Raw genomic sequence first — 110,640 nt, forward strand, 5'->3', positions numbered from 1 at the left:
TCCGCGGATGGCGGCGCAAATGGTGGCCAGGGCTATCTTCATGAGACGCCAGCGCGATGGGCTGACCAATGGGCGGCTTGCCAGTGGGGTTGCCTTGTCCAGAGGGGGAAGAGTCCGGGACTTGCCCGGCAATCTGTTCGGCGATGATGGCGACGATCAATCTGGCGTAGAGCCATGCTCGGGCCAGTTCCGGTTTCTTGGCCGGTAACCTGTCGAGACCGGCCAGGCTCTTGAAGCGTTTGAACGCCAACTCGATTTGCCAGCGGAAGCGATAGAGGGCGAGGATATCGGCCGGCGCAAAGGTGGCGGCCGGCAGCGAGGTCAGCAGCAGAATGTACTTCGCCGCCTCAAGACTGCGTGGATCGGGTTGCTTGCCGCGCTTGCGGGCGTCCTTGAGCAGACGCTTCTGCTCGGCTTGGGCCTGTTGCGGATCCTTGCGCCGGACAATGAGGCGCAAGACCAGCGGTGGCGGCGTCCCCTTCATGCCTTCGTGGATACGGACCTGCAGCTCGCCTTCCTGCTCTTGCTGAGCGGCAAGCGCGGCAAACAGATCCAAGGGCTCGCCGTTCGTCTGCAACAGGCGCAACGAGTTCCAGCCGGTCCGCACGATGAAGTGTGCGCCAGCATCGATCACGGGCCGTAGGTCGCGCGGTCTTGCATAGTAGCGATCGCCCAGCACGATATCACCGGGTGCGTAAGTGAGGCGCTGAAGGTTTTCGGCGCCATGGATGTCGGTCAACTCAAGCTGATCGACCTGAGCCGTTGCCAGGTCGTAGCCGACATGCAGCCGCCATGTCGTGCGGTCAGCACCCGGATGGCAGATCGACGTCCCATCGAGCGCACGCAAGCGATACCCCGCAAAGCGCCCCACCGGCACTCTGGCCTGTTCGGCAATCAGCGCAGCCACGATATCGCCAAGCCAAGGTGCCGCTTTGCACAGCCGATCGAGCAGCGATGGATCGGACAAGCGGACGATCCCGCCCGCCTCGGCCCATGCACAGGTCTCGCGCAGCGACATGCCAAGACCGCCATAGGCAAGCGCCAGCCGCAACAGCGTCTCAGCGTTCTTGATTTCCCGCACCCGCGTGAAGGCACCGCGCAACCGCGCCGTTGCTTCCAAGTCAAAACCCGCCGGAAGCTGCGCCCTCACTTCCGGCCAATGATCCAAAATCTCAGAACGAATCTTCATCCAAAGCTTGAATCACAGCCAGATTCCTCATGTCCAGCGCTAAACCTAGCGCATATGACCCTAACCCTCTCCCCGTGGACGGGGCGAGGGGACGTGCCCTGCGAGAGCGAAGTGGGAACGGAGCGGTCGCGGCATATCCCCTTCGCCCCGCGAGCGGGGAGAGCGACTGTCTTGTTTGTCAAGCGGTTTGCCATGGTCGTCCGTCCCTGATGATGGCGTTGAGGATGGTGAGTANAGAGGTTGGTGGGGAATGGAGAGGTTGCGGCATATCCCCTTCGCCCCGTTTACGGGGAGAAGGTGGCGGCAGCCGGATGAGGGGCGGACGGCTGCGGCCGCCCTTTCCTTTTGGGGTGTCGCCTAACCCGGCCGCCAGCCGATCTCGACGAGGATGTTTCCGGGCGCCGTGCAATAAAAGAGCCAACCGCCGCGCATGGCGATTGGCGAACCGGACAGATCAGCACCGGCAGCAGCAAGCCCGGCATGGACCGCATCGACATCCGCCCTTTCGGGCAGGATGAAGCCGATGTGATAGGTCTGGCGTCCCATCTCCACCTGATCGGCGGTGCCGAATTTTGCGATTGCGTGGCTGAGGATGATTTCGAGGCCGGTATCGTCTTCCAGGATCGCCAGGCCGTTCTGGCCGCGCATATCCTTAAGCCTCAGGCCGAAATGGCGGATCAAGAAATCCGCCGTGGCAGCGATATCGGGAACGTGGAAGTCGAGATGGTTCAAGCGCATGACAGTCTCCGTTCGAAAAAATCCCGGGACTGCCTTTTTGCCGTCTCCGCACGCCGCCGGGATCCCGCATCTTAATGCGGATCACGTCGCGGGTTCTCGTGCCATGGCACGGAGCAGAGCTTCGCCAGAGCGCGCTTGACGCTCCAGCGGAAGGGACCGGGCTTACCTCAACCGATCCTGCCTTTTTCGACGATGCCGATCTAGAGTCTGTCAGGGTTATTTTGAACCATACCCTGCATGTCTGAGGTAGTTGGAGCACTCCTGGGGACTGAACGCCTTCAANCGAGCGAGGTTGGGACGGAGACGTCGCGGCATATCCCCTTCGCCCCGTTTACGGGGAGAGCGACTGTCTTGTTTGTCAAGCGGTTTGCCATGGTCGTCCGTCCCNGGGTTAGGGTGAGGGGCAGACGGCGATCTCATCGGCGAGCAGACCCCAGGATCAACCGATGATCAAAGCCGTGCCATAAAGCCCCAATGCAAACACCGTATGAGCCAGCAGGTTGAAGCAGCGGACCTTGTTCGGGGTCGGGTGTTTGGAAGCGGCCCAGCCGATGCCGAGGCCCGGCTGCAGCAGGAACCACCCTGCCCCGACGGTGACGATGCCGAAGATCCAGGCGGGAAGAAATGTCGGGGCGGCCAACCAGGCCGAGCCCATGATGATGGCAAAGATCACCCCATAGAGAATGCCAACGGCGTAGTGGCTGATCCAGCCGAGCGCCAGTTCATGGGCATAGGGCTCGGCATCGGCAATGCTGTCGTGAAAGACCTTGCCGCGGCGAAGGTGCCAGAACCAGCGTCCCACAGGTGCCCAGTTGGGCGCCGCCTGGCCGAACTGGGTGAGCAGGATCGCCCAGAGGTCCATGAGGATGGTTGCGCCGGCGCCGATCACCAGGCCGCGCCACAGAATATCGAACATTGGGAATCACCGGAAAACGTTGCGATTGCAGGACGCTACAAGATCACTGCAAACGCGTCGGCGCAATGGCTGCGGTGAATACACCCGCCACATTTCAGGAGTGATTCAGAGGCTAATCCGCTTGCGGTCCGCCCTCGCCTTGCGTTCCTCCCCCACTGCCGCCGATATCGCCACTGATATCCTTTGCAAACTTCCGCATGAGCCGCACAAGTTCATTGAAGTCATGTTCCTCCCAGCTCTCGAAGATAGCGCGGCCCATCCGCTCGCGGGCGACGTCGATGCGATCGGTCATTGCCTTGCCCTTCGGGCTGATGACCGCCTCGCGCACGCGGCGGTCGGCGGCATTGCCGCGGCGCTTCACCAGATCGAGACTTTCGAGCTTGGCGACCTGACGGCTGACGGTGGTGTAGTCGCGCCCGGCGCGGTCGGCGAGTTCGACCACGCCGATGGGGCCGAGCCGTTCGATCGTGACCAGCAGCGGAAACAGGGCGCGATCGAGCGAAATGCCTGCCTCACGGACCATCTGCTCGTCGCGCTGCGGGCGGTTCATGACGCTGACGATCTCGATCAAAGCCCCATGCAGTTCGCGCAGCTTTCCGCTTATATGTGTATTTTGCACATTCTTTGTTGACGCCATGTTGATTCTCCTATTATGTGCATAATACACATATGGAGAAATCAATGACAGAGAATTTCACAGTCGACGTGCTGATATCAGGCGCCGGTGCGGCCGGCCTGACGCTGGCGATCGAGCTGGCGCGGCGGGGCGTATCCTTCCGTCTGATCGAAAAATTGAACGACCCGTTCCGCGGTTCCCGCGGCAAGGGTATTCAGCCGCGAAGCCAGGAGGTGTTCGAAGATCTCGGCATTCTCGACCGGATCGTCGCGCTGGGCGGCGCCTATCCCCGGCAGCGGGAATATCGCGACGACGGCAGCTTCAGCGAATCCGACGCCGTGGTAGGTGGGGAGCCGACGCCGGCCGAGCCCTATCATCTCCCGCTGATGGTGCCGCAGTTTCTGACCGAGGGGGTGATGCGCGAGCGCCTGCTCGAGCTTGGGCACCGGCCCGAGTTTGGATGCGAACTCATCGGCCTCGAACAGGACGAGGCGGGCGTGACTGCGCGGCTTAAGGGCACATCCGGTGAAGAGACCATCCGCGTGCGCTGGCTCGTCGGCGCCGATGGCGGCCGCAGCTTCGTACGCCATGCGCTTGATATCGGCTTTCCCGGCAAGACGCTCGGCGTGCGCGCTATCGTTGCCGATGTGATTCTGACGGGATTGGACCGCGACGCTTGGCATCGCTTCGGCGATGGCGACATGCAGCGACAGATCGCCATTTGCCCGCTGGCGGGAACGGACCTGTTTCAGATCCAGGGACCCATCCCGCTCGACGGCGAGGTCGATCTCTCTGCGGCAGGCTTGACCGCCCTGGTGAAGAAGCGCAGCGGCCGCGACGACATCGAGGTCCAATCGGTCTCCTGGGCGTCAGCCTTCCATATGAACGCCCGGCTTGCCGATCGCTACCGGCTCGGCCGCGTGTTCCTGGCCGGCGATGCCGCCCATACGCATCCGCCGACCGGCGGACAGGGTCTGAATACCAGCGTTCAGGACGCCTATAATCTCGGATGGAAACTGGCTGCGGTCACCGCCGGCGCCCCCGACGCGCTGCTCGACAGCTATGAGGAAGAGCGTCGCCCGGTCGCCGCCGCCGTGCTCGGTCTGTCAACCGATCTTCTCGACGCCATGAAGCGAGGCGATATGCGGCGCGGCCGCGCTGTGCATCAACTCGATATCGGCTATCCCTCCTCCTCCTTCGCGCTGGAAAAGTCGGAGCGGAGCGCCGGTCTGCTTGCCGGCGATCGTGCGCCCGATGCGCCACTCAAAGGTGTTGCCGGCCAGCCGACGCGTCTGTTCGAACTGTTCAGAGGGCCGCACTGGACGCTGCTGGGCTACGAGGTTGAGCAAGCCGCCGTGCCGCCGCGTGCCGGACTGCACATCCACAGGATCGGCCGGCGCGGAGATGTCATCGATGAAGGCGGGCATTTTCATGATGCCTACGGTCTGGCATCGGGCGACTGGGTGCTCGTGCGTCCGGACGGCTATGTCGGCGCTATCATTGCGTCTGCTCACGCCTGGGCGCTGGAAGCCTATCTCGCAAATGTCGGCCTTGCTGCGTAAGCGGCAACTCAAAGCGCCACGGCCTCGGCGCGTCTGAAAGACGGACGCCGTAGCCAATCGCCACCGCGGGTAGCGCACTTTCGTTGCTAGCCGCCGCACAAGGCCCAAGAGAGCCTCATCCTGAGGAGCGTTGGAGGATGCCGCACCATAGACCAGGCGGCATCGATCTTTCAGAGAGCATCCCGCTCGTATCGCGGCGCCCATCCGCGGGCCATCCCGCGGCTCATCACGCTTTCGGCCAGCGCCAGTTGCTGGCGGAGATGTTTGCAGTCATCGAGCAGCGAGCGTATCGCCGCCTTGGCATTGTCGTCATGCCAGGCAAGCACGGCTTCGACTTCCCAGGCTTGATCGGGCCAAGTCTGATCCGGCCAAGCCTGATCGGGCCTAGCTTGTTCTAGCACAGCGTGTTCGGGGTGTGCCCGATGGGGTTCCAACGTCCTTGCCGGCTGCATCAGTTCAGCGCCAACGGCAGTTGAACCGGGCGCGGCAAGGGCGGTAGCGGCCGGCTGAGCTCGACCTTTCTCTGCCAGGCGGCACGCCGCTGTTGATCCCGCTCGCGGGCTGCGCGGGACGCTTCGACAAGCGCGAGGGCGTTGGCGATCACCTGTTCCGTATGCGTCATGATCATCTCCAATGTTCCTGTTTTGTTCTAAGTTAGAGCTTCGGCAGGAAAAGTCAAGCGTCGGAGGATCTGACGTCGAGGATAGGTGGTGAAGCGTGGCGAGTATTCAGTCCGCCGCTTCTATGACGGCAATGCCGGCCTCCTGTGCCGCCCTGATGAAGGCCGCCCGCACGTGTTCCGGTGGGAGATCGCCGATAATCGCATCCAGGCACGATTTGACGGCCTCGAAATACTCTTCGCCGTCGTCTACCGGCCAGTCGCGCAGGAGCGTGCGCGCTGCGTCCCACACAGAGTTAATAACGGCATAATGGCCGAGCCCCATTGAGGCCAAACCAACCGGTCGAAAATGTGCCGTCTGTCTCACTTTGCTACAGCTTTTCCCAATTTCGGTGAGCTTATGGAATGCGATGCAAGTTGCGTGCCGTTGGCAAGCCGCCTACCGGCCGAAGCGTGGCTTTGATCCTGGAACAGGATGATTTTAGGCCGGGTGGCTTAAAATCTGAATCCTGTTCTACATTATATAGTTAGAGCATGATGTCGTCCGAAAACCGCTCACACTTTCGGCGTCATGCTCCAATCATTCATGGCCGTTACAGGCGTGTTTCTCCATCCCTCTCGGGTCCGGCAGACGCCGCGCTTGAGAACGTGGAACGCTTGAAGACCCCGACAGCTCCACCGACCAGTCATTAAGCGACTGATTATGGTAAATATCGGGCCTTCATCCCACGCCCCGCTGATTAAAACTCAGTCTTTCCTTCTATACTCTATAAGAATTACAGCAACACATATGCTTTGCTGGAAGCAAGAACCTCTCTAATCATTCATTAATTGTGCCAGAGGTGGACGGCGTTTCGTCCGGGTCGTACAATGCCACGCGGCGGATTTGGGAGGAACGCGCGATGCCTATTTTCATGGACCGGCACTTTCTTGAAGGAACGTCAGCCGCCGACGTTGCTCAGGCGCATCGCATGGATCTAGACATTCAGGACAAATACGGCGTCAAGTTCCTGACCTATTGGTTCGATCAGCGACGCGGGACCGCCTTCTGCCTCGTGGATGCGCCGGATGCGGAAACTGCGCAATGTGTGCATCGTGAAGCGCACGGCTTCGTCGCCGCCGAGATCGTCGAGGTCGCCCTGTCGGCGGTCGAGGCTTTTCTTGGCCGAATCCATGACCCTGAGCCGGCGCCCGGCCAATCCTCCGCTCAGGTGGATCCCGGCCACCGGGCAATCCTCTTTACCGATATCGTCGGATCGACAGCGATGACATCGCGCCTCGGCGACCGCATTGCGACCGAAATGGTCCGCGCCCATGACTCTATCGTGCGACGATGCCTCAGCCAGAATTCGGGCCGCGAAGTGAAACACACCGGCGACGGCATCATGGCGGCCTTCGCGGCGACAACGGCAGCCGTCGAATGCGCCATGGCGATCCAGCGGGAATTCGAGCGTTACAACGGCGGAAACACCGAGCCTATCCATATCCGCATCGGACTGGATTGCGGCGAACCGGTCGAGGACAGCAACGACCTCTTCGGCTCAACCGTGCAACTTGCCGCGCGTCTGTGCGCGGCAGCCTCCAGCGACCAGATCCTCGTCTCGGAGAATATATTTCGGGAATACGGCGCAGCCGATCTCTTCGGTCACGCCACGCGCCGACGGCTCAAGGGGTTTTCGAAGCCCGTGCTTGCCTTCCGATGCGACTGGGCCAGTGCCGGCGTAAATTAAGATCTGTTGGGTCCGACACCCAACCAAACAGCCGGCTGCCTCTTGGCAGGGCTTGCAGCGGCGCTTTGTGGCCAAGAAATAGGCGAGCACCCGATCAGCCTATATCGAAACCAGAACGCGCCGCAACTGATGTCACGGCGCGCCCTCACCTGCCATGCAGACGGCCCCCAACAGGCCAATATCTGACTAAGCACTACCAAGTTGATGGTTGATCAGTCCGTCGAATTTGGGGCCGCCCTCAACCTTCGCCAGCACGCCCGACATCTTCAGAAAACGCCGGAAATTCTCACGTGCAGCGCTCAGCGGGAAACGCCCGTTGGCCGTATCTCTACACGCCTTCAACAGAGTGTCATATGCCAAACCCCGTTTGTCCTCCGGCCACTTGTCCAGAACATCGAAGATTTCATCGAGGCACGTGACCTCATCGATGAAATGTGTGCGATGAAGCAAAATCGGATCAAACCGAGTTGACGACATAGTATCCTCCCATTTATATTACTTTTTTATGCTATAATTTTACTGAAAAACCGCGACTTATTCAAGTCAAAATCGCGTCCGTTTGGCTATTGACGCCATGCAACTACTTCCATAAAGACAGAATAACCCTATCAGATTAGACTTAAGCGTATTTGATCATCGGCTGAGGGTCGACGCATCACGAATATAGATTGATTGATCAATCGCGCGAATGTTGCGGGTCAAGCGAGCGCGATCAAATGCACCGGAAGTTTCGTATATTCTCGTGTTGGCATGGTATATTGCGACCGTGACAACCTTGTGAGGAGACGTTCGGATGAACCGATTTTTTCCATTGGTAGCGGGAGTGCTGATCGGTGTGTCCGCGTTCACGTCTTCCTGCACGTCGCCTGCAAGGCAGGATCACCAGGACTTTCAATATCAGCGGAATACATCGGTAAACCCGGCATGTGCGGATGGCTTCAGACCCAGCAATGCTCGCTCGTGCAGTTATTGAAAGGCATAGAGCCGGAAATTGGTTTTGCGCCGAAGGCGGCTACAGCAATTGCAACGGTTGGGAACTCCAAGCCCTCCCTCACCGTTAAGTGATCGGGTCACAATTGCCCGACCCTCAACAGGAGAACGGTTTCCCATGAACAATTTGATCTGGCTTGTCGGCGCTGTCGTTATCGTGCTCGCGATTTTGAGTTTCTTCGGCTTCCGCTGATTGCAGACGTTGCTTAAGCAAAGTGCGGCCGCTCAACCGCGCCTTCTCCTGCCGGCGATCAGAGGGACGATGAATCCTCTGCGCCGAAGGATCCATAGGGATTGAGAGCGCTCGTCTTTCGTGGCGGGGCGGGGCGGGGCTGACATTTGCACGTCGAGCGGCGTTTTGCCGAGTGCTGCCGCAATGTCTTTCGCCAGATTGCTCAAAGCGTCGGGCTCGAATCGAGACTACCGACCGCTTCTTCGAGTATCCGCAGAAAGGCGTGTGATCAGCGCAAAAAGTGGATGATCACCCCCTCCGTCTTCCTTTACAATCAGCCGTTTCGGCCTCTCAAAGGCAGATGGTAAAGGACAATCGATGGCTCGTCTTGTTTGCGCAGATGAACCGGCCAAATCGGAAAAGCGGACGACAAACGCCGATCGGCCGGAGGGGTTGGCGCGGGATGTTACAGCCATCAAGGTCGGCGACTGTCTGCTCGGTTACAAGGCGGTCCAGCGCCGTATGCGAGCCAGCCGTTGGAACCATTTCCGCGGCCGGATGCGCGAGATCGAAAAATTGATCAGGCATCGCCACGGAGACATCGTGCCGGAGGCCGATGATGCATTGATTTACGTCGAGGTGATCGCCGGCCTCGCCCTTGTCGAATTCAGGGAAGAGTTTGTCGATGTGGTTCTTGGCTGGTCGGCGCGATGGCTTCCCTGGGCTGGGAAAGCCGAGATAGAGGAAGTGATCTACGAGCGGACAAAGCTGCGCTTTTCTGGCTTGTCCGCCGACGCGCTCGGTCATGCCCTGCACCTAAGCTACGCGGAACGGAGCGCCCTCGATATCCGCACCATCGGTGCCTTCGATGTGCCGAAGCGGAAAAGAGCAAAACTGCAAAAGGAAAAGCGGCGGCAGCGGGACCGAGCGCGAAAAGAGGAGCAGCGCCGTGCCGCCGGCGCGCTTTCCAGAGCCGATTATCTCGCCAATTCTTTGAGCACAGCACGCCCCTGGGAGGCTTTCGGCATCAGCCGGCGCACGTGGGAACGCCGCGGCAAACCGATGCCGGATCCCGCGACGATATCGGATTGCGGCCCGATCTCGCTGGCCGCTTAGTCGGCACTTTTTCAGCTTTTAACCGGGTGGTCCGAACCAGTTATTTACAGCCTCTTGCGGACCATCCTGCGTTCCCTCGCCCACCCACGCCACATATCCATCGGGCCGGATCAACAGCGCGGTTGGCGCCGAGACCACACCCAGCGCCGGCAGCTCCCATGCACCGTCATATCTGGCGTCGACCAACCTGATGCGGTCGGACCACCGCGCGATGTCGAGGCTGCCAGACGCGTCGAGGTTCAAGAACACGGGCCGCGCATCCTGGAGCAGCGTAAAGAGACGCAGAGGACCATCCGGCGTGGTGAGATCCAGGTCAGGCATGCGGCGGCCGAGCAGCGGATGGCCCTCGCCGAACTCGTAATGGATCGCCAGCCCGGACATTTCGGCAGCGATGCGTTTGCGCGGCTCCTCCATGCCAAGCAGCTCAGTGACGATGTCGCGCAAGGCTTCGGTGCGATCGTCGGTGCGCTGCAACGCGACCTGCGCCATCGTCACGCGCAACACGCGGGCCGCAACCGGATGCCGCTCAGCGTGATAGGTGTCGAGCAAGGCTTCAGGCGACGTGCCTTTCACCACCTGGGCCAGCTTCCAACCGAGATTGACGGCATCCTGCACGCCCGTGTTGAGGCCCTGCCCGCCGACCGGAGAATGCACATGGGCGGCATCGCCAGCGAGGAGTACCCGGCCCTTGCGGTAGGCCGTCGCCTGCCTGGACATATCGGTGAACCTGGAAATCCAGTTGACGCGATGCAGTCCGTAATCCGTTCCGAATGCGGCAATGAGCGCTTCCCTGAGATCTCCGAGCGTCGGCTCGGCCGTCGCGCCGGCATTCTTCTCCGGCACCATCAGGCCGATCGGACCTTCCTTGGCAAAGACGATCTTGCCGTCGAGGATTTCGTACTCCTCCCTGCCGAAGGCATAGATGCCAAAGGCGGTGCGATGGATACCCAATGGCGGCTCCTCTTCCATCTCCACCTCGGCGAGAATATTACCGGTCGTCGGATCCCATCCTTCAAACGCAATGCCGGCAGCCTTGCGAACCAGACTGCGGCCGCCATCGCAGCCGACGAGATAGCGAGCCCCGAGCAAGGCCCCATCAGAGAGTTCAATGGTAACGCCAGTGTCGTCCTGCACGAAACCCGTTACCTCAAGGCCGCGATAGATCGGCACCGCCAGTTCGCCGACCCAGCCGGCCAGAATGCGCTCGATATGCCTCTGCCGCAGCGCCAGCCCGTAATTGTGCCGGGTCGGAAAATCGCTGATATCCAGACGGGTGACCGCAAACCCCGTGACCTGGGCTATCTGCCCTTCTGCGAGGAACCGGTCGACGATGCCGCGCTGATCGAGAACCTCAAGCGTGCGCGCACTCAGACCGCCGGCACGGGTACCGGCCAGCTCCTGATTGGGTCGCCGTTCGACGATCGCCACGTCGACGCCCGCCAAGGCCAGCTCGCCTGCCAGCATCAGGCCCGCCGGCCCTGCCCCTGATATCACGACTGCATGTTCCCTCATCCGCAAACTCCCCTGTTCCGACGCACTCTCTGGGTTCCAGACAGAGCTGGCCCCCACTGCTCGCAAATCTCATCGCTTCTGCGCAGATGCCGATTTTCTCTGTCGCAGGTTGTTCTCCCTATAATAAGAGTTCGATACTGGTTGGAAGGACTTGCGACAGGATGTCGGGCTTGCTCTCTAAAGCCATATTCCTTGCCACTTGCTGATCTGGTGCCGTGGAGCCCCAGGCGTTCCAGCACGACCTGACCGGGTGAGCGCCGGATTTTGACAGGTATCTTCCCCGGTCATCGTTTGTTCTCGAACGGCGATCAATCAATACCTTGGAAAGAACCTTGGAAAGACGTATCTCACTGCGGAGCTGGAGCTTTTTGCGGAATCGTCTCGGCCGCCGGTCGCTCGGACGGATCGGCGGGATGGCCATAAATCGTGTAGGCGGCGCCCGCCAGCACGCCCAAGACGAGAAGCGCGGCTACGTACAACATCATGCCGCGAATGGCCGTCTTCGGTGTCTTATCCATCAGGATCTCCAAGATTGCTCCGCGGTCAAATTCAATGCGGGCGCTTTTGGTTCCGACGCGGCAGTTGTTCAAGCAAGCAGGCACTCAAGGAACGATCAGCTCCTGATCTGGTTTACCCACATCCTCATCGCTAGCGGAGGCCATCATGTGGGCAATCCTGATCGGAGCCGCTCTCATCATCGGCGGACTTCTTTTTCTCTTTACGTCGGTGCTTGGTCGAAGACCGAGTGATCCGCATCAACTGCCGCAAGGCGGCACCACGCTAGAGCCACGGCGCCAAGGCCTCAGGTTCCTCGGGATATCCCAAAACTGGCCAGCGCTCGCCGTTATCGCGATCGGCGCACTTCTCTTGGCTTTTGGTGGATATTCATGACATCCGACAGCCCTTGACGGCGTTAGCTCCTTCGACAGCAAAAACCCGGCTTTCACCGGGTTTTTGTTCAGGCACTACCAAGTCTGGCGACCGGTCCAGTCATCGATGTCGCGTTTGATACGGTCCTTTTCGATGCCATAGCGCTCCTGGATCTTGCCTTCCAGCTGGTCGCGCTTGCCGGCGATCTGGTCGAGATCATCGTCCGTGAGCTTGCCCCACTGCTCCTTGACCTTGCCCTTCGCCTGCTTCCAATTTCCTTCGATCCGATTCCAATCCATGGTCGAGTTCTCCTGTTTGTCGATGAGAAGAAAACGGACCGCAGTGGAAGTTGGTTCCCGAGTCTCAGCGGATTTCCGCGAAGCGAAATTCCGGCGGTAAAGACGCAAAGGCTTCGCCCATGTCAAATATCCACACCCTGATGAAGAAAATAGTAAATAATTCGTGAAGAACGAATAGATGTATAAAATATTTATTTATGTGTGAAGCAAATATTCGTCTCCTTTTGTGTTATGTTGTTCTGCGGGAGAACAACAATGGCACTCGATGTATTTGTGAACCTCTACAATTTAGGTGGCCTGGACGCACTTAATGTTTCTCTGCGAAGCCTGTCAGATGACGACAGGCTTGGCGCATTACTTTCACTTGAGAAGATAGGGTACGAAGTGATCTGGAATGCCCAGAGAAAGCCGGCTTCTGCCTATGTGTGGAGCGGGCCGAACGAGAACTAGTTGTCAGACGGGACAAAGACTTATCCCGAAAATAGGCGCGAGACCTCACGACCTTGTGTCTCCCTTCATTCGCGTAAAAAGCAGATGTTCCACCCTCCCATCGATCCGAAGGAAGTGAGGGCGATCATGATCCGATCCCAGATAGCCGAAGCACAAACCGTGTTGGGCGACGAAGAAGTTGCCCTCTGCCAGAGAGTATTCGACCACATCAGTTCGGTGCGACGAATCACAACAGACACCGAGCGTGAAGATCTCGCGCAGCGGGTTATCCATTCGTACCAGCATGGGGTGAAGGACGAGGGCGCGTTAATGCGACTGTTGATCTAAGATCGCTTCTTTCCGTGAAATATACCGGCGCTTGCCAACTCGTTCATGATTACGAAAAGCGATGCTTCGTGAGGCTTGGGCTTGCGGCAGGTGCGGATAGAATCCCGTGACACACGATGTCCAAGGAGATGATGACTTCGTCGTGAACGCCAAAAATCAAGTTAAATCAGATGGTGTGGCGTTTGATGTGCTAAAATACTCTGTAGGCGGAGATGACTGACTCAGGGAGAAAAAACGATGGCCGACTTAGGAGACCGCAAAAAGGCGATGGAGGATCAATACTTCCAAGACGCCGAGAGGTCCATCAAGCTGAAATCTCGCATGGACAGGCTTTTGGCGCAATGGATTGCTGGCCTCATTGGTCGGGATGATGTTGCGGGCTACGGCGCTGAAATCACTGATGCCCGCTTTAAAGGGGGTGGAGACGCTGGAGTTCTCTCGAAAGCTATTTCGGATCTTCAAGCGGCTGGTCAGGACGTTAGCGAGCAGGACGTTGCAGCAAAGATGAGTGAATTTCTGGTCGAGGCCGCTGGACAGCCTTGAGCGCTTGCTTCGGGATGACGGTGTGAAATACGCACCGGCGCTCCGCTTGTTGTCTGAGAAATTCGGTTATCCGGAGACGCACGTTCGTAAAGCAATCGCCGAGTATCATGATGCTGGAGCGGTTGCAGCCGAAGCCGGCTATTGAACGATAGAACTTGCAGCTTGTGTGGTCTTCAAAGCTGAACTGATTGCATCAATGTCCGGGAATCATAGTACGGATATTGAAGGCACAAATTTGTGCAAACGGAGGTGGCCGTTGCATGCATCGCGTGGATTGACCTACCGTCGTCACCCAGTGAACGAGTAGCGGTTTTAGTCAAAAAACCGCCGGCCGGGGAGGCCGACGGTGCGCTATGGGAGGGCTTCCGCTTTGCCGTCGCCCCGACAATCGACTGGACGGATCGGCCAAGCAACTAGCGCCCTCAGAGCGCGTGTCGTACTTCTCGTCGCACTGTGCGGACGGCTAGAAATCGAAATACACGGTCACACCTGACCGACGACGATAGGGGCTATTGTCGCGATAGCCGTAATAGTCGCGACTGCCGTAATACCGCGGACGATAGCACGAGCCGTAATACCGACAGTCGCGGTAAGCGTACCGGTGTTTCTTCCGGTGACCATACGCATGTCCATTACCGTGGCGGCGGTGTTTGACCTGCTCGACGTCGGGGGTTTGCATATGTACTGCGCTCGGCACGACGATCGGCGTGGCGCTCAGCGGCACAGCGAAAGATGCAGACAAGACAATGGCTGCAAATGAGGAAAAAAGCATCTTCATCGGCGCATCCTTTCAGGCTGCGATTCTCGGTTAATAGGCATTAACCTCCGATGAACGGCTGCAAGCATCCGAGAAAAACCAGCCGGCGCGCCGTTGGTGTGGTCGCGGGTGGTGATCCAGCCGGCCTATGGTGTTGGTGAGCGGTCAGCCGCCTCATGCGGCAACAACGGCTGACCGCCGTTCGGCCAGCGCGGGCCGAAATAGAACCCAGCGCGCCATAGAGCTGAGTCGCGCCCGGCCACGGCGCGCCTTGGGAAGAGGCAAGCCAAACTGCAGCGGCCGCTGCCGGACTACACGATCGTCCTCCCTGCCGCCTGTGGAGCCTTTGGCTGCAATTAATCAGCAACCCATGTTGATTTGATCAGATGAGCGACACCGACAAGCCCGCTGACGAACGCGCCGCAAATGTATGTCCACTATTTTGAAGAAGAGGGATGCGAGGAGTGACGGCCAACGGAGACACGGCTATGCCGATCGACAAGCGCAAGTTTATGGATTGGAACCTTAACACCCTCCTGGGCGGCGTCACCCTCATCAGCATGATTGCCGGCGGCGCTATCGCTTGGAACAATTATCAGCGCGACATTGGCGAGCTGCAAGCCTGGCGCGCGCAAGCGCAGGCCGAAAGCAAAGAGCTTTCCGGCCGCGTCGGCAAAATCGAGGGCGTGGTCGACAATCTCGGTTTCCGCGTCACGATCGGCGAGCAGTCGGCCGCCGCGACTGCCGGCGCCCATCAAAGAAGTGCAGTCGACGCTCAACGTGCAGGGCGGTTCCACGCGCCATGAAGGAGATCCTGCAGCGGATCGAGGCGACGCAAAAGCGCACGACAAATTGAGCGTGTGACGCGTGTGACTTTTTGGCGGTCACAAAAGTCACAAATTTTCCGGTAACTTATTGATTTTATGGTGAGAGCGTCGGGGTTCGAACCCGAGACCTACTGATTAAAAGTCAGTTGCTCTACCGGCTGAGCTACGCTCTCCCTCTCCGCGGGTGTGCCCACCCCGGCTGGAAGTGGGCGGAACATAGGCAGGCGACCCATTGCGGTCAACCGAAAAATTTGCCTTTTTCCGGCGGTCGGCACATTTCTTGCGGGCGCGAAGGCATCTCGCCCGTGTAGAGGCATCTTGCGGGCGTAAAGACGGATTTCTTGCGCGCGCAAAAAGGTGATTGGCAATCGCTTGCCTGCAAAGCTAGGAACATCACGCAGATTGCAGCCGGAGAGAATGCGTGTCGATTGCCGATATTTCCCTGTGGAGCGCGTTGATTGCCGGGGCGCTTTCCTTTCTGTCGCCCTGCGTGCTTCCCCTCGTCCCGCCCTATCTCTGCTATATGGCCGGCATTTCAGTCGAGCAGTTCCGCGGCGGCGGTGCGGTTGTGGTCGCGCCCGACGTCAGACGCGCCGTGTTCTTCTCTGCCCTCTTCTTCACGCTCGGCTTTGCCACCGTCTTCGTGGCGCTCGGCGCCGGTGCATCCAGCATCGGCATGGCGCTTCGCCAGCATCTCGACCTCCTGTCGAAGATCGGCGGGCTGATCATCATCGTCATGGGGCTGAATTTCCTTGGCCTCTTTCGAATCGGCGTGCTGGCGCGTGAGGCGCGCTTCCAGGGCGGCGGCAAGCCGGCGACGCTGACGGGCGCCTATATCATGGGCCTTGCTTTCGCCTTCGGCTGGACGCCCTGCATCGGCCCGGTGCTCGGCGCCATCCTTGGCGTTGCCGCCTCACGCGAGACGGTCGGCTCCGGCGCCGGGCTGCTCGCCATCTATTCGCTCGGCCTTGCCATCCCCTTCTGGATCGCCGCCGGCTTTTCCGGCGCCTTCATGCGGTTCCTCTCGCGCTTCCGCCGCCATCTCGGCACTGTGGAAAAGGTGATGGGTCTCTTCCTCGTGCTTACCGGCCTCGCCTTCCTGTTCGGATGGGTCAGCAATGTGGCGATCTGGTTCCAGCAAACCTTTCCGATCCTGATGCAGATCGGCTAGGCCACCGGTTGCCGATTTTCCAGGCCATGCAGGTGGCGGTATCGGAAGCCGCCGCGAGATCGGCTTCGTCGCCTCCTCCCGCACCGTCGCTCGTCGTGTGCAGGAACCGATGGGCAATGCGGCTTTTTGCGGGGCGTATCGGGAAAAGCGTCCCACGTTGCGGGATAGCCCATTGGTCAAAGGGACACTCCTCAGCATGCCGAGAATATCTGGCATCCGCACGCCGACGCTGCCATAAATGGAGTTTCATCGAGGGAGGCATCGTGATGCAGAAGAATGCGCCGGACTTCAGCCTAGAGGGCAAGGTGACTTTGGTGACGGGAGCGAGCCGTGGCATCGGTCGAGCTTGCGCACTTGCCTGTGCCGCAGCAGGTTCCGATATTGTTTTAGGGGTCCGCGATGTCGCAGCGTCGGCGGGCCTGGTTGCCGAACTGGAGGGCGCGGGGCGAAAAGTTCTCCCCGTTGAACTGGACATTCCCAATAAGGCCCATATCGCACAAGCCGTCGACGCGACGCTTGCGACGTTCGGCCGGATCGACGTCCTCGTCAACAATGTCGGCGTGGCTCCGGGCAATCTCGCGGAACTCGTCGAGGAGAAGGACCTTGACGAGATACTCGATGTCAACATCAAGGGTACCTTTCTGATGACGCAGGCTGTGGGCCGGCACATGATCAAGCGCAATGGGGGCCGGATCATCAACATCAGCTCACAGGCCGGCACCGTGGCACTACGCGGCGAGGCAATCTATTGCATGAGCAAGGCGGCCATCAATCACCTCACGCGCTGCCTTGCAGCCGAATGGGCACGCTATGATGTCACCGTAAATACCGTATCGCCGACGTTCATTCACACCGATGGCACAGCACCTTTTCTGTCCGATGCCGACAATCGCGAGGCGACGCTTGGTCACATTCCGCTCGGCCGGATCGGTGAAACCGATGATGTGGTGGGTGCCGTCGTCTTCCTTGCATCACCGGCTGCGAGCCTGATCACCGGCGCGAACCTGCTGGTGGACGGTGGATGGTCCGTCGCCTGAGGCGGGGCACAACCTGCAGGGCAAGTCCTGTCCAGACGAGCTCAACGATTTGCCGGCAAGGATCTGTTCGGCGACTTGCGGACGCCGATGAGGGATCTACATTCCCTGGATGAAAACTTTCGAATCCGACGACGGCTCTCGGCAGAATTCGCTTCGTCAGGTGCTGCGAAGGCTCGATAGGGCCGACGGCAGGCAGGCGGTCGCCTTTCGGCTGGTATTTGCTGCCATTGACGTCGCCATTCTCGCCTTCTTCCTGCTCGGCCCGTACCTGCGATCCGGTCCGTCCTATCTGATCATCGACTATGCGATAGCAGTGTGGATCGCCGCCGAGATGATCGGCCGGGCGGTCGCCGCATCCTCTGTGCGCGAATGGATTCGGCGGCCGATGACCTGGATCGACTTCGTGGTGCTGGCCACGCTGTTGCTGCCGGATCTGCTCTTCAATTTCGCTTTCCTGCGGATCATGCGGCTCTGGGCGATCGGCACGAGTCCGCTGCTCAAGGACTTACTGCGCAAGGCCGGCTATTTATACCTTCTCGACGTCGTCCGGGCGGTGATCAATCTCCTTGTGTTCCTCTTCATGGCAACCGGGTTCGTCTATACGTCCTTCTTCTACAACCGGGAGGGAAGCGAAGGATTCGTCGATGCGCTATACTTCACAGTCGCGACGGTGACGACGACGGGATTCGGAGACATCACGCTTCCGGGAACGCTGGGCAAGCTCACTTCCGTTGTGACGATGATCGTCGGCATCTCTCTTTTCGTCAGGCTTGCTCAGGCAGTCGTCCGGCCTCACAAAGTGACCTATTCCTGTCACCGATGCGGCCTTCAGCGCCATGACGCCGACGCCGTTCATTGCAAGGCGTGCGGAGAGGTCTTGAACATACCGGACGAGGGATCGTGACCGTCGACCCTGGCTAGACGATACGCCAGGAATTCGCACGCAGTCGTTGTCTGAGAGGGCGCCTCAAGATCGTATTGGGGCACCGATAAACGTGGAATCTTACGAGCGAGCCACTTCTTCAGGTTGGAGCGCAGCCCCGCAGATGTCGTTGTGCCAGCTCATTGGTTTGCGGCGCCCCGGCGCACCATTTCAAATCGGGTCCGTCGGATTGCAGCCCGCCCATACTGGGAGCACGCCGCCGCCGACATCATCCTCTCGCGAAAGAATTATCCGCATCGTGGGCTGTTGCGAGACCGGTCGCCAGTTCATACGTTCTGTCATCCAACCTCACAGGAGCAGAAGATGCAGATCGACCTCACAGGCAAGACCGCTCTGGTTAGCGGATCCACCGAAGGCATTGGATACGCAATCGTCCGCCAGCTCGCGAGGGCGGGAGCGAACGTGGTGGTCAACGGCCGGTCCGAGGAAAAGACCGCGAAGGCCGCCGACCGCCTGAAAGGCGAAGGCGCCAAGGGAAGCGTCACCGCAGCGGCAGCGGATCTCGCAACCGCTGGCGGATGTGACGCTCTTGTCGCCCAAGTTCCTCACGTGGACATCCTCATCAACAACGCGGGCATCTTCCAGCCGCTAGACTTCTTCGATGCGGACGACGAGGTATGGGACCGCCACTGGCAGGTGAACGTCATGTCCGCCGTCAGGCTTTCGCGCGCATATCTTCCGGGCATGCAGAAGCTCAATTGGGGCCGCGTCATCTTCATCGCGTCGGAATCCGGCTTTAACATACCGGTCGAGATGATCCACTACGGTGTCAGCAAGACTGCGGACATCGCGGTTGCCCGCGGCCTTGCTAAGCGGATGGCTGGCACGGGCGTCACCGTGAACTCCGTCCTTCCCGGCCCCACGCTGTCGGAAGGCGTCGAGGCGATGCTCGCCGAGGAACGTGCGAAGACGGGGAAACCGATCGAGGAAGTGGCGGCGGACTTCGTCAAGAAGCACCGCGCCGGTTCGATCATCCAACGCGCCGCGAGCGTCGAGGAAATTGCCAATCTCGTCACCTATCTGGCCTCCCCTTTGGCGTCCGCAACGACTGGAGCTTCGATGCGCGTGGACGGAGGCCTGATCGACACGCTCTAACGGACTCCACCGACTGGCCACCGCACCGTCTTCGTCGGAAGTTGTCTCCGCGATGCGCTGCGCTGGCGGGCTATTTGGCGGCCTTTCCAAAGGCCTCCAATTCTCACCCTTTCGCAGACCAGTAGCTTATCGAAAAGCCGGTGCTCGAAGTCGCCTCGATCTTTCGCGCGCCCACCATAGTTCGTTGGCCCGGCAAGGTGCCTCCCGGCAGTCTGCAAAACGGCATCATAACCGGCCTCGACTGGTTCCCCACATTCGTGGCCGCCGCCGGCGATCCCAACATCATTGATGAGCGTAAAAAGGGGGAAAGACCTCAAATGCGTCAAGGAACCGCCGGCGACCGCCAAGGTTTAGCCTTGAGACCATCAGCGCAGATGAGTTCAATGGAAAACGCGGCGAAAGACTTGGGCATACAACGTCGACGGCTCGATGGCCGTCGCGTCGCGGCAATCGACGACTACCTTGGGAATTCAGCATGAACATCGAGACGATAATTTTCGGGCCGAGCGACTGGGTCCCGAACAACCCGCATCTTCCCGTATTGCTTTACAGAGGGCTCTTTGCCGACGGCGGACCGACCGATTTCGAACGTCGATTCGCGGCAAACGGTTGGACAGGCATCTGGACAAACGGTGTCTTCGATTATCAGCACTACCATTCCGGTGCTCATGAAGTGCTGGGAATTGCGCTTGGTAGCGCCACGCTACTGATTGGTGGTCCCGGCGGTCAAGCAATAGCGGTGGCGACCGGAGACTGTCTGGTTCTTCCGGCCGGGACAGGGCACCAGAATCTCGGCTGCACGTCGAACTTCCAGGTCATCGGCGCTTATCCTAAGGGACAGCATGCCGACATTCAGACTTCGGCTGCTTCAAGCGAAACGCTGACGAAAATCTCGTCAATACCCTTACCCCACACCGATCCCGTTCAAGGACGATCGGGTTTTCTCATCGAGAAATGGCGGTAGCAGGGCTTGCCACGTTCGCCAATCTGATCGACGCCGCCCCCATCAGCACCGCGCCGGCTGCAAAAAGCGAGGCCTGCACCTATGCCGAGGTATGGCTCGGCCTGTCCCTTGACCCCACTCGCCCTTATCCCTCGACCCAATCGATCGCAAACACGCCTCCATGTAGCGTCGTCGATGCCGCGCATAAGGCGGCGGTCAGAAGGAGACAGACATGAGCCTCGAGACAAGCATGAGCCAGGAAAACACATTTCACCCGGGTAGCCCCCCGCTCGACGAATTGGTTCCGTCGCGCTACGCGGTGCGGGTCGGCGAGATTGAGGTGCTGGTGGTCAGCGATGGCGTGCTACCGCTCCCAACCGCGATGCTGGGCCACAACATCGATCCGGCCGTCCGAGCGACCTGGCTGAAAGACATGTTCCTGCCGCCGGACGCTTTCGACTGGGCGCTGAACGTGGTCGTGGTGCGCAGCGGCGACCAGACCATACTCCTCGACGCCGGGCTGGGGATCGACCCGGACTTGCACCTGCCGCGGGCCGGGCAGCTGATCAAGCGACTGGAGGCCGCCGGCATCGATATTGCGTCGGTGACCGACGTGGTGCTGACCCACATGCATATGGACCACATTGGCGGACTGCTCGTCGACGGGGTGAAGGACCAGCTGCGTCCGGACCTGCGGATCCACGTGGCGGCCGCCGAGGTCAAGTTCTGGGAGGCGCCCGATTTCTCCCGGGTCTCCATGCCGCCGGGGTTCCCGGACGCGCTTCGGGCGACCGCCAAGCGGTTCGCCAAAGAATACCGCAGCCATTTCAAGCTGTTCGACGATGAGTACGAGGTGGCGCCGGGCGTGGTCGTCCATCGCACCGGCGGCCACACCCCCGGGCACAGCGTGATCCGCGTGGCGTCCGGCGGCGACAGGCTGATGTTTGCCGGCGACGCCGTGTTCGCGGTCGGGTTTGAACATCCGGATTGGTTCAACGGCTTCGAACACGACCCCGAGGAGGCGGCGCGCGTTCGGGTCCGTCTTTTGCGGGAACTGGCGGAGACCGGCGAGCAGTTGGTGGCCACTCACCTGCCGTTCCCGTCGGTCGGCCGGGTGGCGGTCGACGGCGACGCCTTTCGTTGGGTGGCGGCCTTCTGGGACTACTGATCGATTATTGGGTTGGGATCTTAGAGCGTGGACTCATCGCGTGAATGAGTCCACGCTCTACTGGTTTGTTTTGTGAGCAATTCCGAACGCTAAACCACTACACAGTTTCGCAGGAATTGCTCTTGTTTCTGCGCAATTCCAGACGCAAAAACCGCTACACACTTTTGCTGGAATTGCTTAAGTCAGATCCTGACCCGCCGATCATCCCCGCGCACTGGAAGACCTCTTGGCCGATATTGTCAGCCTGCTTTTGCCGTTCTTCGGCCTGATCCTGATCGGCTACATCGCCGCCAAGGCGACCAAGCAGCCGGCCGAAGCGCTCGGCTGGCTGAACACCTTCATCATCTATGCCGCCCTGCCCGCTCTGTTCTTCAAGCTCGTCTCGCGCACGCCGATCGAAGAGCTGACGCGCGTCGATTTCATTGTCACCGACATCGCAGCGACCTATGCGGTCTTCATCCTGCTTTTTGTCATCGGCCGGATCTGGCGCGGCAATTCTCTTGCCGATTGCACCATCCAGTCGTTTGCGGGCGCCTATGGCAATATCGGCTATATGGGGCCGGGCCTGGCACTCTTGGCGCTCGGCGAAGGCGCAGCCGTGCCGGTGGCGCTGATCATCTGCTTCGAGAACGCACTGCATTTCATCGTCGCGCCGGCACTGATGGCGGCGGCCGGCGACGACAAGCGTTCAACAGGCCAGCTTGTCGCCGATATCGTCCGGAAGGTCGCGCTGCATCCCTTCATTTTGTCGACGGCGGCAGGCTTTGCGGTGGCCGCCTTGCACGTCGACCAGCCGCTGGCCTTTCAGCGCCTGGTCGATTACCTCGCCCAGGCGGCGGCACCCTGCGCGCTCTTTGCCATGGGCGTAACGCTGGCGCTCCGGCCGCTGAAACGAATCCCGGCCGAGATCTCCTATATCGTGCCGGCGAAGCTGATCCTGCATCCGATCGCGGTTTTCATTGCGCTGACAGCGGTTGGCGGTTTCGAGCCGGTCTGGATCCAGGCGGCCGTGCTGCTTGCCTCACTGCCGACGGCGACCAACGTCTTCGTCATCGGCCAGCAATATGGCGTCTGGCAGGAGCGCGCCTCGGCGACGATCCTGATCACCACGGTGTTTTCGGTGGTGAGCGTTTCGCTCTGGCTGATCGTAATCCGCTCAGGCCTTCTTCCGCTTCAGCTTTTCCCGTAGCGCATCCGGAATATCGCGGAAGCCGCGGCCGGGCTCGATGCCCTCGCGCATGACGATGTTGCGCAGCGGCGGTATGGCCGAGAGGATATGCAGGCCGGCAGCCCGCAGCATCTGGACAGGCAGGAAATCCGAAAGCAGCGAGCGGTTGAGAATATCCACGCTGGCGGTGCGCGTCATGATGTCGGCGCGGCGCCTGCGGTCGAAGCTTTCGCCGGCATCGGCCGGCACCGGCAATTCCGCCCGGTCGCAGAGGATCTCGGCAAGCGCCATGATATCGCGGAGGCTGAGGTTCAGTCCCTGCGCCCCGATCGGCGGGAAGACATGGGCAGCCTCGCCGATCAGCGCGATGCGTCCCTTGCCGAAACGATGCGCCATCATGCCGGAGAGCGGCCAGACCTGGACGCCCTCCTCGATGCTGACCTTGCCGAGCATGGATTGCATGCGCGCCTCGACAAGGCTGCCCAGCTCAGCAAGCGGCAATTCCATGCGGTTCGCCGCCTCAGTGGGATCCTGCACCCAGACGAGGCTGGAGCGGCTTCCCGGCAGCGGCACCTGGGTGAAGGGGCCGTGTTTGGTGTGGAATTCGGTCGAGATATTCTGGTGCGGCAGCGAATGGGCGAAATTCAGAACCATGGCCGATTGCGGATAGGACCAGTTGCGCACGGTAATGCCTGACGTCTCGCGCAGCTTCGAGCCGCGGCCATCGGCGCCGACGGCAAAATCGGCCGACAGCGTCTCGCCGCCGGTAAGCCGGATCGAGACGGCTTCAGCCGATATTTCGATCGATTCGGCCATATCGGTGAAACGGGTGATGTTGCCCTCACCGGCCGCGGCCTCTTCCAAAATGCCGGTCAGCGCCTTGTTGGGGAAATTGTAGCCGAAGGCATCGAGGCCGACCTCGGCCGCGCGGAAGGTGGTGGTCGGCGCGCGCAACAGCCGATCGGTGCCGTCGACGATGCGCATGCTAGTGAGAGGAGCGGCTGCAGGGCGGAGCTTTTCCCAGAGCGCCAGGCGGTCGAGGAAGCGGATCGATTGATCCATCAGCGCCGTGGTGCGCCGGTCTTCTTTCGGAGCGAGAGGCGCTACCAACGCGACGTTGCGACCGCCGCGCGCCAGCGCGATTGCGGCAATCATGCCGGCCAGACCGCCACCGATCACCGCCACTTCGAATATCTTCATGCTATCATCCGCCATCGTAAAAAAGCGGACCAGCCGCTTATGCGGCCGGCTTCGCCTGACGGCGCCAACTATAGCCCTTGCCGGCTTCGGCGTCACGCACCGCCGGTTGATAATGATGGGGAATGGCGGGAAGACGGTTTTCGGAAAGCCGCTTCAGCGCCGTGGCGTTGGTGACGGAAAAGCTGTCGATGCCGACGCGCAGCATCAGCGGCACCTGATCGATCAGCACGTCGCCGACGGCACGCAGCTCGTTGGTGTAGCCGAGGCGCTGGCGCAGCAGCGAGGCATGGCTGAAGGCGCGGCCGTCATTGAAAGCCGGAAAGGCGACGGCGACGATTTCGAGGCGATAGAGATAGGGCTCCAGCCGGCGCACATCGTCGGCCGGCTTGATCAGCACGCCGAGGCCGACATCGTTGCTTTCGTCGGCCTTGGCGATCAATTCGTCAAGGCCGAGCAGCGGCTTCTGCTCCTCGGTCGCCTTCACCTCGTCGGTCTCGATCACCCAGGGATCGTTTTCGACAAAACCGGTTTCTCTCCAGATCTTCGTCATCATCCCCTCCTTATGCCGCTTCGGCGGCCGAGCCGTAGAGCGCGGTCTTGAACGGCTGCGGTCCGACGCGGCGATAGGCGGCGAGGAAGTTCTCGGATTGATCGAGGCGCAGGCCGAGATAGGTGTCGACGATCGTCTCGATCGCGTCCGTCACCCGGTCCGGCTCGAAGCCGCGGCCGATGATTTCGCCGATCGAAGTATGTTCGTCGCCGGAGCCGCCGAGGGTGATCTGGTAGAGTTCGGCACCCTTCTTCTCGACACCGAGCAGGCCGATATGGCCGACATGGTGATGGCCGCAGGCATTGATGCAGCCGGAGATCTTGATCTTCAGCTCACCGATCTCGGCCTGCCGTTCGGCATTGCCGAAGCGGCGGGAGATTTCCTGCGCCAGCGGAATGGAGCGCGCATTGGCGAGCGCGCAGTAGTCGAGCCCCGGACAGGCAATGATATCGGTGATCAGGCCGGCATTGGCTTCCGCCAGATTGATAGCGACGAGGCCGCGATAGACGGCTTCGAGATCGGCTAGCGCCACATGCGGCAGGATCAGGTTCTGCTCATGGCTGACGCGGATCTCGTCGAAGGCATATTCCTCGGCAAGATCGGCGATCGCATCCATCTGCGCATCCGAGGCATCGCCCGGAATGCCGCCGATCGGCTTCAGCGAGATCGTCACCATGCCGTAATCGGGGTTCTTGTGCGGCTGCACGTTCTGCTGGACCCAGCGGGAGAAACCGGAATCGGCCTTCTTCCAGCGGGCAAGGTTTTCCCAGCCTTCGGCGCGTTCGGGCAGATCAGGCGGCGCGAAATAGGCAGCGATCGACTGGACGTCCTTTTCCGGCAGCTTGAGCTCGCTATCCTTCAGTGCGGCGAATTCGGCTTCCACCTGGCGCGTCAGCTCCTCAGTGCCGGTTTCGTGCACAAGGATCTTGATGCGGGCCTTGTATTTGTTGTCGCGGCGGCCGTGGAGATTGTACACGCGCACGATGGCCGTGGTGTAGGAGAGCAGGTCTTCCTCGGGCAGGAAGTCGCGGATCAGCTTGGCGATCATCGGCGTACGGCCCTGGCCGCCGCCGACATAGACGGCAAAGCCGATCTCGCCCTTGTCGTTCGTCTTCACGTGCAGCCCGATATCATGGACCTGGATTGCGGCGCGGTCACGCTCGGCGCCGGTGACGGCGATCTTGAACTTGCGCGGCAGGAAGGAGAATTCCGGGTGGACCGACGACCACTGGCGCAGGATTTCAGCGTAAGGACGCGGATCGGCGATCTCATCGGCGGCGGCACCGGCAAAGTGATCGGCCGTGACGTTTCTGATGCAGTTGCCCGAGGTCTGCAGCGCATGCATCTCGACGCTCGCAAGGTCGGCCAGCGCATCCGGAATATCGGACAGTTTCGGCCAGTTGAACTGCAGGTTCTGGCGCGTGGTGAAGTGGCCATAGCCGCGATCATAGGTGCGGGCGATATGGGCGAGCATGCGCAGCTGGCGCGAGCTCAGCGTGCCATAGGGAATGGCAATGCGCAGCATGTAGGCGTGGAGCTGCAGGTAGACGCCGTTCATCAGGCGCAGCGGCTTGAACGCGTCCTCGGCGAGCTCGCCGGAAAGGCGGCGCTGGACCTGATCGCGAAACTGCTCGACGCGCTCGGTAACAAAGGCATGGTCAAATTCGTCGTAACGGTACATCGTCTTCCTCAGACTGCAATGAATTCGGGATCGGCAGGAGCGTAGCCCGGGGCATATTCCATGGTCGGGCCCTGCGCGCGGATGCGCTCGCGAAGGCGAAGCGGCCAGAGAATGCCGTTTGTTTCCTGAACGTCGACAACGGCGACGTCAACCACCTCGTTGTCGGCATAGGATTTCTTGCCGATCGCCTCCAGCGCCGCAACGGCCTCGGCATGACGGGCAACGAGCGCCTTCTGCAGCGAGGTGGACCACTTGCCGTTCGCATCCAGCCAGACGGCAATGCCGTCCGTCAGCCGGTTGGCGGTCAGAACCTTGTCACCCATATTCAGCTCCTTGCAAGTTCCTCGAGCCGGGCGTTTGCGCGCACCAGAGGCTTGGACAGTTCGAAATTGGCGCCGGCGACCGCATCGCCGATGATGACCATGACAGGCCCGGTCAATTCGTCGCGGTGCTGCAGATCGGGCAGATCGGCGAGCGTGCCATGCAGCAGGCGGCGATCGGCGCGGCTGGCATTTTCGATGACGGCGACGGTGGTCTCAGGCGGAATGCCCGCCTGCATCAGCCGCTCGGCAACGGAGGCTGCAACCGTGCGGCCCATGTAGACGGCGATCGTCGCGCCGGAAACGGCAAGGCTTGCCCAATCGGGCAGCACGTCGCCGGTGAGATCATGGCCGGTGGTAAAGACCAGCGAGGAGGCAACGCCGCGCAGCGTCAGCGGCAGCTCGAAATCGGCAGCGGCGGCGAAAGCCGAGGTAATGCCCGGCACGACCTCATAGGTGATGCCGGCAGCGCGCAGTGCTGCCATCTCTTCCCCTGCCCGGCCGTAGACCAGAGGATCGCCGGATTTCAGACGGACAACGCGCTTGCCTTGGTGGCCGAGATCGACCAGCAGGTCGTTGATTTCTTCCTGGGACTTCGAGTGGCAGCCCTTGCGCTTGCCGACGGAAAGCCGCTCGGCATCCCGGCGGCCCATATCGACGATCGCCTGCGGCACCAGCGCGTCATAGACGATAACGTCGGCTTCCATCATCACGCGCTGGGCGCGCAGCGTCAGCAGATCCTCGGCACCCGGACCGGCGCCGACCAGCCAGACGTGGCCGGCGACCTTGTCCATCGCGTGCAGCAGCCGGTCGGCGGCATGGCGCGCCTGCGGCAGGTTGCCGTTGGCGACCGCATCGGCAACGGCACCGGAAAAGAAACGACGCCAGAAAACCCGGCGGGAGACGCCTCTCGGAATCAATTGTTCGACGGCCTTGCGGTAGCTCGTTGCCAGCCCGGCAAGGCGGCCGAGCGAGGGCGAAAGAAGCTGGTCGATCTGCGCGCGGATCATCTGCGCCAGAACCGGCCCTGCCCCTTCGGTGCCGATCGCAACGGCGACGGGCGCGCGGTTGACCAGCGCCGGCGTGAAGAAGTCGCAGTAATCGGGCTGATCGACGGCATTGGCCGGAATTCTGGCGGCACGCGCAGCGTCGACGATGCTGCGATCGTCGGCTTCATTGCCGGTTGCGGCGAAGACGAGCGCCGAACCCTCTACCTGTTCGGCGGAGAAGGCAGCGCGCACGGTCTCGATACGGTTGGCAATCAGGAAAGCGTGGTAATCGGCTTCCGGCCGGTCGGCATAGGCGACAATCCGCGCCTTTGTGTTGAGCAGCAGCCGCACCTTGGCGAAAGCTTCATCGCCATTGCCGAAGACAGCCGTCTTCTGGCCTTCCACGCGAAAGAAGGCGGGAAATACCGAAAGCTGTTCAGTCTTGGGAGACATCATCAATCCACTTCGAAGTTGCCGGAATATGCCCTTGATCGACAAGGGATTGAAGGAACAGAAATTCGAAAGCCCAAGCAAGCAGGTATTCTTTTGCTCGTGCCGTCAGTGATTTGAGAAAAGTCACCCGTGCTGCCAAAAAGCCGCATATTCCCAGCCTGCTTGCTGCGGTGCAGTATAAAGCCTGTGACAAAAGACGTCCACCGGTGCTTCACGCATTTCACTCGCGCCGCCAAGGCGATAGACTGAGGAAAACTGGAGGGCCCTCATGCCTGATAAGACCATTGCCTCCCGCCTGCTTCAGGTGATGGAAGACGACATACTGCCGCTGACGGAGCGTGGCGTTTCGCTTGGGAATAAGGTGTTCGGTGCGGCAATCTTAAGGAAATCCGATTTTTCGCTTGTCGTCGCCGAAACCAATAACGAGCTGGAGAACCCGCTCTGGCACGGCGAGGTGCATACGCTGAAGCGCTTCTACGAGCTTGGCGACAAGCCGCCGACCAAGGATCTGATCTTCCTGTCGACGCACGAACCCTGCACCATGTGCATGTCGGCGATCACCTGGGCCGGCTTCGACAATTTCTACTATTTTTTCAGCCACGAGGATTCGCGCGACGCCTTCGCCATTCCGCACGATTTGAAGATCCTGAAGGAAGTCTTCGGGCTTGAACCCGGCGGCTACCGCAGGCAAAACGCCTTCTGGAACAGTTTTGCCATCGCCGATCTCGTCGAGACCGAAGAGGCTCCGCTGAAGACCGCGCTGAAGACACAGACCGCCCGCATCAAGGCGCGCTACGACGCGCTGTCGACCAGCTACCAGTCGTCGAAGAGCGCCAACGACATTCCCTTGAACTGAGGGCCGCTGAACTGAGGCCCACCGAACTGAAGCCTGCTGAACCGAGGCAACATGCAACCTTCCAAAGACATTTCGCGGCTGATCGAGATCATGGCGGCGCTGCGCCATCCCGAAACCGGCTGCCCCTGGGACATTGTGCAGAGTTTCGAGACGATCAAGCCCTATACGATCGAGGAGGCCTATGAGGTCTCGGATGCGATCGAGCGCGGCGATATGGACGATCTCTGCGACGAACTGGGCGACCTGCTGCTGCAGGTGGTCTTTCACGCCCGCATGGCCGAGGAGGCCGGCGAATTTTCCTTCGGCGATGTGGTCAACGCCATCACCGCCAAGATGATCCGCCGCCACCCGCACGTCTTTGCCCGATCGGCGGCGGACACACCAGACGCGGTGAAGAGACAATGGGACGAGATCAAGCAGGCGGAGAAACGCGAGCGCGCCGAGCGGCGCTCACGCCGCGGCATCACCGAGGATTTCAACAGCGGCTTCCTCGGTTCCGTGCAGCGCAGCTTTCCGGCGTTGACGGAAGCGCTGAAGCTGCAGGAACGCGCCGCCAAGGTCGGCTTCGATTGGTCAGCACCCGAGCCGATCCTCGACAAGATCGAGGAGGAGATCGGCGAATTGCGAGCAGCCCTTCGCGAAGGCGATCAGGCAAAGGTCAGCGACGAGCTCGGCGACCTGATCTTCGCGGTCGTCAATATCGGCCGGCATGTGAAGGCCGATCCGGAGCAGGCAGTGCGCGGTACGAATACGAAATTCCGACGTCGTTTCAGTTACATCGAGCATGTTCTTGAAGCGGAAGGTGAAACGCTGGAAGCGGCGACGCTGGAGCGGATGGAGGAAATCTGGCAGGCGGCGAAGGCGATCGAGCGGGCGATCGTGGTTGGGTAGGTTGGGCTCGAGTTTGGCGAGAAGCCAACCCCTTCTCCGTCATCCTCGGCCTTGAGCCGAGGATCCATGGCAGGCCGCTGGTGGACGCGGGTGGATGCTCGGCTCAAGGCCGAGCATGACGGAGGTTGAGGCTGGACTTGTCGCCAACCAGCCGGTCTGCGGAGGCCATATCTCCCTTTTCCCCAGGGGGCCGAAGGAAGTCTTGATCTCGCTTACCTCTCCCAATCTTCCTTTGAAGACTTCGGGCCATTGCCGATGCGGCGTTCGAGTTCGGTTGCTTCGGTTTCGGACAAGCGCAGATCGAGGGTGATCGTGCCGTCCTCATTATCCTCGCGGCCGTCGACGATCGCGTGATCGTAAAGCCAGGGCAGCAGCGCAAGCTTGTCGACCGGAAGGCGGATCGTTGCCACGGTCATCACGCCGGACAGTCTGCGGCTGATCTCTTCCATCAGCGTGTCGACGCCCTCGCCGCTGACGGCCGAAACGGCCACCACGTTGCTGGCGCCGGCCGATTTCTGCACCATGGTGTCGTGCACCTCCGGCTCCAGCCGGTCGATCTTGTTCCAGACCTCGATCAGGCGCTTTTCGGCTTCGGCCTCGTCAATGCCGAGGTCGTTCAGGATGCGCATCACATCGGAGCTCTGCGCCTGGTTGTCGGCATCGGACATATCGCGGACATGCAGGATGAGATCGGCTTCCAGCACCTCTTCCAGCGTCGCCCGGAAGGCGGCGACCAAATGGGTCGGCAGGTCGGAGATGAAGCCGACGGTGTCGGACAGGATGACAGTGCGGCCGTGCGGCAGTTTCATGCGCCGAAGCGTCGGGTCGAGCGTGGCAAAGAGCATGTCTTCAGCCAGCACGCCGGCGCCGGTGATGCGGTTGAACAACGTCGACTTGCCGGCATTGGTATAGCCGACGAGCGCCACGATCGGGTGCGGCACCTTGCGGCGCTTGGCGCGGTGGAGCTGGCGGGTGCGCACGACCTGCTCCAGCTCGCGTTCGAGCTTGATGATGCGGTCCTGCAGCATCCGCCGGTCGGCTTCGATCTGGGTTTCGCCGGGGCCGCCCATGAAGCCACCGCCGCCGCGCTGGCGTTCAAGGTGGGTCCAGCTTCGGACCAGACGCCCCTTCTGATAATTCAGATGGGCGAGATCGACCTGCAGCGTGCCTTCCTTGGTGGAGGCGCGGCGGCCGAAGATTTCGAGGATGAGGCCCGTCCGGTCGATGACCTTGGCGTTCCATTCCTTTTCGAGGTTGCGCTGCTGCACCGGCGTCAGCGGATGATCGACGATGACGAGACCGGAATCGCGCTCGTCGAGCAGCGCCTTGATCTCCTCGATCTTGCCGGTGCCGAGCAACGTGGCCGGTCTCGGATCGTTGACCGGGACGATAGAGCCATTGACGACATCGAGGTCGATTGCCTGGGCAAGGCCGGTCGCCTCTTCGAGACGGCTTTCCGGCGTGCGGGTCGAGGCCGATTCGCTCTGGCCGCCGCGACTGCGCGATTTCAGAACCGGCACGACGACAGTCGCGCGCATGTCGTCCCTGTGCTTGGCGGCCTCAGGGATGATCGAATCGTTCTTGGTATCGCGTGTCGAAATGACGGCTGATCCTGTTAGGACGCTGCTTCTTCGCTCTCGAACATCTGCATGGGCTGGCCCGGCATGATCGTCGAGATCGCATGCTTATACACGAGCTGCGAATGGCCGTCACGGCGAAGAAGAACACAGAAATTGTCAAAAGACGTAACAACGCCCGTGAGTTTCACGCCGTTGATCAGAAAGATTGTCAGGGAAATCTTTTGCTTGCGAACAGTATTGAGAAATAAGTCCTGAAGATTCTGAGAACGTTCCGCCATCGCGCCGCTTCTTTCTTTATTGCCGACCTGATCTGGCCGGTAGAATATCAATCAACCTCACCATGCGAAGACCGGTGGCATCCTCGTTCCACCTGTCCAGCAAATCTTGGTATCAAATCGCAATCTTTTCCGCAACGTCGAAAAAGGCTTCGCGGACTTTCTGCGAAACGCTGCCCGGATGGCCGTTGGCAATGGCCTGGCCATCGACGGAAACGACCGGAAAACAAATGCTTGTGGCTGCAGTGAGGAAGACCTCGCGGGCTGCGAGCATCTCCGAAACGGAGAAGCTCCGCTCGGCGATCTTCAACCCCAGCTTAGCTCCGACATCCATCAGAGTGGTGCGGGTAATGCCGCGCAGAATGCCGTGTTCGGCCGGGCGCGTCACCAGCGTTCCATCGGGATCGACGATCCAGACATTGGTCGCCGCCCCTTCCTTCACCATCCCGTCGCCGTCGACATAAATCGCTTCCTGGGCGCCGGCCTCTTTGGCCTGCTGGCGGGCCATGGCATTCGGCAGCAGCCCGACGGACTTGATGTCGACGCGGTCCCAGCGATTGTCGACAAGGGTAATCGCCTTGATGCCATTGGCGTTCTTGGCGGCGATGATCTTGGCATCGGTGCTCTTGGCGGTAATGACCAGCGAGGGCGGCGTTCCCTCGGCCGGGAAGACATGATCGCGGCGGGCGACGCCGCGCGTCACCTGCATATAGAAAAGCCCGTTGCGGACATGGTTGCGGCGCAGCGTCTCGCGAATGACCTGCGTCAGCGCCGCCCGGCCCATCGGCCAGGCGATGCGCAATTCACCGAGCGAACGGTCGAGACGGTTCAGATGGCGCGTGAGATCGACGATATAGCCGTGGCGCACTTCGCAGACCTCGTAGACGCCATCGGCAAACTGGTAGCCGCGATCCTCGATATGCACGCTGGCATCGGAATGCTTGACGTAACGGCCATTCACATAGGCAATTCTCGGCATGGGAAACCTGGTCTTCCGGAAAGCAATATAGCAGGCGGCGCGGCCTCGGCCGCGCCGGATACAATCAGACGCCGAGCGACTTCAGCTTGCGGTGCAGCGCCGAACGCTCCATGCCGACGAATTCCGCCGTGCGCGAGATATTGCCGCCGAAGCGATTGATCTGGGCGATCAGATAATCCTTCTCGAACATCTCGCGGGCTTCGCGCAACGGCAGCGTCATGATGTGATAGTCGTTCTTGGCGGACACTTTCGGCAGCATGTCGCCGAGATCGGTCGGCAGCATGTCGGCGGTGATCGGCGCATCCGGGCCGTCGGTGCGGGCAAGGATCATCAGCCGTTCGATATTGTTGCGCAGCTGGCGGATGTTGCCGGGCCAATCATGCGCCTGCAGCACCGCCATGGCGTCGTCGCCGATGCGGCGCGGACGGATGCCGGCCTGCTCGGAAATCTGGCGCATCAGCTGGTCGACGAGGAAGGGAATGTCCTCGCGCCGTTCGGCAAGTGCGGGCACACGCACCGGCACGACGGCAAGGCGATGGTAGAGATCCTCGCGGAACCAGCCCTCGGCGATACGGCTTTCGAGATTATAGGCGGTCGAAGAGATGATACGGACATCGACCTTGACGCGTTTCGAACCGCCGACCCGCTCGAACTGTTGGTCGACCAGCACGCGCAAGATCTTGTTCTGCGTTTCGCGCGGCATTTCGCCGACTTCGTCGAGATAGAGGATGCCGCGATGGGCTTCCTCGAGCGCGCCGATCTTGCGCGCCTGGCCGGGCGTGCCCTCGGTGCCGAACAGCGCCACTTCCATGCGTTCGGGCGTGATGTTGGCGGCGTTGATCGCAACGAAGGGGCCGTTGGCGCGGGCCGACTTCTTGTGGATCATTCGCGCCACCAGCTCCTTGCCGGAGCCGGAGGCGCCGAGGATCATGATCCGACTGTTGGTCGGCGCCACCTTCTCGATCGTCTGGCGCAGCTGCGAAACCGCGACCGAGGTGCCGATCAGCTCCAGCGCGTCGCCGGTTCGGCGCTTCAACTCGGAAACCTCGCGTTTCAGCTTGGAATTTTCCAGCGCGCGTTCGGCGATCAGGATCAGCCGGTCTGCCTTGAAAGGCTTCTCGATGAAATCGAAGGCGCCGCGCTTGATCGCCGAGACGGCGGTTTCGATGTTGCCATGGCCTGATATCATCACCACGGGAAGTTCCGGATGGCGGGTCTTGATCTCGTCGAGCAGCGACAGACCGTCGAGCTTGCTGCCTTGCATCCAGATATCGAGGAAGATCAGCCGCGGCACGCGATCGGAAATTGCCGCCAGCGCGCTGTCGCTGTCATGGGCCGTGCGCGTCTCGTGCCCCTCATCCGAGAGAATGCCGGAAACGATCTCGCGAATATCATGCTCATCGTCGACGACGAGAATATCAGAGGCCATAAACGCTTTCCTTGTCATTGGCTGCGGGGGCAGCAGGCGTCGGGTCCAGGCGTGGCAGATGCACGCGGATCATGGCCCCTCTTCCCCGGTCAAAATCGGCGGGCGCATCATGCAGCTCGAGCTGCCCGCCATGTTCCTCGATGATCTTCTTGACGATGGCGAGGCCGAGGCCGGTGCCCTTCTCGCGCATCGTCATATAGGGTTCCAGAATGCTGTGGCGGTTCTCCACCGGCAGGCCGCGGCCATTGTCAATCACGTCGACGGTGAAGCGGTCGCGGCCGGTATCGAGTGCGGCGCGGACGAGAATCTTGCGTTCGTCCCGCTCATCGCTCGGAACGGCCTCGATCGATTCGACGGCATTCTTGATCAGATTTCCGAAGGCCTGGCCGAGCATGCGGCTGTCGAACAGGCCCTCCAGCGGCTGGTCGCCGAAATCCTGCTCGAAGGTGACGTGATGGTTGCCCATCTCACGCAGGAAGATCGCGTCGCGCAGGATATTGCGCAGGTCGCTCGGCTCCTTGGTCGGCTTCGGCATGCGGGCAAAGGCGGAGAATTCGTCGACCATGCGGCCGATATCGCCGACCTGGCGGATGATCGTATCCGTGCACTGGTCGAAAACGGTCCGGTCACCCGGGTCGATCTGCTTGCCGTAGCGGCGCTGGATGCGCTCGGCGGAAAGCTGGATCGGCGTCAGCGGGTTCTTGATCTCATGAGCGATGCGCCTTGCCACGTCGCCCCAGGCGGTCGAGCGCTGGGCGATGACGAGATCGGTGATGTCGTCGAGCGTGATCACGTAGGATTCGCTCATGTCGCGCACTTCCTCGCGGGTGACCTGGACGCTGAGCGTCCTCACAGTGCCGCCGCGCACCAGCGCGATCTGCTTGCGGAAATCGCCGCGATAGCGCACCGCCGCCTCGGTCAGCACGTGATCGACCTCAGGTGCGATGTCGACCAGCTGCTTTCCGAGCATCTCGTCGGCCGACAGCGACATCAGCGTCTCGGCGGAGCTGTTGACGATGGCAATGCGGCGGTCCTGCTCGACGCCGATGACGGCGGCGGTGACGCCCGATAGCACCGCCTCGATGAAGCGGCGGCGGTCGTCGACCTCGTCCTTGGCTTCCAGGATCTCGTCGCGCTGGGTGCGGATTTCCGAGATCATCTTGTTGAAGGTGCGCGAGAGATTGGCGACGTCGCCGTCGACCGCATGCACCGGCACGACGATATCCATATTGCCCGAAGCAACGCTGTCGGCCGCCGTGATCAGCAGGCGGATCGGCCGGACGATGCGGTCAGCGACGGCGATCGCGGTCCAGATCGCCGCCAGGAGCACGATCAGCGCGAAGCCGATATAGAGCACGGCAAAAGCGACCTGCAGCGAGAAGCGGTTGGCCTCCATCGAGCGGTATTCGGTGGCGTTCTCCTCCATCATGCGCATGGCGCCCATGACCTTGGGATCGACGGCGCGCACCGTATAGAGGAAGGTGCCCTGGATGGCATCGAGCTTGATGATGGCGCCGACGAGATTGGTAACGCCGGGCGGAATCAGCGTCGGCTGGCCGGCGGCGGCCTTTTCCAATGCGTCCTGCGGAATGGCCGGCAGCGGTTTTTCGGTGGCGATATCGGCCTGGACGATCACCGAGCCGTCGCGCTCGACGAGGAAGGCGCCAAGCAGGCCGCGGCCCCTCGCCTGGCGGGTCATCAGGTCGGCAAAACCCGTCCTATCGAGGCTATAGAGCGCGCGGTTGCGCTCCAGGTCGTTGGCCATGGAGACCGTCTGCCCCTGCAGGTAGCTGGCATTCTCCATCATGTAGGCTTGGCCGATATTGCGCGACGAGCTGACGATCGACTGGGTGCGCAGGGCGAACCAGCGGTCAAGACCGGCATTCAGCGTGATGCTGGCGAAGATGGCGACGAGGATCGCCGGCGTGATCGCGACGATCGAAAAGAGCACGACGATGCGGATATGCAGGCGGGCTGCCGCACGGCCGCGGGTACGCGCCTTGAGCAGCCTTGCCACCTCGCGGCCGATCAAGGCGAGCAGCGTCAGGACAAAGAAGGAATTGACGATCACCGAGGTGATGACGACATGCGACGTCGGGGCGATCGGCGTCAGACCGAGCAGCACGAACAACGTGGCCGTGGCGCAGAGCAGCGCGCCGCCGGCGAGCACCAGGCCGGGCACGGCAAAAAGGGCGCGGCGGTCGGTCACCGTCGTCACCGTCTCGCCCGCCGCCGCCGGCGATACCCCATCCTGCGTCATTCGGCCTCTCTTCAGGCGGCACCTGCCGCCCTCGCCGTCCGATTGAAAACCAAGCAACGCCGGCTTAAAAGCCAGCGCTGTAACGACTCGATCGGGAGCGAAATACCTAAACCCTTGCGTGACCTTTAAGCAACGCATTGTGGCGAAAATGCAACGCATCTCGTCACGTTGTCAAGCCGTGCTTCCCTCGACGAGTCTTAATCTGACCCCTCGAGGGAAGTTGTTTCACCTGAAGCGCGACGCAATCTTTCAGATCGCTCCTCGCGCTTTAGGTCTTTGTTTGACGCATGTCGTTAGCGCAAAACCGCTGCACACTTTTGCGCGACATGCTTTAGAACCGACGTGGTCCTTCGGGCTTGTTTCCGACGATCGTGTCGATCCGGTCCAGCACGTCAGACGTCATCTTCTCTCGGTGTGAGAGGGCCGCGAGATTGTCCTGCAGCTGGCTGGCCCGCGAGGCTCCAAGAATGACGGTCGAGACGTTGCGGTTGGCAAGGCACCACAAAAGGGCGAGATGCGTGATCGATATCCCGATCTCGTCCGCGAGCTTTGCGAGTTCGCCAACTTGTTTGAGCTGGGCAAGGCCAGCATCACTGGACCACTTTTCCTTCAGCCATTCGTAGCCCGGCAGGTTCATGCGGCTGTCGGCCGGCACACCATTATTGTACTTGCCGGTCAGGACGCCCGAGGCGAGCGGTGACCAGATCGTGGTGCCAAGGCCGATCAGGTCATAGAGCGGCAGATAGTCGGACTCGACCTTCTGGCGTTCGAAGATGTTATACTGCGGCTGCTCCATGGTCGGCGGCGTGATGCGCAGGTCCCGGGCAATGGCGTAGGCTTCCGTCAATTGCTGCGCGGACCATTCCGACGTGCCCCAGTAGAGCACCTTGCCCTGGGCGACGAGATCATGCATCGCCCGGACTGTTTCCTCGATCGGCGTGTCGATATCCGGGCGGTGGCAGAAATAAAGGTCGAGGTAGTCGACCTGAAGCCGCTTGAGCGCTGCGTGGCAGGCGTCGGTCACATGCTTGCGCGACAGGCCGCGCTGCGTCGGCTTCTGGCCTCCCCAGAAGACCTTGCTGGAGACGACGAAGCTGTCACGGCTCCAGCCTAGCCTGCTGAGCGCCTCGCCCATCACGATCTCGGACTTGCCGCTCTCGTATCCTTCGGCATTGTCGAAGAAGTTCACCCCGTTGTCATAGGCAAGCTTCATCAGGTCGACGGCGTCGCCTCCATTGACCTGCTTGCCGAACGTCACCCATGAGCCGAAGGAGAACTCGCTCACTTTCAGGCCCGATTTTCCCAAACGTCGATATTCCATCATGCAACTCCCGCAAATTATGAATATGTGCCGGTCTGCTACCGGGGTCGGTGCCGCCCGATTGATCGACGACCGATTCGCGTAATCTATGGCATGCGCAACGATATGCGAGGCTCAGCCCGCAAGTTGACCAAAACACGATGTCGCAGTTCCCGTCCGCCCCGACCGTAAAGAAAAAGGGCGCTCAACGACATCAGCCGGAGCGCCCCGTGGCATGCGATCGACGACGTTTGCGGCGGAGGTCGACGGCAGCAACAGCAGAATGATGAGATTCGGAACGGATAGGCAACATGCGATTGGAATCTGCGACATTATCGACCACTGATTGATCATGTCATCCACCGGATATCCACAGCTTATCCACAGGCACGGCGACGACGATCGCAGCAACTTCAATGACATTCGCCCGGCGGCAAACCACCCCTCACAAATGCTTATGTGACTGTTGAATGACACCGCATCTTTGTTTGTCTGCTTGGATATAAACCGCGACCTGGCTCAGATAGTCTCACCTCTCCTCCCGACCGTGGCGGCGGACGCCGGGAGGGGTGGGCGGTGGGCAAACATGAGGGCCCGCCGCCTTCTTTTTATCGCGCCCCCGAACAGGCTCAGGCGGTGCGGGAACTCCTGTAGACCGAGACGCCAAGTTCCCTGATCTTCTTGCGCAAGGTGTTGCGGTTGAGACCGAGAAGATCGGCCGCCTTGATCTGGTTGCCGCGCGTCGCCGTCAGTGCGGCGAGGATCAGCGGATATTCCATTTCGGTCAGCACACGGTCATAGAGGCCGGGCGGCGGCAAGTTGTCCCCAAAGCCTGCGAAGTAGCTGCGCATGTTCTCCTCGACGGCCTGGGCGATTGTCATCGAGCCGCTGCGCATCGGCCCCTTGTCGATCGGGCTGTCGGGCACGTCGGAACGCAGTTCCGCGTCGATGATCTCGCGGGTGATCACATCTTGGGGGTAAAGCGCCATCAGACGGCGGATGAGGTTCTCCAACTCGCGGACGTTGCCCGGCCAGGCATAGGCCTTCATCAGTTCGAGGGCTTCCTGATCGAAGCGCTTGGAGCCGAGACCTTCCTTTTCGGCCTGCTGGATGAAATGGCGCACCAGGTCGGGAATGTCCTCGGCGCGGTCGCGCAGCGGCGGCAGGCGCAGCGGCACGACATTGAGGCGGTAATAGAGATCCTCGCGGAAGAGGCCCTGGTTGATTGCCTGCTTCAGGTCCTTGTTGGTGGCGGCAACGATGCGCACATCGGTGCGGATCGGCGTGCGGCCGCCGACGGTGGTGTATTCGCCCTGCTGCAGGACGCGTAAGAGCCGTGTCTGGGCGTCCATCGGCATGTCGCCGATCTCGTCGAGGAAGAGCGTGCCGCCTTCGGCCTGCTCGAAGCGGCCGGTCGAGCGCGTCTGCGCGCCGGTGAAGGCGCCCTTCTCGTGGCCGAAGAGTTCGGATTCGATCAGGTCGCGCGGGATCGCCGCCATGTTGATTGCGACAAACGGGCCGTTGCGGCGCTTGCCGTAATCATGCAGCGCGCGGGCGACGAGTTCCTTGCCGGTGCCGGATTCGCCGGTGATCATCAGCGTCAGGTCCGTCTGCATCAGGCGGGCGAGCACACGGTAGATTTCCTGCATCGCCGCCGACCGGCCGACGAGCGGCATGCCGTCCTGCATGTCGTCTTCAAGCTTGGCAGGCTTGCGCTTCGGCTCGGCAAGTGCCCGGCCGATGATGCCGATCAGTTCGGTGAGGTCGAAGGGCTTCGGGAGATAGTCGTAAGCGCCCTTTTCCGAGGCCTTGATGGCGGTCATGAAGGTGTTCTGGGCGCTCATGACGAGAACCGGCAGGTCGGGCCGCGCCTTCTTGATGCGCGGCAGCAGATCGAAGGCGTTCTCGTCGGGCATCACTACATCGGTGACGACCAGATCGCCCTCGCCTGCCGAAATCCAGCGCCAGAGGGTAGCGGCGTTGGAGGTGATGCGGACGTCATAACCGGCGCGGCTCAAAGCCTGGTTAAGCACGGTCCGGATGGCCGCATCATCATCTGCAACGAGGATCGTGGCTGTCATCGAGAAGGTCCTGTCGAGCTTGCTATAGAGGCGTCTTCAAGCGAGGCGTCCTTCGAGGCCGGCATGAGAACGCGGAATGTCGTGCGGCTGTTCTGGCTGTCGCATTCGATGATGCCGCCGTGATCGCCGATGATCTTGGCGACCAGCGCCAAGCCGAGGCCGCTGCCGTTCGGCTTGGTGGTGATGAAGGGATCGAAGAGATGCGGCACCAGATCGGCGGGAACGCCGGGACCGTTGTCATGGACGCAGAATTCCAGCGGCAGCGAGATCTTCTCGCGCGTGCCGGCGACCGAAAGACGGATGCCCGGGCGATAGGCCGTCGTCAGCATGATTTCGCCGTCCGGCCGATCGCCGACCGCTTCGGCGGCGTTCTTCACCAGATTGAGGAAGACCTGGACGAGTTGATCGCGATTGGCATAAACGGCCGGCAGCGACGGGTCGTAACTTTCGGTGACCCGGATGTTGCGGGCAAAACCTGCCTTGGCGACGGCCTTCACATGATCGAGCACGGAATGGATATTCACCGGCATGCGGTCGACGGGGCGTTCGTCGGAAAAGACTTCCATACGGTCGACCAGCGAGACGATGCGATCGGTCTCGTCGCAGATCAGCCGGGTCAGCGCCCGATCGTCGTCGACCGCAGACTGTTCGAGCAGCTGGGCGGCGCCCCGTATGCCGGAGAGCGGGTTCTTGATCTCATGCGCCAGCATCGAGGCAAGGCCGGTCACCGAGCGGGCGGCGGCGCGATGCGTCAGCTGCCGGTCGATCTTGTCGGCCATCGAGCGTTCCTGAAAGACGATGACGACGGCTCCGGGCTCGCTGAGCACCGGGGCAACATAGAGATCGACGAGCTTATCCTGGCCGAGGCGGGGCGAACTCAGGTCGACGCGATATTCGTTAACCGGCGCCTTGCGCTCGCGCACCTGGTCGATCAAGGCGAGCAGCGGGCTGCCGAAGGGAATGAAGGTCGAGATCCGGTAACGCGCCAGATGCGAGGCGCTGGCGCCGAAGAAAGCCTCCGCCTCCCAATTGGCGAAAACGACAAAGCCGGATTCGTCGACCATGATGACGGGGTTCTGGATGGCGTTCAGCACGGCCATGGCGACGGTCCCGCCGGCGTGATCGGACGGAGATGTCATATCCTTCGTCATGCCGCCTCCCGGCTGTCGACAATACTCGCCGCAAGCGCATCGTAGAGGCGCGCGGCCACTTCGCGCGGGTCGCGCGAGGTCATGATCGCAGCCTTTTCGTCCCCCAACAGATCAGGCGCGAAACGCTGGAGATACCAGCCAAGGTGCTTGCGGGCATGGCGGATCGCCACCGCTTCGCCGTAGAAATCCAGCATCATGCGGTAATGCTCGACGGCGATATCGGCGATCTCCTGCGGTAGCGGCTCGGGCGCCCCAGCTATGACGCCGGCATGCCACGGCCTGCCCTGGCAGCCCCTGCCGATCATCACGGCATCGGCGCCGGAGCGGCGCAATATTTCCTGCGCATCGCTTGCCGTTTCGACATCACCGTTGGCGATCAGCGGAATGGAGATCACTTCGCGGACGGCGCGGATCGCATCCCAATCGGCTCGGCCTTCGTAGAATTGCATGCGGGTGCGCCCATGAATGGTCACAAGCTGGATGCCGGCCGCCTCGGCGCGGCGGGCAATATCAGGCGCGTTGATCGAATTCTCATCCCAGCCAAGGCGCATCTTCAGCGTCACCGGAATGTCGACGGCCTTGACCGTCGCCTCGATGAGGCCGAGCGCGTGATCGGGATCACGCATCAGCGCCGAGCCGGAATAACCGCCGATCACTTTCTTTGCCGGGCAACCCATGTTGATGTCGATGATATCGGCGCCATGATCGGCGGCGATCTTGGCCGCCTCCGCCATCCAATGCGCCTCGCGCCCGGCAAGCTGCACCATATGCGGCCGGAAGCCCGCAGCGCTGAGCCGCGACCAGGATTCGGCCGTGTCGTTGACCAGCTCGCGGCTCGCCACCATTTCGGTGACGACGAGGCCGGCGCCGAAGCGCCAGGCAAGCTCGCGGAAGGGCATATCCGTGACGCCGGACATCGGCGCCAGTACAACGCGGTTCCGCACGGACACGGGTCCGATTTGGAAAGGCGCTGCAAGGTCCTTGGAAATCAAATGATTATCTTTCGGGCACACAATAGAACTGCATTATTTTTAGCCATTATTCCCTGGCTTGCCAAGGGGGCTGGGATCGGAATTGATATTTTTCGGGCAGATGCTGGAAAAGGCCAAAGCAAGACGTTAGAGCACTCGGGTCAATTCCGCATAATTTAGGGGATTTATGCTGCAAATGCCTTCTAAGCAACCGATATCGGCTGGAATTGTCATCGTTGCCGCCGGCCGCGGCGAGCGCGCAGGATCATCCAAGGAAGGCCCCAAGCAGTATCGCATGATCGGCGGCAAGCCGGTTATCGTGCATACGCTTGAAAACTTCATGACATGGGAAGCGGCAACTGAGATCGTCGTCGTCATTCATCCCGATGACGAGGCGCTGTTTGCGAAAGCCTTCCGCCACATCATCTCGGCAACGCCGATCGAAACGGTGCATGGGGGTGCGACCAGGCAGCAATCCGTGCTTGCCGGCCTCAGATACCTCAAGGACAAGCAAATCAGCCATGTGCTGATCCACGATGCGGTGCGGCCGTTCTTCGACCATGTGCTTCTGGACCGCATTGCCGAGAGCCTCGACGCCGGCGCACAGGCGGTGCTGCCGGCGATCCCGGTCACCGATACGCTGAAACGCGCCGACAGCGCCGGCACCGTGCTGACGACGGTTTCACGCGAGCATCTCTACTCGGCGCAGACGCCGCAATCCTTCGCCTTCGAAACGATCCTCGATGCGCATGAGAAAGCGGCGGCGAGCGGACGAAGCGATTTCACCGACGACGCCTCGATCGCCGAATGGCTGGGCATTCCGGTGACGATCGTCGAGGGCACGGCCGACAACGTCAAACTGACGGTCAAGAACGATATCGCCATGGCCGACGACAAGCTGTCGACTTCGCTGCTTCCAGACGTGCGCACCGGCAACGGCTACGACGTGCACCAGCTCGTGGCGGGCGACGGCGTGACACTTTGCGGCGTGTTCATTCCCCATGATCAGAAGCTGAAAGGTCACTCGGATGCCGACGTCGCGCTGCATGCGCTGACGGACGCGCTGCTCGCCACCTGCGGCGCCGGCGATATCGGCGATCATTTCCCACCGTCCGACCCGCAATGGAAGGGCGCGCCTTCGCGGATCTTCATCGAACATGCCGCCCGGATCGTGCGCGAGCGCGGCGGCACGATCATGAATGCCGACGTCTCGCTGATCGCCGAGGCGCCGAAGGTCGGCCCGCATCGCGACGCCATGCGGACGAAACTGTCGGATTATCTCGGCATCGATATCGAGCGTTGCTCGGTCAAGGCGACGACCAACGAGACGATCGGCTTCGTCGGCCGGCGCGAAGGCATCGCGGCGATCGCGACTGCCACCGTCGTTTATCGCGGGAGGAAATGATGAGTCTTTTTCCCGACGATATCCTTTCGGCGGCGGAGACGATCATCCGTGACTTTACGACTGCCGGCCTCATGGTCTCGACCGCCGAATCCTGCACCGGCGGGCTGATCGCCGTAGCGTTGACGGAGATATCGGGTTCAGCAGCCGTCGTCGACCGCGGCTTCGTCACCTATACGAATACCGCAAAGATGGAGATGCTCGGCGTGCAGGCGGAAACGCTGCTGCGTTTCGGGGCGGTCTCCGAGGAAACGGCGCGACAGATGGTGCATGGCGCCCTGTTCCGCTCACGTGCCGAGATCGCCGTTGCCGTCACAGGCATTGCCGGTCCTGGCGGCGGATCGGCGGAAAAACCGGTCGGCCTCGTGCATCTCGCCGCCAAATCGCGCGCTGGCGCGCTCATCCATCGGAAAATGCTCTATGGCGATATCGGCCGCAGCGAGGTTCGGCTGGCGACGATCAGGACGGCGCTGGAGATGGTGCGCTCACTCCTTGCTGCCTGATGCGGGTTCGCCCATCAGACCGGCGTGTAGATCCTGTTTGCCCTGGTCTCGAAGGCTTCGGTGAACATGCGGAAGGCGCGGTCGAACATCGAGCCCATCAACGCGCCGAGAATGCGGCTCTTGAACTCGTAGTCGATGAAGAAATCGACGGTGCAGCCGCCGGACGGCGTCTCGGCGAAGTGCCAGCGATTGTCGAGATATTTGAACGGGCCATCGATATATTTGACCTCGATGACGTGCTCGGCCCGGTTCAGCAGCACCTGCGTCGTGAAAGTCTCGCGGATCGCCTTATAGCCGACCGTCATATCGGCGACGAGCAGGATCTTGCCGTCGCGCTCCTTGCGGCTCCTGATGGCGAGCGCTTCGCAGAGCGGCAGGAATTCCGGATAGCGCTCGACATCGGCGACGAGGTCGAACATCTGCTCGGGCGTGTGCGGGACGGGACGGTGCGTTTCGAATTGCGGCATAGGCGGCAATTAATCGGGCCGGCCGAGAAGATCAAGAAGCTCGCGCATCTGGCGACGGGATTTTAGCTGAAGGACCGGCACGTCAGGACCATGTGCAGCGATGCCGGCGACGAGGCGCGGCGCAAATTTCTCCTCGAAGGTCCAGATGAAGCGGAGGAATTCCCAATCGATCTTCTCGATACAGCCCGGCGCCATTTCGGGGTGAGTGCGGCCGATCCATTTCGCCCACCGGCTGATTGCGCCCCGGATGCAGACAAGCCGCGGCATGCGGACCCAGATAACAAAATCGGTACGCGGTAGCCGAATGTCCAAGGAGGACGGGTTCGTGCCGTCCATGATCCAACGTTCTTGGAGGATCCGGCTGGCGATGATATTTCTCTGTTCGACCCTGTCGCGTGTGACCCAGCCGGGAAGCCAATAGACGTCGCGGTCGAGCGAAATGTAGGAAAGCCCGAAGCGCCTGGCGATCTTCAGCGACAGTGTGGATTTGCCGCCGCCCGAACAGCCGATGACGAGGATGCGGCGGACTGTACGGATATGCTCCGCAGCCTGTTTAAGATCGGTGATCTGCTGACGCGGCGGCAAGTCTACTCTCTGATCCATCGTCAAAACCTCGCTCTCTACTCGGCGTCATCCTATACAATGACGGTGACAAGGTGATCAGGAACCACACTTGATTCAGGACCGTTCGATGCCTGAAAGAAAGGACCCACTATTTCGATCCGAAAGAGAACAGGTTCAAGTAAAACAGGCGACGCATGGATATAATCACTGAGAACACCTACTCGTCGGACCAACATGCATTTATGTTCGCTCCTACCCTTCGCTCGCCAGTGGTTCTTTTGTGTGAGAGCTATCGGTCAGAAATGGAGTATGATTCTGACCCTCAGGCCGAGACGACGGCATTGACTGCAATATCTCAAGCTGCAAAGTCGCTTTCCGGAAATGTGTTCGCGGTTATGGCAGAGGCTAACATTGCCCCCATTTCGAAGCTGCGCTCATATAGAGGCTGCTTATTTTCCAGTCCCTTGAAGAGCATCGACCACTGCGATCTAGAAGTCAGCAACGGTAAGGGATATTCTCGGTTAGGAGCAGTAATTAGTCTCGATGACGCCCGCCCCGATTCGGATCCGGTAAAAATACTGCATTTTCGTACATCGATTTTTCTGATCACACCCCTCGATATTGAAGGTGTTTGCCGCCTCGCCGAGGCGTGGATGAGCGGAAACGATCAAGGAGTGCTGAGCTTGAACCTCTACGCTATCGCGGCCCATATCGCCGGAAACCCCGACAGCATGATCTTGCGCTACTTCTTTGCTGATAATGGGAAAAGCGAGAGGGTCGCACTCATCGCGAACGAAACGGCGGTCGGAGACCAGGCTCGTGCGTTTTTTGAAAATATACGAATTTAGAGGTGAGCCGAATGGTCGCCTAAGGTTCCCGCGGAGCCGTCTGCGAAATGAAAGACCAACGAGGCCTGTCATGACCTCCTGACACACAGCCGCCACTTTCCCCGTAAACGAAGCAAAAAGATATTCCCTAGGGTACTTCCCCTCGCCCCGTTTGCGGGGACAGGGTTAGGCTGGGGCGCAGGCGTCGGAGATTGAAAAGCATTGTCAACAGCCTGACCGCGGCAAAAATCGCCGCGGTTCAATCAAAAAGCAAGTACCAGATGTTACTCGGCAGCGATCAACAGCTTCTTTTCGCGCGCCGCTCTCAGCCGGGCAAAGTCGTCGCCGGCATGGTGGGAGGAGCGGGTCAGCGGGCTGGAGGCGACCATCAGGAAGCCCTTGCTGTAGGCGACAGTCTCATAAGACTTGAACTCGTCGGGCGTGACGAAGCTTTCGACCTTGTGGTGCTTGCGCGTCGGCTGCAGATACTGGCCGATCGTCAGGAAGTCGACATCGGCGGTACGCAGATCGTCCATCAGTTGCAGGACTTCGTTTCGCTCTTCGCCAAGGCCGACCATGATGCCCGATTTGGTAAACATCGTCGGATCGAGTTCCTTCACCCGCTGCAGCAAGCGGACGGAATGGAAGTAGCGAGCGCCGGGGCGAACGGTCAGGTAGTTGCCGGGCACCGTTTCCATATTGTGGTTGAAAACGTCGGGCTTGGCGGCGACGACGCGCTCCAGAGCACCCGGCTTCTTCAGGAAGTCGGGCGTCAGGATCTCGATCGTCGTCATCGGCGAGGCCGCACGGATTGCCCAGATCACCTTTTCGAAGTGTTCGGCGCCGCCGTCCTCCAGGTCGTCACGGTCGACCGAGGTGATGACGACGTGGCTGAGGCCCATCTCCTTGACCGCCTTGGCGACATTCTCCGGCTCGGCCATGTCGAGCGCATTCGGCTTGCCGGTGGCGACGTTGCAGAAGGCGCAGGCGCGGGTACAGATCTCGCCCATGATCATGAAGGTCGCGTGCTTCTTGTCCCAGCACTCGCCGATATTCGGGCAGCCGGCCTCCTCGCAGACGGTGACGAGCTTGTGCTCCTTCACGATCGCGCGCGTCTCGGCATAACCCTTGGAGGTCGGCGCCTTGACGCGAATCCAGTCCGGCTTGCGCATCACTTCCGTATCAGGCCGATGCGCCTTCTCGGGATGCCGCACGCGCTTGGCGTCGGGATTGATCGTATCGAGGATCGTCACCATTGCAGTTTCAGCTTTCTACCGCCCCTATGCGGCAAATCATCTAAAGAGCATCGCGTCAAATCGGATTCATGCGACGCTCTTTAAGTCTTTGTTTTATGCAAGTCGTTATCCCAAAACCGCTGCACACTTTTGGGCGACATGCATTAGCGCCGCACCAGCCGCGCAAGGAATATCAACAGGCAGGCGCCAAGGAAACCCGTCACGAAGTAACCGAGCCGTCCGCCGACCACCTCGACATGGAACTGCGCAAGGACGGCGCTTGCGACGACCGAACCGACGATGCCGAGCACGATGTTCAGAAAAATCCCGTATCGCGCTTCCATCAGCTTGCCGGCGAGCCAGCCCGCAAGCCCGCCGATGATGATTGCCGAAATCCAGCCGACGCTTTCCATGTCTTCCCCTACCCTCAGTTGGCCCTCACTTACGCCTCAAGCGACCGCCCTGGCGATCAGAACCACGATGATGGCGCCGACGGTGGCGTGGATGATCTGCACCACCAGCGCGTTTTCAATGCCCAGCGAAATGCCGAGCGCGCTGAACAGATAACCGCCGACAAAGGCGCCGATGATGCCGCTCAGCAGGCATCTTATCAGCCCGCCGCCACCGACGACCAGGCTCGCGAGGAAGCCTGCAACCAGGCCGATCAGCAAAAATACCAGCAACGCCTGCGTCTCCATAGACATGATGATTTCCTTTCGTTTTTTCCACCCCAGCGGAATGGCTTTCCACTCCGAGGGGATGGTTTCTCCACCCCGGGATAAAGGGCAGCTTCGGAAATTCTCAAGCGTTCAGCACACGGCCATAAGCATCGAGCACCGCTTCCTTCATCGTTTCAGACACGGTCGGATGCGGGAAGATCGTGTGCATCAGCTCTTCCTCGGTCGTTTCGAGGTTCATCGCGACGACGAAGCCCTGGATGAGCTCGGTCACTTCGGCGCCGACCATATGGGCGCCAAGCAGTTCGCCGGTCTTCTTGTCGAAGATCACCTTCACCATGCCCTGGTCTTCGCCGAGCGCGATCGCCTTGCCGTTCGCCGCGAAGGAGAAGCGGCCAACGCGGATTTCGCGGCCCTGCTCCTTGGCTTTGGCTTCGGTGATGCCGACGGAGGCGACCTGCGGATTGCAATAGGTGCAGCCCGGGACCTTGCCCTTGTCTGTGGGATGAACGTTCGGCAGGCCGGCGATCTTTTCGACGCAGACGACGCCCTCATGCTCTGCCTTGTGCGCCAGCATCGGCGGGCCGGCGACATCGCCGATCGCATAGATGCCGGCGACATTGGTCTTGCCGTAACCGTCGATGACGACGCAGCCGCGGTCGGTCTTGACGCCGAGCGCCTCGAGACCGAGGTTTTCGATATTGCCCTGAACGCCGACGGCCGAAATCAGCCGGTCGGCAGTGATCTGCTGCACCTTGCCATCGGCCGTCTCGACATGGGCGGTAACGCTGTTGGCGGCCTTGTCGACCTTCGAGACCTTGGCGCTGGTGAAGATCTTGAGGCCGCGCTTTTCAAGCTGCTTGCGGGCGATCGCCGTTATCTCGGCATCCTCGACCGGCATGATGGTCGGCATGACTTCGACGACCGTGACGTCGACGCCCATCGAGCGATAGAAGCTGGCGAATTCGATGCCGATCGCGCCTGAGCCCATGACGATCAGCGACTTCGGCAGCACATCCGGCTTCAGCGCCTCGAAATAGGTCCAGATCAGCTTGCCATCCGGCTCGATGCCAGGCAGCGCGCGCGGACGGGCGCCGGTGGCGATGATGATATGCTTGGCGGTATAGGTGCCCTCGCCGCTCTTGACGTTCTTCGGCAGCGGATGCTGCGGCTCGACAACAGGCTTCGACGACTTGCCGACAACGATCTCGCCGGGCTTGGTGATCTTCGCTTCGCCCCAGATGATGTCGATCTTGTTCTTCTTCATCAGGAAGCCGACGCCGGCATTCAGGCGGGCGGAGACGGCGCGCGAGCGGCCGACGACGGCCTTGGCATCCGGCTTGACCGTGCCTTGGAGAACGAGGCCGAAATCCTTGAAGTGATTGGCGTGGTCAAGCACCTCGGCCGAGCGCAACAGCGCCTTGGTCGGGATGCAGCCCCAGTTCAGGCAGATGCCGCCCATATGCTCGCGCTCGACGATCGCGGTCTTGAGGCCGAGCTGGCTGGCACGGATAGCGGCGACATAGCCGCCGGGACCCGAGCCGATGATGATGACGTCGTAGGATTCAGCCATGTGTTTCCTGCCTTTGTTACGCTGCGCTGCGGGTCATGAGCACCCACGCGTGTCTCTTGCTGTTTTCGAAGAGCGGCACGGCATCGGCGCGCGCAGCCTCCAGGAATCCGTTTCTTCCATAAAGCGATAAAGCCGCTTCGTTGTCGCTGGCGGTGATCAGGCTGACGGCCCGCCGATCGGCCCTTTCGATCTGATCGTCCAGCAGCCTGCGTCCGATGCCGATGCCGCGCAGATGGCGATAGACGCCGAGACTGCCGATGAACCAGCTTCCGACCGCCGTTTTCTGCAAGGCGAGCATCGGTGCGGTCGCCGGAATCGTCGCCTCGATATCGCCTATCCCCTCACCCAGCGCATGGCCGATCGCCACGCCTGCGACCTCGCCATAGGCCTCGGCAATGACGGCATCCCGCCAGCCGCCGACAGCCTCCTCCTCGCTCATCTTCAACCGGCCCCGCTCCAGCGGCGTATCGCTCACACCATTTTCCACACCGGCAAACCAGAGCCAGGAGGCAAACCCGCGCGATGCGATATCCGCCAGAATCGCCAGCTCCGAGGCATCCCGCCGTGAGGCCTGCCTGAGGGCGATGAAGGAGGCCATGGTCAGATCCCCAGCATCATCCGCACGATCGATTCCAGCCCGCGTCCAAGCGCACGCGTATTCTCCGCATCAAGGTGAATGCCATCGATCGGTGTGGTCTTGGCGACGGAATTGCCGTCGAAGAAGCCACAACCGAGTTCGTCGGCAAGATCACGATAAAGCGTTGCAAGCTTTGCCGATTCCTCGATGCCGCCGGGAAAGGATGCGGCGAAGGGCACATTGCCCGTCGCGCGGATCGCGGGCGGCGCCACGATCAGAATCTCCGGCCCATCGAATTCGAAGGGCCAGGCATGATTGCGGATCAGTCGCACGAGCCGGCTGATGCCCTGGCATGCAGCAAAGGCCGAGCCTGCGACGACCGGCTTCATGTCATTGGTGCCGAGCAGAAGGATGACGAGGTCGAGCGGCGCATGCGTCTGCAGGATCGTCGGCAGGACGCGTGCACCGTTGCGGTCGCAATCGGCGAGATGGTCGTCGAAAGCGGTGGTGCGCCCGTTCAAGCCTTCGGCGATGATACGCGCGTCACCGCCGAGCGCTGCCTGAAGCACGCTCGGCCAGCGATTCTTGTAATCATGACGGCCGATCGTCTCGGCGTCATAACCCCAGGTCAGCGAGTCACCATAGCAAAGAACGGTCTTGGTCATTTCCGCCTCGTGCCGCTATCAGACAAGCATGCCCATCGGGTTCTCGATGTAGCCCTTGAAGGCCTGGAGCAGTTCGGCGCCGAGCGCGCCATCGACGCAGCGATGGTCGGTCGAGAGCGTCACTGACATCACCGTGGCAATCGCCATTTCGCCCTTCTTGACGACGACCCGCTGTTCGCCGGCGCCGACCGCGAGGATCGTCGCATGCGGCGGGTTGACGACGGCTGCGAAGTTCTTCACGCCCATCATGCCCATGTTCGAGACCGAACTGGTGCCGCCCTGATATTCCTCAGGCTTCAGCTTGCGATCCTTGGCCCGTTTGCCGAGATCGCGCATCTCGTTGGAGATCGTCGACAGGGTCTTTTCCTCGGCCTTGCGGATGATCGGGGTGATCAGGCCGCCGGGGATCGAGACGGCGACGCCGACATCGGCGTGCTTGTGCTTGACCAGGTTGCTGTCAGTCCAGGAGACATTGGCATCCGGAACGTCGCGCAGCGACAGCGCCATGGCCTTGATGACCATGTCGTTGACCGAGAGCTTGTAGGCCGGAGCGTTGTCCTTGCGCGGAGCCGCATCGTTCAGCTGGGCACGCAGCGCCAGCAACGCATCGAGCTCGCAATCGACGCTGACGTAGAAATGCGGGATCGTCTGCTTGGATTCGACCAGGCGCCTGGCGATCGTCTTGCGCATGCCGTCATGCGGCACGAGCTCGTAGGAGCCCGGCTCGAAGAGCTTGAGCACGGCTTCTTCGGACGCGCCCTTCGGTGCAGCGGCGGCCGGAGCCGGAGCTGCGGAGGCTTGTGGAGCGGAAGCAGCAGCGGCAGGGGCTTTGGCGCCGCCACCGGCAACGGCGGCTTCGATGTCGCTCTTGACGACGCGGCCGTGCGGGCCGGAGCCTGCGACCGCCGAAAGGTCGATACCGGCTTCCTTGGCCAGCCTGCGGGCAAGCGGCGAAGAGAAGGTGCGGCTGCCATCAGATGAAACCGAGGCGGGTGCGGCGGCGGTTACGGGTGCCGCAGCCGGAGTAGACTGGACCGGAGCCGGTGCAGCTTCGGCCTTCGGCGCAGTTGCACCGTCTGTCTTCGGCGCCGGAGCGGCGGAACCCGCACTGCTTGCGGCAGCGGAGACATCCTCTCCATCGGCGGCGAGAACTGCGATCAGCGCATTGACCTTGACGCCTTCGGTGCCGGCGGCAACGACGAGCTTGGCGACCGTGCCTTCATCGACGGCTTCGACTTCCATCGTCGCCTTGTCGGTCTCGATCTCGGCGATCACATCGCCAGACTTGACCTTGTCGCCTTCCTTGACCAGCCATTTGGAAAGATTGCCTTCCTCCATGGTCGGAGAGAGGGCGGGCATCGTGATATTGATCGGCATCGAAACACCCTCCCCTTATTTGTAGCAAACAGCCTTCACCGCATCGACCACTTCGCCGACGTTCGGAAGGGCGAGCTTTTCGAGATTGGCGGCGTAAGGCATCGGAACGTCCTTGCCTGCGATCGTCAGGATCGGCGCATCGAGATAATCGAAGGCCTGCTGCATGACGCGAGTGGCGATTTCGGTGCCGACGGAAGACTGCGGATAACCTTCCTCGACGGTGACCAGACGGCCGGTCTTCTTCACCGATTCGATGACAGTCGGCAGGTCCATCGGGCGGATGGTGCGAAGGTCGATCAGTTCGACATCGATGCCGAGCTTCTCGAGTTCGGCGACCGCCTTAGTCGCATAACTCATGCCGATGCCGAAGGAGACCACGGTGACGTCCTTGCCCGGACGATGGATGCGGGCCTTGCCGATCGGCAGGACGAAATTATCGAGCTTCGGCACATCGAAGTGCTGACCGTAGAGAATTTCGTTTTCGAGGAAGATAACCGGGTTCGGATCGCGGATCGCAGCCTTCAGCAGGCCCTTGGCGTCGGATGCCGTATAGGGCATGACGACCTTCAGGCCGGGAATGGCGCTATACCAGGCTGCATAATCCTGGCTGTGCTGGGCGCCGACGCGAGCCGCGGCACCATTCGGGCCGCGGAAAACGATTGGAGCACCCATCTGGCCGCCGGACATATAGAGCGTCTTGGCGGCGGAGTTGATGATCTGGTCGATCGCCTGCATGGCGAAGTTGAAGGTCATGAACTCGACGATCGGGCGAAGGCCGGCCATTGCGGCACCGACGCCGACGCCGGCAAAGCCATGCTCGGTGATCGGCGTATCGACGACGCGGCGGGGGCCGAATTCCTGCAGCAGCCCCTGCGTGACCTTGTAGGCACCCTGATATTCGGCAACTTCCTCGCCCATGACGAAGACGTTTTCGTCGGCGCGCATTTCCTCGGCCATGGCGTCGCGGAGCGCTTCGCGCACGGTCGTCGACACCATTTCGGTGCCGGCCGGGATTTCGGGGTCGTTCGGAACGACGGCCTTCGGCTCGGCCGGAAGCGGTGCGGAGGCAGAACCGGTGTTGGTCGGCTTTTCTTCCTGGGCAACTTCGGGAGCTGGCGCGGCGGCCGGCTTGGCGGCGGAAATGTCCGAAGCCGATTCGCCGTCCTGCAGCAGCACGGCGATCTTGGTGTTGACCTTGACACCTTCGGTGCCGGCATCGACGAGCAGCTTGCCGATGATGCCTTCGTCGACGGCTTCGACTTCCATCGTCGCCTTGTCGGTTTCGATTTCGGCAATCACGTCGCCGGAGGTGACCTTGTCACCTTCCTGCTTCAACCATTTGGACAGCGTGCCTTCTTCCATCGTCGGAGAGAGGGCGGGCATGAGGATATCGATAGGCATGGGTTCCCTCCCCGATTACAGCAGAATGTCGGTATAGAGCTCGGATGCATCCGGCTCCGGATCGGCCTGGGCGAAATCGGCGCTGTCGGCGACGATGTCGCGGACATCCTTGTCGATCGCCTTCAGATCGTCTTCGGAAGCCCAGCCCTTTTCGACAAGGCGTGCCTTCACCTGTTCGATCGGGTCGTGATCGGAGCGCATCTTCTGCACTTCGTCCTTGGAGCGATACTTCGCCGGGTCGGACATCGAGTGACCGCGATAACGATAGGTCAGCATTTCGAGAATGATCGGGCCTTTGCCGGAACGGCAATGTTCGAGCGCCTCGTCGGCCGCAGCCTTGACGGCGCGGACGTCCATGCCATCGACCTGAATGCCGGGGATGCCAAAGCCCGATCCGCGAAGCGAGTAGTTCGACTGCGCGGTGGCGCGGGCGGTCGAGGTGCCCATGGCGTAACGGTTGTTCTCGACGATATAGACGATCGGCAGCTTCCAGAGAGCAGCCATGTTGAAGCTCTCGTAGACCTGGCCCTGATTGGCAGCGCCGTCGCCGAAATAGGCGATGGAGACATTGTCATTGCCGCGGTAGCGGTTTGCAAAGGCAAGACCCGTTCCGAGCGAGACCTGGGCGCCGACGATGCCGTGACCGCCGTAGAAATGCTTCTCTTTCGAGAACATGTGCATCGAGCCGCCCTTGCCGTGGGAATAGCCGCTGCGGCGCCCGGTCAGTTCCGCCATTACGCCGCGCGCTTCCATGCCGGTTGCCAGCATATGACCGTGGTCGCGATAGGCGGTGATGACCTGGTCGCCTTCCTTCTGCGCCATCTGCATGCCGACGACGACAGCTTCCTGACCGATGTAGAGGTGACAAAAGCCGCCGATGAAGCCCATGCCGTAAAGCTGGCCGGCCTTCTCCTCGAAGCGGCGGATCAGCAGCATCTCGCGATAGGCCTTGAGCTCTTCATCGCGATCGAAGTCGGCTACCGGGCCTCCATTCGATGCTTTGGCTGCCGGTTTTGCTGCAGTTTTGCGGCTGGAAACGGTCGCGGTCTTTCGCGGCGCCATTCAACCCTCCCTATGGGTTTGTCGTTTCTTGGTGGCGCGTACCATAGGGAAGAAATATGACCGCAGCAATGCCATAATTGCATGGCTCATATACGGCGCTAAAATGTTGAAAAAGCTACGAAAATTCCAATTAACCTGTTTCCGGTTAATTGGAATAGTGATTGAATACGACGATCTCGTCGGCGCGCGACATGTTGAGCTGATAACGCGCTTTTTCGTCCAGCATATCCTTGTCGAGCGAGCCGTCACTCAAGAGCGCAACCTGGTTTTCCAGATGTTCGCGCTTCGCCTTCAAGACCGCAAGCTCTTTTTCACGGGCGCCACGCTGACGCTCGAACGTCTCCGTCGCGCGCAGGCCGTAATCGCCATGAATGCAATGATAACCGAAATAGGAGAGGAAGGCGACCGTCATGGCCGGAATGACGAAGCGACCGATCTTTCTCTTCTTATGATGCTTTGTCCACATACACGCATGCTCTTGAACGCATTACCAATTCGTTCAATCTAACGCGCAGAGATTAACCGTTCGTTGACTCTAAAAACCGGGCAACAAAAAACCCGCGCCGGGAAGGCGCGGGTCAAGCGTTGAAGATCAGATCCGATCAACCGCGAATGATCGAGCGGCCGGCATACTGGGCCTGAGGGCCGAGGCCTTCTTCGATGCGGATCAACTGGTTGTACTTGGCAAGACGGTCGGAGCGCGACAGCGAGCCGGTCTTGATCTGACCGCAGTTGGTGGCGACCGCGAGATCGGCGATGGTCGAATCTTCGGTCTCGCCGGAGCGGTGCGACATGACGGCGGTATAGGCCGCCTTGTGCGCCGTGTTGACGGCATCGAGCGTTTCCGTCAGCGAGCCGATCTGGTTGACCTTGACGAGGATCGAGTTGGCGACGCCCATGCGGATGCCATCGCGAAGACGGGCGGAGTTGGTGACGAAGAGATCGTCGCCGACGAGCTGGGTCTTCTTGCCGGTCAGGTCGGTCAGCGTCTTCCAGCCGTCCCAGTCGTCTTCGGCCATGCCGTCCTCGATCGAGATGATCGGATAGTTGGCGGCGAGCTCGGCCAGATATTCGGCCATGGCGCCCGATTCCAGCGTACGGCCTTCACCTTCGAGAACGTATTTGCCGTCCTTGAAGAATTCGGTCGAGGCGCAGTCGAGGCCGAGGCACATGTCGTCGCCCGGCTTGTAGCCGGCTTTCTCGATCGACTTCATGATGAAGTCGAGGGCCTCAGGCGCGCTCTTTAGGCCCGGTGCGAAACCGCCTTCGTCGCCGACATTGGTGTTGTGGCCCTGTGCGGCAAGTTCCTTGCGCAGCGTATGGAAGACTTCCGAACCCATGCGCACGGCTTCGGCGATCGAATCGGCGCCGACCGGCAGGATCATGAATTCCTGGAAATCGATCGGGTTGTCGGCATGGGCGCCACCATTGATGATGTTCATCATCGGCACCGGCAGCAGGCAGGCGGAAGCGCCGCCAACATAACGGTAGAGCGGCAGACCGGACGCCTGGGCAGCAGCCTTGGCGACGGCAAGCGACACGCCGAGGATGGCGTTGGCGCCGAGGCGCGACTTGTTCGGCGTGCCATCCAGCTCGATCATGATGTTGTCGATCTGGATCTGGTTTTCGGCGTCGATGCCACCGATTGCGTCGAAGATCTCGGTGTTGGCGGCTTCGACCGCCTTTTCGACGCCCTTGCCGAGGTAGCGCTTGCCGCCGTCACGTAGTTCGACCGCCTCGTGCGCGCCCGTCGAGGCGCCCGAGGGAACGGCCGCGCGCCCCATGCTGCCATCTTCGAGATAGACATCGACTTCGACGGTGGGGTTGCCACGGCTATCGAGAATCTCGCGGGCGATGATATCGGTGATTGCAGTCATGGGTTCTTCCTGCTCGGTGGGTGATAAGTCGGGTTCGAAACCTGTCTTAGTCGAAGGCGTGCAAATTACAATGCTGCAATTTCCAGCCTTCGAACCAGCCTTCCGATGTGGCCTATAGCACGATCATGTCAGACTGTTGAACGTCAAGCCTTGGCGACCGCATCGAAGGCAAGCAGCTTTTCGAGAAGCCGCGGCATGTCCTTGAGATAGACCATGTTGGGGCCGTCAGAAGGGGCATTGTCGGGGTCCTGGTGGGTTTCGACGAAGACACCGGCAATACCGGCAGCCACTGCGGCGCGCGCCAGGGTTTCCACGAATTCCCGCTGACCGCCGGAGGATTCGCCCTGCCCACCCGGCTGCGCCACGGAATGGGTCGCATCGAAGATAACGGGCGCACCCATCGCCGCCATGATCGGCAGCGAACGCATGTCGGAGACCAGCGTATTATAGCCGAAAGAGGCACCGCGCTCGCACAGCAGCACGTTCGGATTGCCGCTGGCGTTGAGCTTCTTCAGGACGTTCTTCATATCCCAGGGGGCGAGGAACTGGCCCTTCTTGACATTGACGACGCGGCCGGTCTTGGCGGCGGCGATAAGAAGGTCGGTCTGGCGGCAAAGGAAGGCCGGGATCTGCAGGACGTCGACGATCTTTGCCACCTCCGCGCATTGCTCGGCGGTATGAACGTCGGTCAGGACGGGAAAGCCGAATTCCTTCTTGAGGTCGGCAAAGACCTCCATGCCCTTTTCGATCCCGATACCGCGTTCAGCCGAAAGCGAGGTGCGGTTCGCCTTGTCGAAGGAGCTCTTGTAGACGAGGCCGATGCCGAGCTTTCCGCAAAGCTCCTTCAGCGTCCCGGCAACCATGAAGGCGTGGTCGCGGCTCTCCATCTGGCAGGGACCGGCAATCAGCGACAGGCGGCCGGTATTGGAAAAGGTGACCTGGCCTTGGCCTTCGCCGATCCTGACTTCGGAATTCGTATCAGTGCTCATCGTGTTTCCTCGAAGGCGAAGAGCGTGCCCTGCCCGGGCGCCGGCTTCACCAGAATGCGATTGTTCTTGCGCGTGTATGTCACCCCGTTAGCAGCCAAATGCGCTTCTGTCACGGCAAGATCGGCGACAGTGAAGAGGATTGCCCGGCCGCGCAGGCCGCGATCTGCGGATGAGCCGGCGATGTCGAAATAGGCCTCCAACCCTTCTGGCGTCATCAGGCTGATTTTGGCATTCGATGCCGCGACATTGACGCCGAAACCGGTTTTCTCGACTGCCGATTGCGCCACGGCAAGGCTGACGAAGGCAGCGAAGGCGGTCGGCTCCGGCGTGCAAAGCGCGATCTCGATTATGCCGGTGACGCCATTGGCGTGCGTCTCCAGCGCGGCGCGGTCGGCCGGCAGCGGATTGACGCGCTCGACGGTAAAAAGCAGGAGATCAGGCGCGCGCAGGTCGCCGGCGAAAGCCAGCTTGAAGCCGGCAATTGTCTCGGAACCGTCCGGCATCGTCATCGGCCGGGTGAACTGCAGCATCTCGCCGGCGCTCGATCCGTTGCCGACAAAGTTTTGATGATCGATGCCGGCATCCTTGCTGCCGAAGGCCAGTCCCGAAAGACCCTCCTCGCCGCAGCGGAAGCGGAAGGCCTGGTTGCGGGCAGTGAAGACATTGCCTTGCCGTGCCGATGCCTCGCTCTCCTCGACGCTCGCAATCCCGAGCGGCTCCAGATAGGTCTTGTCAGCAAAAAAGACGCAGGCGTTTTCCGTTCCAAAGGGATGGCGCGCATCGGCGGCAACGGTGAAGCCGAGCTTGCCGAGCCTCTCGCGCGCCAGATCGATATTGACGACCGGCAGCACGACATGATCCAGCGGGTGCGGTTTGGCGGAATGCTCGTTCATGATGTCCCTCCTGGAAAGGTCAAGAGATGTGCAGCGCCACCCTCAATACAAGACTTGTGTCCCAATCCGGCGAATGAAAATAAAAATCTCAACGAGTTGGCGCCAAGTTTTACGGAAATTTAGCTACTTGCGGAACACATATGGAACATATAGTGTCTGTTCTGGATTTGTTTCAATCACGAGGTCACAACGTCGATGCTCACGCGCAAACAACAGGAGCTTCTCCTTTTCATTCATGAGCGCATGAAGGAATCCGGCGTTCCGCCATCTTTCGATGAGATGAAGGATGCCCTGGACCTCGCCTCGAAATCCGGGATTCATCGCTTGATTACAGCGCTCGAGGAGCGAGGCTTCATTCGCCGCCTACCGAACCGCGCCCGCGCGCTCGAGGTCATCAAGCTTCCGGAGGCCTACAGCCCCAGCATTCAGCCGCGGCGCGGCTTTTCGCCAAGCGTCATCGAGGGCAGCCTTGGCAAACCGCAGCCGGTCGCCACCCCTGCTCCCGCAAAACCGGTCGCCGACAATGGCAACTCGGTCTCCGTGCCGGTCATGGGCCGAATCGCTGCCGGTGTTCCGATCTCGGCGATCCAGAACAACACCCACGACATCGTCGTTCCGGCCGACATGCTCGGTTCCGGTGAACATTATGCGCTGGAGGTCAAAGGCGATTCGATGATCGACGCCGGCATCTTCGACGGCGACACCGTGATCATCCGCAACGGCAGCACCGCCAGTCCTGGCGACATCGTCGTTGCTCTCGTCGACGACGAAGAAGCGACACTCAAGCGCTTCCGCCGCAAGGGCGCCTCGATCGCGCTGGAGGCCGCCAACCCAGCTTACGAGACCCGGATTTTCGGGCCGGACCGTGTCAAGGTTCAGGGCAAACTCGTCGGTCTCATTCGCCGCTATCACTGACATTGGCCAGGCCGGATTCGGTAAAACTATTGCTGCGCCAGTCATAGGCGCGATGGCGCATCCATGGCCGCGACAATGCATCGAATGCAGTTTCAACCTTCAGGCCGGCGTCCGTGAAGCGCAACTCGATGGAACCGGTCCTGCGCAGCGTCTCACCGGTGAAGAGCGTCGCCCCTGAGCGGCAGCTGTTGAAGCGAAGGCGGACCGACGTCACGACGATATCGGCCGCGTCGCATGCCGGACCGAGGTAGGCGGCATTGTCGATGACGGTTACCACCTGACCATTGGCAAGCCTTGATGTGCACCAGGCCTTCTTGACGCAGGAAAAGCGGTTTGCGTCACCGGCCGCTGCGGCCGCCCGCATCGCCGTCCTTGCTTCGTTCTGCTGATCGCCGGAAAGCCTGACACGGCGGTCTTCTCCCTCAGGCGGGATAGCAGGACCATCCAGCATTTTCGGCGGATCATGCCTCGGCAGGACCAGGGCTCTCTGCCACTGGTCGAAGATGAAATCCGGCGGTCTTTCACGATTGGACGCCATGGCCGCCGCCTCGACGATTGCGACGAGACTGCCATCCTCCGAAATCACCAGATCCGGCGGACGGGGACCCGGCAGAAGCAGCAGGATGAGCGTTGCGACCGCGATGATCGATGTGCCGACATGGCGCAACCGGGTGCGGAGCAGCGTCAGCAGCAGAAAGCCTGCCACGGCGACGGCGAAATACCAGGCGGGCAAGCGGCCGACGTCGATATTGCCATCCCAGCCGGACACCGTCTTTGCGACTGCGATCACCAGATCGAGGCCGAATCCGACGACCTTCCAAGGCAAAACATCGAGGCCGAAAGGCATGAGCAGCATCGCCAGCAGGCCGGCCGGCATGATGATGAAGGAGATGATCGGCATGGTCGCGAGGTTTGCCGGCAGGCCGTAGGCGGTCAGGCGATGAAAATGCTCGATCGAAAACAGCGCGGTGGAAAAACCGCCGATCAGCGAGGTCAGGAAGACGCCGCCGAAGAAGCCTGCAACCGTAACGAAGGGCCTGATGATCGGCAGCTTCAGGAAGGCATTTTCGCGGACGCGCCGATCCTTCCACAGCTGATAGCCCGAGACCAGCGCCAATGTCGCGGCAAAAGACATCTGGAAGCTCGGACCCAAAACCTCGGACGGCGAAATGACGATGATGACGAGCGCGGAGAGAGCGACATTGCGCAGGCTGATCGACGGCCGGTCGAAGAAGACGGCAATCAACATAATGGCCATCATGATGAAGGCGCGTTCTGCAGAGACCGCAAAGCCCGAGATCAGGAAATAGGCGGTGACGGCAATGAGCGCGCCGGCGGCAGCGATCTTCTTCGTCGGGTAGGCCTCAGCGATGCCGGGAAACAGGCTGAGTAGCATCCGGAAGCCGACGAAGAAGATGCCGGCCGACAGCGCCATGTTGAGACCGGAGATGGCGATGATATGAGCCAGACCGGACTGGCGCAGCGCCTCCGTCGTCGCATCCGAAATGGCGCGCCGCTCGTCCGTCACCAGAGCAGCGGCAAAAGCGCCGGTGTCGCCGGGCAGGATCGACCTTATGCGGTCGCCGATACCGCTGCGCAGCCGGTAGAGCCCTTCGAGCAGCGCTTCCGCCGTCGATCTTGCCGCCTGGGGACCAGCCTGCGCATCGACCTTCGCCGGCGCACCGTAGAAGAAACCGTTGGCGCCGATGCCGTCGAAATAGGCACTGAAGGAGAAGTCGTTGAGCTCGGGAAGCGCTGGGCCCGCCGGCGGCGTCAACCGTGCCCTGCCGGTGATGAGATCGCCGATCTCGAAGGCCGCGTCCGCGCCGCGGGCGATCGCGGTGATGCGTTCCGGCGGCCGCTTCACCTGTGGCGCCTCAGTGTCGGTGACAGCAAGAATGTAACGCCACCGCCCGCGACCGTCGCCTTCGCGCCGCTCGACACGGCCGGTCACCGTCGTCGTCACTGATGAATCGAGGATCACGGTCGAAGCCCGCCGGCTCTCGAACTGCGCCGTGACCATGCCGCAGGCCACGAGCGAAAGCGCCAGCAGCGTTGCCCGCACTGCCGCCCGACTGCGGCTGGCGATGAGAACCGCCACGGTCAGCGCCAACAGGCAGAGCAGTGATGCAACGAGAGGAAAGTCCGATGCCGCGAGAAACCAGACGGCTGACCCGGCGCCGAGGAAAACCGGCGAGAACAGCAGCAGGCGGCCATGGTCCGCCTCCTCGCCCAGCATGCGCATGCCGGCACGCAGCAATTGCGAGGCTGCCGCCGGCAGCCGGTGGCGCAATGGTGTCGCCGACTGCGTCCGGGTCGGTCGCGTCACCACGACAGGTGGTGAAAAACTGGAGGAGTCGGCAAGGCCTTCGCCTGCTTCCGGCCGCAATTCGACTGTCGTCAACTCCTGCATGTGCCGCCCAAGGTCACTCGCCCAGGCAGCCAGAATGCAACCGTCAATCAAATCCGGCAAGAATAATCGATTGAAAAGTGAGGGAAAATTGAAAGAGCCAAAAGAGCAGTCGAATCATCGGCTTCCGATATGCATGCGGCTCATCGCTGCAGTGCCTAAAAGGTGATACTGCAATGCACAAAATGCCATCACGGTAACTTGGCATTAGCCTCGCGATCATATAGCTATCGGTGAGGACGCTTAACCCCTATGGCGCTTTTATGGCGCCACCGCCATTTCGGAGGATCAGCATGACGGATCAAAGCGCTACAATAAAAATCGGTGACAAGTCTGTCGACCTAGCTGTCAAAAGCGGCACGATCGGCCCGAGCGTCATCGATATCGGTGCCCTGTACAAGAACACGGCTTCCTTCACCTACGATCCGGGTTTTACCTCGACCGCATCCTGTGAATCGAAAATCACCTACATCGACGGCGACGAAGGTGTCCTGCTGCATCGCGGCTATCCGATCGAACAGCTCGCCGAGCACGGCGACTTCCTCGAAGTCTGCTACCTCCTGCTTTACGGCGAACTGCCGACCACCGTGCAGAAGAAGGATTTCGATTACCGCGTCACGCACCACACCATGGTGCACGAGCAGATGAGCCGCTTCTTCACCGGCTTCCGCCGCGATGCGCATCCGATGGCCGTCATGTGCGGCTGCGTCGGCGCGCTGTCGGCCTTCTATCACGACTCCACCGACATCACCGATCCGCACCAGCGCATGGTCGCCAGCCTGCGCATGATCGCCAAGATGCCGACGCTTGCCGCCATGGCCTACAAATACCATATCGGCCAGCCCTTCGTTTATCCGAAGAACGACCTCGACTACGCCTCGAACTTCCTCCGCATGTGTTTTGCCGTGCCTTGCGAGGAATATGTGGTCAATCCGGTGCTTGCCCGCGCCATGGACCGCATCTTCATCCTGCATGCCGATCATGAGCAGAACGCTTCCACCTCGACCGTCCGTCTCGCCGGTTCGTCGGGTGCCAACCCGTTCGCCTGCATTGCTGCCGGCATTGCCTGCCTCTGGGGCCCCGCGCATGGCGGCGCCAACGAAGCAGCGCTCAACATGCTGAACGAAATCGGCACGGTCGACCGCATTCCGGAATATGTCGCCCGCGCCAAGGACAAGAACGATCCGTTCCGCCTGATGGGCTTCGGTCACCGCGTCTACAAGAACTACGATCCCCGCGCCAAGATCATGCAGAAGACGACGCATGAAGTGCTCGGCGAACTCGGCATCAAGGACGATCCGTTGCTCGAAGTGGCGATGGAGCTGGAGCGCATCGCGCTCACCGACGAATATTTCATCGAAAAGAAGCTCTATCCGAACATCGACTTCTATTCCGGCATCACGCTGAAGGCGCTGGGCTTCCCCACGACCATGTTCACCGTGCTCTTCGCGCTTGCCCGCACCGTCGGCTGGATCGCGCAGTGGAACGAGATGATCGAGGATCCGGAACAGCGTATCGGCCGTCCGCGCCAGCTCTATGTCGGCGAACCGAAGCGCGATTACATCCCGGTTTCGAAGCGCTGATCGCTTCAGAGCCTTTCCGGGTTAGATTGAAGCATTCTGTTGGCTCAAACGGAGTCGGATGGTCGACCGGCCGGCGTGTCGTAGCCCAGCCCTACGGCCAAGCCGGCCGGTCGATCAGCCGGCCCGTTTCAGCCAACCCGAAGGGCCGGGCATCTTTCCGCCAGGGCAAAGGCGATCGGCTCGCACGTACCTTGGGGTATGCCCTTCGCCAATTGCCTTTGCCCTGACGAAAACCTGCTCCGGCAGAATGCTGCAATCTAACCCGGAAAGGCTCTAAGAGAACCCAAAAGAAAACCCGGTCAGAAACGACCGGGTTTTTTCTTTTTCAGCACGTCGAGGAGGATCTCGGCGGCGTGATCGCCGGGCGGCTTTTCGGTCTGCATGCGTTGCCAGACGAGATCGTAACCCTCGTTCATCGCCTTCAACTGGAGCGTATCGGCCGACAGCCGCTCCATCCAGCGCGCCAGGCTGGCGCCGCGGACCACCTCGTTCAGATATTCCGGCACGACGGCATAATCGGCGATGATATTGGGCAATGCGCCCGTCCATGCCTTGATGCGCTTGGTCAGCAGACTGATGATCCAATCCGTCTTATAGACGGACACCGTCGGCACGCCGGCAAGGCCGAGTTCGAGGATTACCGTACCGGAAGCCGCCATCGCGGCATCCGCTTCGGCAAAGGCCTTCCACTTCTGCGTGGATCCGACCACGACCTCCGGCGGCGTGGCCCAGCCGGCGACGAGACCCTTCACCAGCGCTTCATTGTGCGGCACGGTGGGCAGCAGGAAACGCATCGGGCCGTTGCGGGCGACGAGATCCCTGGCCGCGTCCTCGAAGAACGGCAGCAGCCTGCTGATTTCGGAGGATCTTGACCCCGGAAGCATCAGGATCGTTTTGCCCGCTTCGCCGATGGGTGCGCGCCCGGCGCGCAACCGCCGCGCTTCGAGCAGCGCCGGATCGGCAGTCAGGCGATGGCCAACATAGGTGGTCTCGGGCCCGCCGAGCTTGCGCATCACTGCCGGCTCGAAGGGCAGGACGGCGAGCACATGATCGACGTAGCCGAGCATGCGCGTGGCGCGATATTCCTTCCAGGCCCAAACGCTCGGACAGACGTAATTGACAACAGGCAGATCGGGCAGCGCGGTGCGGACACGCTTAGCGACGCGATGGGTGAAATCCGGGCTGTCGATGATGAGAAGAATATCAGGCCTTGCGGCGATGATGGCAGCCGTCGTCTGGCGGATCAGGTTATAGAGCTTCGGCAGCCGGCTCAGCACCTGAGTGATGCCCATGATCGACAGCTCGGAGAAATCGAACAGAGATCTCAAGCCTTCGGCCTGCAGCCCTTCGCCGCCGACGCCGACGAGTTCCACCGGTCCGCTATGAATCCGCTTCAGGGCGGCGATAAGATCGGCACCAAGCAGATCACCCGACACCTCGCCGGCAATGACGGCGATCTTCAGCGGCGCCCCGTTCATTCGAGCCCCCATGCCGGCAGGCCGCGATCGATGCCGCAGACGAAAAGCCCGGCCTCATCGGCGGCTTTGATGACGGCGGCGCGATCGAGCACCAGCGAGCGGCCGGCCTCGACGGCGACGCCGGCAAGGCCGGCTTTCCGCGCGTTCAGGACCGTGGAAACGCCGATCGCCGGCAAGTCGGCGCGAATATCCTGCTGCGGCTTGCAGAGCTTGACCAGCGCGCCGCGGCGGCGCGGCGAGATGCGTCCGGCGGCTCGGAGACCCGCGACACGCTCCAGCATCTCATCCGTGCCCTCAAGACCCTCCAGCGCGACGATACGCCCGCCGATGGCGACGGCACCCTGCCCGACATCGAGCCGGCCGAGCATTTCGGCGGCGTCCGCCGCGCGGTTGATATCGCGCCGGTCTTCTTCGCCCGGTATCGCCGTGCCGAGCGGGCCGACGGCGGCAAGAAGGTCGGGGGCGATCTCATGGGCACCGACGACACGCCGGCCGTTTCCCTCGATCAGCCGGATCACCATCTGCAGCACCGTATCGTCGCCGCCGGACAGCAAGGTGCGGATCGCGGCCGGCATCTTCATGAGAGTGCGCAGCGTCGGCCGCACCTCGCGCCATTCCGGCCGACGCCGCACGCTGCCGGACATGACGACGCGGCCGATGCCGTAGCGGTTCAAGAGGCCCTCGAGAGCTGCAAAATCGCCGATGCCGATGATGGCATGGTCATATCCTTCCCAACGCCGGTCGCTTTCGTCCTTCAACGCGACGATGACGGGATTTTCGCCCGCCGCGCGCGCAGCTTCGGCGACATAGGAAGGCAGAAAACCGCCGCCGGCGATGATCGCCAGCCGGCCCGCAGCGATGTCGCCGGAAAAAGTCACGGACTAGCCCTTCTGCCCCCGGGTCGGCGAGGACAAGGCGCGGTCGCTGTCGGCGGCGATAAAATCGAGGATGTGGACCGCCTGCTCGCAATCGGCATATTCCTCGCGGATGGCGGCGGCGTTTTCGCGGACGGAGCCTGTTCCTTCGAAGATCGACTTGTAGGCGCGGCGCACCCTGTGAATGACGGCGCGGTCGACGCCGGCGCGCGTCATGCCGACGACGTTGAGGCCGCTCAGCAGCCCGGGATTGCCGTTCAGCATGCCGTAGGGAATGACGTCGTAGCTCACCGCCGAGAGCCCGCCGACGAAGGCCTGGCGGCCGACGCGGGTGAACTGGTGAACGGCCGAGCCGCCGCCCAGAATGACGCGATCCTCGATGACGACATGACCGGCAAGCATGACGTTGTTCGACATGATCACGTGATTGCCGACCCGGCAGTCATGCGCGACATGGGAATTGGCTAGGAAGAGATTGTTGTCGCCGACGATCGTCTGGCCGCCGAAATCGGCCGTGCCGGTGTTCATCGTCACGCCTTCGCGGATCGTGCAGTTGGCGCCGACCGTCAGTGTCGTTTCCTCGCCGCCGTGATGCACGCTCTGCGGATCACCGCCGACGACCGCCATCGGGAAGATGCGCGTGCCCTTGCCGATCACGGTGCGGCCGGTCACGACCACATGCGACAACAGCTCGACATTCGCGTGCAGGACGACGTGCGGCCCGACATGGCAGAAGGGACCGATCTTGACGCCCTCACCGATAACAGCACCGTCTTCGACGACAGCCATCGGGTGAATGCGGGCGCTTTCGGCGATAGTGCTCATGCCTGATCCTTACGAACGATCATCGCGCCGATATCGGCTTCGGCGACAAGCGCGCCGTCGACCTTGGCATCGCAATGGAATTTCCAGATATTGCCGCGCTGCTTGTGCTTCCTGACATGGAATTCAACACGATCGCCGGGCACGACGGGCTTGCGGAAGCGCGCATTCTCGATAGTCATGAAATAGACGAGGTTGCCGGGCTGGCCATCCTTCTTGGCACAAATCGCACCCGCGGTCTGAGCCATGCCCTCAATCAAGAGAACGCCGGGCATGATCGGAGCTTCCGGAAAATGGCCAGTGAAATGCGGTTCGTTCACGGTGACGTTCTTGATGCCAATCGCTGTGTTGTCGCCGTCGATCTCGATGATCTTGTCGACCATGAGAAACGGGTAGCGATGCGGCAACAGTTTCATGATCTCGATGATGTCAGCCGAAGAAAGCGTTGTCGTGGCTTCCTCAGTCATTTTGCTCGCCTCCAGGTTTCTTCCCGCGCACTCTCGTCTTGGACATCGTTTGCGCGACATCTCTCAGATAGTCATTTAGCGGACGCGCCGGTGTGCCACCATATTGTCCGCCGGCGGCAAGATCGGTCATGATACCGCTTTGGGCGGCTATCTGCACGCCGTCGCCGATCGTTACGTGCCCCTTGATGCCGACCTGGCCGCCGATCTGAACGCCATTGCCGATCTTCGCGCTGCCGGCGATGCCGACCTGCGCGACGATGGCGCAATGGCGGCCGATCTGAACGTTGTGTCCGATCTGTACCTGGTTGTCGATCTTGGTGCCTTCGCCGATCACCGTATCGTCCATGGCGCCGCGGTCGATCGAGGTGTTGGCACCGATCTCGACATTATCCTGGATGATCACCCGGCCGATCTGGACGATCTTGATCATGCCGCGCGGACCCGGCGCATAACCGAAGCCATCCTGGCCGATGCGGGCGCCGTTGTGGATAATCACGCCATTGCCGAGCAACGCGCAGAGAATGCTCGCGCCGCCCGCAATCGAACAATCCCGGCCAATCTTGACATTCGGGCCGATGATGCTGTGCGCGCCGATCCGCGTCCCTTCGCCGATCTCAGCATGCGCCCCGATGACCGCCATCGGCTCGACGATCACGCCCTTTTCAAGCTTGGCGCTCGGATCAATCACCGCGCTTGGCGCGATCTCGCTTTCAACGGAAAAGACGACCGGGCGCAATGCCGCGGGATAGAACAGGCCGCCCGCCATCGCGAAAGCCGCATGCGGATTGGACGACAGGATGACCGGGATATGTGGGGGTACGAGATCGGCGAGCGCCTTGTCGCAGATCACCGCCGAGGCTTGGCATGTCGCCAGCTCATCGCGGCTGCGACGCGACAGGATATAACAGACATCGCCTGCCCGTGCCCGGCCGATGGGTGCAACGGACCTGACGACAACATCGGCAAAGTCGGAACTAACAAGTTCCGCCCCAAGAAACTCTGCCAGCTCAGCGAGCCTCAGACCTTCATGGGGCAGAAAAAAAACGTTTTGCTCCATCGGCAATGCTCCAGAACGGAATTGAGTCTTACAGTTCCGGACTGCCGATATCAGAATTGGTTGTTGATGCCAAACTTGAAGTTCTGCGTCTTGTCGAAGTCTTCCTTGAGGACCGGGATCGCGTAATCCAGACGCAATGCACCGAAGGGAGACTGCCAGACGACACCGACACCGACGGAAGCGCGCAGCGAAGCGCTGGTGCCGTCGGCCTGGTCGGACCCAAGAAGCTCGACGTCGTTGCCGAACAGCGTGCCAGCATCGGCAAAGACTGCGCCACGCAGGTTGAAGTCGCGCGGGAAGCCCGGCATCGGGAAGGTCGCTTCGGCAGACGCCGTGAAATAGGTCGTGCCACCGAGCGGGTCATCATTATCCCCGCGGATGCGCGGGCCGATACCCTTGTTCTCGAAGCCGCGAATATCGCCGTTGGTCAGCGTAAACTGGTCGAAGACGTTCAGATGGTCACCCAAGGGAACGACATAACCAGCCGAAGCGGAGAGCGAGCCGATGATATCGGCATCGTCAGCGAGCAAGTGGTAATAACGGGCCTTGCCGTAGATCTTGTAGAATTGCGAGTCGCCGCCGAGGCCGGCAAGTTCGTGCGTCGCCGTCGCATAGATGCCTTCACGCGGCAGGACGGTGTCGTCAAGCGTGTTGTAGGTCAGCGTCTGCGAGACAGAAGAGCGTGTCCACGGGCTCTCGTCGACCAGATTGGCGTAGGTCGCCGAAAGATCAGAGGTATCGCCGTCATACTTCATCTGCTTGTAGTTATAGCGGAAGGTCGTCGCCAGATCCTCGGTGATCGGCGCAGTCACACGCAGGACGACGCTGGTTTCCTCGTAGTCGTAGTCGTCGTTGCTCGACGTTTCGCTGCGGTTGACGTCGAAGCCTGCCGCCAGACGATAGCCGAGGAAATAGGGTTCGGTGAAGCTGACGCCGTAGGCGCGCGAGCCTTCCTGGCCGCCACCGGCCGAGATGCGGATGTACTGGCCACGGCCGAGGAAGTTCTTTTCCTCGATCGAGGCTTCGAGCAGCAGACCGTCGCCGCCGGCGGCATAACCCGCGCCGACACCGAACGAACCGGTCGACTGATCCTGCACGTCGACGACCACCACGACGCGGTCCGGCGAGCTGCCTGGCTGGGTGGAAATGTTGACCGAGGAGAAGTAACCGAGCGCTTCGAGGCGACGCTTGGCCTTGGTGATCATCTGCTGATTGAAGGCGTCGCCTTCGCTCATGTCGAATTCGCGGCGAATGACGTAGTCGCGCGTGCGGCTGTTGCCGCGGATCTCGATGCGCTCGACATAGGCGCGCTCGCCCTGGTCGACCAGATATTCGACACCGATCGTGTTGTTATTAAGGTCGCGGTTACCGCGCGGCGTGACACGCGCAAAGGGATAACCGGCAGACGCCACCTGATCGGAGATTGCCTCGATCGACTTCTGCACTTCCTTGGCGTTGTAGACCTGGCCTTCGCGGGTGCGCACCAGCGGCTGCAGCTGCTCTGAGCCGACGCCTTCGACGGTCGACTGGACGGTCACCGGTCCGAAGTCGTAACGCTGGCCTTCCTCGATGTTGAAGGTGAGTGTGTACTTGTTGGTTGCGTCGTCGAAGGTGGCATCGGAAGAGACGATGCGCATGTCGGCATAGCCGCGATTGTAATAGAACTGGCGCAGCGCTTCTTCGTCGGCGTGGAGCTTGTCTTCGTTGTAGACGTCCTTGCGGGTCAGGAACGACAGGAAGTTCGAACGCTTGGTATTGATGACGGCAGCCAGGCGGCCGGCGCTGTAGGCATTATTGCCGACGAAGTTGATCGAATCGATCTTGGTGCGGTCACCCTCGTTGATGACGAAGGCGAGGTTGACGCGGCCTTCGCCGAGCGGCACCACCTGCGTCGTGACTTCGACCTCGCTGCGGCCGGTGGCAGCGTAAGCTTCCTTGATCGACTGGATGTCAGCCTGAATCTGGGTGTCGCTGTAGGGACCGGCAGCGTGGGTCTGGACGATCGTCGCGAGCTTGTCGTCCTTGATCTTCCGGTTGCCGTTGAAGACGACCTGATTGACGAGCTGGGCTTCCTGAACGTTGACGACCAGCGTGCTTCCGGAAACCGAGATCTTGACGTCGGAGAAGTAACCCGTCCCGTAGAGCTGCTTGACCGAGGCATCGATATCGCTGTTCGAAAAACTCTTTCCGGGAGCGATGGTGAGGTTCGACCGAACGGCTTCCGCGCCGACACGGCTTGCGCCGCGCACATCGATGCGCTGGATAACCGCGGCCTCAGCGGCCGTAGCGGAAACGAACGTCAAAGCACCTGCGCCCGAAGCAACAACACTAGCAGACAGCGCAACCGCCGATACTGCGTTCAAAAACTTTGAACCAGCCTTCATTTCACCCATTACCTTTTGTTTCCCTCGTCCCCGGCTCCAGGAGAACCCGATTCCGGTCACGTGTGTCGTTTTACCCGCTTTTGACATACAAGCAAGGCAGGTCGTTAATTTCTGTTTACTTCATTTGCAAGCGTGACCCATTCGCCACTACAGCCTTGAAACATCGTAAATAAATAGTAATTAGCCTCGCCTTGCTCGTTTACCCTATCCACGAGCCAATGTCGTTCCAGGTCGTGAAAACCATCAATGTCAGTATCATCGCCAGGCCGATGCGAAATGCAATTTCCTGGGCCGAAGAGCCCAGCGGTTTCCCCCTCACCGCTTCCACGGCATAGAACATCAGGTGGCCGCCATCAAGTACCGGAACCGGCATCAGGTTAAGCAATCCTATCGAAACAGAAAGCACCGCCGCAAGCTGCAACACTGCGCCTATTCCAAGCGACGCCATCTGGCCCGAAGCTTGCGCCACGCGGATCGGTCCGCCCAATTGATCGGCGCGCATCGTTCCGCTGAAGATGTTGCCGATATATTTGAAGGTGCCGGTGACGATGTCGCGGGTCTCGATCACGGCCTCGCGCAATGATTGCAGCGGCGTATAGGTCTTCAGACGGAAGTTGCCGGCCTCCCGGCTGGTGACGATGCCGATCTGGCCGAGCTCGACCTTGTTGCCGAACTGGTCGGTCGTGTCGACACGTTGCGGCACCATCGGCACATCGAGCTTCTGGCCGGCACGCTCTATGGTCACGACGATCTTCTGGCTCGGGCGGATGCCGACATAGCGGCGCACGTCGTCGAAGGTCTCGACCTTGCCGCCGTCGATGGCGACCAGCAGATCGCCTGGAAGGATGCCTGCGGCAGCGGCAGCGCCGTCTGGCTTGACCTCGGCAACGACGGGATCGGCGATCGTGCGGCCATAGACCGAGAAAAGAATGGTGAAGATGGCGATCGCCAGCAGAAAATTGGCGATCGGGCCAGCCGCGACGGTTGCGGCGCGTTTCCACAGCTTGGCGCCGGCAAAGGAGCGCGCCCTGTCCTCCTCGGACATGGCGGCGATCTTGTCGGTGTCGGGCTTGCTCGAGGCATCCTCGTCGCCGAAGAACCGGACGTAGCCGCCAAGCGGGATCACCGAAATCTTCCAACGCGTTCCGTGGCGGTCGGTGAAGCCGAAGATCTCCGGACCGAAACCGACGGAAAAGGCAAGGATGCGAATGCCGCTCCAGCGCCCGACGAGGTAATGGCCCATCTCATGCACAAAGACGAGCAGTGACAGCACGAGAATGAAGGTAACGATGTTCCCCATCAGAAATGCGTATATGCCGCTCATCGTTTCCATGAGTCCCTTCCGTCAGACTGCCGCGTTGTCAGAGTCCGAACAATGCCGCGCCAAGCGACGTCATTCCGGTGCCCTTTATCAGGGAAAAAAGCCCAGCAAGCAAGAACGCCGAAAAACAGGCGAAAATCAGTCCGTCGACACGGTCCATGACGCCGCCATGGCCCGGAATGAGACGGCTTGAATCCTTGACGCCGAATTTCCGCTTGATGAACGATTCGAAGAGATCGCCCGACTGGCTGCAAACGGAGAGAACGAACGCCACGCCGGCGGCGATGACTTCGGCACCTGGAAGGAGAAAATGGATGAGAACGACGCCGGCTATGACCGCCGAAACGGCGCCGCCGATTGCACCCGACCAGGTCTTTCCGGGCGAAATCGAAGGGGCAAGCTTCGGCCCGCCAAGCGCCCTGCCGACGAAATAGGCAAGGATATCGGTTGCCCAGACGACGGCAAAGACGAAGAGCATGGCGTATAGGCCAGGTCGGTCATCGCTTCTGATCGCGGCAAGCGCCAGGCCGGTGGCGCCGGCATAAAACAGGCCTGCCGGAAACCAGCGGCTCGTGCCCTGCAGGATGATCAGGGCAATGCCGACGGCGGTGACGCCGGCCAGCATGCCGGCGGCGAATTCGAAATTGCCGACAAGCACGAGGAAGGCAATCGCCGCCTCGCCGATCCATCCGACGGCATTGGCGACCCAATCCCGCGCGATGCCTGTGATCTTCGACCACTCATAATAGATCAGCAGGCCGATCACGACCGCCAGGACACGGAAGGCAAGGCCGCCATACCAGGTGGCGGCAAGAACGATGGCCGCAAGAATCAGTCCTGAAACGATGCGGAGCTTCAATTCCCTCTGCATCAGGTGCCGACCGCGGCCGCCTGCGACGACAGGCCGCCGAAGCGCCGGTCACGAGAGGCGAATGTCTCGAGCGCTGAGCGGAAGATCTCGGGGCTGAAATCCGGCCAATATTCCGGAAGGAAGATGAATTCCGAATAGGCGGCCTGCCAGAGAAGGAAATTGGAAAGCCGCTCTTCGCCGCTGGTGCGGATAATGAGATCCGGATCGGGAATGCCGGCCGTGTCGAGACGGGCGTTGATCAGCGCCGGTGTAATATCCTGTGCTCTCAGGCGGCCCGCCTCGACGTCGCGGGCGAGACTGACGACGGCGCGGGCGATCTCGTCGCGCGAACCGTAGTTGAAGGCGATGACGAGCGTCAGTGAGGTATTGTCCTTGGTCGTCTCCTCCGCCTCGAGCAACAGGCCGAGAATGTCGCTGCGCAGGCTGTGGCGGTCACCGATCACCTTGATCCGCACGTTCTGGCGATGGAGCTCGGCGAGGTCGCGGCGGATGAAAGCCTTGAGCAAGCCGAGCAGATCGGAGACCTCGGCTTCTGGCCGGCGCCAGTTCTCCGAGGAGAAGGCAAAGAGGGTCAGATATTTAATGCCGGCCGCACCGGCGGCGCGGACTGTCTCGCGCACCGCCTCGACGCCCTTGCGATGGCCCATCGTGCGCGGCAGGCCACGCTGCTTGGCCCAACGGCCATTGCCATCCATGATGATGGCAACATGCTCTGGCACAGTCACAAATACAGATTCCGACATTTCCCGTCCGGTCTTTCCAGGCAAAGGCACAGATCCACTAGACCTGCATGATTTCCTTTTCCTTCTCGCCAAGCAAGCGGTCGATTTCGGAAATCGTCTCGTCCGTCATCTTCTGTACACGTTCCGACTGCGCCCGGCTCTCGTCCTGGCCGATTACGCCGTCTTTTTCGGCTTTCTTAAGGCCGTCCATGCCGTCGCGGCGGACATGGCGAATCGCCACCTTGCTCTTTTCGGCATAGTCGTGCGCCACCTTGACGAGCGACTTGCGGCGCTCCTCGTTCAGTTCCGGCAGCGGAATACGCAGGTTCTGGCCGTCGATGATCGGGTTGAGGCCGAGATTGGATTCGCGGATGCCGCGCTCGACGGCGCTGACCATCGACTTGTCCCAGACGGAAACCGACAGCATGCGCGGCTCAGGCACGGTGATGTTGGCGACCTGGTTCAGCGGCATGCGCGAACCGTAGGCCTCGACCGTGACCGGGTCGAGAATGTTGGCCGAAGCACGGCCGGTGCGCAGCGATGCAATGTCGCCCTTGAATGCGGAAATCGCGCCGTCCATGCGGCGCTTCAGTTCCTTGATGTCGATACCTTCACTCATGTCGATGCTCCCGTCCAGAGCATGATGCCGAAAAGTGTCAGCGGTTTTCGGGCGACATCATGCTCTTACTATTTAATGTACAACATGATTCAGATTTCAGGCCAAACGGGCCGAAAAATCATCATGTTCTAGCGAGGGCTGCGCCGAAACCGCGGCGCAGCTTTATCAGTTGTCGGAGACGATGGTCTTGAGGCCACCGCCCGTCAAGATTTCAGCAAAACCACCCTTCTCGTGGATCGAGAAGACGATGATCGGAATGGAATTTTCTCTGGCCAGCGCCACGGCGGCAACGTCCATCACCGCCAGCCCCCTGTCCAGCACTTCCTGGTGCGTCAAGCGGTCGAGGCGAGTGGCATCAGGATATTTCTTCGGGTCGGCGGTGTAGATGCCATCCACCTGCGTGCCCTTGAAGATCGCTTCCGCACCCATTTCGGCGGCGCGGAGTGCCGCGGCGGAATCGGTGGTGAAGAAGGGGTTGCCGGTACCGCCGGCAAAGATCACCACGCGTCCCATCGACAGATGATAAAGGGTTGCTCGCTGCGAAAAGCTCTCGCAGATCTCGGGCATGGAGATGGCCGAAAGCACCACCGTATCGATGTTCAGCTTGCGCAGCGAGGTCGCCAGCGCCAGCGCATTGATGATGGTGCCGAGCATGCCCATATGGTCGCCGGTGACCCGGTCGCCGCCCTTGGACGCTACCGCGACACCGCGGAAGATATTGCCGCCACCGACGACGACGCCGACTTCCACGCCCATATGCCGTGCCTCGGCGATGTCGGATGCAATGCGGTCCGCCACCGTCACATCGATCCCGAAACCCTGGCCACCCATGAGCGCTTCGCCGGAAGCCTTGAGTAGAACACGTTTATAGACAGGCTCTAAAGACATCTTGGCTCCTCGTAAATTGCCGTGAATGCCCGATACACGAAGGGCACCGCGTTGTCACGCGATGCCCTTCGTGTTTTCCCAATTTTGGCTGGAAGATCAACCCTTGACGGCAGCAGCGACTTCGGCCGCGAAGTCGGTCTCTTCCTTCTCGACGCCTTCGCCGAGCAGCAGACGGGCCATGCCGGCAACCTCGATCGGCGCGCCGACGGCCTTTTCAGCTTCCTTGATGGCGGCGGCGACCGTCAGATCCGGATTGATGACAAAAGCCTGCGAAAGAAGGGCGACTTCCTCGAAGAACTTGCGCATGCGGCCGTCGACCATCTTTTCGATGATATTGTCCGGCTTGCCGGAAGCGCGCGACTGCTCGATGAAGACGTTGCGCTCGCGCTCGGCGACGGCGGCATCGACTTCCTCCGGGCGGATCGCCAGCGGCGCGGTGGCGGCGATGTGCATGGCGACCTGGCGGCCGATGGCGTTCAGGGCATCCTTGTCGCCGGTCGACTTCAGCGCAACGAGAACGCCGAGCTTGCCGAGGCCGTCGGAAACAGCATTGTGGATATAGGTGGCGACGACGCCGTCCTCGACCGAGAGAGCGGTCGAACGGCGCAGGTTCATGTTCTCGCCGATCGTTGCGATCGCATCCTTGATCGTGTCGGAGACGGACTTGCCGGATGCCGGATAGGTCGCAGCGGCAACGGCGTCAACGCTGCCGTTGGTCGAGACGGCGACCTTGGCGATGCCGCGGACGAGTTCCTGGAAGGCATCGTTACGGGCGACGAAGTCGGTTTCCGAATTGACTTCGACGACGACGGCCTTGGTGCCCTGGCTCGAAACGCCGATGAGGCCTTCGGCAGCCGTGCGGCCGGACTTCTTGTCGGCCTTGGCGATGCCCTTGGCGCGCAGCCAGTCGATCGCCGCTTCCATGTCGCCACCGGTTTCAGCAAGAGCCTTCTTGCAGTCCATCATGCCTGCGCCGGTCTTTTCGCGCAGTTCCTTCACCATTGCAGCCGTAATCTCGCTCATTAGCTTCCTCTTGTCGGTTCATACGGTGGGCCGTAAAGCGCGGCTCGGCACCGGATTGAGGCACGAAATGTACCTGTATGTATGACAGCGTGATGAAGACGCGTCATAACGAAACTTATCGGACGGAGAGCCTGACGCCCTCCCCTTGAAACAGGCAAGGCCGCCGAACTTCGATGAGTCGCGAGCGGCCTTTCCCAGTCTCTGCAAGCATTGGCGGACCTTTTCGATCCGCCCGCCTTCATCAGCCTTCGGCTGCTTCCTCGAGAGCCGGTTCGACCGGAACTTCGATGGATGCGCCGAGATCGCGGCCGGAAGAGCCCTGCTGGCGTGCGATGCCGTCGATGGCAGCGCGGGAGATCAGCTCGCAGTAAAGAGCAATCGCGCGCGATGCGTCGTCGTTACCCGGGATCGGATAGTCGATCAGGTCCGGATCGCAGTTCGAATCGATGATGGCGACAACCGGGATGCCGAGGCGCTTGGCTTCGTCGATCGCGATCTTTTCCTTGTTGGTGTCGATGATGAACATCAGGTCGGGCGTGCCGCCCATATCGCGGATACCGCCAAGAGCCTTGTCCAGCTTTTCGCGTTCGCGCTCGAGGTTCAGGCGTTCCTTCTTGGTGAAGCCCTGGGCTTCGCCGTTCAGGATCTCGTCGAGCTTGCGCAGGCGCTGGATCGAGTTGGAGATCGTCTTCCAGTTCGTCATCATGCCGCCGAGCCAGCGCGAGTTGACGTAGTACTGGGCCGAGCGCTTGGCGCTGTCGGCAATGATCTCAGACGCCTGGCGCTTGGTGCCGACGAAGAGAACGCGGCCGCCGCGGGCAACGGTGTCGCTGACGACCTGAAGGGCGCGCGACAGCATCGGAACGGTCTGGGCCAGATCGATGATGTGAATGTTGTTGCGATCGCCGAAGATATACGGCTTCATCTTCGGGTTCCAGCGATGCGTCTGGTGGCCGAAGTGGACGCCTGCTTCAAGAAGCTGGCGCATAGAAAAATCAGGCAATGCCATGCCTTGTTACTCCTTTTCCGGTTGAACCTCCGCAAGGCGAACAGCACCCTCTTCGAGGATGCCACCGGGCGGAACAGCCCGGATTTCTCCCGGACGATCCCATGCCTTACGTGTGGAATGCCGGTGCCCATACATTCGATTTGGCGCAAAAGCAAGGCTTATACCGAAAAAACCTGGCGGCTCAGCTTGCCAGCGTCGGCAGCAGCGACAGCATGACGCCTGCATCCGGCATCGGCAGGATGGCATCGACCTCAGCCGGCAGCAGGGTGCCGATCGCGCTGTCGGCGTTGCCGGTGGCGGTCCCCAACGGACCGCGGAAGCCGTGTCTCGTCCAGGCAAGTTCCTGGAGCTTCGGGCTCACCAGCGCTTCGATCAGCCGGTTGGCATTCTCCTCGACGACGATCAGCGGATGCGCCGAATAGACGGTCGGGCGCGGATAGAGCACCACCGGCTTTGCGCCGGCGCCCGTCTTGATGCGCTCCCAGCGCGCGGGATCGGCGAGGATCCATTCGACCAACTGGTTCTCATAACCGACGATCATCGGCTCGCCGCCGAGGCCGCCTGCGAGATACTGGTCGAAAAGTTTGCCTGAGGATGGCGACTTGAAGCCCATGTTGCGGAAGATCGCCTGCACCTTGCCGCCAAACGCAGCGAGATCGCCTGAAGTCGCGACATTGCCGCTGAACAGGCTGAGCACCAGGCCTGCGAACATGAAGCCGGAATTGGAGCGGTTGGGATCGGTCGAGACGATGCGCGCGCGGCCATAGAGCGAATTGACGCCGAGCTTCGACCAGTCGGATCCGGCTAGGATCGCATCAAGCAGCGCCTTGAGGTCGAGCTGATGATGGCCTTCGTTCGTCACCGTCACCAATCCCGCTTTCATCAGTCCATCGACGACGGGCTGCCAGGAATAGACGACGATCGGCGTGTTCAGCACGACGCGGTCGTTGCGAATAGAAATGCCGTTCTGCCTGGCGATATCGACCATGATCGAGGAGGACGGCCAGAGGAATTGCGGATGCTGCGACAACAGCGCCTGTTCGCGAACCATCTCAACGGAGCCGGCGACGCGGCTGTCCACCGTCAATCCATATCCGCCGAGCGCCCTGACGACGTCGGGGTCGGCCAGGAAGGCCTCCTTCTCGCCGCCGACGAAGCCGAACAGCGTCGTACGGCTGCCGAGCAGGCCCTGCAATTCCGGCCGATCCCGGACAGCGAAATAACCGCCGGTGCCGACGACGCCGGCTCCGAGCAGTCCCACTCCAAAGGCGCGACGAGAAAGGGCCATCAGCGTCCGATATCCTCTTTGAGCGATGCCTGGATGAGGCGCAGATCGGTGTCGAGCGTGCCGAGCGCCTCATCGACCAGGCTGTCGGCATAATGGACGAAAGCCTCTTCGAGCTTGACCAGCACGCCGCGCACTTCCTCCAACTGCTTGGGGTCGGGAATACGCTTGGCCTCGATCACAGCAAAACCTTCCGCCACCTCGGCGGCACGCGGCAGATAATAGGAGAGGAACCGCCGCACGGCATTGGCGCTTTCGGGCTTGGCCTCGACCCTGCGAAAGACATCGGCGGCGATTTCGGCGAGATGCCGGACTGCGGTTGCCATCTGACGATCGCTTATCGTGTCGGCGGCGGTCTCCAGCCTCTGTGCAAAGGGCACGGCGGCCTCCAGCAGGTCGCGGGCAAAGGCGACGCGCCCGCTGCCGATGCTCTTGATATCGAGGCCTTCGAACAGCCGGCGCGGCGCGAGCAGAATGACGAGGCCGGCAAAGACCAGAAGGGCGATGATGGTGGCGATCCAAAAGGGCATGCCGGCGGCAAAGCTCAGGAGCGGCACGGTGATTGCCGCCGCCAGTCCCGCCACGATCCAGTTGCCGTCATTGCCGAGCCAGTTGCGCATGCCTGTCCTAATTGTAGCCTCGCGCGGTGCGGAAGGCGGTGGCGAGATCCGAGCCGCCGTCGAACACGCGCGCCGAGGTCAGCTTGGCAAGGCTGTCGAGCTGGGTCTTGTCGGCATCGCCGAATGTGATGCCGAAGATCGGCACATGCGGCTCCATCGCGTTCCATTCTCGGGTGAAGGCCTGGCTTTGATCATCGGACTTGCCATCGGTCATGATGACGATGGCAGGCAGATACGTCGAGAGCCTTTCGGTTCGGGCAATCTGCTGCAGAGCCTGTTCGGCGCAGGCATACATGTTGGTGCCGCCATCGGCCTTCTGCAGGGAAATCTCGTTCAGCAGCCCTTCCTGCTCCAACGGGTTTCCACTCGCCATGAAGGTGTTGCGCACGCTGCCGTCGAAGGGAATGACGATGATCTGATCGGCGGGCGACCATTGGACCAGCACCTTGCTCGCCTCGTCTGGTGTCAACAGGAAACGCATCGCCTTCTGCAGTTGGTCCTCGCCGTCACCTTGCATCGAGCCGGAAAAATCGAGGCAGAGCGCGGTCAGCGACGGTTTGCGCAGCGCGGCCTGATAAAGGTTGAGCGCCTGGCGGATGACGCCCGCCTCCGGCATGCGGATCGCCGTCACCAGCCTGGAGGGATCGAAATTCCAGCTTGGGTCCGGTTTTGCGGCAACGCCGGTCAGCGGAATGCGCCGGCCGGTATCGGCGATACGCCGCTGCACCGGGGCCGAACTCAGATAGGCGAGTAGATCGTTGAAGAAGGTCTGGACTTCTGGCCCGCGGCCATGATCGACGAAACCGATCGGCGAATCCGCCATGGCCACACCATCAGCCGGATAGATCGCGTAAAGCGGTTCCTGCGACAGGGCCGCGAGCTTGTCGTTGGTTTCCTTCAGCACCGCCTCGTAATTCCACATCGCGTCATAGACCGTGCCCTTGCCGGCGGATTCGACATAGAGATCGGCAAGCCAGCCGGAGGAGCCGGAAGAGCGCACGACACCTGAAAGCAGCGACCGGACGCTCTCCTGGACGTGTCTGTCGTCGAGATCGCCGGGTTCGATCACCGGCTTGTTGCCGAGCGCGCTCGACAGCATGGCAAGATAGGCGCTGGCGCCCGAATTGGATTGTGTCGCCGAGGTCATCAGGAACTTCAACGATCCGCTCTCGACGGCAGCGAGAATGTCTTTCATGAAGACATCCTTGCCGATCCAGCCGAGCTGCTGCGCCTTCGACCTGCGTACGCCCAAGACCACCGGCGTCTGAGCGATCGAGGTCAGGCTCTTGACGCGGCGCTTGGTGTCGAACATGTCGACCCAGACGCTGGAGGCCGGCCAAACCGCATCCTGCACGACGCCCTGGTCGCTCTGCAGCGCCAGACCGATATCGAGCGTGCCTTCATATTTGAAGATGCAGGTGGCGTTCTTCTGCTTGCAGAATTCCTCGACGATCGGCTGTAGAACGGTGTTCTCCGATCCCGATACGATCGAGAAATCCGGCCCCTGACCGAAGGGATTGCAGCCGGCAAGGGGCAGAGCGGCAAGAAGTGCCAAGCCTGAAAGCAGTGCTCGCATCGTCATCTTGCCGATCACGCCTGTGTCATCGCCTTCTTGAGTTCGATCGTCATCTGCTCCATCTGCTGCTCGGCGAGCGCCCGCTTGCGCCGGCCCTCCTCCTGAACCTGCAGCACGCCGGATATCGTATCGATCAGATCCCTGTTCGCCTTGGCGAGCGTGTCGATATCGACGATGCCGCGCTGCGATTGCTGCTCGATTGATATCGCCTGGTCCTTCATCATCTCGGACGCCTGGCGGATCATGTCGTTGGTGGCGTCGGTCACCGCCTTCTGCAGGTCGAGCGCCGATTTCTGCCGCGTCAGGCCGAGCAGGATCACCATCTTCTGCTTCCAGGCCGGCACCGTCAGCGCCGAAGTCGCCTGGAGGTTCTCGATCAGCGTTTCGTCGCCCGCCTGAACGATGCGGATCTGCGGCAATTGCTGGATACCGAGCTGGCGGGCCTGCTGCAGGTAGAAGACCCGCTTCTCCAGACGGTCGAGCGCCTGCAGGCTGTCCTGATAGGTCTGCGCCTCCAGCATGCCGCCGCCGGGGCCGGTCGCCGCCGCCTCGGCTTGCGCCTTCAGCCTCGGCAGATCGACGCTGCGAAAACGCTCGGCGAAAGTCTTGCCGGCCTGGACATAGGCCTCGAGCCGCATGATCGATTGCCTGGTTTCTTCATGCAGGTCGTCGAGCAGCGCAATGTCGCGCCTCAGCGTATCCTTGTGACGGTCGAGCTCCAGGCCGATCCGGTCGATCTGGCCGGCCACGTACTCGAACTCCGCCTTGAAGCGTTCAAGCCGGGCCTTGGCCGAGAGAAACATGCGGCTGAGGAAACCCTTATCTTTCAACGACGCCGGATCGAGGCTTTTCGATTTGAGGATGATGTCGGTCAGCAGGCGGCCGACATCGCCGAGGTCCTTGTTGCGGACTTCGCGCAGGATCCTGTCGGCATAATCGCTGACCGCCTGCTGCGCGCGGTCGCCATAGACCGAGATGCCGGCACGGTCGGTGATATTGATGCTATCGGAAATGCGGGCAATTTCCGCCGGATCGGCGACGACAACCGGCAGGGCGGCATTCTGAACAGTCGCGAGATCGGTGTCGGCCATGGTTGGGGCTTTCAAGCTTGCGATGCGTAATGGTCTACGCAGTCTAGCAAATAGACGTCATCGCAATGGCTTGGCCGCCCGGATCGCACCGACCCGAAAAGCAGCACGACAGGCGGCGACTCAGTCATCGCTGATCGCCGAACCATAGTGAATTTTATGATACAGTTTTATGACAGGCGAGATCTCGTCGCCTACTTGCAAACCTCGGCCTTGCGGTCGAGCAGCTCCAGCTTGGCGAGCTTGCCGGTCAGGACGAAATCGCCGTAATCCATCGTCAGATCGCGGGTAATGCCGTTCTCGTAGAGCTTGAAGGACATGCGGTAGACCGGCAAAGCATCCGCTTTCGCACTCTCGTTGAAATAGGCGATCGTCACCGGCCAGAAGGCGGTCTTGGAGAAGGCGCCGGCGTTGCCGGCATCGGCTTCCTCGGCGATCGGCGTTTCCTGCTTGCCGACGATCGTCGTCGTCGCCAGCGACTTGTCGCCGTCATCAGAACCGTCGAAGACGCGCGCTTCGAAGAAGCGCTTGCCGTCCTTGGCGTGTTGGATCACATCGAGCATATGTTCCGTGGGAAAACGGCTTTCAGCAAGCTGCAGTTCGCGGTTCGCCGGCTGCTTGAGATCGACCTTGACGCCATCAGGCTGATCCTGCGCCGCACCGTTGACCTCTTTATCGAGCTGCTCGTCGGTGAAGGATTTGGTGTCGAAGGTGAACTTGCCGTCCTTCAGGTTCTCGAAGGTCTTGGTCTGCTGGTCGCTGACACGCACGCTGTCGCCGGTGTCGATCTGCGTCACGAAGCGGAAATTGGTGGTGAAGCCCTGGCAATAGCTGCCGTCGAACTCATAGACCATGCGACCATACATGCCGGCGATGCCGGAGCGGTCCGAGGCGTCCTTCAGTTCCAGATCGTAGACCGCGCGATGTGCGACGAGGCCGGTCGCGATCGCAGCGCTAACCGCGGGCGCAGCCGCCCATGCATTGGCGGAAACGCTGGCGAGAAGCAGAGCGACAAGACTCGATCGGAACATTCATTAACTCCTGTTGGACTCGGTCGCGATGTTATAAGAACGCTTTCGGCCAAATCGAGGCTCGAAACTGTCATATTAAAGATTCTAGTCTTGATGCATAATTTTTGAAGAATTGACAACAAAAGCGGAGACGAAAATGTCCGATGAAATTGCAGCGCGCCTGATTGAGATGGGGATAACCCTGCCCGAAGCCGCAGCACCTGCTGCAAATTACGTTCCCTATGTGATCAGCGGCAATCTTCTCTACATTTCCGGCCAGCTGCCGCTCGAAGGCGGCAAGGTCACTGTCTCGGGCCATCTCGGCAAAACCGTCGACGTTGCAATGGGCCAGCGCGGCGCCGAACTCTGCGCCATCAACATCCTTGCCCAGGCGAAGGCGGCACTTGGTGGCGATCTCGGCCGCATCCGGCGTGTCATCAAGCTGAACGGCTTCATCGCCTCGGCGCCCGACTTCGTCGAGCAGCATCTCGTCATCAACGGCGCTTCAAACCTGATTGCCGGCGTGCTTGGCGAAGCCGGCAAACATGCGCGTGCCGCTGTCGGCATGGCGGCCCTGCCGCTGAATGCCGCCGTCGAGATAGACGCTATCATGGAAATCGCAGAATGACCAATGTTGCCTGGATCAGGGGCGTGCCGGTCGCCCATCGCGGCTATCACGATCTCAACACGCATGTCTGGGAAAACACACTTTCCGCCTTCTCGCGCGCCGTCGAAGCGGGGTTTGCGATCGAATGCGACCTGCACTACGCCTCCGACGGCGTACCGGTCATCTTTCACGACGAGGACCTGCAGCGCCTGTGCAACCTCCATGGAGACATCCGCGAGCGCACCTCCCGGGAACTCGGACTGATCGCCATCGGCGGCACCAGCGACAAGGTGCCGACGCTGCGCCAGCTCCTCGATCTCGTCAAGGGCAAGGTGCCGCTGGTGCTAGAGCTAAAGGGGCGGGAGGCCGATGACGAAGGTTTCGCTGAGGCCGTGCTCGAGGTGCTCGAAGGCTATGAGGGCAAGGTGGCGTTGATGAGTTTTGACCACTGGCTGCTGCGCGATCTGAAGGCGCTTGGCTCACCCTACCCGCTCGGGCTGACGGCCGACGGCAACACGCCGGAGGCGTTCAAGACGCATGCGAAGGCGATGGAGATCGGTCTCGATTTCATCTCCTATTATTATGACGACCTGCCGAATCCCTTCATCACCGGCGAACGCGGAAAGGGCATTCCCGTCATCACCTGGACGGTGCGTGACGAAGAGGCGCGCCGACGCACATTCGCCAATGCAGACCAGATGACCTTCGAAGGCTTCGATCCGCGTGTGGCTGCTTGACGCTCGCTTTTTGGCCAAGATCATGCGCAGACTGAGACAGAGCCGAAACCATCCTCCCACAGGCTTCGCATTTGTCCCATGACTGACGAACTATCCATTCGCGTCGAACGCTCCTTCACCGCGATTTCCCCGGAGAGCTGGGCCAAGCTTTCCGGAGCGTCGAAGACCTGCGCTACGATTGCCTACAACCCTTTCGTTTCACACGCTTTTCTTTCGTCGCTGGAGGAATCCGGCTCGGCCGACGCAGAGACCGGATGGCTCGGCCACCATATGCTGCTCGAGACCGATCGCGGCGAACTGATCGGCGCCCTGCCCGGCTATCTCAAGAACCACAGCCAGGGCGAATATGTCTTCGACCATGGCTGGGCCGACGCCTTCGAACGGGCCGGCGGGCGTTATTATCCCAAACTTCAGTGCTCGATCCCGTTCACCCCGGCGACAGGCCCGCGGCTTCTTGTCGCCGTGGGGCGGCAGCGGCTGCCGATCCAGAGCGCGATCGCCGAAAGCCTGAAGGAGGTGGTGCGCCGGCTCGGCATCTCTTCGGCCCATATCACCTTCGTGCCGGACGAAGAGATCGGCGTCTTCGAGATGGACGGCTATCTGCACCGCACCGACCAGCAGTTCCATTTCATCAATGACGGCTATGCCAATCACGAGGAATTCCTCGGAACGCTTGCCTCGCGCAAACGCAAGGCGTTGCGCAAGGAGCGCCGCGCCGCACTCGAACACGGTATCAGCATCGACTGGCTGACCGGCCGCGACCTGACGGAACGCATCTGGGACCAGTTCTTCAAGTTTTACATGGATACCGGCGGGCGCAAATGGGGCCGGCCCTACCTCACCCGTAAGTTCTATTCGCTGATCGGCGAACGCATGGCAGACGATATCCTGCTCGTCATGGCCAGGCGCGACGGGCGCTATATCGCCGGCGCGATCAATTTCATCGGTGGCGATACGCTCTACGGCCGTCACTGGGGCTGCATCGAGGATCATCCCTTCCTGCATTTCGAGGTCTGCTATCACCAGGCGATCGACTTCGCCCTTTCGAAAGGGTTGAAACGGGTCGAGGCCGGAGCGCAGGGCGAACACAAGCTTGCCCGCGGTTACCTGCCGGTGACGACGCATTCCGCCCATTATGTCGCGCATGCCGGCCTTCGCCGGGCGATCGGCGACTATCTCGCGCGCGAGCGCGCCGATGTCGAACAGATGAGCGAGCTGTTGACCGAGCACAGTCCTTTCCGCAAGGGCGAGCGTCTGCAGGAGGATTGACGCCGCCCTGCCAGCCGCGTTACCCCAACCTGAAACGAGGAGATTTCGCGATGACCAACCCGGCCGCTTACGACGACAGCAACATCTTCGCCAAGATCCTCCGTGGCGAAATCCCCTCGCACCGGGTCTACGAGGACGAGCATACCATTGCCTTCATGGACGTGATGCCGCAGGCGCCGGGCCATGTGCTTGTCCTTCCGAAGGCGGCGTCGCGCAATATTCTCGATGCCGATCCAGCCACCCTCACCCACGCAATTACCGTTGTCCAGAAGATCGCCAATGCGGTGAAGGATGTCTTCGACGCCGATGGCGTGTTCATCGCCCAGTTCAACGAGCCGGCCGCCGGGCAAACCGTGTTCCATCTGCATTTTCACGTCATTCCCCGTCATGAGGGCGCGGCGCTGAAGCCACATTCCGGCAAGATGGAGGATGGTGCCGTGCTCGCCGCCAATGCCGAAAAGATCAGGGCAGCGCTGGCGTAGGGTCAACACCTGTCGATTTCAGGGAATTCAATCCAGACAATCATTTGGAACAAAATCATGATCCGCCACTCGGTCGCATTCCGCCTCAAGCACCCATCCGGCTCGGCTGAAGAAAAGTCATTTCTCGCCGACGCGCTGGTGCTTGCCAACATTCCGAGCGTGCGAAATTTCGAGCAGCTACGGCAGACGAGTCCAAAGAACGACTTCACCTTCGGCTTCTCGATGGAGTTCGACGATCAGGCTGGCTATGACGTCTATAACGTCCATCCACTGCATGTAGCCTTCGTGCGCGACCGCTGGGTGCCCGAGGTCGCCGACTTTCTCGAGATCGACTACACCAGGCTCTGAAAAGGGCGCATGCAGATCCGGAAACGAAAAAGGCCGCTGAGAACGCGGCCTTTTCCAGTTCGGTGACGGTATCTTACTTCTTGCGTGGAACCTTCGGAACCGCGCTTCCCTTCTTCGGGGCGTCGCGGACCTCGGGCTCGGCCTGCGGCACCGCTTTGGCGCGAGTCTTGCGGGCCGCCTTGGTCTTCAGCTCGCCGTCATCCCCATCATCGCCTTCGGGATGCACGACCTCGGCTTCGGGCTTCGGCTTGATCGGCGCAGTTTCCGAAATGGCTTCGAGCACGATGCCGGGTTTGCCGTCTTCCTTCGGGCCGACGGTGACGTTGACGACGCCGCCCTTCTTCAGCTTGCCGAAGAGGATTTCGTTGGCGAGCGGCTTCTTGATCGTATCCTGAATGACGCGAGCAAGCGGGCGGGCGCCCATCTTCTCGTCGTAACCCTTTTCCGCCAGCCAGGCGATCGCATCCTCATGCAGGTCGAAGGTGACGTTCCTCTCGGAAAGCTGGGCCTCCAGCTGCATGATGAACTTCTGCACGACCTTGTGGATGACGGCCGTCGGCAGCGCCGCGAAAGGAATGATCGCGTCGAGACGGTTGCGGAACTCCGGCGTGAAGAGACGAGTCAGTGCCTCTTCGTCCTCACCGGTGCGCTTGGACGAGCCGAAGCCAATCGCCGCCTTGGCCATTTCCGACGCACCCGCATTGGTCGTCATGATCAGGATGACGTTGCGGAAGTCGATCTTCTTGCCGTTATGGTCGGTCAGCGTGCCGTGATCCATGACCTGCAAGAGGATATTGTAAATGTCGGGATGGGCCTTCTCGATTTCGTCTAGCAGAACCACGCAATGCGGGTGCTGGTCGACACCATCAGTCAGAAGACCGCCCTGGTCGAAGCCGACATAGCCGGGAGGTGCGCCGAGCAGACGCGAAACCGTGTGCCGCTCCATATATTCCGACATATCGAAGCGCAGCAGTTCGACGCCGAGCGACGAGGCCAGCTGCTTTGCCACCTCGGTCTTGCCGACGCCGGTCGGACCGGAGAAGACATAGGCGCCGATCGGCTTGTTCGGCTCGCGAAGGCCGGCGCGCGCCAGCTTGATCGAGGTCGAAAGGGCTTCGATCGCGATATCCTGGCCGTAGACCACCGAACGCAGTTCCTGCTCGAGATTGGCGAGCACGGCTTCGTCGTCCTTGGAGACGGTCTTCGGCGGAATGCGCGCCATCGTTGCGACCGTCGCCTCGATCTCCTTTTCGGTGATCAGCTTGCGGCGCTTCGACGGCGGCAGCAGCATCTGGGCCGCACCCGTTTCGTCGATCACGTCGATCGCCTTGTCGGGCAGCTTGCGGTCGGAGATGTAGCGGGCCGACAATTCGACGGCCGACTTGATGGCATCGTTCGAATAACGCAGGTGGTGATACTCTTCGAAATACGGCTTCAGGCCCTTCATGATCTCGATCGCATCATCGATCGACGGCTCGCTGACGTCGATCTTCTGGAAACGACGGACCAGCGCCCGGTCCTTCTCGAAGAACTGGCGGTATTCCTTGTAGGTGGTCGAACCGATGCAGCGAATCGCGCCCGATGACAGGGCCGGCTTCAGGAGGTTCGATGCATCCATCGCGCCGCCCGAGGTGGCACCGGCGCCGATCACCGTGTGGATCTCGTCGATGAAGAGCACGGCGCCCGGATATTCTTCCAGTTCCTTGACGACCTGCTTCAGGCGCTCCTCGAAATCGCCACGGTAGCGCGTGCCGGCGAGCAGCGTGCCCATGTCGAGCGAGAAGATCGTCGCATCGGCGAGCGCTTCGGGAACCTTGCCTTCGACGATGCGCTTGGCAAGGCCTTCGGCGATCGCCGTCTTGCCGACGCCGGGATCACCGACATAGAGCGGATTGTTCTTCGAACGGCGGCACAGGATCTGGATCGTGCGGCTGACCTCGGCGTGACGGCCGATCAGCGGATCGATCTTACCGCCCTTGGCCTTCTCATTGAGATTGACGCAATAGGCCTTGAGCGCATCCTGCTGCTTCTTGGGGCCGCCCTCTTCCTCGCCGCCGCGCGCCGTCGGCTTGCTGCTTTCGGCTTCGTCTTCGGCGCCGCGCGGGGGACGTGCTTCCGAAACGCCCGGGCGCTTGCCGATGCCGTGGGAGATGTAGTTGACGGCATCGTAGCGGGTCATCTCCTGCTCCTGCAGGAAATAGGCGGCGTGGCTTTCGCGCTCGGCGAAGATCGCGACGAGCACGTTGGCGCCGGTCACCTCTTCACGGCCGGACGATTGTACGTGGATGACGGCACGCTGGATGACGCGCTGGAAGCCGGAAGTCGGCTTCGAATCCTCGTCATACCCGGTGATCAGGTTGGAAAGTTCGTTATCGACATATTCGACGAGCGTCTTGCGCAACGCGTCGAGATCGACATTGCAGGCACCCATGACCGCGGCCGCATCGGCATCGTCGATCAGGGCGAGCAGCAGATGCTCGAGCGTCGCATATTCGTGGTGCCGCTCGTTGGCAAAGGTCAGTGCCTGATGGAGCGCCTTCTCTAAACTAGGCGAAAATGTTGGCACGTTCAGATCCTCACTTCTTTTCCATGACGCATTGCAGCGGATGCTGGTGCTGCCGGGCGAAGTCCATCACCTGGCTGACCTTCGTTTCCGCTACCTCGTATGTGAATATTCCGCATTCGCCGACGCCGTGGTTATGGACATGGAGCATGATGCGGGTGGCACTTTCACGATCCTTCTGAAAAAAACGCTCCAGAATATGGATGACGAATTCCATGGGAGTGTAGTCGTCATTCAAAAGCAGCACACGATAAAGATTGGGCTTCTTGGTCTTCGGCTTGGTGCGCGTGATGACCGAGGTTCGATTTGCGTTGTCCCCGTTCCTTTCGCTGTCGTTCTGCATCCGGATCGGCTTTGCGATCATTGTCATTCATTCCTCAAGCAATCCGGCGGAGCATGGGAGGGTGCTTTTCCCGCCGAATATCTGAAACACTAACTTAGTTCATAATAGGCTGATTTTAAGCCCCCTGTCAGACACTGCAATCAAGAAATGCCCGGCATGCACGGGAAAGACCAAAAAAGTCCCCGGTCGATCCCATGCGGGCGCTGCAGCGAAAGTGGAAACAAAAAGACCGGCTACAGATGCGTAGCCGGTCCTCATTTTTCAATATGTAGCGCAGGTTGCGCTTTTGAAATCAGCTCATGCCGCAGCAGGCGTCGTCGCCGACACCGACTTGGCGGTCTTGACGACGGCAGCCGCGATCGGCGCTTCATAGGGCTTGTAGGCTGATTTGGCGAGATCGGCATACATCTCACTGAGCTTGGTCGTCTCGGAGACAAAGCCTTCAAAATATGCCTTGATGTAGTTCGTCTGCAGCTCGAAAGCGGCCTCGAAGCTCTTGACGCCGGCCAGCGTTTCGAAATGCGTCACCGCGTCCTGAAAGGATTTCTTCGAATATTCAGTGGCTTCAGCGGCGATCGCCTGAAAGCCCTTGGTCGTATCCGAATAGGTTTTCAGGGCCGTGTCGACGGCTTCCTTGCTCTTCTTGTTGGCGTCTTCAATGTTGAACATGAGCCATCCTCCGTTGGGCTGTTGGTGGCGGCAGGGTAGCTGCAATGCACAAATAGTCAAGTAGTCTTGTGCGCTGCAAAACATCCGGTGGTTGCATTACAATAATATAACAAAGCCCGCGCGCCGGGCACGTACGTCTTTAACTGATTTTGCTAAAATATATCAGAATGCCGCAACCGGAAGTTTTGAATAAATTCTCGTTCCGAATCGAAAAAACGAAAAAAGACCGAACGGATCGCGCCGTTCGGTCCTTTTGAAGCTTTAGAACGCGATCAGAGATCGACGTCGAGGATCGCCATCGAAAAGTTGTAGGAGCGGTCGCCGTCCTCGTCATCGATATAGACGACGCCCAGAAATTCTTCGCCGAGATAGACTTCCGCAGAATCATCCTTGCGGGGACGCGCCTTGACGATCATCTGCGGATTGAACATGCGCTTGAAATAGGCGTCGAGCTTCTTGATTTCTTCTGGCTTCACTCTTTCATCTCCGTAAGCGGTCTTGATTGGCCGCTTCTTGCACAGGAAATGCAGCGGTGTAAAGGCAAGGTTGCCGTTTGCTCATGGCTCTCCCCGCTCGGATCCCGCCGACTTTTCCTATCCTTGTTTCCAATGGGCGCTCAGATATCGGCGCCGATCACCTGGTCCATGTTGCGCGACGGCTCGGAACAACCTGCCTCACCGACGACCTTGGCCGGCACACCCGCGACTGTCTTTTTGGGCGGCACCGCCTTCAATACGACGGAGCCGGCGGCGACGCGTGAGCAATAGCCGATCTCGATATTGCCGAGGATCTTGGCACCGGCGCCGATCATGACGCCGGAGCCGATCTTCGGATGGCGGTCGGCGCCCTCCTTGCCGGTGCCGCCAAGTGTGACGCCGTGCAGGATCGAGACGTTGTCGCCGATGACGGCCGTCTCGCCGACGACGAGGCCGGTGGCGTGGTCGAGGAAGATGCCCTTGCCGATACGGGCGGCCGGATTGATGTCGGTCTGGAAGACGCTGGAGGAGCGGCTCTGCAGATAAAGCGCAAAATCACGCCGGCCGCGGTTCAGCAGCCAATGGGCGAGACGATGCGTCTGCAGCGCATGGAAGCCCTTGAAATAAAGCACCGCCTCCATGAAGCGCAGGCAGGCGGGATCGCGGTCATAGATCGCCTGGATATCGACGCGCAGGATGGAGCTCCAGTCCGGCCAGTCGAGGAGCATTTCCTCGAAGGTCTGGCGAAGCAGGTTCGCCTGCATGTCGGGGTGATCGAGACGTTCGCAGATGCGGTGGATGACGCATTCCTCGAGCGAATGGTAGTTGATCACGGTCGAGTAGAGGAAGGCGGCGAGAACCGGGTCCCGTTCGGCTGCGAGCCGGGCTTCCTCGCGCAGGCTGTCCCAAATGGGATCCATCACCTTCAGCGGATGGCCGGTGTCAAAAGCACGAATGTCAGTCTTTGCGACCATCGCCGCTCTCCTCGCTGCCATCAGGAATGCCGTTTTCGGAATGCCAATATATAGAGGAAAACGCCAATAACATAAATGGGTGCCGTAGCCATGGTTTTTTAGCATGGTTTTTCGGCATCACGATGTTGTCAGCGATGGGCGACCCTTGCATAGAAGGCCAGCACCGCGTGCTTGAAAACCCTGTCGCCGACGGCGAGCATATGATCACGGCCCGGAATATCGAGCGCTTCGGCATTTTGCATCAGCGCCGCCAATTCCTGCGGCGAGCCGGCGATATCGTCCTTGGTGCCGACGCCGATCAGCGTCGGCATATCGAGCTTGGCCATATCGGAGCGGGCGACGAGATCGCGCGAGCCGCGGATACAATTGGCAAGAGCGACCCGGTCGCTTTTCGTCTGCTCGGCGAAGGCGCGGAACATGCGGCCGCGGGCATTCGTCACCGCGTCGAGCGAGGGCGCCAGCAGCGCATCGGCGATTGGGTCCCAGTCGCCGACGCCGTCGGTCATGCCGATGCCGAGGCCGCCGAGCACCAGTGAACGGACGCGATGCGGATTGGCAAGTGCGGCAAAAACGGAAATGCGCGCGCCCATCGAATAGCCCATGACATTGGCTTCGGGGATGCCGAGATGGTCGAGCAGCGCGATCGCATCGCCGGCCATGACCCATGGACGATAGGCTTCGGAATCGTGCGGCTTGTCGCTTGCGCCGTGGCCGCGATTGTCCATGGCGATCACCCGGTAGCCGGCATCACCAAGCGTCTTCAGCCAGCCCGGATGCACCCAGTTGACGTTTGCGGTCGAGGCAAAGCCGTGGATCAACAACACGGGCACACCGGCCGGATCGCCCTCATCGAAGAAGGCGAGCTGCAGTCCGTCATGGGTGAAGCTCGAAAATGTGGGCGTATTCAAGTTCATCGGGCCTTCCTTTTTGGCGCGACCATAGTCGAGCGGCCTTTCATCGTGAAGCCAAAAACTGTGTCCGGTGAGGCGGTTTGGCTCTACACATTTGCGGCGAAGGCTTATAAGGTTCGCGCACATTTCAAAGCATTCGGAGAGCGACATGGCCGGCCACAACATTCCCCACTTCCAGAACGACGGCGGTCACCGCGTTATCGAAGTCGGCGTCAAGGAATTCATGTGCACCGGCGCTTCGGCTCCCTTCGATCATCCGCATATCTTCATCGACATGGGCGACGACAACGAGAAGGTATGTTCCTACTGCTCGACGCTCTATCGTTTCAATTCCGCGCTCAAGCCCAGCCAGACCAATCCGGCCGGTTGCGTTTTCCACGTGAAGGCGGCGTAGTCAGTCCAGATCCGGATCGGACGGGCAATGCCGATCGAACACGCCGCCATCATCGGCGCCGGGATATCAGGGCTGACCGCTGCCCTTGCGCTTTCGCGCCGGGGTATCAGCTCGGAGATCTTCGAGCAGGCAGGCGAACTCACCGACATGGGCGCCGGATTGCAGGTTTCGCCGAACGCTTCCCGCATCCTGGCCGAACTCGGTATCCTTGAAGGCCTGTCAAAGGTCTGGCTCGAGCCGGACGCGATCCGGCTGATATCGGGCAGTTCGCTCCGCCAGCTCGCGGCGGTGCCGGCCGGCAAATTCGCGCGGGAACGCTGGGGCGCTCCCTATGGCGTCCTGCACCGAACCACATTGCAAAAAGCGCTTTTGGCTGCGGTTGCAGCCGACCCGCTCTGCCGGCTTCACCTTGGCGTGCGGATAGATTCGACCCTACCGCCTTTCGAGCGGGCGGCCGATGTTGTGATCGGCGCCGACGGCGTCTGGTCGAAGCTTCGGCAATCCATTCCGGGCAGCCCCTCGCCGCGCTTTTCCGGCAATATTGCCTACCGCTTCACCATTGCCGAAACGGAGGCGCCCGGTTTCCTCGACCGGGCAAGCGTTTCGGCTTTTCTCGGCGGCTCGGCACATCTCGTCTGCTATCCGCTGAGGGAAAGCGGCAGCTTCAACATGGTGGCGATCACCGCCGGCAATATCGCGCCGCAGGCCTGGCAAAGCGAGCCGACGGCCGAACAGCGGGCGCAGCTGCGGGCGCGCCTTTCCGGCTGGAACACCGCGATCGTCTCGCTGCTGGAAAAACACCGGAAGCTGACGTTCTGGCCGCTGTTCGAAACCACCGCGGGTTCCTGGCAGGACGGCCGAAAGACGGTTCTGATCGGCGACGCCGCGCATGCGATGATGCCTTTTGCCGGACAGGGAGCGGCGATGGCGATTGAAGACGCCTACGAACTGGCGGCGTTTCTTTCGAACCGTCCCGCGGCAGAAGCGCTGGCGCGCTTCGAAAGACATCGGGCGCCGCGCATTGCGAGGCTTCGCCAGCGCGGCGCCTTCAACCGGTTCGCCTATCATGCGAAAGGGCCGATCCGGATCGGCCGCGATCTCGTGCTCGGCCTCAAGCCGCCGCTAAGCCTGGCGGCAGATCTCGACTGGATCTACGGCTATCGGGCTGCCCATCTGCCATGAGACGCAGCCAGCGGCGACAAAGCGCATCTGGTCAGACCGCGCTTGCCGCCGCAAAACCCCGTTCGATATCGGCCTTGAGGTCAGCCACATCCTCGATGCCGATCTGCAGGCGGATGACCGGACCATCCGTTGGCGCCTTGGCGACCTTGCGATCGTTGAGATAGGCATGCAAAGCGAGGCTTTCAAAGCCGCCCCAGGAATAGCCGAGACCGAAAATCCTGAGCGCGTCGAGGAAGGCATGCGCCTTTGCTCTGGACTTCTCGGGACCATCAGCGGCAAGCACGAAGGAAAAGATGCCGCTGGCGCCTTTGAAATCGCGCTTCCAGAGATGGTGAGAGGGGAAACTCGGTAGGGCCGGATGCAGCACGCGGGCGACGTCGTCCCTACCCTCCAGCCATTCCGCGATATCAAGCGCGCTTTCATAATGCCGCTCGAGTCGCAGGCCCATGGTGCGTAATCCGCGCAGGATCTGGTAGGCATCATCGGGTGCGCCGCAAATGCCGAGCACGCCGTTCGCCTCCTTCAGCCGTTCCCAATGCTCGGCATTGGCCGAGACCGTTCCGAGCAGGATGTCGGAATGGCCGGACGGATATTTCGTCGATGCATGGATCGAGATGTCGACGCCGTAATCGAGCGGCCTGAAATAGACCGGCGTCGCCCAAGTATTGTCCATCATGACGACGGCGCCGTGGCGGTGCGCAACAGCCGAGATCGCCGGAATATCCTGCATTTCGAAGGTATTTGAGCCTGGGGCCTCGGTATGGACGAGCTTGGTGTTCGGCCGGAACAGCGCCTCGATGCCGGCGCCGATCTCGGGGTGGTAATATTCCACCTCGACGCCGAGGCGTTTCAGCATCGTATCGCAGAAATGGCGCGTCGGGCCATAGACCGAATCGACCACCAGCGCATGATCGCCGGCAGCGACGAAACCCAGGAACGGAATGGTGACGGCCGCAAGGCCCGACGGCACAAGAATCGTGCCGGCGGAGCCTTCGAGGGCGTCGATCGCCTCGCAGAGCGCGTCCGTCGTCGGCGTGCCGCGCGTTCCGTAGGTGTATTTCTGCGTGCGCGTCTCCATCGCTCGCGCATTCGGAAACAACACCGTCGAGGCATGCACGATGGGCGGATTGATGAAGCCGTGATAGTCGAAAGGATCGTTGCCGATATGGGTCAGGCGGGTGTTGATGCCGGCATTCTGCAGCAAGCTGTCTTTGTCTTTCATGTCGGGAATAGCCTTTGGCGACGGAGACGCGAAACCGGACTTTTGGACGCCGCGCCATATCAGGTCAACCCCTGGGAGTTGATCGCCGGCGACGCAGCGAAGCGGTGGAAGCCACGATTTTCGCGTTATTTTTCCGCAATCAGGCGCCTATTTCATAGCCAAGTGCCCACGAACGCAGCGCAATCTACCAAAATGCTGAAATTTGCCGCAATTATCGACCGCGACACTTGACCATGGTGACATTTGCGACTGTGATAGAACAACTCGCGCCGGGAGGGTGTCGAGAAAATGGGGAGGCGGCAGAGTTTTTCCGCCGAAACTTCCCACAAGAAAATACAAGACAACGGAAAAGGTTGGGAAAAAATGAAGAACAAGCTTCTGTCCGCAACGATCGGCGCAGCAGTTTTCGCTCTTGGCGCTTCGGCTGCTTCGGCCACGACACTCACAGATGTCAAGGCAAAGGGTTTCGTTCAGTGCGGCGTCAATACCGGCCTTACCGGCTTTGCCGCACCTGACGCTTCCGGCAATTGGGCCGGCTTCGACGTCGACTTCTGCAAGGCCGTCGCTTCGGCGGTGTTCGGCGACCCCACCAAGGTCAAGTACACGCCGACAAATGCGAAGGAACGCTTCACCGCTCTGCAGTCCGGTGAAATCGACGTCCTCTCGCGCAATACGACCTGGACGATCAATCGCGACACCGCACTCGGCTTCAACTTCCGTCCCGTCACCTATTATGACGGCCAGGGCTTCATGGTGCGCAAGGGCCTGAATGTGAAGTCGGCTCTCGAACTTTCCGGCGCCGCAATCTGCGTGCAGTCGGGCACGACCACCGAACTGAACCTCGCCGATTACTTCAAGACGAACAATCTGCAGTACAATCCGGTCGTCTTCGAAAATCTTCCTGAGGTCAACGCCGCCTACGACGCCGGTCGTTGCGACGTTTACACGACCGACCAGTCCGGTCTCTATTCGTTGCGTCTGACGCTGAAGAATCCCGACGAACACGTCATCCTTCCTGAGATCATCTCCAAGGAGCCGCTTGGCCCGGCTGTCCGTCAGGGTGATGATCAGTGGTTCGATATCGTTTCCTGGACGGCTTATGCGCTGATCAATGCCGAAGAGTTCGGCATCACCCAGGCAAATGTCGACGAGATGAAGAACTCGCCGAACCCTGATATCAAGCGCTTCCTCGGCAGCGAAACGGACACCAAGATCGGCACCGATCTCGGCCTGACCAATGATTGGGCCGCGAACGTCATCAAGGGCGTCGGCAACTATGGCGAAATCTTCGAGCGCAACATCGGCCAGGGCAGCCCGCTCAAGATCGCACGCGGCTTGAATGCTCTGTGGAACAAGGGCGGCATCCAGTACGCACCGCCGGTTCGTTAATCGAGCTTAGGCATGAAATCCCGGGAAGGCGGCCGAGCCGCCCTCCCATCTTCCAAAAAGCAAAAAGAAAGCCCGAAAACGGGCACAAGGGGATTGGCGCGGCATGACGCATGAGGCTGTGGATACGACACCTTTGCATGGCACCGGCTGGAGTTTCCGGTCGGCAATGTACGACCCGAAATACCGGAGCATATTTTACCAGCTTCTAACAATCGTTATTCTCGTGGGCTTTGTGTGGTGGGTGGCCCACAACACGGCCGTCAACCTTGCGCGCAGCAACACGGCATCGGGTTTCGGCTTTCTTCGCGGTCGCGCCGGTTTCGAAATCGGCCAGTCGCTGATCGGCTTTTCGAGTGACTCGACTTATGCGCGCGCACTTCTCGTCGGTATTCTGAATACCTTGCTGGTGGCGGTGACCGGCATCTTCACGGCGACTATCATCGGCTTCCTGATCGGGATCGGCCGGCTGTCGCGCAATTGGCTGATTGCAAAGCTCTGCACGGTCTATGTTGAGGTTTTCCGCAACATTCCGCCGCTGCTCGTCATCTTTTTCTGGTATCTCGGCGTTCTCTCCGTCTTGCCGCAGCCGCGCGAGTCGGTAGGTCTGCCGTTCAGCATGTACCTCAACAACAGAGGACTAGCCTTCCCTAGGCCGATTTTCGAGACAGGCATGATAGCGGTCGGCATCGCCCTGCTGATTGCGATTGTTGCCACCATCATCATCGCGCGCTGGGCCCACAAACGCCAAGCCGCAACCGGCCAGCCGTTCCACACCGTATGGACGGCGATCGCGCTGATCGTCGGCTTGCCATTGCTGGTCTTCGTTGTCTCCGGCTTTCCGCTCACCTTCGACGTTCCGGTTGCCGGAAAATTCAACCTGACGGGCGGCTCCGTCGTCGGTCCCGAATTCATGTCGCTGTTTCTCGCTCTGTCCTTCTATACCGCCTCGTTCATCGCCGAGATCGTTCGCGGCGGCATTCGCGGCGTTCCAAAGGGACAATCCGAAGCAGCCGGCGCGCTGGGGCTGCATCCGTCGAGCGTGACGAGACTTGTCGTGGTGCCGCAGGCGCTGCGCATCATCATCCCGCCGCTGACGAGCCAGTACCTGAACCTGACCAAGAACTCCTCACTCGCCATCGCGATCGGTTTCTCGGATCTCGTTGCCGTCGGTGGCACGATCCTCAATCAGAGCGGTCAAGCGATCGAGATCGTCTGCATCTGGGGTATCGTCTATCTCAGCTTGAGCATTCTCACGTCGCTGTTCATGAATTGGTTCAATGCCAAGATGGCACTGGTGGAGAGATAAGATGTCGGTCGCCGATAAACCCTTTGTCAGAACGTCCATCCTTGCCGCCGAACCGCCGCCGCCCGGCGAGAGGGGAGCCGTCGCCTGGATACGCCGCAATCTCCTGGCAACCCCGAAGGACGTGATCCTGACGATCCTCGCTCTTGCGCTCATCGCATGGGCCGTGCCGCATCTCGTCAACTGGCTGTTCATCCAGGCCGTATGGTCCGGGCCGGACCGCACATTCTGCGCAACAACGATCCAGGGCGGCATCCAGCCCGACGGCTGGAGTGGTGCATGCTGGGCCTTCATCAGCGCCAAATACAATCAGTTTATCTTCGGCCGCTATCCGCTCGATGAGCGTTGGAGGCCGGCGATCGTCGGGATTTTGTTCATTCTGCTGCTGGTTCCGATGCTGATCCCGTCTGCGCCGCGCAAAGGCCTGAACGCCATTCTTCTGTTCGCCGTCCTGCCGATCATCGCCTTCTGGCTTCTTCACGGCGGCTTCGGCCTCGAAGTGGTGGAGACTCCGCTCTGGGGTGGCTTGATGGTGACGCTCGTCCTGTCCTTTGTCGGTATTGCCGTCTCCCTACCCTGCGGCATTCTGCTTGCGCTGGGACGCCGCTCGAAGATGCCCGTCATCCGGATGCTTTGCGTCACCTTCATCGAGGTCATTCGAGGCGTTCCGCTGATCACCGTTCTGTTCATGGCAAGTGTCATGCTGCCGCTCTTCCTTCCCACAGGCTGGAACGTCGACAAACTGCTCCGGGCGCTGATCGGTGTGTCGATCTTCACGTCGGCCTATATGGCGGAAGTGATCCGCGGCGGCCTTCAGGCGATCCCGAAGGGACAGTTCGAAGGCGCCGATTCACTTGGCCTCGGCTATTGGCAAAAGACCCGGCTGATCATCATGCCGCAGGCCATCAAGCTGGTCATCCCCAGCATCGTGAACACCTTCATCGGAACGTTCAAGGACACGTCGCTGGTCACCATTATCGGCATGTTCGATCTGCTTGGCATCGTCAAGCTGAACTTCTCCGATGCCAACTGGGCAAGCGCCGTCACGCCGATCACGGGCCTGATCTTCGCGGGCTTCATCTTCTGGCTGTTCTGCTTCGGCATGTCGCGCTATTCAGGCTTCATGGAACGTCATCTCGATACCGGCCACAAACGATAAGAACGCTAAAACGATAAGAATGAGGGAAAATATCATGGCTGAAGCTCCAGCGAAAAAGCTCACCGTTTCCGCGACGGAAGTGGCGGTCGAGATCGTCAACATGAACAAGTGGTACGGCGATTTCCACGTGCTGCGCGACATCAACCTGAAGGTCATGCGCGGCGAGCGCATCGTTATCGCCGGCCCGTCGGGCTCCGGCAAGTCGACGATGATCCGCTGCATCAACCGCCTGGAAGAGCATCAGAAGGGTCGCATCATCGTCGACGGCACCGAGCTCACCAACGACCTGAAAAAGATCGACGAGGTGCGGCGCGAAGTCGGCATGGTGTTCCAGCACTTCAACCTCTTCCCGCATCTGACGATCCTGGAAAACTGCACGCTGGCGCCGATCTGGGTGCGCAAAATGCCGAAGAAGCAGGCCGAAGAAGTGGCCATGCACTTCCTGAAGCGGGTCAAAATTCCCGAGCAGGCGAACAAATATCCGGGCCAGCTCTCCGGCGGCCAGCAGCAGCGCGTGGCGATCGCGCGGTCGCTGTGCATGAACCCGAAGATCATGCTGTTCGACGAGCCGACCTCCGCACTCGATCCCGAAATGATCAAGGAAGTGCTCGACACCATGGTGGGGCTTGCCGAGGAAGGCATGACCATGCTTTGCGTCACGCATGAAATGGGCTTTGCCCGCCAGGTTGCCAACCGCGTCATCTTCATGGACCAAGGCCAGATCGTCGAGCAGAATTCGCCGGCCGAGTTCTTTGACAATCCGCAGCATGAACGCACCAAGCTGTTCCTCAGCCAGATCCTGCACTGAAGCAGGGAGCTGAAGCTTTTATAGGACCCGCCGTGCCTTCCGGCTCGGCGGGTCTTTTCACGTTCAGCGAGAGGCTGTCGCCTGCAGAAGACTGCAGAGACCGGCAAGACCGGAATCGGAGCCGCCTGAACCGGAGATATCGGCGCAACGGACGAGCATCTTGCGCTGCTCATTGACCGGCCTCGACCGGAAAGCCTCCAGGGTGCGGATCTGGGACGCACTAAGGCTACGCTCAGCCGCGGGTCTCCCGCTGCTGCCTGCCCCATCTACCCTGCCGATGGCGAGATCGGCATCGACGCCATTACCGCTACCGACCGAGGCCGTGGCGTTGGCATCGATTCCATCGGAACCGCCGGTGCGTGCATTGAGATCGGCATTGACGCCGCGCCCGCCGCCAGCCCTGGCATTGACATCGGCATCGATGCCCCGGCCACCGCCGGCATTGGCGGTCGCATCGGCATTGACGCCGTTCGAGCCGCCAACGGAAGCATTGGCATCGGCGCTGATGCCGCTCCCACTGCCAATGGAAGCCCCGACATCGGCGCTGACGGCATTGCCAGCATTCACCGACACACCGACATCGATCGCACGAGCATCGCTTGCCGGCATGGCAAGGAGGGCGCAGGTGGATGCAAGCACTGCAAAGGACAGTCTATTGTGGTTATAGGTCATGTTTTCCTCCGTTTCATTCCGCCGAACCATCTGCCCGGCAGTCGAAAATCGAGGAACGCGCGTGCCTTCGATCGATAGGACGCCTGCAACTACAAGACGTCCATGGCAAGGCAACGTGAAGGGATGACGAATGTTTCACGACAGGGCGCGGCAAGTCGGTTCGGCGGCGTATAATGATGTTTCACGGTTATTGAATTCCCAATCGCCCGACCGACTGTGCCAAAAGCGGGCATGTCTGCCGACAGTCGGAGGGTTGCTGAAGTATTCCCTCCGATGGCGCCAGCAATCTTCAGCTGACGGCGAATAATCCGATGGCAGCTTTTCCTTGATATCGACCACAGCTATCGCGGGCATTGGCTTTTCCACCAGCGATTGAACATGCTAAAAATAACTCCCTTTCCGCCTGGATATATCAAGCGGGAAGTCCATGTTTCAGAATGTTCTCATCTGATGGAACTGGAGGTTTAGAATGGGCATTTTCGACAAGATCAAACATGCAATCTTCGGAGAGGCGAAAGCAGCCGAACCCGTTGCTGCCGGCGTGCCGAAGACTGAGCCGGCGCAAGCGCCTGCCTCACCGTCGGCAGCGCCCAGTCCGGCGCCTGCGGCCCCTGCCCCGCAGAGCAAACCGGTCGCCACGGCCACCGCGCCAGGCACAGCCACTGTCGATATCGTCCCGATCCTTGACGCGGCTGTGAAGAAGAGCGGTCAGAAACTCGATTGGCGCCGCTCGATCGTAGACCTGATGAAAGCCGTCGGGATGGATGCGAGCCTGACCGAGCGCAAGGAACTTGCCGCTGAACTCGGCTATACCGGCGACACCAACGATTCCGCAAAAATGAACATGTGGCTGCACAAGGCACTGATGAAGCGGCTTTCGGAAAACGGCGGCAAGGTACCGGCCGACCTCCTGGATTGATCGATGACGGATAGCTGCCGCCATTTCTGTGGCGGCAGCTATGCGGGTAACATCTCGGGCAAGGCGACGCCGGAACAAGGCGTCCCCTTGCCCGCAGGCGCTGGAACCAATAATGTTTCACTCGATACTTCGATAATCGATCAGGGGAGAATTAAGTCCAATGAGATTGATGGCAGTCGTTGGTGTTGCACTCAGCCTGGCCTGTATATCGGCCGCAGAATCTCCTTCAAACTATCAATCCTACAGCGGCATTCGGGTCGATACCGACCCGGTCCTCCTGGCTCGATACGACAAGGCACTCCAACACTGCCTGCCGGAGGCAAGCTCATGGCGACGAGGCTCGCCGGACCCGCGGAGCCTGCATTACAACGCGGCTCTCAGAAATTGCCTCTATAGACGCAGCTTCGTCGACAGAGGCGTCTACGCCTACCCCATCCCTCAGATCTACTTCGAACATTTCCTGGATCGCTGAGACGAGCTGAGCCGGGCGTTCCAATCTGCCAAACAAAAACCCCGCCATTTTGGCGGGGCTGTCTTTAATCGAGATGCGGCTTCGCCTGCATAATTCCTTAAATCGGAAAGATGCGTGGCGCTGTCGTCAGCGTTTGCCGCCAGTTGGCGGCCGGCCCTTGCCTGCCGGGCGATTGCCGCTTCCGGACGAGGTCTTGGCGTCATTGCCCTGACCGAAATTGGTGCCGCCGAGATGGCCACCGCCGCTGGTATTGGCAACCTGGCGCTGCGCCTTGCGCAACAGTGCCTCTGCATTGGTCTTGCTCATGAAATTCTCCTCAATGGCTGGAAAACCCAGCCGGAATGCCGCCACTGACATCCGCGGTCAAAGACCGAAGGCATATCAGGCAGCGACGATGGGTGTTTGGCGGAGGCTTGCGTCGATCAAAGATTTGCCTGCATTCATGACGATTCCCCCTCAACCGGCATGACAATCACCTCCGGCAGCTGCCGGACGGCGCAGAAATCGATTTTGAAAGGAAAGATCAGCTGGCACGCCGAGGCGCAAACCAAGCTCGACAAGCAATTTCGATAGATGAATCAATATGACGGCAATGTGTTTAAAACAAGTTCCCGGCTTCTGGCTGGAGAGGCATTGCCGACTGCTTTTGCCGATTCATAGGGATGATCATGCTGCAGCTCCGGTTGGAACGCTTCTTGCAGAGTTACTAATATGTTTATGATGCAAGGACCAAATGTCATGAATCGGTACACATCGCATCAGTTTCCCGCCCTGAGGATCCTCATGAGCGGCCAAGATAGATACAGCGTCGTCAGGACCCTCGGGGATGCAGCCACCATGCTCATTTCCGAATGGCCTGGGGATGATGGCGAGGAGTATGTCGTGGCGGTGAGGACATGCCTCGATGCCATCCGCGGCACGACGCCCCCAAACGCCGCGCGGGAAGCGCTGATGAGAGCGGCTGATGAAGCCGGCATCCGTTACCTCTCGGTCGTTCACTGAGATCGCTCGAGCAGATTCAAGAGAAGAATTTGCGGAAACGCTCGAGCAGTGCAAAGCCGCCGCGACTTTCGCTTCTGCCCGGCTCATAGCCTGTCCTGGCGTTTCTCCCGTGACATCAGTTGGCTAACCACTGCAGCAGAGAGCGCGTCGTCGGCATATCCAAACGTACCGGCTGTTTTCACCTCCATAGCGGCGCGCATTAACGCCCCCAACGCGGCTCGCGCGAAAGAGCCGCCGACACTCACGCGGCGCACGCCGACGCTCGACAGTTCGGCAACAGAGTATTTTCGCCCTTTCAAACCCATGACCACGTTGACTGGTTTGTCCACGGCCGCGCAAACGGTTCTGATTGCCTCGATATCAGGCAAGCCGGGTGCGTAAAGCACGTCTGCTCCGGCGGCCGAAAATGCTTGCAGCCGTTCGATGGTGTCGTCCAGATCGGGTCTCTCCCAAAGATAGTTCTCCGCTCGCGCCGTGAGAAGGAAAGGCAGACCGCGTGCAGCCTCTGCTGCAGCATGGATGCGTTCGACGGCTTGCGACAGCTCGTAGATCGGGGCAGCAGGATTGCCTGTTGCGTCTTCGATCGATCCGCCGACAAGTCCGGTTTCGCAGGCCAAGCGGATGGTTTCCGCACAGGTTTCCGGCGACGCACCGAATCCATCTTCAAGGTCGGCAGAGACAGGAAGATCAGCAGCGCCAACGATCTCGGCAGCGTTTTCAAGAACCTCATCCCGTCCAAGGCTCGCGAATGAATCCAACTTGCCTTTGGAAAAAGCGTAGCCCGCGCTGGTGGTCGCGAGCGCCTCGAAGCCAAGGCTTGCGAGAAGGCGAGCCGAACCGGCGTCCCACGGGTTCGGGATGACAAAGGCACCGTCCCCCTGGTGAAGTGCCTTCAGTCGCTCGAACTTGGCCCTTTGATCCATAAATGCCCCCTCACGTTTCACTGAGGGCGAGACTAGCATCACGGGAACGAAATGTGAACACGCTCCGCGAACTTGCCTTGGAGAGAATGGCGACGATGGCTCTTGGGGCGCCTTTCCGTCAGTCGCACGCTCCTGGGCCAGACATGCGTCCGCAGCAGAGGCTGAATCCAGCGATTACTCATATCTTCGGTATGGCGCTTGAAATGGTGGCGACCCCTGCAGGAATCGAACCTGCGACAACCTGCTTAGAAGGCAGGTGCTCTATCCAGCTGAGCTAAGGGGCCGTCTGCTGGCCGCACCCAAGAAGCGCGGCCGGATGCGGCATATGGACGAGAAATCTCAATGCGTCCAGGGCTGCGTGCGGGTATAGCGGAAATTGTCGGGATAGGCGACAACCTGGCGTGTCGGGTCCTTCGGCGCGATGACGCGGTATTCGATGCCGTTGCGCTGGGCGTAGGCTTCGGCGAGTTCCTGCGTTTCGAAGGTGAGCTTCACCTGCTGGCGCATATCGCCCGAGGAAGTGTAGCCCATGATCGGATCGATCTTGCGCGCCGACTCCTGATCGTATTCAAGCACCCAGAGATGGGTCTTTGCCTTGCCGGACTGCATGGCGGTCTTGGCTGGACGATAGATCTTGGCAGACATGACTGCAGCGTCTCCGACTATGCGGGCAGCGCCCGCCTTTCATGGTCTCAATCCCGTTGCCGGCCCGTTCTCGGGCCTTGGCATCATCGCTGAGGATAATGCCAAGAGATGAATTTTGCTTAGCCGCGAATCCCCGCTTTTTCAAGAAAAAAGGCGGTGTACGACGCTGCTGCCGACTCTATAACGAGCCGATGCGTTTGGGAAACAAGGATATCGACGGACATGGCGCAGCCATCTCTCGAAACCCTCGGATTTCCAACCGGATTGCGCAATATTACCGCTTGTCTCATGTTTTGATCACAACCTGATTGCCGCAGCCTGCCCTTGGCACTATTTACGGCTCAGTTGGTTTCAGTGGATTTGCACTCATGATCAAACGTTCGGCGGAGTTCAATGCCATTGTGATTGGGGCTGGTATCACGGCGTTCTTCTACGTTGCCATCAGCTACGCCCAATATATCGGCCTGCTCGCCCACGGCTGAGGTAGCCTTGACGTGCAATTACGCCAGGCAGTGGATTCGTGTGCCCGGCAAGCGGTTTGGCGACCTATCAAGATTTTTCTGTCTTGCATCCACAGGTCCGGCGAGGAATCTTCGGCCAGAGCTGGATTTATGGGTTGCGACGGCGAAGTGAACCGTGTATCTCCCCTGCCATTCACGGCACGGAGTGTAGCGCAGTCTGGTAGCGCATCTGGTTTGGGACCAGAGGGTCGGGAGTTCGAATCTCTCCACTCCGACCATTCAATATCCCGATATTCTCGAATTCCTTGACAGGCGCACCGCTGCTCGCGGTCGCGCGCGCCGCTACTTCGCCTTCTTCGTCGTCGTGGCGCTGACGATCCTGTCGCCGGGCTTGATTCCCAATTTGGCAACGATGCCGGCGTTGAGTTCGACGACGTATTTCACCGCAACCATCGAATCGATGATGTCGCGCGAATAGGGCACTGCCTTTTCCTTGATGTGGCGAATCGTGCCGGTGTCGTCGGCAAAAAGCATGTCGAGCGGCAGGATGGTATTTTCCATCCACATGGTCACGCGCCGCGGCTGGTCGAAATCGAAGATCATGCCGGCATCATCGGCCATCACCTTGCGAAACATCAGGCCGCGAGCCCTCTGATCCGGGGTCGAGGCGATCTCGACGGTGAAATGCAGCACCTTGCCCGCAGCGGTCTGGATGAGCAGCGGCTCCTTGTCGAACCGTATCTCCTCGTCAGCGAATGCCGGCAGCGCAACCATGAAAAAAAGCGCCAGGATGGCGCTTCTGATGGCATCACATAGGATTAGGCCGCGCATGTTCAGTGCGACCGGCTTGCCGGGCTCGGAACGTCGGGATGGATCTCTGCGGCCATTAGGCCCTTTTCGCCGTCGCCGAAGCGGACGAGAACCACCTGGCCGGGCCGCAGTTCCGTCAGGCCGAAGCGGCGCAGCGTTTCCATGTGCACAAAGATATCTTCCGTGCCCTCGCCGCGTGTCAGGAAGCCGAAACCCTTAGTGCGGTTGAACCACTTGACCAGCGCACGCTCGAGGCCGCTCGTCGCAGTAACCTGCACATGGGTGCGTACCGGCGGCAGCTGCGAGGGATGGACCGCGGTCGACTGATCCATCGAGAGGATCTTGAAAGCCTGATAGCCGCGCTCACGGCGCTGGATGAGGGCAACGATGCGCGTTCCCTCAAGGATCGTCTGGTAACCGTCGCGGCGCAGGCAGGTCACGTGCAGGAGAACATCCTGCAAGCCGTTGTCGGGCACGATGAAGCCGAAACCCTTGGCGACATCGAACCACTTGACGACGCCGGTGATTTCAACAAGATCGACCGCCTCTCCTGATAGCTCGTCGAGGTCGGAGTATTCGTTCGATGAAATCCTGTCAGCCATTGTCGCCAGCCCCTCGAATACGCGTCACACTGTTACGGTTAACTGATTCTTGAAATCAAGATTAACATCTTGGTAACGGATAAGCGCAAGTCCTAGTTTTCGGTTATTCCCAGGTGCACATTTTATAAAGTTGACTTGCCCGAAGCTGACCTCGGTTCGCCGAAAAAAGCCAGCCCCAATAAAGGAGTAAATAGAATGCGTTATCTACATACAATGGTTCGTGTCAAAGACCTGGACGCCTCGCTTGCCTTTTACACCACCCTGTTCGGACTGGAGGAAATTCGCCGCCACGAAAACGAGAAGGGCCGCTTCACCCTGGTTTTCCTGGCTGCTCGCGACGATCTCGACCGTGCGCGCAGCGAAAAAGCCCCCTGCCTCGAGCTTACCTACAATTGGGACACGGAAGATTATAGCGGAGGACGCAATTTCGGCCACCTCGCCTATGAGGTCGACGATATTTACGCCACCTGCCAGAATCTGATGGACAACGGCATCACCATCAACCGGCCGCCGCGCGACGGGAACATGGCCTTCGTGCGCTCACCCGACGGCATCTCGATCGAAATCCTGCAGAAGGGCAGCCCGCTTCCGGCCGCCGAACCCTGGGCTTCGATGGGCAATACCGGCGCCTGGTAAGGGTTTTCGCCGCAAGGCTTTTGCGAGGCTTGCGGCTTTTTCGATTTCGGGTCCGGCCGGCGCCTCGGCGCTTGCCGCGATCCCACGCCGCAGGCAATCTTCTAGCGACTCGAAGCGGGAGAGAAGCGTTTTTCGCTTATTTTCCGCATCAACTGGAGACTGTCGCTTGCGTAAGATGCAGATGCGGATGCCCGTGACGGGCGCTTTGCTGATCGCCACCTCGGTGCTGGCGCTGTCCGGCTGTGCGTCGGACAAGAAGGCGCTCGATTCGGCGGCGGTGGTTCCGGCTGTGCCGGCCGCAGCACCGCAGCTGGCCACGGCAGCGCCTGCAAGCCCTGCCCCACGTTCGGTCTATACCGATCCGCGGCTCGTCAACGTCTCCGGCGTCCAGGGCGCGCCTCAGGTCGTGGCACAAGATCCGAATGCAGCCGTCCCGCCCGCCGGCTCGGCAACGGCGGCGCCTGCCAATATTGGCGGGCTCGTCCTGCAGTCGACCCGGATCAACGCGCAGGCGATGAGCATCTTTTCCGATCACCAGCCGGCGCCGCAGAACAACAGCACGTCCACCGTCATTCAGCCGCAGGCCTATGTGCCGGTGGAAGGTGCAGCACCGGCGCGAAGCAGCGTCTACAGCCAGCCGCCCGTGCCCCAACAGCCGGCGGAGCCGGTGCTGCCGCAGCAATCCTCGCAGAATAGCAGCACGCAGCTTGCGCCCGTGCAGACGGCGTCGCTGGCGACGGGCAGCATTCCGACCTCGACGATGAACGCGCTCTACAGCGCGCCAAAGCAGAACCTGCTCGGCAGCCTCTCCGGCCTGCTACACAAGGCGGCCCTGCCCGGCATGACGCGCATCGCGCCGAACGGGCTGCATCTCCAGAACGACAAGGTCGAGGTCGGCTGCTTCAAGCCTGACCTGTTGAAAGTGATGAAGACGGTCGAAAGCCATTTCGGCCGGCCTGTTATCGTCACCTCCGGCTACCGTGACGACGAGCACAATCGCCTCGTCGGCGGTGCTGACGAATCGATGCACAAGAGCTGCGAGGCCGCCGACATCCAGATCGACGGCGTGACGAAATGGGATATCGCCGCCTATATCCGCTCCTTGCCGGACCGCGGCGGCGTCGGCACCTACTGCCATACGGATTCGGTCCACCTCGATACCGGCAAAAGCCGCGACTGGAACTGGGGCTGCGGCGGCAAACGCGCACCGATAACGACGGCAAGAGCGATCTGACGGCCGCGCGATTTTCACATTACGTTACGGCAGCGTCGCCTCAGCTCGTTAAAGAAACAACCGACAGCCTATTGATTCAGCTTCAATAATTGGCTTCTCGAATGCGCTCGGATTTCCTGTCATTTTTTTGAAAGAAACCGCAATTGCCGCTTGCGGGATTCAAAACGCCTGACTATAAGGGCGCCACCACGAAGGAAGCGCCCTTCGTCTATCGGTTAGGACACCAGATTTTCATTCTGGGAAGAGGGGTTCGACTCCCCTAGGGCGTACCACTTTCTCTCCATACAGAAGCCAACACTTCCACTTGCAGAAGCCGGCGCGCGCTCCTATTTTAACGAGGCTGCCTGCGCCCTTCGTCTATCGGTTAGGACGACAGATTCTCATTCTGTAAAGAGGGGTTCGACTCCCCTAGGGCGTACCACTTCTGGTCACAGAAGCCATTCTCGGCGTTCTATTCGACCAGACCAGAGCTCGGCTGCTCTGATATGCATCAGGGGAGCGACGGTCCATTCAGAGAGGCGCCGAGCTTGATGCCTCCGAATGTTTCGGGCAGATCGACGACGTAGATCTTCCAGGGCCGTTTCACCATGTCCTGCTTGTTGCCGAACAGCCTCGTTCGGCGGGATTGCGTGACCGGAATATAGAGCTTGCGATCGACACTGATGAACGATCCATCCGGACTGATGAACTCGTCATCCGACGTCAGCACCGCAGTCTGTCCGGTCGGTGACAAGACCGCCACCCGCTTGTTGTCCAGTTCAGAGAGATAGAGATTACCGTACGTATCAAGGGCGCAGCCGCCGCTGCGTGCGATCGTCGCGTATTCCTCGACCTGTCCGGCGAGGTCCTCATCCGAAAGCGACGAGTCGCGCAGCGCTGCGGTCTTGATCTTGATGAACGGGCCGGTCGGTGCCGCACATAAAGCCACTCCCCGTCGTCGCTGACCTCGATCATGTCGATCTTGGGGGTCTGATGGCTCCCCTGCTGCATATTCGGTTCGACCTTTGCCTGCATTGCAGGAGAACCAGACATCCGGCGAAGCGTAACGCCGGTCTTGAGGTCATGATAGATCAAGGCGCCCAACCCGGAGTCCGTGACGTAGACATGATCGCCGAACACGCGCAAATCGTTCAATTTCGCGCCCTTCGGCAGAATGTCGTCGCCGAAGCGCAGAACCCGCAGCACCTCGCCGGAGTCCGCATCCAATTGAACAAGCTTCTGTGCGCCCTTGTGAGGCTCGGAAAGCGCGGGCGGATAGGAGTCTGCGCGCAGTGCTCCCTGGTCCACCGCCCAGACAGTCCCGTCCTTGAAGACATGGATCGAGTTGACATAGACGAAGCTTTCAAAACCGTCGTCACCCGGCTTCCATTCGTTCCAGGCATTTCCCGGGAAGGCGGCTGGTTTTCCGTCCAGGCCCCGTTTTGCGAGACAGGGCGTCTGATCATAATCCGGATAGCGTGGCAGGCCGAAGAACATGTCTCCTTTTGCCGTCAGCGCCACTTGATTGCAGAACCATGGTATTTCTGCAGCCACTGTGTGATTGAGCTCTGCTCCTGCCGCCGATACACCTTTCAATGGCAGCAATCCGGAAGCCGCAGTGCAGGCAGCAGCAGTCATAAATCTCCGACGACCAATTTTCATGATATCCTCCTGTTGGTATAATCACACGGCGGCAAGCAAACGACCGACATCGAATCCGCGCGCAAACGCCCCGCACTCGCGTGCGCGTGGGACGCTGCGACTGGAACAACGCGGTAGCCTGGGAACGACCCGCCAATTCTCAGGGCTGGACCCGTCTTATCGGCAGGATCGATCGCCTCTATGAGCTCTGCGATCCTTGTAGATCGGCACTGCCGCTCGGCCGGCGATCAGGGCTTTTCAGCGATATCCCTTTCCGACATACCGATTCCCTCCAGAATCTTTTTCCGCAGGTAGGCGTCACGGCTTGGGTAGAGCGTCGAGGTCCGCATGGCAGCTTCCCCCTCGTGGAACCGAATGAACTGGCCGCCTGACTGAGGGGTCACCTGCCCCCAGTGCGGAACGCTGTTGCCGTTCGGATCGCCAGTCTTGATGAAGTTTGCGAGATAGGTGATGGCCATGTCGCGCATCGCGAAATCCGGGTCCGTCCACGGAAGCTGGTCACGATTGCCGGGGCGCAGCGAGCCGTTGAAATACCAGTTGTCTCCCGCATGCCAAGCGCGACGAAAGCCCTGATCCTTGCCCGGCGGCCAGTGGTCCCAATAGTAGAGATAGACGTTGGCGCTGCTGTGGGCTTTGGCGAATTCCGCCCCGAGGCGCACATATTCGAACATGTAGTCGTTCAACATCCGCAGCGATAATCGATAGGCTTCCACCGGGTCGTTCGTCTGGTAGAGCGGAAAGACGGCGTCGTCGACATTGCCCGCCTGGTGCGGTCGGATCGCCGCCAGCATCGCCTCATGCTGCTCGCCCTCGGTCATTTTCAGGTCGTTCGGCCGCAGTCCGGTATATTCGTCCGCCGTCTGCCCGATTATAATATCCAGACCGTCGAAATCGCCCGGCTGAAGCAGGTTTACCGACTCCTTGGTGAACACATAGTCGTCGATGGTATAGAACTGGTTCGTCGCGACGGCGCCTGTCATTGCACCGTAGAGCGTTTCCTTTCCGCCCTGCCAATTCTCCAGCCAGGTCTTGCTGTCGATCGCCCGAAGGTCGGCAAGCGTCACCGCTTTGCCGAAGAGCTTGTTGACCGCATCCTGGTTTTGCTGGGACTTCTTGGCAAAGTCGACAACCTTCCCCGGCAGGAAGCCGGTGAAGCTCGATTGAATGAACGCGCGCTTGAAGAGACCCTTTGCCAGCGGCGTCCGGAGGAGCGCGACGGTGTTTTCGCCACCCGCCGACTGGCCGCCGATCGTCACGGTCTTCGGATCCCCTCCAAACGACTCCGCGTTCTTCTGTATCCAATGAAGGGCATCGACGAGATCGAGGACCCCGAAATTGCCTTTCGGGCCCTTGCCACTGTCCTTGTCCATCTCCGGCAGCGACAGCCAGCCCATCGCTCCAAGGCGATATTGAACGGAAACGACGACCACGCCTTTCGCGGCCAGTTGCGCGGCATAGAGGTCTTTCATCTCGCTCGAACCCAGGCGATTGGCGCCGCCGTGGATGAGCATATAAACGGGCAGCCGATCGCCGGTGCTGTGGGCCGGGGTCCAGACCGCAAGGTTCAAGCCGCTGTCGCTGATCGGCGCCCGGCCGAGACTGTTTGGGTTCTGGAGCATCTGGTCGCCCCACTTGTCAGCCGCGACAACACCATCCCATGGCTTGACCGGCGGCGCCGGCTTCCAACGGTTTCCCCCACCGACATTTCCGGCGAATGGAATGCCGAGGAACTGGGTAACGCCGGGTGTGTCGCTCGGTACGCCCTCGACCCGGCCTCCGGTAACAGTCGCCAGCGTGATTGGCGCGGCTGCATCGGTCGCGTCCGCACTGTTTGCCGCGCTCAGCAACAGGCTTGCCATCAGGACGATAGCACCCGTTCTACTCTTGCCGACGACAGCCTTGAACGTCCCACTCGTTCTCATGCCTTCCTCCCAGGTTGATTGCTCTATCG

116 protein-coding genes and 5 tRNA genes are annotated in these 110,640 nt (G+C 60.7%); 42 read left to right on the forward strand and 79 right to left on the reverse strand.

Annotated features, from left to right (window positions below; translation table 11 throughout):
- The 4 genes from A6U98_RS27625 to A6U98_RS27640 form a co-directional block, all read right to left on the reverse strand.
- Positions 1-1,189 (reverse strand): IS4 family transposase (locus A6U98_RS27625; protein ID WP_245304579.1); only part of this gene is annotated, 1,189 nt, incomplete at its 3' end.
- Between the two features lie 357 nt (positions 1,190-1,546).
- The gene (locus A6U98_RS27630) at positions 1,547-1,927 is read right to left on the reverse strand and encodes a VOC family protein (protein ID WP_064654173.1); all 381 of its coding nucleotides are present in this window, start codon (positions 1,925-1,927) and stop codon (positions 1,547-1,549) included.
- A gap of 439 nt (positions 1,928-2,366) precedes the next feature.
- Positions 2,367-2,843, reverse strand: coding sequence for a DUF2938 domain-containing protein (locus A6U98_RS27635; RefSeq protein ID WP_027684791.1), 477 nt, complete (start codon positions 2,841-2,843; stop codon positions 2,367-2,369).
- Between the two features lie 112 nt (positions 2,844-2,955).
- The gene (locus A6U98_RS27640) at positions 2,956-3,480 is read right to left on the reverse strand and encodes a MarR family winged helix-turn-helix transcriptional regulator (protein ID WP_064654174.1); all 525 of its coding nucleotides are present in this window, start codon (positions 3,478-3,480) and stop codon (positions 2,956-2,958) included.
- A gap of 44 nt (positions 3,481-3,524) precedes the next feature.
- On the opposite strand from A6U98_RS27640, the gene A6U98_RS27645 reads away from it, so the two are divergent.
- Positions 3,525-5,021: an FAD-dependent oxidoreductase gene (locus A6U98_RS27645; protein WP_064654175.1), complete on the forward strand. Its 1,497-nt coding sequence runs from the start codon at positions 3,525-3,527 to the stop codon at positions 5,019-5,021.
- A gap of 170 nt (positions 5,022-5,191) precedes the next feature.
- On the opposite strand, the gene A6U98_RS27650 is transcribed toward A6U98_RS27645, so the two are convergent.
- The 3 genes from A6U98_RS27650 to A6U98_RS27655 all read right to left on the reverse strand — a co-directional run bounded on the left by A6U98_RS27650 (position 5,192) and on the right by A6U98_RS27655 (position 6,007).
- On the reverse strand, positions 5,192-5,473 hold the full coding sequence (locus A6U98_RS27650; RefSeq protein ID WP_064654176.1) for a hypothetical protein: 282 nt from the start codon (positions 5,471-5,473) through the stop codon (positions 5,192-5,194).
- Positions 5,473-5,643, reverse strand: coding sequence for a hypothetical protein (locus A6U98_RS36945; protein ID WP_162039352.1), 171 nt, complete (start codon positions 5,641-5,643; stop codon positions 5,473-5,475). The genes A6U98_RS27650 and A6U98_RS36945 overlap by 1 nt, the downstream gene beginning before the upstream one ends.
- 106 nt (positions 5,644-5,749) lie before the next feature.
- A complete protein-coding gene (locus A6U98_RS27655) occupies positions 5,750-6,007 on the reverse strand; it encodes a DUF982 domain-containing protein (RefSeq protein ID WP_011651896.1) in 258 nt (85 codons plus the stop codon).
- A gap of 535 nt (positions 6,008-6,542) precedes the next feature.
- Here A6U98_RS27655 and A6U98_RS27660 point away from each other — a divergent pair.
- Positions 6,543-7,370 (forward strand): nickel-binding protein, encoded by an 828-nt coding sequence (locus tag A6U98_RS27660; protein WP_064654177.1) that lies wholly within the window; start codon positions 6,543-6,545, stop codon positions 7,368-7,370.
- Between the two features lie 186 nt (positions 7,371-7,556).
- Here A6U98_RS27660 and A6U98_RS27665 read toward each other — a convergent pair whose 3' ends face one another.
- Together A6U98_RS27665 and A6U98_RS38075 are read right to left on the reverse strand one after the other, a co-directional pair.
- Positions 7,557-7,847, reverse strand: a complete 291-nt coding sequence (locus A6U98_RS27665; protein WP_064654178.1) for a DUF982 domain-containing protein — start codon at positions 7,845-7,847, stop codon at positions 7,557-7,559.
- A 610-nt stretch (positions 7,848-8,457) separates the two neighbouring features.
- Positions 8,458-8,589, reverse strand: coding sequence for a hypothetical protein (locus tag A6U98_RS38075; RefSeq protein ID WP_280818116.1), 132 nt, complete (start codon positions 8,587-8,589; stop codon positions 8,458-8,460).
- Between the two features lie 321 nt (positions 8,590-8,910).
- On the opposite strand from A6U98_RS38075, the gene A6U98_RS27670 reads away from it, so the two are divergent.
- A complete protein-coding gene (locus A6U98_RS27670; RefSeq protein WP_064654179.1) occupies positions 8,911-9,648 on the forward strand; it encodes a hypothetical protein in 738 nt (245 codons plus the stop codon).
- Positions 9,649-9,666: 18 nt separating this feature from the next.
- Here A6U98_RS27670 and A6U98_RS27675 read toward each other — a convergent pair whose 3' ends face one another.
- Entirely contained in the window at positions 9,667-11,160 is a 1,494-nt protein-coding gene (locus tag A6U98_RS27675) for an FAD-dependent monooxygenase (protein WP_064654180.1), read from the reverse strand.
- A gap of 347 nt (positions 11,161-11,507) precedes the next feature.
- Positions 11,508-11,678 (reverse strand): hypothetical protein, encoded by a 171-nt coding sequence (locus tag A6U98_RS37340; RefSeq protein ID WP_197496448.1) that lies wholly within the window; start codon positions 11,676-11,678, stop codon positions 11,508-11,510.
- A gap of 145 nt (positions 11,679-11,823) precedes the next feature.
- Between A6U98_RS37340 and A6U98_RS27685 the strand changes: the two genes are divergently transcribed.
- Positions 11,824-12,051 carry a hypothetical protein gene (locus A6U98_RS27685; RefSeq protein WP_064654182.1) on the forward strand — a complete coding sequence of 76 codons (228 nt, stop codon included), beginning with the start codon at positions 11,824-11,826 and terminating at the stop codon, positions 12,049-12,051.
- 74 nt (positions 12,052-12,125) lie between these two features.
- Here A6U98_RS27685 and A6U98_RS27690 read toward each other — a convergent pair whose 3' ends face one another.
- A complete protein-coding gene (locus A6U98_RS27690; protein WP_064654183.1) occupies positions 12,126-12,329 on the reverse strand; it encodes a CsbD family protein in 204 nt (67 codons plus the stop codon).
- A 255-nt stretch (positions 12,330-12,584) separates the two neighbouring features.
- Between A6U98_RS27690 and A6U98_RS27695 the strand changes: the two genes are divergently transcribed.
- From A6U98_RS27695 to A6U98_RS27705, 3 genes are all read left to right on the forward strand, one after another.
- Positions 12,585-12,779: a hypothetical protein gene (locus A6U98_RS27695; RefSeq protein WP_064654184.1), complete on the forward strand. Its 195-nt coding sequence runs from the start codon at positions 12,585-12,587 to the stop codon at positions 12,777-12,779.
- A 126-nt stretch (positions 12,780-12,905) separates the two neighbouring features.
- Positions 12,906-13,106: a hypothetical protein gene (locus A6U98_RS27700; protein ID WP_064654318.1), complete on the forward strand. Its 201-nt coding sequence runs from the start codon at positions 12,906-12,908 to the stop codon at positions 13,104-13,106.
- A gap of 237 nt (positions 13,107-13,343) precedes the next feature.
- On the forward strand, positions 13,344-13,649 hold the full coding sequence (locus A6U98_RS27705; RefSeq protein ID WP_062943194.1) for an ATPase inhibitor subunit zeta: 306 nt from the start codon (positions 13,344-13,346) through the stop codon (positions 13,647-13,649).
- A 463-nt stretch (positions 13,650-14,112) separates the two neighbouring features.
- Here the strand turns inward: A6U98_RS27705 and A6U98_RS36375 are convergent, their stop codons facing one another.
- A complete protein-coding gene (locus A6U98_RS36375) occupies positions 14,113-14,427 on the reverse strand; it encodes a hypothetical protein (RefSeq protein ID WP_082933999.1) in 315 nt (104 codons plus the stop codon).
- Between the two features lie 467 nt (positions 14,428-14,894).
- Between A6U98_RS36375 and A6U98_RS27710 the strand changes: the two genes are divergently transcribed.
- Positions 14,895-15,212, forward strand: coding sequence for a hypothetical protein (locus A6U98_RS27710; protein ID WP_064654185.1), 318 nt, complete (start codon positions 14,895-14,897; stop codon positions 15,210-15,212).
- Between the two features lie 118 nt (positions 15,213-15,330).
- Here A6U98_RS27710 and A6U98_RS27715 read toward each other — a convergent pair.
- Positions 15,331-15,406: transfer RNA gene (locus tag A6U98_RS27715), tRNA-Lys, on the reverse strand.
- Positions 15,407-15,654: 248 nt separating this feature from the next.
- Here A6U98_RS27715 and A6U98_RS27720 point away from each other — a divergent pair.
- The 8 genes from A6U98_RS27720 to A6U98_RS27760 all read left to right on the forward strand — a co-directional run bounded on the left by A6U98_RS27720 (position 15,655) and on the right by A6U98_RS27760 (position 22,779).
- Positions 15,655-16,404: a cytochrome c biogenesis CcdA family protein gene (locus A6U98_RS27720; protein WP_064654186.1), complete on the forward strand. Its 750-nt coding sequence runs from the start codon at positions 15,655-15,657 to the stop codon at positions 16,402-16,404.
- A gap of 266 nt (positions 16,405-16,670) precedes the next feature.
- Positions 16,671-17,441, forward strand: a complete 771-nt coding sequence (locus tag A6U98_RS27725) for a glucose 1-dehydrogenase (protein ID WP_064654187.1) — start codon at positions 16,671-16,673, stop codon at positions 17,439-17,441.
- 109 nt (positions 17,442-17,550) lie between these two features.
- Entirely contained in the window at positions 17,551-18,345 is a 795-nt protein-coding gene (locus tag A6U98_RS27730; RefSeq protein ID WP_064654188.1) for a potassium channel family protein, read from the forward strand.
- A gap of 342 nt (positions 18,346-18,687) precedes the next feature.
- Positions 18,688-19,479, forward strand: a complete 792-nt coding sequence (locus A6U98_RS27735; protein ID WP_064654189.1) for an SDR family oxidoreductase — start codon at positions 18,688-18,690, stop codon at positions 19,477-19,479.
- 140 nt (positions 19,480-19,619) lie between these two features.
- Positions 19,620-19,958 carry a hypothetical protein gene (locus A6U98_RS27740; RefSeq protein WP_064654190.1) on the forward strand — a complete coding sequence of 113 codons (339 nt, stop codon included), beginning with the start codon at positions 19,620-19,622 and terminating at the stop codon, positions 19,956-19,958.
- Positions 19,955-20,443 (forward strand): hypothetical protein, encoded by a 489-nt coding sequence (locus A6U98_RS27745; protein WP_064654191.1) that lies wholly within the window; start codon positions 19,955-19,957, stop codon positions 20,441-20,443. The genes A6U98_RS27740 and A6U98_RS27745 overlap by 4 nt, the downstream gene beginning before the upstream one ends.
- 211 nt (positions 20,444-20,654) lie before the next feature.
- Positions 20,655-21,590, forward strand: coding sequence for an MBL fold metallo-hydrolase (locus tag A6U98_RS27755; RefSeq protein WP_064654193.1), 936 nt, complete (start codon positions 20,655-20,657; stop codon positions 21,588-21,590).
- A gap of 226 nt (positions 21,591-21,816) precedes the next feature.
- Positions 21,817-22,779 carry an AEC family transporter gene (locus A6U98_RS27760; RefSeq protein ID WP_064654194.1) on the forward strand — a complete coding sequence of 321 codons (963 nt, stop codon included), beginning with the start codon at positions 21,817-21,819 and terminating at the stop codon, positions 22,777-22,779.
- Here the strand turns inward: A6U98_RS27760 and A6U98_RS27765 are convergent.
- From A6U98_RS27765 to cysG, 5 genes are read right to left on the reverse strand one after another with little or no spacing between them, the layout of a single operon-like run.
- Positions 22,747-23,958, reverse strand: coding sequence for a UbiH/UbiF family hydroxylase (locus A6U98_RS27765; RefSeq protein WP_064654195.1), 1,212 nt, complete (start codon positions 23,956-23,958; stop codon positions 22,747-22,749). The two genes, A6U98_RS27760 and A6U98_RS27765, sit on opposite strands and share 33 nt — an antisense overlap.
- 37 nt (positions 23,959-23,995) lie before the next feature.
- On the reverse strand, positions 23,996-24,508 hold the full coding sequence (locus tag A6U98_RS27770; RefSeq protein WP_011651873.1) for a DUF934 domain-containing protein: 513 nt from the start codon (positions 24,506-24,508) through the stop codon (positions 23,996-23,998).
- Between the two features lie 10 nt (positions 24,509-24,518).
- Positions 24,519-26,189: a nitrite/sulfite reductase gene (locus A6U98_RS27775; protein WP_064654196.1), complete on the reverse strand. Its 1,671-nt coding sequence runs from the start codon at positions 26,187-26,189 to the stop codon at positions 24,519-24,521.
- An 8-nt stretch (positions 26,190-26,197) separates the two neighbouring features.
- A complete protein-coding gene (locus A6U98_RS27780) occupies positions 26,198-26,512 on the reverse strand; it encodes a DUF2849 domain-containing protein (protein ID WP_064654197.1) in 315 nt (104 codons plus the stop codon).
- A gap of 2 nt (positions 26,513-26,514) precedes the next feature.
- Positions 26,515-27,951 carry a siroheme synthase CysG gene (gene cysG, locus A6U98_RS27785; RefSeq protein WP_064654319.1) on the reverse strand — a complete coding sequence of 479 codons (1,437 nt, stop codon included), beginning with the start codon at positions 27,949-27,951 and terminating at the stop codon, positions 26,515-26,517.
- 268 nt (positions 27,952-28,219) lie between these two features.
- Here cysG and A6U98_RS27790 point away from each other — a divergent pair, with 268 nt between their 5' ends.
- Positions 28,220-28,807 carry a nucleoside deaminase gene (locus A6U98_RS27790; RefSeq protein WP_064654198.1) on the forward strand — a complete coding sequence of 196 codons (588 nt, stop codon included), beginning with the start codon at positions 28,220-28,222 and terminating at the stop codon, positions 28,805-28,807.
- 51 nt (positions 28,808-28,858) lie between these two features.
- Positions 28,859-29,698 carry a nucleoside triphosphate pyrophosphohydrolase gene (mazG, locus tag A6U98_RS27795; protein WP_064654199.1) on the forward strand — a complete coding sequence of 280 codons (840 nt, stop codon included), beginning with the start codon at positions 28,859-28,861 and terminating at the stop codon, positions 29,696-29,698.
- A gap of 212 nt (positions 29,699-29,910) precedes the next feature.
- On the opposite strand, the gene hflX is transcribed toward mazG, so the two are convergent.
- From hflX to dusB, 9 genes are all read right to left on the reverse strand, one after another.
- Positions 29,911-31,236, reverse strand: coding sequence for a GTPase HflX (hflX, locus tag A6U98_RS27800; RefSeq protein WP_064654200.1), 1,326 nt, complete (start codon positions 31,234-31,236; stop codon positions 29,911-29,913).
- A gap of 77 nt (positions 31,237-31,313) precedes the next feature.
- The gene (gene hfq, locus A6U98_RS27805) at positions 31,314-31,556 is read right to left on the reverse strand and encodes an RNA chaperone Hfq (protein ID WP_003539403.1); all 243 of its coding nucleotides are present in this window, start codon (positions 31,554-31,556) and stop codon (positions 31,314-31,316) included.
- A 112-nt stretch (positions 31,557-31,668) separates the two neighbouring features.
- Positions 31,669-32,532: a D-amino-acid transaminase gene (locus tag A6U98_RS27810; protein WP_064654201.1), complete on the reverse strand. Its 864-nt coding sequence runs from the start codon at positions 32,530-32,532 to the stop codon at positions 31,669-31,671.
- A gap of 64 nt (positions 32,533-32,596) precedes the next feature.
- Positions 32,597-33,961 carry a sigma-54 dependent transcriptional regulator gene (locus tag A6U98_RS27815; protein WP_064654202.1) on the reverse strand — a complete coding sequence of 455 codons (1,365 nt, stop codon included), beginning with the start codon at positions 33,959-33,961 and terminating at the stop codon, positions 32,597-32,599.
- Positions 33,951-36,221: a PAS domain-containing sensor histidine kinase gene (locus tag A6U98_RS27820; RefSeq protein WP_003539381.1), complete on the reverse strand. Its 2,271-nt coding sequence runs from the start codon at positions 36,219-36,221 to the stop codon at positions 33,951-33,953. Before A6U98_RS27820 ends, A6U98_RS27815 begins: the two co-directional genes overlap by 11 nt.
- Positions 36,222-36,552: 331 nt before the next feature.
- The gene (locus A6U98_RS27825; protein ID WP_064654203.1) at positions 36,553-37,542 is read right to left on the reverse strand and encodes an aldo/keto reductase; all 990 of its coding nucleotides are present in this window, start codon (positions 37,540-37,542) and stop codon (positions 36,553-36,555) included.
- A gap of 608 nt (positions 37,543-38,150) precedes the next feature.
- Positions 38,151-39,602 carry a nitrogen regulation protein NR(I) gene (ntrC, locus tag A6U98_RS27830; protein WP_003539347.1) on the reverse strand — a complete coding sequence of 484 codons (1,452 nt, stop codon included), beginning with the start codon at positions 39,600-39,602 and terminating at the stop codon, positions 38,151-38,153.
- The gene (locus A6U98_RS27835) at positions 39,599-40,753 is read right to left on the reverse strand and encodes a nitrogen regulation protein NR(II) (protein ID WP_064654204.1); all 1,155 of its coding nucleotides are present in this window, start codon (positions 40,751-40,753) and stop codon (positions 39,599-39,601) included. Before A6U98_RS27835 ends, ntrC begins: the two co-directional genes overlap by 4 nt.
- Positions 40,750-41,766: a tRNA dihydrouridine synthase DusB gene (gene dusB / locus A6U98_RS27840; protein ID WP_197496449.1), complete on the reverse strand. Its 1,017-nt coding sequence runs from the start codon at positions 41,764-41,766 to the stop codon at positions 40,750-40,752. Before dusB ends, A6U98_RS27835 begins: the two co-directional genes overlap by 4 nt.
- 145 nt (positions 41,767-41,911) lie before the next feature.
- Here dusB and A6U98_RS27845 point away from each other — a divergent pair, with 145 nt between their 5' ends.
- Both A6U98_RS27845 and A6U98_RS27850 read left to right on the forward strand, forming a co-directional pair.
- The gene (locus A6U98_RS27845) at positions 41,912-43,129 is read left to right on the forward strand and encodes a bifunctional 2-C-methyl-D-erythritol 4-phosphate cytidylyltransferase/2-C-methyl-D-erythritol 2,4-cyclodiphosphate synthase (protein ID WP_064654206.1); all 1,218 of its coding nucleotides are present in this window, start codon (positions 41,912-41,914) and stop codon (positions 43,127-43,129) included.
- The gene (locus tag A6U98_RS27850) at positions 43,126-43,629 is read left to right on the forward strand and encodes a CinA family protein (protein ID WP_197496450.1); all 504 of its coding nucleotides are present in this window, start codon (positions 43,126-43,128) and stop codon (positions 43,627-43,629) included. Before A6U98_RS27845 ends, A6U98_RS27850 begins: the two co-directional genes overlap by 4 nt.
- 14 nt (positions 43,630-43,643) lie before the next feature.
- On the opposite strand, the gene A6U98_RS27855 is transcribed toward A6U98_RS27850, so the two are convergent.
- Positions 43,644-44,096, reverse strand: coding sequence for a type II toxin-antitoxin system RatA family toxin (locus tag A6U98_RS27855; RefSeq protein ID WP_003539340.1), 453 nt, complete (start codon positions 44,094-44,096; stop codon positions 43,644-43,646).
- A gap of 9 nt (positions 44,097-44,105) precedes the next feature.
- Positions 44,106-44,699 carry a hypothetical protein gene (locus tag A6U98_RS27860; protein WP_064654208.1) on the reverse strand — a complete coding sequence of 198 codons (594 nt, stop codon included), beginning with the start codon at positions 44,697-44,699 and terminating at the stop codon, positions 44,106-44,108.
- Between the two features lie 155 nt (positions 44,700-44,854).
- On the opposite strand from A6U98_RS27860, the gene A6U98_RS27865 reads away from it, so the two are divergent.
- Positions 44,855-45,508 (forward strand): hypothetical protein, encoded by a 654-nt coding sequence (locus A6U98_RS27865; protein WP_064654209.1) that lies wholly within the window; start codon positions 44,855-44,857, stop codon positions 45,506-45,508.
- Between the two features lie 263 nt (positions 45,509-45,771).
- Here A6U98_RS27865 and lipA read toward each other — a convergent pair whose 3' ends face one another.
- The 13 genes from lipA to A6U98_RS27930 all read right to left on the reverse strand — a co-directional run bounded on the left by lipA (position 45,772) and on the right by A6U98_RS27930 (position 57,813).
- Complete coding sequence (gene lipA / locus A6U98_RS27870; RefSeq protein ID WP_012757334.1) at positions 45,772-46,743, reverse strand: lipoyl synthase; 972 nt, start codon at positions 46,741-46,743, stop codon at positions 45,772-45,774.
- Between the two features lie 143 nt (positions 46,744-46,886).
- Positions 46,887-47,135, reverse strand: coding sequence for a GlsB/YeaQ/YmgE family stress response membrane protein (locus A6U98_RS27875; protein ID WP_012757333.1), 249 nt, complete (start codon positions 47,133-47,135; stop codon positions 46,887-46,889).
- Between the two features lie 36 nt (positions 47,136-47,171).
- Positions 47,172-47,426 (reverse strand): GlsB/YeaQ/YmgE family stress response membrane protein, encoded by a 255-nt coding sequence (locus A6U98_RS27880; protein ID WP_003539329.1) that lies wholly within the window; start codon positions 47,424-47,426, stop codon positions 47,172-47,174.
- Positions 47,427-47,523: 97 nt separating this feature from the next.
- Positions 47,524-48,972: a dihydrolipoyl dehydrogenase gene (gene lpdA / locus A6U98_RS27885; protein WP_064654210.1), complete on the reverse strand. Its 1,449-nt coding sequence runs from the start codon at positions 48,970-48,972 to the stop codon at positions 47,524-47,526.
- 16 nt (positions 48,973-48,988) lie between these two features.
- Positions 48,989-49,570: a GNAT family N-acetyltransferase gene (locus A6U98_RS27890; RefSeq protein ID WP_064654211.1), complete on the reverse strand. Its 582-nt coding sequence runs from the start codon at positions 49,568-49,570 to the stop codon at positions 48,989-48,991.
- Between the two features lie 2 nt (positions 49,571-49,572).
- Positions 49,573-50,214 carry an SGNH/GDSL hydrolase family protein gene (locus A6U98_RS27895; protein WP_064654212.1) on the reverse strand — a complete coding sequence of 214 codons (642 nt, stop codon included), beginning with the start codon at positions 50,212-50,214 and terminating at the stop codon, positions 49,573-49,575.
- Between the two features lie 18 nt (positions 50,215-50,232).
- The gene (locus tag A6U98_RS27900) at positions 50,233-51,591 is read right to left on the reverse strand and encodes a pyruvate dehydrogenase complex dihydrolipoamide acetyltransferase (RefSeq protein ID WP_064654213.1); all 1,359 of its coding nucleotides are present in this window, start codon (positions 51,589-51,591) and stop codon (positions 50,233-50,235) included.
- A 15-nt stretch (positions 51,592-51,606) separates the two neighbouring features.
- On the reverse strand, positions 51,607-52,992 hold the full coding sequence (locus A6U98_RS27905) for a pyruvate dehydrogenase complex E1 component subunit beta (protein WP_064654214.1): 1,386 nt from the start codon (positions 52,990-52,992) through the stop codon (positions 51,607-51,609).
- 15 nt (positions 52,993-53,007) lie between these two features.
- Positions 53,008-54,054 (reverse strand): pyruvate dehydrogenase (acetyl-transferring) E1 component subunit alpha, encoded by a 1,047-nt coding sequence (gene pdhA / locus A6U98_RS27910; protein WP_017960294.1) that lies wholly within the window; start codon positions 54,052-54,054, stop codon positions 53,008-53,010.
- Between the two features lie 145 nt (positions 54,055-54,199).
- Positions 54,200-54,520, reverse strand: coding sequence for a septum formation initiator family protein (locus A6U98_RS27915; RefSeq protein WP_064654215.1), 321 nt, complete (start codon positions 54,518-54,520; stop codon positions 54,200-54,202).
- Between the two features lie 136 nt (positions 54,521-54,656).
- Positions 54,657-55,931, reverse strand: a complete 1,275-nt coding sequence (gene eno, locus A6U98_RS27920) for a phosphopyruvate hydratase (RefSeq protein ID WP_064654216.1) — start codon at positions 55,929-55,931, stop codon at positions 54,657-54,659.
- Between the two features lie 143 nt (positions 55,932-56,074).
- Positions 56,075-56,920: a 3-deoxy-8-phosphooctulonate synthase gene (gene kdsA, locus A6U98_RS27925; protein ID WP_064654217.1), complete on the reverse strand. Its 846-nt coding sequence runs from the start codon at positions 56,918-56,920 to the stop codon at positions 56,075-56,077.
- A complete protein-coding gene (locus A6U98_RS27930; RefSeq protein WP_064654218.1) occupies positions 56,917-57,813 on the reverse strand; it encodes a VOC family protein in 897 nt (298 codons plus the stop codon). The genes kdsA and A6U98_RS27930 overlap by 4 nt, the downstream gene beginning before the upstream one ends.
- A 195-nt stretch (positions 57,814-58,008) precedes the next feature.
- On the opposite strand from A6U98_RS27930, the gene lexA reads away from it, so the two are divergent.
- Positions 58,009-58,728 carry a transcriptional repressor LexA gene (gene lexA, locus A6U98_RS27935; protein ID WP_003539306.1) on the forward strand — a complete coding sequence of 240 codons (720 nt, stop codon included), beginning with the start codon at positions 58,009-58,011 and terminating at the stop codon, positions 58,726-58,728.
- Here lexA and A6U98_RS27940 read toward each other — a convergent pair.
- Positions 58,709-61,141, reverse strand: coding sequence for a ComEC/Rec2 family competence protein (locus tag A6U98_RS27940; RefSeq protein ID WP_064654219.1), 2,433 nt, complete (start codon positions 61,139-61,141; stop codon positions 58,709-58,711). The two genes, lexA and A6U98_RS27940, sit on opposite strands and share 20 nt — an antisense overlap.
- Before the next feature lie 290 nt (positions 61,142-61,431).
- Here A6U98_RS27940 and gltA point away from each other — a divergent pair, with 290 nt between their 5' ends.
- Positions 61,432-62,721, forward strand: coding sequence for a citrate synthase (gene gltA / locus A6U98_RS27945; protein WP_003539304.1), 1,290 nt, complete (start codon positions 61,432-61,434; stop codon positions 62,719-62,721).
- Positions 62,722-63,020: 299 nt separating this feature from the next.
- Here gltA and lpxB read toward each other — a convergent pair whose 3' ends face one another.
- The 18 genes from lpxB to A6U98_RS28035 all read right to left on the reverse strand — a co-directional run bounded on the left by lpxB (position 63,021) and on the right by A6U98_RS28035 (position 81,857).
- Positions 63,021-64,199, reverse strand: a complete 1,179-nt coding sequence (gene lpxB / locus A6U98_RS27950; RefSeq protein ID WP_064654220.1) for a lipid-A-disaccharide synthase — start codon at positions 64,197-64,199, stop codon at positions 63,021-63,023.
- The gene (locus A6U98_RS27955) at positions 64,196-65,077 is read right to left on the reverse strand and encodes an LpxI family protein (protein ID WP_064654221.1); all 882 of its coding nucleotides are present in this window, start codon (positions 65,075-65,077) and stop codon (positions 64,196-64,198) included. The genes lpxB and A6U98_RS27955 overlap by 4 nt, the downstream gene beginning before the upstream one ends.
- Positions 65,078-65,080: 3 nt before the next feature.
- On the reverse strand, positions 65,081-65,899 hold the full coding sequence (gene lpxA, locus A6U98_RS27960) for an acyl-ACP--UDP-N-acetylglucosamine O-acyltransferase (RefSeq protein WP_064654222.1): 819 nt from the start codon (positions 65,897-65,899) through the stop codon (positions 65,081-65,083).
- Positions 65,896-66,363, reverse strand: coding sequence for a 3-hydroxyacyl-ACP dehydratase FabZ (gene fabZ, locus A6U98_RS27965; protein WP_027684836.1), 468 nt, complete (start codon positions 66,361-66,363; stop codon positions 65,896-65,898). The genes lpxA and fabZ overlap by 4 nt, the downstream gene beginning before the upstream one ends.
- Positions 66,356-67,420, reverse strand: a complete 1,065-nt coding sequence (gene lpxD, locus A6U98_RS27970) for a UDP-3-O-(3-hydroxymyristoyl)glucosamine N-acyltransferase (RefSeq protein ID WP_064654223.1) — start codon at positions 67,418-67,420, stop codon at positions 66,356-66,358. The genes fabZ and lpxD overlap by 8 nt, the downstream gene beginning before the upstream one ends.
- 50 nt (positions 67,421-67,470) lie before the next feature.
- Positions 67,471-69,804: an outer membrane protein assembly factor BamA gene (bamA, locus tag A6U98_RS27975; protein WP_064654320.1), complete on the reverse strand. Its 2,334-nt coding sequence runs from the start codon at positions 69,802-69,804 to the stop codon at positions 67,471-67,473.
- Positions 69,805-70,003: 199 nt separating this feature from the next.
- A complete protein-coding gene (rseP, locus tag A6U98_RS27980) occupies positions 70,004-71,137 on the reverse strand; it encodes an RIP metalloprotease RseP (RefSeq protein ID WP_064654224.1) in 1,134 nt (377 codons plus the stop codon).
- A gap of 28 nt (positions 71,138-71,165) precedes the next feature.
- A complete protein-coding gene (locus A6U98_RS27985) occupies positions 71,166-71,996 on the reverse strand; it encodes a phosphatidate cytidylyltransferase (RefSeq protein WP_064654225.1) in 831 nt (276 codons plus the stop codon).
- Positions 71,996-72,739 (reverse strand): isoprenyl transferase, encoded by a 744-nt coding sequence (locus A6U98_RS27990; protein WP_003539291.1) that lies wholly within the window; start codon positions 72,737-72,739, stop codon positions 71,996-71,998. The genes A6U98_RS27985 and A6U98_RS27990 overlap by 1 nt, the downstream gene beginning before the upstream one ends.
- Positions 72,740-72,776: 37 nt before the next feature.
- A complete protein-coding gene (frr, locus tag A6U98_RS27995) occupies positions 72,777-73,337 on the reverse strand; it encodes a ribosome recycling factor (protein ID WP_003539290.1) in 561 nt (186 codons plus the stop codon).
- 165 nt (positions 73,338-73,502) lie between these two features.
- Entirely contained in the window at positions 73,503-74,225 is a 723-nt protein-coding gene (pyrH, locus tag A6U98_RS28000) for a UMP kinase (RefSeq protein WP_003539289.1), read from the reverse strand.
- A 96-nt stretch (positions 74,226-74,321) separates the two neighbouring features.
- A complete protein-coding gene (gene tsf, locus A6U98_RS28005; RefSeq protein ID WP_064654226.1) occupies positions 74,322-75,248 on the reverse strand; it encodes a translation elongation factor Ts in 927 nt (308 codons plus the stop codon).
- A gap of 241 nt (positions 75,249-75,489) precedes the next feature.
- The gene (gene rpsB, locus A6U98_RS28010; protein ID WP_064654227.1) at positions 75,490-76,257 is read right to left on the reverse strand and encodes a 30S ribosomal protein S2; all 768 of its coding nucleotides are present in this window, start codon (positions 76,255-76,257) and stop codon (positions 75,490-75,492) included.
- 181 nt (positions 76,258-76,438) lie between these two features.
- Entirely contained in the window at positions 76,439-77,545 is a 1,107-nt protein-coding gene (locus A6U98_RS28015) for a substrate-binding domain-containing protein (protein WP_064654228.1), read from the reverse strand.
- The gene (locus tag A6U98_RS28020; protein ID WP_064654229.1) at positions 77,545-78,162 is read right to left on the reverse strand and encodes a 5-bromo-4-chloroindolyl phosphate hydrolysis family protein; all 618 of its coding nucleotides are present in this window, start codon (positions 78,160-78,162) and stop codon (positions 77,545-77,547) included. The genes A6U98_RS28015 and A6U98_RS28020 overlap by 1 nt, the downstream gene beginning before the upstream one ends.
- Positions 78,163-78,169: 7 nt before the next feature.
- Entirely contained in the window at positions 78,170-79,738 is a 1,569-nt protein-coding gene (locus A6U98_RS28025) for a substrate-binding domain-containing protein (protein WP_064654321.1), read from the reverse strand.
- Between the two features lie 14 nt (positions 79,739-79,752).
- Complete coding sequence (locus A6U98_RS28030) at positions 79,753-80,829, reverse strand: toxic anion resistance protein (protein ID WP_064654230.1); 1,077 nt, start codon at positions 80,827-80,829, stop codon at positions 79,753-79,755.
- Positions 80,830-81,020: 191 nt separating this feature from the next.
- Positions 81,021-81,857, reverse strand: a complete 837-nt coding sequence (locus tag A6U98_RS28035; RefSeq protein WP_064654231.1) for a cell envelope integrity EipB family protein — start codon at positions 81,855-81,857, stop codon at positions 81,021-81,023.
- Positions 81,858-81,993: 136 nt separating this feature from the next.
- Between A6U98_RS28035 and A6U98_RS28040 the strand changes: the two genes are divergently transcribed.
- The 5 genes from A6U98_RS28040 to A6U98_RS28060 all read left to right on the forward strand — a co-directional run bounded on the left by A6U98_RS28040 (position 81,994) and on the right by A6U98_RS28060 (position 85,279).
- Complete coding sequence (locus A6U98_RS28040; RefSeq protein ID WP_064654232.1) at positions 81,994-82,464, forward strand: RidA family protein; 471 nt, start codon at positions 81,994-81,996, stop codon at positions 82,462-82,464.
- Positions 82,461-83,180, forward strand: a complete 720-nt coding sequence (locus A6U98_RS28045; RefSeq protein ID WP_064654233.1) for a glycerophosphodiester phosphodiesterase — start codon at positions 82,461-82,463, stop codon at positions 83,178-83,180. Before A6U98_RS28040 ends, A6U98_RS28045 begins: the two co-directional genes overlap by 4 nt.
- Before the next feature lie 78 nt (positions 83,181-83,258).
- Positions 83,259-84,449 (forward strand): GNAT family N-acetyltransferase, encoded by a 1,191-nt coding sequence (locus A6U98_RS28050; protein WP_064654234.1) that lies wholly within the window; start codon positions 83,259-83,261, stop codon positions 84,447-84,449.
- A 50-nt stretch (positions 84,450-84,499) separates the two neighbouring features.
- Positions 84,500-84,931, forward strand: coding sequence for an HIT family protein (locus A6U98_RS28055; protein WP_064654235.1), 432 nt, complete (start codon positions 84,500-84,502; stop codon positions 84,929-84,931).
- 57 nt (positions 84,932-84,988) lie between these two features.
- A complete protein-coding gene (locus A6U98_RS28060) occupies positions 84,989-85,279 on the forward strand; it encodes a Dabb family protein (protein WP_064654236.1) in 291 nt (96 codons plus the stop codon).
- A 73-nt stretch (positions 85,280-85,352) separates the two neighbouring features.
- On the opposite strand, the gene clpA is transcribed toward A6U98_RS28060, so the two are convergent.
- The 6 genes from clpA to A6U98_RS28090 all read right to left on the reverse strand — a co-directional run bounded on the left by clpA (position 85,353) and on the right by A6U98_RS28090 (position 91,218).
- On the reverse strand, positions 85,353-87,845 hold the full coding sequence (gene clpA, locus A6U98_RS28065) for an ATP-dependent Clp protease ATP-binding subunit ClpA (protein ID WP_018241881.1): 2,493 nt from the start codon (positions 87,843-87,845) through the stop codon (positions 85,353-85,355).
- Positions 87,846-87,855: 10 nt separating this feature from the next.
- Positions 87,856-88,206, reverse strand: a complete 351-nt coding sequence (clpS, locus tag A6U98_RS28070) for an ATP-dependent Clp protease adapter ClpS (RefSeq protein WP_017988219.1) — start codon at positions 88,204-88,206, stop codon at positions 87,856-87,858.
- Positions 88,207-88,482: 276 nt separating this feature from the next.
- Positions 88,483-88,854 carry a phasin family protein gene (locus tag A6U98_RS28075; RefSeq protein ID WP_064654237.1) on the reverse strand — a complete coding sequence of 124 codons (372 nt, stop codon included), beginning with the start codon at positions 88,852-88,854 and terminating at the stop codon, positions 88,483-88,485.
- Positions 88,855-89,126: 272 nt separating this feature from the next.
- Complete coding sequence (locus A6U98_RS28080) at positions 89,127-89,330, reverse strand: DUF3126 family protein (RefSeq protein WP_003539277.1); 204 nt, start codon at positions 89,328-89,330, stop codon at positions 89,127-89,129.
- 140 nt (positions 89,331-89,470) lie between these two features.
- Positions 89,471-90,304, reverse strand: a complete 834-nt coding sequence (cysE, locus tag A6U98_RS28085; RefSeq protein WP_003539276.1) for a serine O-acetyltransferase — start codon at positions 90,302-90,304, stop codon at positions 89,471-89,473.
- Between the two features lie 128 nt (positions 90,305-90,432).
- On the reverse strand, positions 90,433-91,218 hold the full coding sequence (locus A6U98_RS28090) for an alpha/beta hydrolase (RefSeq protein ID WP_064654322.1): 786 nt from the start codon (positions 91,216-91,218) through the stop codon (positions 90,433-90,435).
- A 145-nt stretch (positions 91,219-91,363) separates the two neighbouring features.
- On the opposite strand from A6U98_RS28090, the gene A6U98_RS28095 reads away from it, so the two are divergent.
- Complete coding sequence (locus tag A6U98_RS28095; RefSeq protein ID WP_003539274.1) at positions 91,364-91,609, forward strand: zinc-finger domain-containing protein; 246 nt, start codon at positions 91,364-91,366, stop codon at positions 91,607-91,609.
- A gap of 27 nt (positions 91,610-91,636) precedes the next feature.
- Complete coding sequence (locus A6U98_RS28100) at positions 91,637-92,791, forward strand: FAD-dependent monooxygenase (protein WP_064654238.1); 1,155 nt, start codon at positions 91,637-91,639, stop codon at positions 92,789-92,791.
- Between the two features lie 31 nt (positions 92,792-92,822).
- On the opposite strand, the gene A6U98_RS28105 is transcribed toward A6U98_RS28100, so the two are convergent.
- Positions 92,823-94,013: a cystathionine beta-lyase gene (locus tag A6U98_RS28105; RefSeq protein ID WP_064654239.1), complete on the reverse strand. Its 1,191-nt coding sequence runs from the start codon at positions 94,011-94,013 to the stop codon at positions 92,823-92,825.
- 363 nt (positions 94,014-94,376) lie between these two features.
- On the opposite strand from A6U98_RS28105, the gene A6U98_RS28110 reads away from it, so the two are divergent.
- The 4 genes from A6U98_RS28110 to A6U98_RS28125 all read left to right on the forward strand — a co-directional run bounded on the left by A6U98_RS28110 (position 94,377) and on the right by A6U98_RS28125 (position 98,672).
- Positions 94,377-95,402, forward strand: a complete 1,026-nt coding sequence (locus tag A6U98_RS28110; RefSeq protein ID WP_064654240.1) for an amino acid ABC transporter substrate-binding protein — start codon at positions 94,377-94,379, stop codon at positions 95,400-95,402.
- Positions 95,403-95,505: 103 nt separating this feature from the next.
- On the forward strand, positions 95,506-96,708 hold the full coding sequence (locus A6U98_RS28115) for an amino acid ABC transporter permease (RefSeq protein WP_064654241.1): 1,203 nt from the start codon (positions 95,506-95,508) through the stop codon (positions 96,706-96,708).
- A gap of 1 nt (position 96,709) precedes the next feature.
- The gene (locus tag A6U98_RS28120; protein WP_064654242.1) at positions 96,710-97,864 is read left to right on the forward strand and encodes an amino acid ABC transporter permease; all 1,155 of its coding nucleotides are present in this window, start codon (positions 96,710-96,712) and stop codon (positions 97,862-97,864) included.
- A 34-nt stretch (positions 97,865-97,898) separates the two neighbouring features.
- Entirely contained in the window at positions 97,899-98,672 is a 774-nt protein-coding gene (locus tag A6U98_RS28125) for an amino acid ABC transporter ATP-binding protein (protein ID WP_064654243.1), read from the forward strand.
- A 63-nt stretch (positions 98,673-98,735) separates the two neighbouring features.
- Here A6U98_RS28125 and A6U98_RS28130 read toward each other — a convergent pair whose 3' ends face one another.
- A complete protein-coding gene (locus A6U98_RS28130; protein ID WP_064654244.1) occupies positions 98,736-99,344 on the reverse strand; it encodes a hypothetical protein in 609 nt (202 codons plus the stop codon).
- A gap of 469 nt (positions 99,345-99,813) precedes the next feature.
- On the opposite strand from A6U98_RS28130, the gene A6U98_RS28135 reads away from it, so the two are divergent.
- Positions 99,814-100,263: a DUF3597 domain-containing protein gene (locus A6U98_RS28135; RefSeq protein ID WP_064654245.1), complete on the forward strand. Its 450-nt coding sequence runs from the start codon at positions 99,814-99,816 to the stop codon at positions 100,261-100,263.
- 160 nt (positions 100,264-100,423) lie between these two features.
- Positions 100,424-100,735 carry a hypothetical protein gene (locus tag A6U98_RS28140; protein ID WP_064654246.1) on the forward strand — a complete coding sequence of 104 codons (312 nt, stop codon included), beginning with the start codon at positions 100,424-100,426 and terminating at the stop codon, positions 100,733-100,735.
- A 126-nt stretch (positions 100,736-100,861) separates the two neighbouring features.
- On the opposite strand, the gene A6U98_RS28145 is transcribed toward A6U98_RS28140, so the two are convergent.
- Positions 100,862-101,041: a hypothetical protein gene (locus A6U98_RS28145; protein ID WP_018241869.1), complete on the reverse strand. Its 180-nt coding sequence runs from the start codon at positions 101,039-101,041 to the stop codon at positions 100,862-100,864.
- Positions 101,042-101,446: 405 nt separating this feature from the next.
- On the opposite strand from A6U98_RS28145, the gene A6U98_RS28155 reads away from it, so the two are divergent.
- Positions 101,447-101,737 (forward strand): DUF982 domain-containing protein, encoded by a 291-nt coding sequence (locus A6U98_RS28155; RefSeq protein ID WP_064654247.1) that lies wholly within the window; start codon positions 101,447-101,449, stop codon positions 101,735-101,737.
- An 83-nt stretch (positions 101,738-101,820) separates the two neighbouring features.
- Here A6U98_RS28155 and A6U98_RS28160 read toward each other — a convergent pair whose 3' ends face one another.
- The 3 genes from A6U98_RS28160 to A6U98_RS28170 form a co-directional block, all read right to left on the reverse strand.
- Complete coding sequence (locus A6U98_RS28160) at positions 101,821-102,660, reverse strand: isocitrate lyase/phosphoenolpyruvate mutase family protein (protein ID WP_064654248.1); 840 nt, start codon at positions 102,658-102,660, stop codon at positions 101,821-101,823.
- A gap of 207 nt (positions 102,661-102,867) precedes the next feature.
- Positions 102,868-102,944: transfer RNA gene (locus A6U98_RS28165), tRNA-Arg, on the reverse strand.
- Positions 102,945-102,999: 55 nt separating this feature from the next.
- Complete coding sequence (locus tag A6U98_RS28170) at positions 103,000-103,305, reverse strand: ETC complex I subunit (RefSeq protein ID WP_064654249.1); 306 nt, start codon at positions 103,303-103,305, stop codon at positions 103,000-103,002.
- A 662-nt stretch (positions 103,306-103,967) separates the two neighbouring features.
- On the opposite strand from A6U98_RS28170, the gene A6U98_RS28175 reads away from it, so the two are divergent.
- A tRNA-Pro gene (locus A6U98_RS28175) sits at positions 103,968-104,044 on the forward strand.
- A 64-nt stretch (positions 104,045-104,108) separates the two neighbouring features.
- On the opposite strand, the gene A6U98_RS28180 is transcribed toward A6U98_RS28175, so the two are convergent.
- Both A6U98_RS28180 and A6U98_RS28185 read right to left on the reverse strand, forming a co-directional pair.
- Positions 104,109-104,597, reverse strand: a complete 489-nt coding sequence (locus A6U98_RS28180; protein ID WP_064654250.1) for a DUF192 domain-containing protein — start codon at positions 104,595-104,597, stop codon at positions 104,109-104,111.
- A gap of 2 nt (positions 104,598-104,599) precedes the next feature.
- Positions 104,600-105,178: a cold-shock protein gene (locus tag A6U98_RS28185; protein ID WP_003539135.1), complete on the reverse strand. Its 579-nt coding sequence runs from the start codon at positions 105,176-105,178 to the stop codon at positions 104,600-104,602.
- Between the two features lie 195 nt (positions 105,179-105,373).
- On the opposite strand from A6U98_RS28185, the gene gloA reads away from it, so the two are divergent.
- The 4 genes from gloA (at position 105,374) to A6U98_RS28205 (ending at position 107,469) form a co-directional block, all read left to right on the forward strand.
- A complete protein-coding gene (gloA, locus tag A6U98_RS28190; RefSeq protein ID WP_003539134.1) occupies positions 105,374-105,814 on the forward strand; it encodes a lactoylglutathione lyase in 441 nt (146 codons plus the stop codon).
- A 166-nt stretch (positions 105,815-105,980) separates the two neighbouring features.
- Positions 105,981-107,048 (forward strand): D-Ala-D-Ala carboxypeptidase family metallohydrolase, encoded by a 1,068-nt coding sequence (locus A6U98_RS28195; RefSeq protein WP_064654251.1) that lies wholly within the window; start codon positions 105,981-105,983, stop codon positions 107,046-107,048.
- A gap of 197 nt (positions 107,049-107,245) precedes the next feature.
- Positions 107,246-107,320: transfer RNA gene (locus A6U98_RS28200), tRNA-Glu, on the forward strand.
- Between the two features lie 74 nt (positions 107,321-107,394).
- Positions 107,395-107,469, forward strand: a tRNA-Glu gene (locus A6U98_RS28205).
- Between the two features lie 69 nt (positions 107,470-107,538).
- Here the strand turns inward: A6U98_RS28205 and A6U98_RS37860 are convergent.
- The 3 genes from A6U98_RS37860 to A6U98_RS28215 form a co-directional block, all read right to left on the reverse strand.
- Positions 107,539-107,757: a hypothetical protein gene (locus A6U98_RS37860; protein WP_245304580.1), complete on the reverse strand. Its 219-nt coding sequence runs from the start codon at positions 107,755-107,757 to the stop codon at positions 107,539-107,541.
- Complete coding sequence (locus A6U98_RS28210) at positions 107,751-108,689, reverse strand: major royal jelly family protein (protein WP_245304581.1); 939 nt, start codon at positions 108,687-108,689, stop codon at positions 107,751-107,753. The genes A6U98_RS37860 and A6U98_RS28210 overlap by 7 nt, the downstream gene beginning before the upstream one ends.
- A gap of 227 nt (positions 108,690-108,916) precedes the next feature.
- Positions 108,917-110,611, reverse strand: a complete 1,695-nt coding sequence (locus A6U98_RS28215; RefSeq protein WP_064654252.1) for a carboxylesterase family protein — start codon at positions 110,609-110,611, stop codon at positions 108,917-108,919.
- Positions 110,612-110,640: the final 29 nt, after the last annotated feature.

Source organism: Rhizobium sp. WYCCWR10014 (assembly GCF_001657485.1).
Classification (GTDB): Bacteria; Pseudomonadota; Alphaproteobacteria; order Rhizobiales; family Rhizobiaceae; genus Rhizobium.

Bases quoted from the DNA above. Each gene is read 5' to 3' on its own strand.
- A6U98_RS27630 (WP_064654173.1), bottom strand. From the start codon at position 1,927: ATGCGCTTGAACCATCTCGACTTCCACGTTCCCGATATCGCTGCCACG.
- A6U98_RS27635 (WP_027684791.1), bottom strand. From the start codon at position 2,843: ATGTTCGATATTCTGTGGCGCGGCCTGGTGATCGGCGCCGGCGCAACC.
- A6U98_RS27640 (WP_064654174.1), bottom strand. From the start codon at position 3,480: ATGGCGTCAACAAAGAATGTGCAAAATACACATATAAGCGGAAAGCTG.
- A6U98_RS27645 (WP_064654175.1), top strand. From the start codon at position 3,525: ATGACAGAGAATTTCACAGTCGACGTGCTGATATCAGGCGCCGGTGCG.
- A6U98_RS27650 (WP_064654176.1), bottom strand. From the start codon at position 5,473: ATGCAGCCGGCAAGGACGTTGGAACCCCATCGGGCACACCCCGAACAC.
- A6U98_RS36945 (WP_162039352.1), bottom strand. From the start codon at position 5,643: ATGACGCATACGGAACAGGTGATCGCCAACGCCCTCGCGCTTGTCGAA.
- A6U98_RS27660 (WP_064654177.1), top strand. From the start codon at position 6,543: ATGCCTATTTTCATGGACCGGCACTTTCTTGAAGGAACGTCAGCCGCC.
- A6U98_RS27665 (WP_064654178.1), bottom strand. From the start codon at position 7,847: ATGTCGTCAACTCGGTTTGATCCGATTTTGCTTCATCGCACACATTTC.
- A6U98_RS27670 (WP_064654179.1), top strand. From the start codon at position 8,911: ATGGCTCGTCTTGTTTGCGCAGATGAACCGGCCAAATCGGAAAAGCGG.
- A6U98_RS27675 (WP_064654180.1), bottom strand. From the start codon at position 11,160: ATGAGGGAACATGCAGTCGTGATATCAGGGGCAGGGCCGGCGGGCCTG.
- A6U98_RS37340 (WP_197496448.1), bottom strand. From the start codon at position 11,678: ATGGATAAGACACCGAAGACGGCCATTCGCGGCATGATGTTGTACGTA.
- A6U98_RS27685 (WP_064654182.1), top strand. From the start codon at position 11,824: ATGTGGGCAATCCTGATCGGAGCCGCTCTCATCATCGGCGGACTTCTT.
- A6U98_RS27690 (WP_064654183.1), bottom strand. From the start codon at position 12,329: ATGGATTGGAATCGGATCGAAGGAAATTGGAAGCAGGCGAAGGGCAAG.
- A6U98_RS27695 (WP_064654184.1), top strand. From the start codon at position 12,585: ATGGCACTCGATGTATTTGTGAACCTCTACAATTTAGGTGGCCTGGAC.
- A6U98_RS27700 (WP_064654318.1), top strand. From the start codon at position 12,906: ATGATCCGATCCCAGATAGCCGAAGCACAAACCGTGTTGGGCGACGAA.
- A6U98_RS27705 (WP_062943194.1), top strand. From the start codon at position 13,344: ATGGCCGACTTAGGAGACCGCAAAAAGGCGATGGAGGATCAATACTTC.
- A6U98_RS36375 (WP_082933999.1), bottom strand. From the start codon at position 14,427: ATGAAGATGCTTTTTTCCTCATTTGCAGCCATTGTCTTGTCTGCATCT.
- A6U98_RS27710 (WP_064654185.1), top strand. From the start codon at position 14,895: ATGCCGATCGACAAGCGCAAGTTTATGGATTGGAACCTTAACACCCTC.
- A6U98_RS27725 (WP_064654187.1), top strand. From the start codon at position 16,671: ATGCAGAAGAATGCGCCGGACTTCAGCCTAGAGGGCAAGGTGACTTTG.
- A6U98_RS27730 (WP_064654188.1), top strand. From the start codon at position 17,551: ATGAAAACTTTCGAATCCGACGACGGCTCTCGGCAGAATTCGCTTCGT.
- A6U98_RS27735 (WP_064654189.1), top strand. From the start codon at position 18,688: ATGCAGATCGACCTCACAGGCAAGACCGCTCTGGTTAGCGGATCCACC.
- A6U98_RS27745 (WP_064654191.1), top strand. From the start codon at position 19,955: ATGAACATCGAGACGATAATTTTCGGGCCGAGCGACTGGGTCCCGAAC.
- A6U98_RS27755 (WP_064654193.1), top strand. From the start codon at position 20,655: ATGAGCCTCGAGACAAGCATGAGCCAGGAAAACACATTTCACCCGGGT.
- A6U98_RS27765 (WP_064654195.1), bottom strand. From the start codon at position 23,958: ATGAAGATATTCGAAGTGGCGGTGATCGGTGGCGGTCTGGCCGGCATG.
- A6U98_RS27770 (WP_011651873.1), bottom strand. From the start codon at position 24,508: ATGACGAAGATCTGGAGAGAAACCGGTTTTGTCGAAAACGATCCCTGG.
- A6U98_RS27775 (WP_064654196.1), bottom strand. From the start codon at position 26,189: ATGTACCGTTACGACGAATTTGACCATGCCTTTGTTACCGAGCGCGTC.
- A6U98_RS27780 (WP_064654197.1), bottom strand. From the start codon at position 26,512: ATGGGTGACAAGGTTCTGACCGCCAACCGGCTGACGGACGGCATTGCC.
- cysG (WP_064654319.1), bottom strand. From the start codon at position 27,951: ATGTCTCCCAAGACTGAACAGCTTTCGGTATTTCCCGCCTTCTTTCGC.
- A6U98_RS27790 (WP_064654198.1), top strand. From the start codon at position 28,220: ATGCCTGATAAGACCATTGCCTCCCGCCTGCTTCAGGTGATGGAAGAC.
- mazG (WP_064654199.1), top strand. From the start codon at position 28,859: ATGCAACCTTCCAAAGACATTTCGCGGCTGATCGAGATCATGGCGGCG.
- hflX (WP_064654200.1), bottom strand. From the start codon at position 31,236: ATGCGCGCGACTGTCGTCGTGCCGGTTCTGAAATCGCGCAGTCGCGGC.
- hfq (WP_003539403.1), bottom strand. From the start codon at position 31,556: ATGGCGGAACGTTCTCAGAATCTTCAGGACTTATTTCTCAATACTGTT.
- A6U98_RS27810 (WP_064654201.1), bottom strand. From the start codon at position 32,532: ATGCCGAGAATTGCCTATGTGAATGGCCGTTACGTCAAGCATTCCGAT.
- A6U98_RS27815 (WP_064654202.1), bottom strand. From the start codon at position 33,961: ATGGCCTCTGATATTCTCGTCGTCGACGATGAGCATGATATTCGCGAG.
- A6U98_RS27820 (WP_003539381.1), bottom strand. From the start codon at position 36,221: ATGACGCAGGATGGGGTATCGCCGGCGGCGGCGGGCGAGACGGTGACG.
- A6U98_RS27825 (WP_064654203.1), bottom strand. From the start codon at position 37,542: ATGGAATATCGACGTTTGGGAAAATCGGGCCTGAAAGTGAGCGAGTTC.
- ntrC (WP_003539347.1), bottom strand. From the start codon at position 39,602: ATGACAGCCACGATCCTCGTTGCAGATGATGATGCGGCCATCCGGACC.
- A6U98_RS27835 (WP_064654204.1), bottom strand. From the start codon at position 40,753: ATGACGAAGGATATGACATCTCCGTCCGATCACGCCGGCGGGACCGTC.
- A6U98_RS27845 (WP_064654206.1), top strand. From the start codon at position 41,912: ATGCTGCAAATGCCTTCTAAGCAACCGATATCGGCTGGAATTGTCATC.
- A6U98_RS27850 (WP_197496450.1), top strand. From the start codon at position 43,126: ATGATGAGTCTTTTTCCCGACGATATCCTTTCGGCGGCGGAGACGATC.
- A6U98_RS27855 (WP_003539340.1), bottom strand. From the start codon at position 44,096: ATGCCGCAATTCGAAACGCACCGTCCCGTCCCGCACACGCCCGAGCAG.
- A6U98_RS27860 (WP_064654208.1), bottom strand. From the start codon at position 44,699: ATGGATCAGAGAGTAGACTTGCCGCCGCGTCAGCAGATCACCGATCTT.
- A6U98_RS27865 (WP_064654209.1), top strand. From the start codon at position 44,855: ATGGATATAATCACTGAGAACACCTACTCGTCGGACCAACATGCATTT.
- lipA (WP_012757334.1), bottom strand. From the start codon at position 46,743: ATGGTGACGATCCTCGATACGATCAATCCCGACGCCAAGCGCGTGCGG.
- A6U98_RS27875 (WP_012757333.1), bottom strand. From the start codon at position 47,135: ATGGAAAGCGTCGGCTGGATTTCGGCAATCATCATCGGCGGGCTTGCG.
- A6U98_RS27880 (WP_003539329.1), bottom strand. From the start codon at position 47,426: ATGTCTATGGAGACGCAGGCGTTGCTGGTATTTTTGCTGATCGGCCTG.
- lpdA (WP_064654210.1), bottom strand. From the start codon at position 48,972: ATGGCTGAATCCTACGACGTCATCATCATCGGCTCGGGTCCCGGCGGC.
- A6U98_RS27890 (WP_064654211.1), bottom strand. From the start codon at position 49,570: ATGGCCTCCTTCATCGCCCTCAGGCAGGCCTCACGGCGGGATGCCTCG.
- A6U98_RS27895 (WP_064654212.1), bottom strand. From the start codon at position 50,214: ATGACCAAGACCGTTCTTTGCTATGGTGACTCGCTGACCTGGGGTTAT.
- A6U98_RS27900 (WP_064654213.1), bottom strand. From the start codon at position 51,591: ATGCCGATCAATATCACGATGCCCGCCCTCTCTCCGACCATGGAGGAA.
- A6U98_RS27905 (WP_064654214.1), bottom strand. From the start codon at position 52,992: ATGCCTATCGATATCCTCATGCCCGCCCTCTCTCCGACGATGGAAGAA.
- pdhA (WP_017960294.1), bottom strand. From the start codon at position 54,054: ATGGCGCCGCGAAAGACCGCGACCGTTTCCAGCCGCAAAACTGCAGCA.
- A6U98_RS27915 (WP_064654215.1), bottom strand. From the start codon at position 54,520: ATGTGGACAAAGCATCATAAGAAGAGAAAGATCGGTCGCTTCGTCATT.
- eno (WP_064654216.1), bottom strand. From the start codon at position 55,931: ATGACTGCAATCACCGATATCATCGCCCGCGAGATTCTCGATAGCCGT.
- kdsA (WP_064654217.1), bottom strand. From the start codon at position 56,920: ATGAGCACTGATACGAATTCCGAAGTCAGGATCGGCGAAGGCCAAGGC.
- A6U98_RS27930 (WP_064654218.1), bottom strand. From the start codon at position 57,813: ATGAACGAGCATTCCGCCAAACCGCACCCGCTGGATCATGTCGTGCTG.
- lexA (WP_003539306.1), top strand. From the start codon at position 58,009: ATGCTCACGCGCAAACAACAGGAGCTTCTCCTTTTCATTCATGAGCGC.
- A6U98_RS27940 (WP_064654219.1), bottom strand. From the start codon at position 61,141: ATGCAGGAGTTGACGACAGTCGAATTGCGGCCGGAAGCAGGCGAAGGC.
- gltA (WP_003539304.1), top strand. From the start codon at position 61,432: ATGACGGATCAAAGCGCTACAATAAAAATCGGTGACAAGTCTGTCGAC.
- lpxB (WP_064654220.1), bottom strand. From the start codon at position 64,199: ATGAACGGGGCGCCGCTGAAGATCGCCGTCATTGCCGGCGAGGTGTCG.
- lpxA (WP_064654222.1), bottom strand. From the start codon at position 65,899: ATGAGCACTATCGCCGAAAGCGCCCGCATTCACCCGATGGCTGTCGTC.
- fabZ (WP_027684836.1), bottom strand. From the start codon at position 66,363: ATGACTGAGGAAGCCACGACAACGCTTTCTTCGGCTGACATCATCGAG.
- lpxD (WP_064654223.1), bottom strand. From the start codon at position 67,420: ATGGAGCAAAACGTTTTTTTTCTGCCCCATGAAGGTCTGAGGCTCGCT.
- bamA (WP_064654320.1), bottom strand. From the start codon at position 69,804: ATGAAGGCTGGTTCAAAGTTTTTGAACGCAGTATCGGCGGTTGCGCTG.
- rseP (WP_064654224.1), bottom strand. From the start codon at position 71,137: ATGGAAACGATGAGCGGCATATACGCATTTCTGATGGGGAACATCGTT.
- A6U98_RS27985 (WP_064654225.1), bottom strand. From the start codon at position 71,996: ATGCAGAGGGAATTGAAGCTCCGCATCGTTTCAGGACTGATTCTTGCG.
- A6U98_RS27990 (WP_003539291.1), bottom strand. From the start codon at position 72,739: ATGTCGGAATCTGTATTTGTGACTGTGCCAGAGCATGTTGCCATCATC.
- frr (WP_003539290.1), bottom strand. From the start codon at position 73,337: ATGAGTGAAGGTATCGACATCAAGGAACTGAAGCGCCGCATGGACGGC.
- pyrH (WP_003539289.1), bottom strand. From the start codon at position 74,225: ATGTCTTTAGAGCCTGTCTATAAACGTGTTCTACTCAAGGCTTCCGGC.
- tsf (WP_064654226.1), bottom strand. From the start codon at position 75,248: ATGAGCGAGATTACGGCTGCAATGGTGAAGGAACTGCGCGAAAAGACC.
- rpsB (WP_064654227.1), bottom strand. From the start codon at position 76,257: ATGGCATTGCCTGATTTTTCTATGCGCCAGCTTCTTGAAGCAGGCGTC.
- A6U98_RS28015 (WP_064654228.1), bottom strand. From the start codon at position 77,545: ATGGCCCTTTCTCGTCGCGCCTTTGGAGTGGGACTGCTCGGAGCCGGC.
- A6U98_RS28020 (WP_064654229.1), bottom strand. From the start codon at position 78,162: ATGCGCAACTGGCTCGGCAATGACGGCAACTGGATCGTGGCGGGACTG.
- A6U98_RS28025 (WP_064654321.1), bottom strand. From the start codon at position 79,738: ATGCGAGCACTGCTTTCAGGCTTGGCACTTCTTGCCGCTCTGCCCCTT.
- A6U98_RS28030 (WP_064654230.1), bottom strand. From the start codon at position 80,829: ATGGCCGACACCGATCTCGCGACTGTTCAGAATGCCGCCCTGCCGGTT.
- A6U98_RS28035 (WP_064654231.1), bottom strand. From the start codon at position 81,857: ATGTTCCGATCGAGTCTTGTCGCTCTGCTTCTCGCCAGCGTTTCCGCC.
- A6U98_RS28040 (WP_064654232.1), top strand. From the start codon at position 81,994: ATGTCCGATGAAATTGCAGCGCGCCTGATTGAGATGGGGATAACCCTG.
- A6U98_RS28045 (WP_064654233.1), top strand. From the start codon at position 82,461: ATGACCAATGTTGCCTGGATCAGGGGCGTGCCGGTCGCCCATCGCGGC.
- A6U98_RS28050 (WP_064654234.1), top strand. From the start codon at position 83,259: ATGACTGACGAACTATCCATTCGCGTCGAACGCTCCTTCACCGCGATT.
- A6U98_RS28055 (WP_064654235.1), top strand. From the start codon at position 84,500: ATGACCAACCCGGCCGCTTACGACGACAGCAACATCTTCGCCAAGATC.
- A6U98_RS28060 (WP_064654236.1), top strand. From the start codon at position 84,989: ATGATCCGCCACTCGGTCGCATTCCGCCTCAAGCACCCATCCGGCTCG.
- clpS (WP_017988219.1), bottom strand. From the start codon at position 88,206: ATGATCGCAAAGCCGATCCGGATGCAGAACGACAGCGAAAGGAACGGG.
- A6U98_RS28075 (WP_064654237.1), bottom strand. From the start codon at position 88,854: ATGTTCAACATTGAAGACGCCAACAAGAAGAGCAAGGAAGCCGTCGAC.
- cysE (WP_003539276.1), bottom strand. From the start codon at position 90,304: ATGGTCGCAAAGACTGACATTCGTGCTTTTGACACCGGCCATCCGCTG.
- A6U98_RS28090 (WP_064654322.1), bottom strand. From the start codon at position 91,218: ATGAACTTGAATACGCCCACATTTTCGAGCTTCACCCATGACGGACTG.
- A6U98_RS28095 (WP_003539274.1), top strand. From the start codon at position 91,364: ATGGCCGGCCACAACATTCCCCACTTCCAGAACGACGGCGGTCACCGC.
- A6U98_RS28100 (WP_064654238.1), top strand. From the start codon at position 91,637: ATGCCGATCGAACACGCCGCCATCATCGGCGCCGGGATATCAGGGCTG.
- A6U98_RS28105 (WP_064654239.1), bottom strand. From the start codon at position 94,013: ATGAAAGACAAAGACAGCTTGCTGCAGAATGCCGGCATCAACACCCGC.
- A6U98_RS28110 (WP_064654240.1), top strand. From the start codon at position 94,377: ATGAAGAACAAGCTTCTGTCCGCAACGATCGGCGCAGCAGTTTTCGCT.
- A6U98_RS28115 (WP_064654241.1), top strand. From the start codon at position 95,506: ATGACGCATGAGGCTGTGGATACGACACCTTTGCATGGCACCGGCTGG.
- A6U98_RS28120 (WP_064654242.1), top strand. From the start codon at position 96,710: ATGTCGGTCGCCGATAAACCCTTTGTCAGAACGTCCATCCTTGCCGCC.
- A6U98_RS28125 (WP_064654243.1), top strand. From the start codon at position 97,899: ATGGCTGAAGCTCCAGCGAAAAAGCTCACCGTTTCCGCGACGGAAGTG.
- A6U98_RS28130 (WP_064654244.1), bottom strand. From the start codon at position 99,344: ATGACCTATAACCACAATAGACTGTCCTTTGCAGTGCTTGCATCCACC.
- A6U98_RS28135 (WP_064654245.1), top strand. From the start codon at position 99,814: ATGGGCATTTTCGACAAGATCAAACATGCAATCTTCGGAGAGGCGAAA.
- A6U98_RS28140 (WP_064654246.1), top strand. From the start codon at position 100,424: ATGAGATTGATGGCAGTCGTTGGTGTTGCACTCAGCCTGGCCTGTATA.
- A6U98_RS28145 (WP_018241869.1), bottom strand. From the start codon at position 101,041: ATGAGCAAGACCAATGCAGAGGCACTGTTGCGCAAGGCGCAGCGCCAG.
- A6U98_RS28155 (WP_064654247.1), top strand. From the start codon at position 101,447: ATGTTTATGATGCAAGGACCAAATGTCATGAATCGGTACACATCGCAT.
- A6U98_RS28160 (WP_064654248.1), bottom strand. From the start codon at position 102,660: ATGGATCAAAGGGCCAAGTTCGAGCGACTGAAGGCACTTCACCAGGGG.
- A6U98_RS28170 (WP_064654249.1), bottom strand. From the start codon at position 103,305: ATGTCTGCCAAGATCTATCGTCCAGCCAAGACCGCCATGCAGTCCGGC.
- A6U98_RS28180 (WP_064654250.1), bottom strand. From the start codon at position 104,597: ATGCGCGGCCTAATCCTATGTGATGCCATCAGAAGCGCCATCCTGGCG.
- A6U98_RS28185 (WP_003539135.1), bottom strand. From the start codon at position 105,178: ATGGCTGACAGGATTTCATCGAACGAATACTCCGACCTCGACGAGCTA.
- gloA (WP_003539134.1), top strand. From the start codon at position 105,374: ATGCGTTATCTACATACAATGGTTCGTGTCAAAGACCTGGACGCCTCG.
- A6U98_RS28210 (WP_245304581.1), bottom strand. From the start codon at position 108,689: ATGAAAATTGGTCGTCGGAGATTTATGACTGCTGCTGCCTGCACTGCG.
- A6U98_RS28215 (WP_064654252.1), bottom strand. From the start codon at position 110,611: ATGAGAACGAGTGGGACGTTCAAGGCTGTCGTCGGCAAGAGTAGAACG.